112 protein-coding genes and 2 tRNA genes (1 of these 114 cut by a window edge) are annotated in these 111,002 nt (G+C 66.8%); 63 read left to right on the plus strand and 51 right to left on the minus strand.

Going from position 1 to position 111,002, the window contains the following annotated elements; all coding sequences use genetic code 11:
• The 4 genes from tsaD to OCH7691_RS01560 all read left to right on the plus strand — a co-directional run.
• Positions 1-865, plus strand: partial view of a tRNA (adenosine(37)-N6)-threonylcarbamoyltransferase complex transferase subunit TsaD gene (gene tsaD / locus OCH7691_RS01545; RefSeq protein ID WP_085881662.1) — the 3' portion only. Its footprint begins 206 nt before the window's first position; only the last 865 of its 1,071 coding nucleotides appear in the window; its start codon lies off the left edge, out of view; its stop codon occupies positions 863-865.
• 23 nt (positions 866-888) lie between these two features.
• The gene (rpiA, locus tag OCH7691_RS01550) at positions 889-1,569 is read left to right on the plus strand and encodes a ribose-5-phosphate isomerase RpiA (protein WP_085881663.1); all 681 of its coding nucleotides are present in this window, start codon (positions 889-891) and stop codon (positions 1,567-1,569) included.
• 20 nt (positions 1,570-1,589) lie between these two features.
• Positions 1,590-2,600, plus strand: a complete 1,011-nt coding sequence (locus OCH7691_RS01555; RefSeq protein ID WP_085881664.1) for an NAD(P)H-dependent glycerol-3-phosphate dehydrogenase — start codon at positions 1,590-1,592, stop codon at positions 2,598-2,600.
• A gap of 89 nt (positions 2,601-2,689) precedes the next feature.
• Positions 2,690-3,109, plus strand: a complete 420-nt coding sequence (locus OCH7691_RS01560) for an EVE domain-containing protein (protein ID WP_085881665.1) — start codon at positions 2,690-2,692, stop codon at positions 3,107-3,109.
• Between the two features lie 18 nt (positions 3,110-3,127).
• Here the strand turns inward: OCH7691_RS01560 and OCH7691_RS01565 are convergent, their stop codons facing one another.
• Entirely contained in the window at positions 3,128-3,871 is a 744-nt protein-coding gene (locus tag OCH7691_RS01565; protein ID WP_085881666.1) for a creatininase family protein, read from the minus strand.
• Positions 3,872-4,040: 169 nt separating this feature from the next.
• Between OCH7691_RS01565 and acs the strand changes: the two genes are divergently transcribed.
• Entirely contained in the window at positions 4,041-5,981 is a 1,941-nt protein-coding gene (gene acs / locus OCH7691_RS01570) for an acetate--CoA ligase (protein WP_085881667.1), read from the plus strand.
• Positions 5,982-6,049: 68 nt separating this feature from the next.
• Positions 6,050-6,532: an anti-virulence regulator CigR family protein gene (locus OCH7691_RS01575; protein ID WP_139839480.1), complete on the plus strand. Its 483-nt coding sequence runs from the start codon at positions 6,050-6,052 to the stop codon at positions 6,530-6,532.
• Positions 6,533-6,550: 18 nt separating this feature from the next.
• On the opposite strand, the gene OCH7691_RS01580 is transcribed toward OCH7691_RS01575, so the two are convergent.
• Together OCH7691_RS01580 and OCH7691_RS01585 are read right to left on the minus strand one after the other, a co-directional pair.
• Positions 6,551-7,039 carry a thermonuclease family protein gene (locus OCH7691_RS01580; protein WP_085881669.1) on the minus strand — a complete coding sequence of 163 codons (489 nt, stop codon included), beginning with the start codon at positions 7,037-7,039 and terminating at the stop codon, positions 6,551-6,553.
• A 118-nt stretch (positions 7,040-7,157) separates the two neighbouring features.
• Positions 7,158-7,388, minus strand: a complete 231-nt coding sequence (locus tag OCH7691_RS01585) for a succinate dehydrogenase assembly factor 4 (protein ID WP_085881670.1) — start codon at positions 7,386-7,388, stop codon at positions 7,158-7,160.
• A gap of 104 nt (positions 7,389-7,492) precedes the next feature.
• Here OCH7691_RS01585 and htpX point away from each other — a divergent pair, with 104 nt between their 5' ends.
• The 6 genes from htpX to OCH7691_RS01615 all read left to right on the plus strand — a co-directional run bounded on the left by htpX (position 7,493) and on the right by OCH7691_RS01615 (position 14,078).
• Complete coding sequence (gene htpX, locus OCH7691_RS01590; RefSeq protein ID WP_085881671.1) at positions 7,493-8,359, plus strand: zinc metalloprotease HtpX; 867 nt, start codon at positions 7,493-7,495, stop codon at positions 8,357-8,359.
• Positions 8,356-9,669, plus strand: a complete 1,314-nt coding sequence (locus tag OCH7691_RS01595; RefSeq protein ID WP_085883437.1) for an RsmB/NOP family class I SAM-dependent RNA methyltransferase — start codon at positions 8,356-8,358, stop codon at positions 9,667-9,669. Before htpX ends, OCH7691_RS01595 begins: the two co-directional genes overlap by 4 nt.
• A gap of 41 nt (positions 9,670-9,710) precedes the next feature.
• Entirely contained in the window at positions 9,711-10,376 is a 666-nt protein-coding gene (gene rpe, locus OCH7691_RS01600; protein WP_085881672.1) for a ribulose-phosphate 3-epimerase, read from the plus strand.
• Positions 10,377-10,382: 6 nt separating this feature from the next.
• Positions 10,383-12,032: a heparinase II/III family protein gene (locus OCH7691_RS01605; RefSeq protein WP_085881673.1), complete on the plus strand. Its 1,650-nt coding sequence runs from the start codon at positions 10,383-10,385 to the stop codon at positions 12,030-12,032.
• Between the two features lie 93 nt (positions 12,033-12,125).
• Positions 12,126-13,742, plus strand: coding sequence for a bifunctional phosphoribosylaminoimidazolecarboxamide formyltransferase/IMP cyclohydrolase (gene purH, locus OCH7691_RS01610; protein ID WP_085881674.1), 1,617 nt, complete (start codon positions 12,126-12,128; stop codon positions 13,740-13,742).
• A gap of 21 nt (positions 13,743-13,763) precedes the next feature.
• On the plus strand, positions 13,764-14,078 hold the full coding sequence (locus tag OCH7691_RS01615) for a YbjQ family protein (RefSeq protein ID WP_085881675.1): 315 nt from the start codon (positions 13,764-13,766) through the stop codon (positions 14,076-14,078).
• Between the two features lie 27 nt (positions 14,079-14,105).
• Here OCH7691_RS01615 and OCH7691_RS01620 read toward each other — a convergent pair whose 3' ends face one another.
• Together OCH7691_RS01620 and OCH7691_RS01625 are read right to left on the minus strand one after the other, a co-directional pair.
• Positions 14,106-15,473 (minus strand): MFS transporter, encoded by a 1,368-nt coding sequence (locus OCH7691_RS01620; protein ID WP_085881676.1) that lies wholly within the window; start codon positions 15,471-15,473, stop codon positions 14,106-14,108.
• Positions 15,474-15,543: 70 nt separating this feature from the next.
• Positions 15,544-20,364: an NAD-glutamate dehydrogenase gene (locus OCH7691_RS01625; protein ID WP_085881677.1), complete on the minus strand. Its 4,821-nt coding sequence runs from the start codon at positions 20,362-20,364 to the stop codon at positions 15,544-15,546.
• 369 nt (positions 20,365-20,733) lie between these two features.
• Between OCH7691_RS01625 and OCH7691_RS01630 the strand changes: the two genes are divergently transcribed.
• Positions 20,734-21,699, plus strand: a complete 966-nt coding sequence (locus tag OCH7691_RS01630) for a GGDEF domain-containing protein (RefSeq protein ID WP_085881678.1) — start codon at positions 20,734-20,736, stop codon at positions 21,697-21,699.
• A 27-nt stretch (positions 21,700-21,726) separates the two neighbouring features.
• On the opposite strand, the gene OCH7691_RS22825 is transcribed toward OCH7691_RS01630, so the two are convergent.
• Both OCH7691_RS22825 and OCH7691_RS01635 read right to left on the minus strand, forming a co-directional pair.
• Positions 21,727-21,933, minus strand: coding sequence for a hypothetical protein (locus OCH7691_RS22825; RefSeq protein ID WP_139839481.1), 207 nt, complete (start codon positions 21,931-21,933; stop codon positions 21,727-21,729).
• Positions 21,934-22,096: 163 nt separating this feature from the next.
• Positions 22,097-22,171, minus strand: a tRNA-Gly gene (locus tag OCH7691_RS01635).
• A gap of 247 nt (positions 22,172-22,418) precedes the next feature.
• Between OCH7691_RS01635 and OCH7691_RS01640 the strand changes: the two genes are divergently transcribed.
• The 5 genes from OCH7691_RS01640 (at position 22,419) to OCH7691_RS01660 (ending at position 25,232) form a co-directional block, all read left to right on the plus strand.
• Positions 22,419-22,925, plus strand: a complete 507-nt coding sequence (locus tag OCH7691_RS01640; RefSeq protein ID WP_085881679.1) for a prolyl-tRNA synthetase associated domain-containing protein — start codon at positions 22,419-22,421, stop codon at positions 22,923-22,925.
• Positions 22,926-23,038: 113 nt separating this feature from the next.
• Positions 23,039-23,947 carry a tetratricopeptide repeat protein gene (locus OCH7691_RS01645; RefSeq protein ID WP_085881680.1) on the plus strand — a complete coding sequence of 303 codons (909 nt, stop codon included), beginning with the start codon at positions 23,039-23,041 and terminating at the stop codon, positions 23,945-23,947.
• Positions 23,944-24,606, plus strand: a complete 663-nt coding sequence (locus OCH7691_RS01650; protein ID WP_085881681.1) for an LON peptidase substrate-binding domain-containing protein — start codon at positions 23,944-23,946, stop codon at positions 24,604-24,606. The genes OCH7691_RS01645 and OCH7691_RS01650 overlap by 4 nt, the downstream gene beginning before the upstream one ends.
• 39 nt (positions 24,607-24,645) lie before the next feature.
• Positions 24,646-24,849, plus strand: coding sequence for a Trm112 family protein (locus OCH7691_RS01655; protein ID WP_085881682.1), 204 nt, complete (start codon positions 24,646-24,648; stop codon positions 24,847-24,849).
• The gene (locus OCH7691_RS01660; protein WP_085881683.1) at positions 24,846-25,232 is read left to right on the plus strand and encodes a gamma-butyrobetaine hydroxylase family protein; all 387 of its coding nucleotides are present in this window, start codon (positions 24,846-24,848) and stop codon (positions 25,230-25,232) included. The genes OCH7691_RS01655 and OCH7691_RS01660 overlap by 4 nt, the downstream gene beginning before the upstream one ends.
• Before the next feature lie 19 nt (positions 25,233-25,251).
• Here OCH7691_RS01660 and OCH7691_RS01665 read toward each other — a convergent pair whose 3' ends face one another.
• Positions 25,252-26,499, minus strand: a complete 1,248-nt coding sequence (locus OCH7691_RS01665) for a UbiH/UbiF/VisC/COQ6 family ubiquinone biosynthesis hydroxylase (RefSeq protein ID WP_085881684.1) — start codon at positions 26,497-26,499, stop codon at positions 25,252-25,254.
• Positions 26,500-26,819: 320 nt separating this feature from the next.
• Here OCH7691_RS01665 and OCH7691_RS01670 point away from each other — a divergent pair, with 320 nt between their 5' ends.
• From OCH7691_RS01670 to OCH7691_RS01725, 12 genes are all read left to right on the plus strand, one after another.
• Positions 26,820-27,158, plus strand: a complete 339-nt coding sequence (locus tag OCH7691_RS01670) for a P-II family nitrogen regulator (RefSeq protein WP_085881685.1) — start codon at positions 26,820-26,822, stop codon at positions 27,156-27,158.
• Positions 27,159-27,177: 19 nt separating this feature from the next.
• Positions 27,178-28,494 carry an ammonium transporter AmtB gene (locus OCH7691_RS01675; RefSeq protein ID WP_085881686.1) on the plus strand — a complete coding sequence of 439 codons (1,317 nt, stop codon included), beginning with the start codon at positions 27,178-27,180 and terminating at the stop codon, positions 28,492-28,494.
• A gap of 275 nt (positions 28,495-28,769) precedes the next feature.
• Entirely contained in the window at positions 28,770-29,957 is a 1,188-nt protein-coding gene (locus tag OCH7691_RS01680; protein WP_085881687.1) for an aminotransferase class I/II-fold pyridoxal phosphate-dependent enzyme, read from the plus strand.
• Positions 29,958-29,970: 13 nt separating this feature from the next.
• Entirely contained in the window at positions 29,971-32,400 is a 2,430-nt protein-coding gene (locus OCH7691_RS01685) for a DNA translocase FtsK (protein WP_085881688.1), read from the plus strand.
• 69 nt (positions 32,401-32,469) lie between these two features.
• Positions 32,470-33,135, plus strand: a complete 666-nt coding sequence (locus OCH7691_RS01690) for a LolA family protein (protein WP_085881689.1) — start codon at positions 32,470-32,472, stop codon at positions 33,133-33,135.
• A 54-nt stretch (positions 33,136-33,189) separates the two neighbouring features.
• Positions 33,190-34,002, plus strand: coding sequence for a gamma-glutamyl-gamma-aminobutyrate hydrolase family protein (locus OCH7691_RS01695; protein WP_085881690.1), 813 nt, complete (start codon positions 33,190-33,192; stop codon positions 34,000-34,002).
• A complete protein-coding gene (locus tag OCH7691_RS01700; protein ID WP_085881691.1) occupies positions 33,977-35,320 on the plus strand; it encodes a glutamine synthetase family protein in 1,344 nt (447 codons plus the stop codon). Before OCH7691_RS01695 ends, OCH7691_RS01700 begins: the two co-directional genes overlap by 26 nt.
• Positions 35,321-35,544: 224 nt before the next feature.
• Positions 35,545-36,930 (plus strand): aspartate aminotransferase family protein, encoded by a 1,386-nt coding sequence (locus OCH7691_RS01705; RefSeq protein ID WP_085881692.1) that lies wholly within the window; start codon positions 35,545-35,547, stop codon positions 36,928-36,930.
• Between the two features lie 105 nt (positions 36,931-37,035).
• A complete protein-coding gene (locus OCH7691_RS01710; RefSeq protein ID WP_085881693.1) occupies positions 37,036-38,130 on the plus strand; it encodes a polyamine ABC transporter substrate-binding protein in 1,095 nt (364 codons plus the stop codon).
• Between the two features lie 66 nt (positions 38,131-38,196).
• Positions 38,197-39,351, plus strand: coding sequence for an ABC transporter ATP-binding protein (locus OCH7691_RS01715; RefSeq protein ID WP_139839482.1), 1,155 nt, complete (start codon positions 38,197-38,199; stop codon positions 39,349-39,351).
• Between the two features lie 89 nt (positions 39,352-39,440).
• Positions 39,441-40,367 carry an ABC transporter permease subunit gene (locus OCH7691_RS01720; protein ID WP_085883438.1) on the plus strand — a complete coding sequence of 309 codons (927 nt, stop codon included), beginning with the start codon at positions 39,441-39,443 and terminating at the stop codon, positions 40,365-40,367.
• Positions 40,368-41,189 carry an ABC transporter permease subunit gene (locus OCH7691_RS01725; RefSeq protein WP_085881695.1) on the plus strand — a complete coding sequence of 274 codons (822 nt, stop codon included), beginning with the start codon at positions 40,368-40,370 and terminating at the stop codon, positions 41,187-41,189.
• Positions 41,190-41,217: 28 nt separating this feature from the next.
• Here OCH7691_RS01725 and OCH7691_RS01730 read toward each other — a convergent pair whose 3' ends face one another.
• Positions 41,218-41,745 (minus strand): MarR family winged helix-turn-helix transcriptional regulator, encoded by a 528-nt coding sequence (locus OCH7691_RS01730; protein WP_085881696.1) that lies wholly within the window; start codon positions 41,743-41,745, stop codon positions 41,218-41,220.
• A gap of 361 nt (positions 41,746-42,106) precedes the next feature.
• On the opposite strand from OCH7691_RS01730, the gene OCH7691_RS01735 reads away from it, so the two are divergent.
• Genes OCH7691_RS01735 through OCH7691_RS01765 form a run of 7 tightly spaced genes read left to right on the plus strand, consistent with a single transcriptional unit; the run spans position 42,107 to position 48,732 of the window.
• Positions 42,107-43,138, plus strand: coding sequence for a 2Fe-2S iron-sulfur cluster-binding protein (locus OCH7691_RS01735; RefSeq protein WP_085881697.1), 1,032 nt, complete (start codon positions 42,107-42,109; stop codon positions 43,136-43,138).
• On the plus strand, positions 43,131-44,066 hold the full coding sequence (locus OCH7691_RS01740) for an SDR family oxidoreductase (RefSeq protein WP_085881698.1): 936 nt from the start codon (positions 43,131-43,133) through the stop codon (positions 44,064-44,066). Before OCH7691_RS01735 ends, OCH7691_RS01740 begins: the two co-directional genes overlap by 8 nt.
• A gap of 11 nt (positions 44,067-44,077) precedes the next feature.
• A complete protein-coding gene (locus OCH7691_RS01745) occupies positions 44,078-44,788 on the plus strand; it encodes a Phenylacetic acid catabolic protein (RefSeq protein WP_085881699.1) in 711 nt (236 codons plus the stop codon).
• 45 nt (positions 44,789-44,833) lie between these two features.
• Positions 44,834-45,883, plus strand: coding sequence for a gentisate 1,2-dioxygenase (gene gtdA / locus OCH7691_RS01750; protein WP_085881700.1), 1,050 nt, complete (start codon positions 44,834-44,836; stop codon positions 45,881-45,883).
• Between the two features lie 16 nt (positions 45,884-45,899).
• Positions 45,900-46,496, plus strand: a complete 597-nt coding sequence (locus OCH7691_RS01755; protein WP_085881701.1) for a hypothetical protein — start codon at positions 45,900-45,902, stop codon at positions 46,494-46,496.
• Between the two features lie 38 nt (positions 46,497-46,534).
• Positions 46,535-47,338 (plus strand): exodeoxyribonuclease III, encoded by an 804-nt coding sequence (gene xth / locus OCH7691_RS01760; protein ID WP_085881702.1) that lies wholly within the window; start codon positions 46,535-46,537, stop codon positions 47,336-47,338.
• Complete coding sequence (locus OCH7691_RS01765) at positions 47,335-48,732, plus strand: CoA-binding protein (protein ID WP_085881703.1); 1,398 nt, start codon at positions 47,335-47,337, stop codon at positions 48,730-48,732. Before xth ends, OCH7691_RS01765 begins: the two co-directional genes overlap by 4 nt.
• On the opposite strand, the gene OCH7691_RS01770 is transcribed toward OCH7691_RS01765, so the two are convergent.
• On the minus strand, positions 48,717-49,211 hold the full coding sequence (locus OCH7691_RS01770) for a class I SAM-dependent methyltransferase (protein WP_085883439.1): 495 nt from the start codon (positions 49,209-49,211) through the stop codon (positions 48,717-48,719). The two genes, OCH7691_RS01765 and OCH7691_RS01770, sit on opposite strands and share 16 nt — an antisense overlap.
• A gap of 125 nt (positions 49,212-49,336) precedes the next feature.
• Between OCH7691_RS01770 and OCH7691_RS01775 the strand changes: the two genes are divergently transcribed.
• Positions 49,337-49,747: an MAPEG family protein gene (locus OCH7691_RS01775; protein ID WP_085881704.1), complete on the plus strand. Its 411-nt coding sequence runs from the start codon at positions 49,337-49,339 to the stop codon at positions 49,745-49,747.
• 45 nt (positions 49,748-49,792) lie between these two features.
• On the opposite strand, the gene OCH7691_RS01780 is transcribed toward OCH7691_RS01775, so the two are convergent.
• Positions 49,793-51,022 (minus strand): MFS transporter, encoded by a 1,230-nt coding sequence (locus OCH7691_RS01780; protein ID WP_085881705.1) that lies wholly within the window; start codon positions 51,020-51,022, stop codon positions 49,793-49,795.
• 112 nt (positions 51,023-51,134) lie between these two features.
• Here OCH7691_RS01780 and OCH7691_RS01785 point away from each other — a divergent pair, with 112 nt between their 5' ends.
• Positions 51,135-51,926 (plus strand): AraC family transcriptional regulator, encoded by a 792-nt coding sequence (locus OCH7691_RS01785; protein ID WP_085881706.1) that lies wholly within the window; start codon positions 51,135-51,137, stop codon positions 51,924-51,926.
• A gap of 3 nt (positions 51,927-51,929) precedes the next feature.
• Here OCH7691_RS01785 and OCH7691_RS01790 read toward each other — a convergent pair whose 3' ends face one another.
• The 4 genes from OCH7691_RS01790 to OCH7691_RS01805 form a co-directional block, all read right to left on the minus strand.
• Entirely contained in the window at positions 51,930-53,453 is a 1,524-nt protein-coding gene (locus OCH7691_RS01790; protein WP_085881707.1) for a YifB family Mg chelatase-like AAA ATPase, read from the minus strand.
• A gap of 84 nt (positions 53,454-53,537) precedes the next feature.
• Positions 53,538-54,500, minus strand: coding sequence for a glutathione synthase (gene gshB, locus OCH7691_RS01795; protein WP_085881708.1), 963 nt, complete (start codon positions 54,498-54,500; stop codon positions 53,538-53,540).
• A 130-nt stretch (positions 54,501-54,630) separates the two neighbouring features.
• Positions 54,631-55,233 (minus strand): BON domain-containing protein, encoded by a 603-nt coding sequence (locus tag OCH7691_RS01800; RefSeq protein ID WP_085881709.1) that lies wholly within the window; start codon positions 55,231-55,233, stop codon positions 54,631-54,633.
• Between the two features lie 53 nt (positions 55,234-55,286).
• On the minus strand, positions 55,287-55,658 hold the full coding sequence (locus OCH7691_RS01805; protein WP_085881710.1) for a YraN family protein: 372 nt from the start codon (positions 55,656-55,658) through the stop codon (positions 55,287-55,289).
• Between the two features lie 111 nt (positions 55,659-55,769).
• Between OCH7691_RS01805 and OCH7691_RS01810 the strand changes: the two genes are divergently transcribed.
• The gene (locus OCH7691_RS01810) at positions 55,770-57,182 is read left to right on the plus strand and encodes a penicillin-binding protein activator (protein ID WP_085881711.1); all 1,413 of its coding nucleotides are present in this window, start codon (positions 55,770-55,772) and stop codon (positions 57,180-57,182) included.
• Positions 57,183-57,192: 10 nt separating this feature from the next.
• Here OCH7691_RS01810 and OCH7691_RS01815 read toward each other — a convergent pair whose 3' ends face one another.
• From OCH7691_RS01815 to rph, 4 genes are read right to left on the minus strand one after another with little or no spacing between them, the layout of a single operon-like run.
• A complete protein-coding gene (locus tag OCH7691_RS01815; RefSeq protein ID WP_176244889.1) occupies positions 57,193-58,035 on the minus strand; it encodes an AraC family transcriptional regulator in 843 nt (280 codons plus the stop codon).
• A 55-nt stretch (positions 58,036-58,090) separates the two neighbouring features.
• On the minus strand, positions 58,091-59,299 hold the full coding sequence (hemW, locus tag OCH7691_RS01820) for a radical SAM family heme chaperone HemW (RefSeq protein WP_085881713.1): 1,209 nt from the start codon (positions 59,297-59,299) through the stop codon (positions 58,091-58,093).
• Positions 59,283-59,900: an RdgB/HAM1 family non-canonical purine NTP pyrophosphatase gene (gene rdgB, locus OCH7691_RS01825; RefSeq protein WP_085881714.1), complete on the minus strand. Its 618-nt coding sequence runs from the start codon at positions 59,898-59,900 to the stop codon at positions 59,283-59,285. The genes hemW and rdgB overlap by 17 nt, the downstream gene beginning before the upstream one ends.
• Positions 59,897-60,610, minus strand: coding sequence for a ribonuclease PH (rph, locus tag OCH7691_RS01830; protein ID WP_085881715.1), 714 nt, complete (start codon positions 60,608-60,610; stop codon positions 59,897-59,899). The genes rdgB and rph overlap by 4 nt, the downstream gene beginning before the upstream one ends.
• A 146-nt stretch (positions 60,611-60,756) precedes the next feature.
• On the opposite strand from rph, the gene hrcA reads away from it, so the two are divergent.
• Together hrcA and grpE are read left to right on the plus strand one after the other, a co-directional pair.
• Complete coding sequence (gene hrcA, locus OCH7691_RS01835) at positions 60,757-61,782, plus strand: heat-inducible transcriptional repressor HrcA (RefSeq protein WP_085881716.1); 1,026 nt, start codon at positions 60,757-60,759, stop codon at positions 61,780-61,782.
• Positions 61,783-61,831: 49 nt separating this feature from the next.
• A complete protein-coding gene (gene grpE / locus OCH7691_RS01840; RefSeq protein WP_085881717.1) occupies positions 61,832-62,458 on the plus strand; it encodes a nucleotide exchange factor GrpE in 627 nt (208 codons plus the stop codon).
• A gap of 3 nt (positions 62,459-62,461) precedes the next feature.
• On the opposite strand, the gene OCH7691_RS01845 is transcribed toward grpE, so the two are convergent.
• A complete protein-coding gene (locus tag OCH7691_RS01845) occupies positions 62,462-63,364 on the minus strand; it encodes a DUF1848 domain-containing protein (RefSeq protein ID WP_217807739.1) in 903 nt (300 codons plus the stop codon).
• Positions 63,361-64,305: an EamA family transporter RarD gene (gene rarD / locus OCH7691_RS01850; protein ID WP_217807740.1), complete on the minus strand. Its 945-nt coding sequence runs from the start codon at positions 64,303-64,305 to the stop codon at positions 63,361-63,363. The genes OCH7691_RS01845 and rarD overlap by 4 nt, the downstream gene beginning before the upstream one ends.
• A gap of 245 nt (positions 64,306-64,550) precedes the next feature.
• On the opposite strand from rarD, the gene dnaK reads away from it, so the two are divergent.
• Together dnaK and dnaJ are read left to right on the plus strand one after the other, a co-directional pair.
• Positions 64,551-66,473, plus strand: a complete 1,923-nt coding sequence (gene dnaK / locus OCH7691_RS01855; RefSeq protein ID WP_085881719.1) for a molecular chaperone DnaK — start codon at positions 64,551-64,553, stop codon at positions 66,471-66,473.
• Between the two features lie 95 nt (positions 66,474-66,568).
• Positions 66,569-67,687, plus strand: coding sequence for a molecular chaperone DnaJ (gene dnaJ / locus OCH7691_RS01860; protein ID WP_085881720.1), 1,119 nt, complete (start codon positions 66,569-66,571; stop codon positions 67,685-67,687).
• On the opposite strand, the gene OCH7691_RS01865 is transcribed toward dnaJ, so the two are convergent.
• A complete protein-coding gene (locus OCH7691_RS01865; protein WP_085881721.1) occupies positions 67,684-68,676 on the minus strand; it encodes an NAD(P)H-dependent flavin oxidoreductase in 993 nt (330 codons plus the stop codon). The two genes, dnaJ and OCH7691_RS01865, sit on opposite strands and share 4 nt — an antisense overlap.
• Entirely contained in the window at positions 68,676-70,238 is a 1,563-nt protein-coding gene (locus tag OCH7691_RS01870; RefSeq protein ID WP_085881722.1) for an AMP-binding protein, read from the minus strand. The genes OCH7691_RS01865 and OCH7691_RS01870 overlap by 1 nt, the downstream gene beginning before the upstream one ends.
• A 195-nt stretch (positions 70,239-70,433) precedes the next feature.
• Between OCH7691_RS01870 and dapB the strand changes: the two genes are divergently transcribed.
• A complete protein-coding gene (gene dapB, locus OCH7691_RS01875) occupies positions 70,434-71,243 on the plus strand; it encodes a 4-hydroxy-tetrahydrodipicolinate reductase (protein ID WP_085881723.1) in 810 nt (269 codons plus the stop codon).
• Positions 71,244-71,262: 19 nt separating this feature from the next.
• Here dapB and OCH7691_RS01880 read toward each other — a convergent pair whose 3' ends face one another.
• Together OCH7691_RS01880 and OCH7691_RS01885 are read right to left on the minus strand one after the other, a co-directional pair.
• The gene (locus tag OCH7691_RS01880; protein ID WP_085881724.1) at positions 71,263-72,174 is read right to left on the minus strand and encodes a DMT family transporter; all 912 of its coding nucleotides are present in this window, start codon (positions 72,172-72,174) and stop codon (positions 71,263-71,265) included.
• Between the two features lie 99 nt (positions 72,175-72,273).
• Positions 72,274-72,780 carry a DUF2244 domain-containing protein gene (locus tag OCH7691_RS01885; RefSeq protein WP_085883442.1) on the minus strand — a complete coding sequence of 169 codons (507 nt, stop codon included), beginning with the start codon at positions 72,778-72,780 and terminating at the stop codon, positions 72,274-72,276.
• Between the two features lie 83 nt (positions 72,781-72,863).
• Here OCH7691_RS01885 and nth point away from each other — a divergent pair, with 83 nt between their 5' ends.
• Positions 72,864-73,499, plus strand: coding sequence for an endonuclease III (gene nth, locus OCH7691_RS01890; protein WP_085883441.1), 636 nt, complete (start codon positions 72,864-72,866; stop codon positions 73,497-73,499).
• A 16-nt stretch (positions 73,500-73,515) separates the two neighbouring features.
• Here nth and OCH7691_RS01895 read toward each other — a convergent pair whose 3' ends face one another.
• The 4 genes from OCH7691_RS01895 to OCH7691_RS01910 form a co-directional block, all read right to left on the minus strand.
• The gene (locus tag OCH7691_RS01895) at positions 73,516-74,049 is read right to left on the minus strand and encodes a YajG family lipoprotein (protein ID WP_085881725.1); all 534 of its coding nucleotides are present in this window, start codon (positions 74,047-74,049) and stop codon (positions 73,516-73,518) included.
• A 2-nt stretch (positions 74,050-74,051) separates the two neighbouring features.
• Positions 74,052-74,690, minus strand: coding sequence for a bactofilin family protein (locus OCH7691_RS01900; protein WP_085881726.1), 639 nt, complete (start codon positions 74,688-74,690; stop codon positions 74,052-74,054).
• Between the two features lie 52 nt (positions 74,691-74,742).
• Positions 74,743-75,435, minus strand: a complete 693-nt coding sequence (locus tag OCH7691_RS01905; protein WP_085881727.1) for a sulfate transporter family protein — start codon at positions 75,433-75,435, stop codon at positions 74,743-74,745.
• A 98-nt stretch (positions 75,436-75,533) separates the two neighbouring features.
• A complete protein-coding gene (locus OCH7691_RS01910) occupies positions 75,534-76,958 on the minus strand; it encodes an amidase (RefSeq protein ID WP_085881728.1) in 1,425 nt (474 codons plus the stop codon).
• Positions 76,959-77,097: 139 nt separating this feature from the next.
• On the opposite strand from OCH7691_RS01910, the gene OCH7691_RS01915 reads away from it, so the two are divergent.
• Both OCH7691_RS01915 and OCH7691_RS01920 read left to right on the plus strand, forming a co-directional pair.
• Complete coding sequence (locus OCH7691_RS01915; RefSeq protein ID WP_085881729.1) at positions 77,098-78,096, plus strand: adenosine kinase; 999 nt, start codon at positions 77,098-77,100, stop codon at positions 78,094-78,096.
• A gap of 96 nt (positions 78,097-78,192) precedes the next feature.
• Entirely contained in the window at positions 78,193-79,956 is a 1,764-nt protein-coding gene (locus OCH7691_RS01920) for an adenylate/guanylate cyclase domain-containing protein (protein ID WP_085881730.1), read from the plus strand.
• Between the two features lie 16 nt (positions 79,957-79,972).
• Here OCH7691_RS01920 and OCH7691_RS01925 read toward each other — a convergent pair whose 3' ends face one another.
• The 9 genes from OCH7691_RS01925 to OCH7691_RS01965 all read right to left on the minus strand — a co-directional run bounded on the left by OCH7691_RS01925 (position 79,973) and on the right by OCH7691_RS01965 (position 84,756).
• Positions 79,973-80,350 (minus strand): histidine triad nucleotide-binding protein, encoded by a 378-nt coding sequence (locus tag OCH7691_RS01925; protein ID WP_085881731.1) that lies wholly within the window; start codon positions 80,348-80,350, stop codon positions 79,973-79,975.
• Between the two features lie 8 nt (positions 80,351-80,358).
• Complete coding sequence (locus OCH7691_RS01930) at positions 80,359-80,685, minus strand: phosphoribosyl-ATP diphosphatase (protein ID WP_085883443.1); 327 nt, start codon at positions 80,683-80,685, stop codon at positions 80,359-80,361.
• Positions 80,686-80,696: 11 nt separating this feature from the next.
• Entirely contained in the window at positions 80,697-81,473 is a 777-nt protein-coding gene (gene hisF, locus OCH7691_RS01935) for an imidazole glycerol phosphate synthase subunit HisF (RefSeq protein ID WP_085883444.1), read from the minus strand.
• A 7-nt stretch (positions 81,474-81,480) separates the two neighbouring features.
• The gene (gene hisA, locus OCH7691_RS01940; protein WP_085881732.1) at positions 81,481-82,203 is read right to left on the minus strand and encodes a 1-(5-phosphoribosyl)-5-[(5-phosphoribosylamino)methylideneamino]imidazole-4-carboxamide isomerase; all 723 of its coding nucleotides are present in this window, start codon (positions 82,201-82,203) and stop codon (positions 81,481-81,483) included.
• 4 nt (positions 82,204-82,207) lie between these two features.
• Positions 82,208-82,744: a GNAT family N-acetyltransferase gene (locus tag OCH7691_RS01945; protein WP_085881733.1), complete on the minus strand. Its 537-nt coding sequence runs from the start codon at positions 82,742-82,744 to the stop codon at positions 82,208-82,210.
• Positions 82,745-82,775: 31 nt separating this feature from the next.
• Positions 82,776-83,417, minus strand: a complete 642-nt coding sequence (hisH, locus tag OCH7691_RS01950; protein ID WP_085881734.1) for an imidazole glycerol phosphate synthase subunit HisH — start codon at positions 83,415-83,417, stop codon at positions 82,776-82,778.
• On the minus strand, positions 83,414-83,812 hold the full coding sequence (locus tag OCH7691_RS01955) for a DUF2628 domain-containing protein (RefSeq protein ID WP_085881735.1): 399 nt from the start codon (positions 83,810-83,812) through the stop codon (positions 83,414-83,416). Before OCH7691_RS01955 ends, hisH begins: the two co-directional genes overlap by 4 nt.
• Before the next feature lie 26 nt (positions 83,813-83,838).
• Positions 83,839-84,438 carry an imidazoleglycerol-phosphate dehydratase HisB gene (gene hisB / locus OCH7691_RS01960; protein ID WP_085881736.1) on the minus strand — a complete coding sequence of 200 codons (600 nt, stop codon included), beginning with the start codon at positions 84,436-84,438 and terminating at the stop codon, positions 83,839-83,841.
• A gap of 90 nt (positions 84,439-84,528) precedes the next feature.
• Positions 84,529-84,756 (minus strand): hypothetical protein, encoded by a 228-nt coding sequence (locus OCH7691_RS01965; protein ID WP_139839483.1) that lies wholly within the window; start codon positions 84,754-84,756, stop codon positions 84,529-84,531.
• A 196-nt stretch (positions 84,757-84,952) separates the two neighbouring features.
• Here OCH7691_RS01965 and hslV point away from each other — a divergent pair, with 196 nt between their 5' ends.
• Entirely contained in the window at positions 84,953-85,492 is a 540-nt protein-coding gene (gene hslV / locus OCH7691_RS01970; protein ID WP_085881738.1) for an ATP-dependent protease subunit HslV, read from the plus strand.
• A gap of 6 nt (positions 85,493-85,498) precedes the next feature.
• Positions 85,499-86,806: an ATP-dependent protease ATPase subunit HslU gene (hslU, locus tag OCH7691_RS01975; protein ID WP_085881739.1), complete on the plus strand. Its 1,308-nt coding sequence runs from the start codon at positions 85,499-85,501 to the stop codon at positions 86,804-86,806.
• 34 nt (positions 86,807-86,840) lie between these two features.
• Here hslU and OCH7691_RS01980 read toward each other — a convergent pair whose 3' ends face one another.
• Positions 86,841-87,179 (minus strand): DUF1491 family protein, encoded by a 339-nt coding sequence (locus OCH7691_RS01980; RefSeq protein ID WP_085881740.1) that lies wholly within the window; start codon positions 87,177-87,179, stop codon positions 86,841-86,843.
• Positions 87,176-88,444, minus strand: a complete 1,269-nt coding sequence (locus tag OCH7691_RS01985) for an adenylate/guanylate cyclase domain-containing protein (protein WP_176244890.1) — start codon at positions 88,442-88,444, stop codon at positions 87,176-87,178. Before OCH7691_RS01985 ends, OCH7691_RS01980 begins: the two co-directional genes overlap by 4 nt.
• 59 nt (positions 88,445-88,503) lie before the next feature.
• Between OCH7691_RS01985 and OCH7691_RS23150 the strand changes: the two genes are divergently transcribed.
• Both OCH7691_RS23150 and OCH7691_RS01990 read left to right on the plus strand, forming a co-directional pair.
• On the plus strand, positions 88,504-88,692 hold the full coding sequence (locus OCH7691_RS23150) for a hypothetical protein (protein ID WP_176244891.1): 189 nt from the start codon (positions 88,504-88,506) through the stop codon (positions 88,690-88,692).
• Between the two features lie 42 nt (positions 88,693-88,734).
• On the plus strand, positions 88,735-88,974 hold the full coding sequence (locus tag OCH7691_RS01990) for a hypothetical protein (RefSeq protein ID WP_085881742.1): 240 nt from the start codon (positions 88,735-88,737) through the stop codon (positions 88,972-88,974).
• Positions 88,975-88,979: 5 nt separating this feature from the next.
• Here OCH7691_RS01990 and OCH7691_RS01995 read toward each other — a convergent pair whose 3' ends face one another.
• Positions 88,980-89,351 carry a response regulator gene (locus OCH7691_RS01995; RefSeq protein ID WP_085881743.1) on the minus strand — a complete coding sequence of 124 codons (372 nt, stop codon included), beginning with the start codon at positions 89,349-89,351 and terminating at the stop codon, positions 88,980-88,982.
• A 132-nt stretch (positions 89,352-89,483) separates the two neighbouring features.
• Complete coding sequence (locus OCH7691_RS02000; protein WP_176244892.1) at positions 89,484-91,340, minus strand: PAS domain S-box protein; 1,857 nt, start codon at positions 91,338-91,340, stop codon at positions 89,484-89,486.
• A 495-nt stretch (positions 91,341-91,835) separates the two neighbouring features.
• Here OCH7691_RS02000 and OCH7691_RS02005 point away from each other — a divergent pair, with 495 nt between their 5' ends.
• The 6 genes from OCH7691_RS02005 to OCH7691_RS02025 all read left to right on the plus strand — a co-directional run bounded on the left by OCH7691_RS02005 (position 91,836) and on the right by OCH7691_RS02025 (position 95,231).
• The gene (locus OCH7691_RS02005) at positions 91,836-93,092 is read left to right on the plus strand and encodes a tyrosine-type recombinase/integrase (protein ID WP_085881745.1); all 1,257 of its coding nucleotides are present in this window, start codon (positions 91,836-91,838) and stop codon (positions 93,090-93,092) included.
• Between the two features lie 124 nt (positions 93,093-93,216).
• Complete coding sequence (locus OCH7691_RS02010; protein WP_085881746.1) at positions 93,217-93,411, plus strand: helix-turn-helix transcriptional regulator; 195 nt, start codon at positions 93,217-93,219, stop codon at positions 93,409-93,411.
• 100 nt (positions 93,412-93,511) lie between these two features.
• Positions 93,512-93,685, plus strand: coding sequence for a hypothetical protein (locus tag OCH7691_RS23475; protein WP_217807743.1), 174 nt, complete (start codon positions 93,512-93,514; stop codon positions 93,683-93,685).
• Entirely contained in the window at positions 93,682-93,987 is a 306-nt protein-coding gene (locus tag OCH7691_RS02015; protein WP_085881747.1) for a winged helix domain-containing protein, read from the plus strand. Before OCH7691_RS23475 ends, OCH7691_RS02015 begins: the two co-directional genes overlap by 4 nt.
• The gene (locus OCH7691_RS02020) at positions 93,987-94,457 is read left to right on the plus strand and encodes a helix-turn-helix domain-containing protein (RefSeq protein WP_085881748.1); all 471 of its coding nucleotides are present in this window, start codon (positions 93,987-93,989) and stop codon (positions 94,455-94,457) included. The genes OCH7691_RS02015 and OCH7691_RS02020 overlap by 1 nt, the downstream gene beginning before the upstream one ends.
• Before the next feature lie 171 nt (positions 94,458-94,628).
• Positions 94,629-95,231: a hypothetical protein gene (locus tag OCH7691_RS02025; RefSeq protein WP_085881749.1), complete on the plus strand. Its 603-nt coding sequence runs from the start codon at positions 94,629-94,631 to the stop codon at positions 95,229-95,231.
• Positions 95,232-95,333: 102 nt separating this feature from the next.
• On the opposite strand, the gene OCH7691_RS02030 is transcribed toward OCH7691_RS02025, so the two are convergent.
• Positions 95,334-95,410, minus strand: a tRNA-Arg gene (locus OCH7691_RS02030).
• Positions 95,411-95,599: 189 nt separating this feature from the next.
• On the opposite strand from OCH7691_RS02030, the gene OCH7691_RS02035 reads away from it, so the two are divergent.
• Both OCH7691_RS02035 and OCH7691_RS02040 read left to right on the plus strand, forming a co-directional pair.
• Positions 95,600-95,779 carry a hypothetical protein gene (locus OCH7691_RS02035; RefSeq protein ID WP_139839484.1) on the plus strand — a complete coding sequence of 60 codons (180 nt, stop codon included), beginning with the start codon at positions 95,600-95,602 and terminating at the stop codon, positions 95,777-95,779.
• 125 nt (positions 95,780-95,904) lie between these two features.
• A complete protein-coding gene (locus OCH7691_RS02040; protein WP_281251902.1) occupies positions 95,905-97,905 on the plus strand; it encodes a PAS domain S-box protein in 2,001 nt (666 codons plus the stop codon).
• On the opposite strand, the gene OCH7691_RS02045 is transcribed toward OCH7691_RS02040, so the two are convergent.
• Positions 97,892-98,881 (minus strand): ABC transporter ATP-binding protein, encoded by a 990-nt coding sequence (locus OCH7691_RS02045; RefSeq protein WP_085881752.1) that lies wholly within the window; start codon positions 98,879-98,881, stop codon positions 97,892-97,894. The genes OCH7691_RS02040 and OCH7691_RS02045 overlap by 14 nt on opposite strands.
• A 161-nt stretch (positions 98,882-99,042) precedes the next feature.
• Between OCH7691_RS02045 and OCH7691_RS02050 the strand changes: the two genes are divergently transcribed.
• Both OCH7691_RS02050 and polA read left to right on the plus strand, forming a co-directional pair.
• Positions 99,043-99,219, plus strand: coding sequence for a zinc-finger domain-containing protein (locus tag OCH7691_RS02050; RefSeq protein ID WP_085881753.1), 177 nt, complete (start codon positions 99,043-99,045; stop codon positions 99,217-99,219).
• Between the two features lie 43 nt (positions 99,220-99,262).
• On the plus strand, positions 99,263-102,124 hold the full coding sequence (polA, locus tag OCH7691_RS02055; RefSeq protein ID WP_085881754.1) for a DNA polymerase I: 2,862 nt from the start codon (positions 99,263-99,265) through the stop codon (positions 102,122-102,124).
• Positions 102,125-102,177: 53 nt separating this feature from the next.
• Here the strand turns inward: polA and OCH7691_RS02060 are convergent, their stop codons facing one another.
• Positions 102,178-103,164 carry a 2-hydroxyacid dehydrogenase gene (locus tag OCH7691_RS02060; protein ID WP_085881755.1) on the minus strand — a complete coding sequence of 329 codons (987 nt, stop codon included), beginning with the start codon at positions 103,162-103,164 and terminating at the stop codon, positions 102,178-102,180.
• Positions 103,165-103,380: 216 nt separating this feature from the next.
• Here OCH7691_RS02060 and OCH7691_RS02065 point away from each other — a divergent pair, with 216 nt between their 5' ends.
• The gene (locus OCH7691_RS02065) at positions 103,381-103,875 is read left to right on the plus strand and encodes an SH3 domain-containing protein (protein ID WP_085881756.1); all 495 of its coding nucleotides are present in this window, start codon (positions 103,381-103,383) and stop codon (positions 103,873-103,875) included.
• 54 nt (positions 103,876-103,929) lie between these two features.
• On the opposite strand, the gene OCH7691_RS02070 is transcribed toward OCH7691_RS02065, so the two are convergent.
• The 6 genes from OCH7691_RS02070 to pnp all read right to left on the minus strand — a co-directional run bounded on the left by OCH7691_RS02070 (position 103,930) and on the right by pnp (position 110,778).
• Positions 103,930-104,517: a DUF3501 family protein gene (locus OCH7691_RS02070; RefSeq protein WP_085881757.1), complete on the minus strand. Its 588-nt coding sequence runs from the start codon at positions 104,515-104,517 to the stop codon at positions 103,930-103,932.
• Between the two features lie 28 nt (positions 104,518-104,545).
• The gene (locus tag OCH7691_RS02075; protein ID WP_085881758.1) at positions 104,546-105,883 is read right to left on the minus strand and encodes a heterodisulfide reductase-related iron-sulfur binding cluster; all 1,338 of its coding nucleotides are present in this window, start codon (positions 105,881-105,883) and stop codon (positions 104,546-104,548) included.
• Positions 105,884-105,977: 94 nt separating this feature from the next.
• Positions 105,978-106,397, minus strand: a complete 420-nt coding sequence (locus OCH7691_RS02080) for a rubrerythrin family protein (RefSeq protein WP_085881759.1) — start codon at positions 106,395-106,397, stop codon at positions 105,978-105,980.
• Positions 106,398-106,559: 162 nt separating this feature from the next.
• On the minus strand, positions 106,560-106,979 hold the full coding sequence (gene irrA / locus OCH7691_RS02085) for an iron response transcriptional regulator IrrA (RefSeq protein ID WP_085881760.1): 420 nt from the start codon (positions 106,977-106,979) through the stop codon (positions 106,560-106,562).
• Between the two features lie 92 nt (positions 106,980-107,071).
• Positions 107,072-108,469, minus strand: coding sequence for an NAD(P)H-dependent flavin oxidoreductase (locus OCH7691_RS02090; protein WP_085881761.1), 1,398 nt, complete (start codon positions 108,467-108,469; stop codon positions 107,072-107,074).
• 191 nt (positions 108,470-108,660) lie between these two features.
• Positions 108,661-110,778: a polyribonucleotide nucleotidyltransferase gene (gene pnp / locus OCH7691_RS02095; protein ID WP_085881762.1), complete on the minus strand. Its 2,118-nt coding sequence runs from the start codon at positions 110,776-110,778 to the stop codon at positions 108,661-108,663.
• Between the last annotated feature and the right edge of the window lie 224 nt (positions 110,779-111,002).

Genomic DNA, 111,002 nt, shown 5'->3' on the forward strand with positions numbered 1-111,002 from the left:
GGCCGGGCTCACCTTCGCCGATCTCGACGCGGTCGCCGCGACCGCCGGGCCGGGCCTGATCGGTGGCGTTATCGTCGGCCTGATGACGGCCAAGGCGATCGCGGCGGCGGCCGGCAAGCCGCTCGTCGCCGTGAACCACCTTGAGGGCCACGCGCTGACCGCCCGGCTGACCGGCGACATTGCCTTCCCCTATCTCCTCCTGCTCGTGTCCGGCGGCCATTCGCAGATTCTCGTGGTCGAGGGCGTCGGCCGTTATCGCCGCCTCGGCACGACCATCGACGATGCCATCGGCGAGGCCTTCGACAAGTCCGCCAAGATGCTGGGCCTCGGCTATCCGGGCGGCCCCGCGCTCGAGGCGATGGCACGGCAGGGCGACCCGGGCCGCTACGATCTGCCGCGGCCGATGCTTGGACGGGACGGCGCGGATTTCTCGTTCTCCGGCCTCAAGACGGCGGTCCGCCAGACCATCGAGCGGCTGGGGGAGGCCCTCGACGAGCAGGCCAGGCGCGACATCTGCGCGGCCTTCCAGGTAGCGGTCGGCGATGTTGTTGCCGATCGTCTCGGCAACGCCATCCGGACGGTCGCGCGCCCGGCCGACGGGCGAAGGCCGACACTGGTCGTCGCCGGCGGCGTGGCCGCGAACGGTTACCTGCGCCAGCGCCTAGCCGATCTCGCCGGGGCGGAGGATTATGAGCTTGCCATCCCGCCGCAGCGGCTCTGTACCGACAACGGCGCGATGATCGCCTGGGCCGGGGCCGAACGCCTCGCCGCCGGGCTTACCGATCCGCTGGACTATCCTGCCCGCGCCCGCTGGCCGCTCGACCCGGAGGCCGAGCCGCGGCCCTTCGCGGGCGTCAAAGCATAACCCGTGACACGAGGACCGGACCGATGACCCCCGACCAGCAGAAGCGAGCCGCCGCGGCGCGCAGTCTCGACTACATGGAGGACGGCATGGTCGTCGGCCTCGGCACCGGATCGACGGCCGCGCACCTGGTCGATCTGCTCGGCGAGAAGGTCCGTGCCGGCTTCCGCGTCACCTGCCTTGCAACCTCGGAAGCGACGGCGCGCCAGGCCCGCGACAACGGCATCCGGATCGTCGGCCTGGACGCGGTGACCCGGATCGACCTCACCATCGACGGCGCCGACGAACTCGACGGCAGTCTCCGGCTCATCAAGGGTGGCGGCGGCGCCCTGCTGCGCGAAAAGATCGTCGCCAGCCAGTCCGAGCGGATGATCGTCATCGCCGACGCCAGCAAGAAGGTCACGCGGCTCGGCGCCTTTCCGCTGCCGGTCGAGGTGATCGGCTTCGCGGCCCCCGCCCTGCTCCGCCGGCTTGCCGCGCTTGGCTGCACGCCGCGCATCCGCGAGGACGGCAATGGCGCGCCCTTCCACACCGACGAGGGGAACCTGATCATCGACTGCCCGTTCGGTGCGATCGACGATCCGGAGGCGCTCGCCGCCGAACTCGACCGGATCACCGGGATCGTCGAGCACGGCCTGTTCATCGGCCTCGCCTCGCTCGCCCTGCTCGGCGGCCCGAACGGCGTCGAAACCGTCGCGCTTCCCTGAACGGCGGGGCACACGTAGCGATGCGTCATATCGCGATCATCGGCAGCGGGGCGTGGGGCACCGCGCTCGCTGCCCTCGCTGCCCGCGACGGTCGCACCGTCACGCTCTGGTCGCGCGATCCGGCACTCGCCCGGAGCATTGCCGACGAGCGCCGCAATCCGCGCTATCTTCGCGATCTCGAACTGCCCGCGAGCGTGCGGGCGACCGCGAACCTGGCCGAGGCGGCAAGCGCCGACGCGCTGCTGCTGGTCGTCCCGGCCCAGGCGCTCCGCGCGCTCGCCGGGACGCTCGGTCCGCTGCTCCCGTCCGGCCGGCCGCTGGTCATCTGCGCCAAGGGGATCGAGCGCGACAGCGGCCTGCTGATGAGCGAAGTCCTCGGGGAAACCCTGCCGGGCCAGCCGCTGGCGGTACTGTCCGGGCCGAACTTCGCCTCCGAGATCGCCCGTGACCTGCCGGCGGCGACGACGCTCGCCTGTGCCGATCCGGCGCTCGGCCGGGCGCTGGTCGAGGCGATCGGCCGGCCGACCTTTCGTCCCTACCTGAGTCCGGACCCGGTCGGCGCGCAGATCTGCGGGGCCGCCAAGAACGTCCTCGCGATCGCCTGCGGCATCGTCTCCGGCAGCACCCTCGGCGAAAATGCCCGTGCCGCGCTGATCACCCGGGGCATGGCCGAGATCGCACGCCTGAACGTCGCGAAGGGGGGCCGGGCCGAGACCCTCCTGGGCCTTTCCGGGATCGGCGACGTGGTACTGAGCTGCGGCTCGGAAAGCTCGCGAAACTTCGCCCTCGGGCGGGCGCTCGGCGGCGGCGCCAGCCTGGAGGCCGCGCTGGCCGGCGGCACGGGGATCGCCGAAGGGGTCGCGACCGCCGGTGCGATCGCCGCGCTTGCCGTCCGGACCGGCCTCGACATGCCGATCGCTACGGCAGTCGATGCGATCGTCAATGGCGGCGCCGATATCGGCGACGTCATGCGCGCCCTGATGGCGCGTCCGTTCCGCGACGAGCATCTGGCCGGCTTCGCCGGCAGTTGAGAAGGTCGCCGGAAATCGAACGGCGGGTGCTGGCGCCGCCCGGGGCGCTGGTCTAAGGTCCGCGCTCGGCACGGAGCAGGAAGACAGAGATGCAATACTGGTTGATGAAGTCGGAGCCCGGCACCTGGTCCTGGGACGATCAGGTCGCGGCGGCCGAGAAGGGTACCGGCTGGGACGGCGTCCGGAACTACCAGGCGTCGAACAACATGAAGGCGATGGAGATCGGCGATCGCGCCTTCTTCTATCACTCGGTCAACGAGAAGCGGATCGTCGGCATCGTCGAGGTGATCGCCACCTACCATCCCGACCCGACAGACGCGAGCGGCCGTTTCGGCATGGTCGACGTGAAGGCGGTCAAGCCGTTCGCGACGCCGGTGACGCTGGCCGACATCAAGGCCGACGAGCGACTGGCCGAACTGCCGCTGGTGCGGCAGTCGCGGCTCTCGGTGATGCCGATCCCGGAACAGGCCTGGCGGATGATCTGCGAACTGGGCGGCGTGACGCCCTGAGCGATTGCCGGACGCCGCTCAGGCGGCGATGAACTTCGCGTAATCGTCGGCGACGTCGCGGGCGCTTGCCTCGAGCAGTTCGGCGCCCTTTTCCGGGCTCGCCAGCGTCGGGTCGGAACCGATCCGGCCGTCCGGGAAGGTCCGCCGGTAATCCTCGGCATCGGTGAAGCGGCCGACAGGGGCAATGGTCGGGCTCATCGCCACCTGCTTGATCGCATCCGGGTAGACATGCTGGGTGACCGCGACCTCGCTCGCCGTCGCGTGCATGCCCTCGGCATGGCCGAACATCTGCTTCCGCATGCGGGCGACACTATCGCCTTCCCACCAGTTTCGCAGGATGCAGCGGAGCGGTGGCCGGTTGTCGGCCGGGGCCAGGCTGCGTTCACCGTAGACCTCGGAGAAGGCCGCCTGGACGGTGGCGATATTGCCGCCATGGCCGTTCAGGAAATAGATCCGCTCGAAGCCATGCCGGGCGAGGCTCTCGACGGTATCGACGACGACCCGGATCAGGGTCGTCGGGCGCCAGGCGATGGTTCCGGGGAAGGCCATGTGATGCTGGGCGACGCCGATCGGAATGGTCGGCGCGACGAGCGCGTTGCCAAGTTCGCCGGCGCGCGCCGCGATTGCCTCGGGACAGATCGCGTCGGTGCCGATCAGGCCGTTCGGCCCGTGCTGCTCGGTCGAGCCGATCGGCACGATGATCCCCCGGGACTGTCCGAGGTAACCTTCGACTTCTTGCCAGGTCATCAATTTCAGCAGCATCGGCTTTCCCTTGCGTTCGCGGTGCGGCCAAGTGCCGCCTACGACGATCGGCGACCTTGTAGGCCCGGACGATTGATACAATAATCGGCGCCAATTCATGCAAACGAAATCGGCCGCGGCGTGATCAGCCGCCAATGCCGTTCGAAAAAGAGGGAAGGAGAGCCGCCAGATGTTCGACGTCCACAATTTTCCCGTTCCGGCCGAGTGGGCCAAACGTGCCTGGGTCGATGCCGCCAAATACCAGGAGATGTACCGGCGCTCGATCGACGATCCGGAGGGATTCTGGGCGGAGCACGGCAAGCGGCTCGACTGGATCAAGCCCTACAGCAAGGTCAAGGACTGCTCCTTCGGGCCCGACGACGTGCATATCCGCTGGTTCGAGGACGGCACGCTGAACGCCAGCGCCAACTGCCTTGACCGCCACCTGGAGAAACGCGGCGACCAGACGGCGATCATCTGGGAAGGCGATAACCCGAAGGAAGACCGGAAGATCACCTATCGCGAACTGCATGAAGAGGTCTGCCGTTTTGCCAACGGCCTGAAGTCGATCGGCGTGAAGCGCGGCGACCGGGTCACGATCTATCTGCCGATGATCCCGGAGATCGCCGTCGCGGTGCTCGCCTGCGCACGCCTTGGCGCGCCGCACAGCGTCGTGTTCGGCGGATTCTCGCCGGATTCGCTGGCCGGTCGCATCGTCGACTGCGATTCCCATTATCTCATAACCTCCGACGAAGGCGTCCGTGGCGGCCGGCCGATACCGCTCAAGGCCAATGCCGACACGGCGCTCGAGCGCTGCCCGGACGTCAAGAAGGTCGTCGTCGTCAAACGCACCGGCGGCAAGGTCGACTGGGTCGACGGCCGCGACGTCTGGTACGAGGATCTGGTCGCCAAGGCCTCGCCGGACTGCCCGCCGGAAGAGATGAACGCGGAGGATCCGCTGTTCCTGCTCTACACCTCCGGTTCGACCGGCAAGCCCAAGGGGGTGCTGCACACCACCGGCGGCTACATGGTTTTCGCCGCGATGACGCACCAGTATGTCTTCGACTACCACGACGGCGACATTTACTGGTGCACCGCCGATGTCGGCTGGGTCACCGGGCACAGCTACATCCTCTACGGCCCACTCGCCAACGGCGCCACGACGCTCATGTTCGAGGGCGTGCCGAACTATCCCGACGCCTCGCGCTTCTGGCAGGTGGTCGACAAGCACAAGGTCAATATCTTCTACACCGCGCCGACGGCGATCCGGGCGCTGATGCGGGAAGGCGAAGGGCCGGTGAAGGCCGCCTCGCGCGCCTCGCTTCGCCTTCTCGGCTCGGTCGGCGAGCCGATCAACCCGGAAGCCTGGCTCTGGTACCACGAGGTGGTCGGCGACGGCCGCTGCCCGATCGTCGATACCTGGTGGCAGACCGAAACCGGCGGCATCATGATCACGCCGCTGCCCGGCGCGACCAAGCTCAAGCCGGGCTCGGGCACGCTGCCCTTCTTCGGCGTCCAGCCGGCCCTCGTCGACGGCGACGGGAAGATTCTCGACGGCGCGGCCGATGGCAATCTCTGCATGCTCGATTCCTGGCCCGGCCAGATGCGGACAATCTTCGGCGATCATGAACGCTTCGTGCAGACCTACTTCTCGACCTTCCCGGGCAAGTATTTCTCGGGCGACGGTTGCCGGCGCGACGAGGACGGCTATTACTGGATCACCGGCCGGGTCGACGACGTCATCAACGTCTCCGGTCATCGCATGGGCACGGCCGAGGTCGAAAGCGCGCTGGTCGCCCACGACAAGGTCGCCGAGGCCGCCGTGGTCGGCTATCCGCACGACATCAAGGGCCAGGGCATCTACGCCTATGTCACCCTGATCGCCGGCGAGGAGCCGTCCGACGCCCTCATGGCCGAGCTTCGGAAATGGGTCCGCAAGGAAATCGGACCGATCGCGACACCGGACCTGATCCAGTGGGCGCCGGGGCTGCCGAAAACCCGGTCCGGCAAGATCATGCGACGCATTCTCCGCAAGATCGCCGAGAACCAGCATGGCGCGCTCGGCGACATCTCGACGCTTGCCGATCCGGCCGTGGTCGACGATCTGGTGGAGAACCGCCAGAACCGCTAGGCAGACGCGCCATCCTTCTGGTTTCCCGCAGGAGCACATCCCGTGCCCTTGCGGGAAACCGGTTCCACGTGACAGTTGAGGTTCCGAACGTGAAATCCGCCAGCATGTTCATTTCCGCCGTCCTGATTCTCGCGCTGTCCGGCGCCATGCCGGCGCTTGCCAAGAACGACAAGGGCGACAAGGGCAAGGGCCCGGCGGTGAAGTCGGAAAAGACGATCGACGACGCCATCGACCGGATCGAACGGGAGGTCATCGACGAGGTGCTCGACGGTGTCTTCGGCGAGAACGACCGCACGATCATCGAGACCTGGTACCGCCAGCACCCGGCCCCGGTTTCATCGCTCCCGCCCGGTATCGCGAAACGCCTCGCGCGCGGCAAGCCGCTGCCGCCCGGGATCGCGAAGCGCGGCCTTCCCGATGGCCTTGCCGCGCAGCTCGCTCCGCTCGGTTCGCGGTACGAGCGGGTGATCGTCGGCGACGATGTCACGATCATCGAAACCGCCACCGCGGTTGTCGTCGACATTCTGCGGGACGTGCTGCGCCGCCATTGAGCCGCGCGAACGGGCCGTTCAGTCTTCGCACCACGTGGCGCGGCGACCGCCCCAATAGGGACGACCGAATCCGGCGGCCTGCATCACCGTCGCCACATCGCGGTCCACCGCAAGTTCGTCGCTCGACCGTTCCGTATCCGCAATGACCGTGACGGTGGCGAGAATGCGGCCCGCATATTTGCCGTAGGAGATACCGGTCAGCGAGACCTCGCGACCGTCGGCAAACGCCCTCAGGAAATCTCGCGCCTGTTTGGCGAGAATCCGCTCGCCCGGACATCTGCCGCGCAGTTCCGGGGTGTCGAGGCCGTCGATGCGGACGAGCGTGGTGAGTTGGGTGGCAAGCCAGATCCGCACGCTCACCTCGATCGTGTCGCCATCGACGACGCGCAGCACCCGCGCCGGGATCGGACCGGGCAGGGTCTCCGCCGCCGACACGGGAATGTCGCCGATCAGCGAGGCGAGAAGCGCGAAAACGACTGCGAGAGCCGGCCGGGATTGCTTGATCATTCAGGACGCCGCACAGGCTGAAGGAAACCTGACATCATCAGATGATCAAACAAAAGTTGTAATTCAATACTGATCACCACGAAATTTCTAACTAAACTTGATTTCCCGGACTCGACGATCAGAAATCGCTGACGATGCCCTTGTGCGACCAGTCGCCATAGCGGGTTGGCTCGGGCCCCGCCGGGCCGCCGATCTCACCCTTCTTCTGGACCAGCTTGTGGGCCGGCGCCGGCGGTGATTTTTCCACGGTCGCCGGCTTGTCGGTCCTCGTCTCGTCGATGGATTCGCTTTCCGCGCCGGTGCCGGATGGCGACGCGCCGGCGGCGGCGTCCTTGGTCCTGTCAGTCATCGTCCACTCCCGGCGCGAGCCGCGCCGATTTGTCTTGAAGGGGCTTGGCCATGCCATACATATGGCGCGGCATCAACCACCCTGAAAGTATCCGGGCAGACCGAATGTTCAGTCATCTTCGCACGGGTTTGCTGCTGGCAGCGATGACCGGGCTTTTCCTGGCCGTCGGCTTCCTGCTGGGCGGCCAGACGGGCATGCTCATCGCGCTGGTGGTCGCCATCGGCATGAACGGCTTCGCCTACTGGAACTCCGACAAGCTGGTGCTGCGCATGTACCAGGCCCGCGAAGTCGACGAGCGCACCGCGCCGACGCTCGTCCCGCTGGTCCGGACTTTGTCGCGCCAGGCGGGCCTCCCGATGCCCCGGGTCTATGTGGTCGAGATGGCGCAACCCAATGCCTTTGCCACCGGCCGCAACCCGGCGAACGCCGCGGTTGCCGTAACCAGTGGGCTGCTCCGGCTGCTGTCGCAGGAGGAAGTGGCCGGGGTGCTCGCCCATGAGCTCGCCCATATCCGCAATCGCGACACGCTCACCATGACGGTCACCGCGACGCTCGCCGGCGCGATCTCGATGCTCGCCAATTTCGCGCTTTTCTTCGGCGGCAACCGCAACAACCCGCTCGGCATCATCGGCACCATCGCGCTGATGATACTGGCCCCGCTCGGCGCGATGCTGGTACAGATGGCGATCAGCCGTGGCCGCGAGTACGAGGCCGACCGGGTCGGCGGCGAAATCTGCGGCCGGCCGGAATGGCTGGCCTCGGCGCTGACGCGCCTCGAACAGGGAGCGAGGAACATCGAGAACCCGATAGCGGAACGTAACCCGGCTTCGGCCAATCTCTTCATCGTCCATCCGCTGAGCGGTCGGGGCGCGGACAACCTGTTCGCGACCCACCCGTCGACCACGAACCGTGTCGCACGGCTTCGCGAGATGGCCATGCGCCTGCGTCCGTCCGGCAACCCGTGGGCGTGACCGCGGGCGCGCGGAGCGCCGACAATTCGACGGGCCAGCCCGCCCGCGAGGCGGCGCTGCAACTACTGAAGGCGGTACTCGACCGCCGCCAGCCGCTCGACGAATCGCTCGAACAGGGCCTGTCGGGCCTGGAAGGCCCGGACCGGGGCTTTGCACGGGCGATCGCGACCACCGTGCTGCGCCGGCTCGGCCAGATCGACGCGCTTCTCGCCCACTGCCTCGACAGACCCTTGGCCGACAATGCCGCGCGGGCCCGGAACGCGCTCCGCATCGGCATCGCCGAACTGATGTTCATGAATGTCGCCGCCTATGCCGCGGTCAATTCAGCGGTCGAGCTGTGTGGTCGCGAGGCGGGTCAGCGCCGGCTCGTCAACGCCGTTCTCCGCCGTCTCGGACGCGAAGGCGCGGCGCTGCTGGCCGCCCAGGACGCGGCCCGGCTCAACACCCCGGAATGGCTCTGGCAATCCTGGTCCGACAGTTATGGCGAGGCGACCGCACGGGCCATCGCCGAAGCCCACCTGACACGGGCGCCGCTGGATCTCTCGGTCAAGGCCGAACCCGGGCACTGGGCCGAGCGGCTCGGCGCCACGCTGCTCGCCAATGGCAGCCTCCGCCTCGCCGAGTTCGGCCAGGTGACCGCGCTCCCGGGCTTCGAGGAGGGCGCCTGGTGGGTCCAGGACGCCGCGGCCGCGCTGCCCGTCACCCTGTTCGGCAACGTCCGGGACCAGCGTATCCTCGACCTCTGCGCCGCGCCGGGCGGCAAGACCGCGCTGATCGCCGCGCGCGGCGCCAGGGTCACGGCGGTCGAACGGAACGCCAACCGGATCCGCCGGCTGAACGAGAATCTCGCCCGTCTCGGGCTGACCGCCGAAATCGTGCACGGCGACGCCGCCGCTGCGCCCGAAACGGGCAACGGCGATGGCTTCGACGGCGTGCTCCTCGACGCGCCCTGCTCGAGCACCGGCACCCTGCGCCGCCATCCGGATGTCGCCTGGCTGAAGCGCCCGGAAGATGTCGAGAAACTTGCCGGCGCCCAGGACCGGCTGCTCCGGGCCGCCGCCGAACGGGTGCGACCGGGCGGCCTGCTGGTCTATTGCGTCTGTTCGCTGCAACGGCGCGAGGGCGAGGACCGGGTCGCCGCCTTCCTTGCCGCCGACCCGCGCTACCGTCGCGAGCCGATCACCGCCGGCGAACTGCCCGGGATGGCGGAAACGGTAACCGCCGACGGCGACCTCCGCAGCCTGCCCTGCCATCTCGGCGCCGAAGGCGGTATCGACGGCTTCTACGCCGCACGCCTGCGCCGCCTCTGACCTTGCTTGCACGCCCCGAATCCACCTGATAGACCACGATCATGCAGCAGCCAGTCCGTATCGCCCCCTCGATCCTTTCCGCCGATTTCGCCAGGCTCGGCGAGGAGGTCGCCGCCATCGACGCGGCCGGCGCCGACTATATTCATATCGATGTCATGGACGGCCATTTCGTCCCCAACATCACGATCGGACCGGCGGTCGTGAAGGCCCTCCGCCCGCACAGCGACAAGGTCTTCGACTGTCACCTGATGGTCGCCCCGGTCGATCCCTTCATCGCGGCCTTCGCCGAGGCGGGCGCCGATATCATCACCGTCCATGCCGAGGCCGGGCCGCACCTCCACCGCACCCTGCAGCTCATCAAGGCAAGCGGCGCGAAGGCCGGCGTGTCGCTCAACCCGGCGACCCCCGCAGGCGTCATCGAACCGGTCGTCGAGGACCTCGACCTGATTCTCGTGATGAGCGTCAATCCGGGCTTCGGCGGACAGGCCTTCATCGAGGGCCAGCTTCGCAAGGTCGCCGAGCTTCGGCGCATGATCGACAAAAGCGGCCGCGCGATCGACCTCGAGATCGACGGCGGCATCAATCCGGAAACCGCCAGGCGGGCCTGCGACGCCGGCGCCGACGTTCTGGTCGCCGGGACCGCCGCCTTCAAGGGCGGGCACAACAGCTACGCGACCAACATCGCGGCGCTGCGCGGCACGGACTGAACCGGGATGGCGGGCTTCGCACACAGCGCTCGCAAGACCCTGCTCGGCCTTCTCGCCGCGACGCCGCTTTACGAATACAGCCTCCAGGGCCGGCGCATCGCCGAGCTCGTCCGTACCCCGGCCTATCCGCGCGACGGTGATGCCGAGCTGGCCGACGCGATCTTCCAGGGCCGCTACCGCTTCGCCGGCAGCCGCCAAATGGCGCCGGGCAAGCCGCCGTGGAACATTCCGGAGAGCAGCGAGGAATGGCGCGCGGCCCTGCAAAGCTTCGACTGGCTGCGCCATTTCCGGGCCCGTGGCGGTACCGCGTCGGAACGGCACGCGCGCAATCTGGTCGGTTCCTGGCTGACCCATTGCGGCCAGTACGAGCCGCTTGCCTGGCGGGCCGACATCCTCGGTCGCCGGCTGGTCGCCTGGCTCTGCCATTCGGACTTCCTGCTGGTCGCCGCCGAGCAGCCGTTCTCCGAACAGTTCCTCGACAGCATCGCCCGTCAGCTCGTCCATCTCGGGCGCGCGTGGCGGCTGGCGCCCACAGGTGCCGGCCGGCTCGACGCCCTGCTCGGCCTCGTCTATGGCGCGCTCTGCCTGCCGGACGGCGACCAGCGGCTGGAGGGCGCGCTCGCCCTGCTGATCTCCGAAATCGACGACCAGGTGCCGGCCGACGGCGGCCATGTCTCGCGCAGCCCGGCCCTTCAGCAGCAGATCCTTGGCGACCTTGCCGGCCTCCGCCAGGCGCTGCAGGAAGCCCGCTTCGAGGTGCCGCTGGCGCTGCAGACGGCGATCGACCGGATGGCGCCGATGCTCCGCTTCTACCAGCATGGCGACGGTGGACTGGCGTGGTTCAACGGCGCGGCGGGCGAACCCGACGGCAGCACCGATCGTATCCTCGTGAGCGCCGAGGCCAATGGACGGCCACCGCCGTCCGCGCCCCATACCGGGTTCGAGCGGCTGCAGGCCGGACGCACGCTGGCGATTGTCGATTGCGGCAGCGCCTCGGCGGCCGACAGCGGCAACTGGCCGCATGCCGGTTGCCTGTCGTTCGAACTGTCGTCGGGCCGCGACCGGCTGGTGGTGAATTGCGGCGCCGCCGAACCGCGCACCGCGCCGCTGGCTCGCGCGCTTCGCTCGACGCCCGCCCACTCGACGCTATCGGTGGATGAATCCTCGCAATTCGATATCGGCGATATCGAGGCTCACGTTGAGTGCCGCACCCAGCGCGAGGACGCGGACGGCAATGTCTGGTTCGAGGGCCAGCATGACGGCTTCCTCGCCGCCTACGGCCTGCATCACCGGCGGAAGCTCTATCTTTCGGCGGACGGCGCCGACCTCCGCGGCGAGGATGCGCTGCTGGTCAAGGGGCCAGGTGCCCGGACGACGCCGTTCTTCCTGCGCTTCCACCTGCATCCCGATGTCGACGCCTCGCTGGTCCAGGACGGGCGCACGGTGATCCTCCGCTCGGGCTCCGGGCAGGGCTGGCGCTTCCGCTCCGCCGGCGGCGCGGTGACGCTGGAGGAAAGCCTGCACGTGCCGCTCGACGAGAAGCGGCGGAAGGCCGAGCAGATCGTGATCTCCGCCGAAACGGTGGCCGCGGAGGAGACCCTGGTGAAGTGGAGCTTCTCCCGCGTCGACGATCCGGACGGCCGCGCCCGGTCCTGATCCGATCCGCCACCGAGGGCGGTTCCGCTCCGGCGGCGACCGTGCTATGAGGCAGGCCATCCCGCTTCCGCCACCAATCAAGAAGACCCGACGATGAGTGATCCCGTTTCCGCGCCGATCCGGCGCGCCCTGATTTCGGTGTCCGACAAGCAGGGCCTTGTCGAATTCGCCCGCTCGCTCGCCAGCATGGGCGTCGAGATCCTCTCGACCGGCGGCTCCGCCCGGGCCCTGCAGGAGGCCGGGATCCCGGTCAGGGAAGTGGCCGACCATACCGGCTTTCCCGAGATGATGGACGGACGCGTCAAGACCCTGCACCCGACCGTTCACGGCGGCATCCTGGCGCTCCGCGACAATGACGAGCATCGTCGGGCGATGAGCGAGCACAGCATCGGCGCGATCGACCTGGTGGTGGTCAATCTCTATCCGTTCGAGGCGACGGTCGCTGCCGGCGCCGATTTCGCGACCTGCATCGAGAACATCGATATCGGCGGCCCGGCGATGATCCGCTCGGCGGCCAAGAACCATGCCTTCGTCACCGTGATCGTCGACCCGTCGGACTACGCCCCCGTGCTCGAGGAGATGGCCACCGGGAAGGGCGCCACGAGCCCGGCGCTGCGCCGCCGCCTTGCCGCCCGGGCCTACGCCCGGACCGGGGCCTATGACGCGGCGATCAGCGGCTGGTTCGCGGCGCAAGCCGGCGACGACCTGCCCGAGCGGCTGGTGATCGCGGGCGAGCGGAGGCAATTGCTCCGCTATGGCGAGAATCCGCACCAGACAGCGGCCTTCTACGGCATCGCCGAGACCCGTCCGGGCGTCGCCACGGCCCGGCAGATCCAGGGCAAGGAACTGTCCTACAACAACATCAACGACACCGACGCCGCCTTCGAACTGGTTTCCGAGTTCGATCCGGAAGCGCACGGTCCGGCGGTGGCGATCATCAAGCATGCCAATCCCTGCGGCGTTGCCCGCGCCGAGCCGGCGGTCGGCCGCACCTCGCTCGCCGATGTCTACCGGGCCGCGCTTTCCTGCGATCCGGTCTCGGCCTTTGGCGGCATCATCGCGCTCAACCAGACCCTCGACGGCGAGACGGCCACGGAGATCGCGAAGATCTTCACCGAGGTTATCATCGCCCCCGACGCCGACGAGGCAGCGCGCAAGATCCTGGCATCGAAGAAGAATCTGCGCCTGCTGCTGACCGGCAGCCTCGCCGACCCGAAGGCTGTGGGCCGCACGGTCAGAAGCGTCGCCGGCGGCCTGCTGGTCCAGGATCGCGACAACCGGATCGGCGATGACACGGCACGGCGCGTGGTCAGCAAGCGCGCGCCCGAGGCGCAGGAAGAGCGCGATCTGGATTTCGCCTTCACCGTCGCCAAGCATGTGAAGTCGAACGCCATTGTCTATGTCCGGAACGGCATGACCGTCGGTGTCGGTGCCGGCCAGATGAGCCGCGTCGATAGCGCCCGGATCGCCGCCCGCAAGGCCGCCGACGCGGCGGAGGCAGCCGGTGACGCCGAGCCCTGGACGAAGGGATCGGTGGTCGCTTCCGACGCCTTCTTCCCGTTTGCCGACGGCCTGCTGACCGCGGCGGAAGCCGGCGCCCGCGCCGTCATCCAGCCGGGCGGATCGGTCCGCGACGACGAGGTTATCGCCGCCGCCGACGAAGCCGGTCTTGCGATGATTCTGACCGGCATGCGACATTTCCGGCACTGAGCCGAGCAGGGAGCCCGAGACATGCTGATTTCCACTACCCCCTCCTTCGAGGGCAAGCGGATCGTCGCCTATCACGGCCTGGTATCGGGCGAGGCGGTCATGGGCGCCAACTTCGTGCGCGACTTCTTCGCCCGCGTCACCGATGTGATCGGCGGCCGGTCCGGCGCCTACCAGAAGGAACTCAAGAAGGCCCGCAACCTGGCGCTCGAGGACATGGAGGAAGAGGCGAAGGAACTCGGCGGCAACGCCGTCGTCAGTGCCGACCTGGATTACGAGGTGCTGGGCGATTCGATGCTGATGGTGATCGCCTCGGGCACCGCCGTCACCGTCGAGTAGCGGCCGGCACGCGGCCGGGACAGGCGCTCAGCCGGCGTCGCCGGGACGCTCCTCCCTGACGAGGAGCATCAGCCCGCCGCCAATGACGAAAAAGACGAGCACGACCGCGAGTCCCGGGCGCTGCGCCCCGGCATAGGCCGTCACCGCGCCGATGGTGAGCGGCGCCAGGAACGCGGTCGCCTTGCCGGAAAGCGCGTAAAGGCCGAAGAACTCGGTCACCATGCCCGGCGGCGCGAGACGCGCCATCATCGTCCGGCTGGCCGCCTGGGCCGGGCCGAAGAAGAGCCCCATGATCACGGCGAAGACCATGAAGGCCCATTCCGCCGGCGCGGCGAAGGGGGCGCCGCCTTCGGCCGGCATCGCCGCGGGAATGCCGAACAGCACCACGCCGTCGCCGATCGAGAGGATCCCGAGGGTCGCCAGCGAAAGCCCGACGACCGAGATCAGGATTGTCGGCTTGGAGCCGAGCCGGTCGTCGAGCGAGCCGCCGACGAAGGCGCCGACCGCGGCAAAGACCGTGACGACGATCCCGAAGATCCCGAGACTGGTGCTGGTCCAGCCGAAGATTCCGGCGGCGTAGACACCGGAGAAGCCGATCACGGCAAGGATCGCATCGTTGTAGATCATGCGTGCGATCAGGTAGGCAACGACGTTGCGATACTGGCCGAGCCGGCCGAGCGTGCCGGCCAGCGCCGCCAGTCCCTGGCGCACCGATTCCGCCTTTGTCAGGCCGCGCCGGCCGACGTCCGGCGTGAACAGGAACAGCGGGATGATGAAGATCGCGAACCAGATCGCCGACATCGGCCCGACGATCCGGTCATGTTCATGTGTTGCCTTGTCTAGGCCGAACAGCGGGGTGTCCGGCAGGCTGAAGCCGAGCAGCACGATGAACAGCGCGATCAGCCCGCCGATATAGCCGAGGCCCCAGCCGAACCCGCTCAGCCGCCCGAGCTTCTCGGGCGCGACGAGGCCCGGCAGCATCGCGTTGTTGAAGACGAGCGCGAACTCGACCCCGATCGTGCCGATCACCAGCATCGCCATGATGGTCAGCAGGCCCTCGCCGACGACCATTCCGGGTGTCGCCCACCAGAGTGCGAAGGAGCCCAGGACGCAGAGCGCGACGAAGGCGGCGATCCAGGGTTTCCGGGGGCCGCCCGCATCGGCAATCGCGCCCAGAACCGGGCTCATCAGGGCAATGATGATGCCCGCGGCGGCCTGGGTATAGCCCCAGTATGCCTGGCCCAGAACCGGATCGCCGACCACCGTCGAGGTGAAATAGGGCACGAAGATGAACGTCGTGACGACCGTGAAATAGGGCTGGTTCGCCCAGTCGAACATCGCCCATGAGAAGCGGCCGAGCGGCGATGCGCCACCCGCCCCCGCGTCCGGAAGCATCCCTGTCGCCGTTCTGCTCACCCCGTGTCCCCCGAACCCGACCCTGGCCGGAATCCCCGATTCCGGCTCCTCAGCTCAGGATCATGCTGCGGATCTGCCGGTTGGCCAAGGCCAGTTTCGGGATATCGACGCCACCACTCGCCTTGAAGTCGGCGATCAGCTTGATGGTGCGGTCAAGCGGACGCTGGTTGTGGTCCGCCCAGTTGCCGAGCGCGTCGAGGCCCGCATGGCCGTTGGCGAGCCTGAAGACCGAGCTGGTCAGGGCCCGCTGGTGCATGTAGAGATCGTCCACGATGGCGCTGGTGGCGAGCCGTTCCCAATGATTCTCGCCCACCACCCGCTCGGCGGCGATGCGCAGCCAGTCGAGGCCGAGACGGGCACCGACCGCGAAATAGATCTCGCCGACTTCCTCGATCGGCCGCTCCGAGATGCGGGATGCCTCGACGATGTCGAGTGCCGAGCGCAAGGGCTCGAGCGAGGCGACCCGGCGGGCCAGTTCCTCGGGCACCCCGGCGGCCTTGAAATGGCCGAGATCGGTTTCGAGCTGGGTCGCGCCGAGTTCGCTCAGAAGGTCCTCGAGTTTCCCGGTGAGGCGCTGCACGCCCGGCTGGTAAAGGGCGATCGCCTCGGCGATGCCCATTTCCGCCGGCATGTGGCCGATCGCCCAGCGGGTCGCGAAATGCAGCAGGTCCTGCGTCGCGAGCAGCATCTTGCCCTGGATCTCCGCCGGCACCTTGTTGTCCAGCCCCTCGATCGCCTCCCAGATCGGGCGCAGGTCGAAGGCCTGGCGGACCACCGCATAGGCGCGCGCAACCTGCGGCGCCTTGGCGCCCTCCTCGTCCTCGAGCCGGCGCACGAAGGCGATCCCGGCCCGGTTGACGATGCTGTTGGCGAAGACGGTGGCGACGATCTCGCGATGGAGCCGGTGATTCTCGATCGCCTTGCGGTATTTCTTCTGCAGCGGAGCCGGGAAATAGCGCACCAGCTCGTCCGCGAGGTCCTTGTCGTCCGGCAGGTCGCTCTCGAGGAACTGGCTGTAGATGGTCATCTTCGCATAGGCGAGGAGGACCGACATTTCCGGGCGCGTCAGGCCGATGTGATCCGCCGCCCGCTCGGCCAGCACCTCATCGTCGGGCAGGAACTCGATCGCCCGGCTGAGCCGGCCTTCCCGTTCGAGGCCGCGCATGAAGCGGGCCTGCTCCTCGAGCCGCTCGACGCCCTTCAGTTCGGCGAGCGTCAGCGCCTGGGTCTGCAGATAATTGTCCCGGAGCACCAGCTCGGCGACCTCGTCCGTCATCTGGGCGAGCAGCCGGTCGCGCTGCTTGATCGTCAGCTCGCCGTCGTCGACGACCGCGTTCAGCAGGATCTTGATATTGACCTCGTGGTCGGAGCAATCGACACCGGCCGAGTTGTCGATCGCGTCCGTGTTGAGGCGGCCGCCGGCCAGCGCATACTCGATCCGTCCGCGCTGGGTGACCGCGAGGTTGCCGCCCTCGCCCATCACCTTGGCACGAATGTCGCGCGCGTCGCGGCGCACCACGTCGTTGGCGCGATCGCCGGCATCGGCGTGCGATTCCCGGGTCGCCTTGACATAGGTGCCGATGCCGCCGAACCAGAGCAGGTCAACGGGCGCGGCGAGTACCGCGGCGATCAGCTCGTTCGGCGTGACGTGATCCGTGGAAATCCCGAGGCAGGCCTTGATCTCCGGCGTCAGCGCGACCGATTTCAGCTTGCGATCGACGATCTTGCCGCCGGGCGACAGCAGCGACGTGTCGTAGTCGGCCCAGGACGAACGCGGCAGCTCGAACAGCCGCTTGCGCTCGACGTAACTCTTTTCCGGATCCGGCGTCGGGTCGATGAAGACGTGGCGGTGGTCGAAGGCGGCGACGAGCCTGATATGGCGCGATTGCAGCATGCCGTTGCCGAACACGTCGCCCGACATGTCGCCCACACCGGCGACAGTGAAATCCTCGCTCTGGATATCCCTGCCGAGCTCGCGGAAATGCCGCTTCACCGATTCCCAGGCACCCCGGGCCGTAATACCCATCTTCTTGTGGTCGTAGCCGGCGGCACCACCCGAGGCGAAGGCATCGCCGAGCCAGAAGCCGTACGAGATCGCCACACCGTTGGCGATGTCCGAGAAGGTCGCCGTGCCCTTGTCGGCGGCGACCACCAGATAGGGATCGTCGCCGTCATGGCGGACCACGTCGGCGGGCGGCACGACCGCGCCGCCGGACAGGTTATCGGTGATGTCGAGCAGGGCGGAGATGAAGATCTTGTAGCAGGCGATGCCTTCCTCGAGGGTCTCCTCGCGACTGCCTGCCGGGTTGAGCCGCTTCGGCACGAAGCCGCCCTTGGAGCCGACCGGAACGATGACCGCGTTCTTGGTCATCTGGGCCTTCATGAGGCCAAGCACCTCGGTCCGGAAATCCTCACGCCGGTCAGACCAGCGAAGCCCGCCGCGCGCGACCTCGCCGCCGCGAAGATGCACACCCTCGACGCGCGGGCTGTAGACGAAGATCTCCTTGAACGGACGCGGCAGGGGCAGTTCGTCGACCGACAGGCTGTCGAGCTTGAACGACAGGTAGGATTTCGGCGCGCCCGTCTCGTCCCGCTGATGGTAGTTGGTGCGGAGCGTGACGTTGATCAGGTTGGCGAAGCGCCGCAGGATACGATCGGAATCGAGGCTCGCCACCTGGTCGAGCGCGGCCGTGATCGCGGCATTGATGCGCGCCGTCTCCTGGTCGCGCATCTCGGCATTCTCGGGATTGAAGCGGGCGTCGAACAACTCCGCCAGGAGCAGCGCGATCGCCGGATTGTCGGCGAGCACATCCTCCATATAGTCCTGGCTGAAGGTGATGCCGACCTGGCGCAGATACTTGCAGTAGGCGCGCAGGACGACGACATGGCGCCAGTCGAGGCCCGCCTGGATAACCAGGCGATTGAAGCCGTCGCTCTCGATCTCGCCGGTCCAGACCTTGCCGAAGGCAAGCTCGAACTTGGCCTTCAGGTTCGGCAGGTCGAAGGGTCGCCCGGTCGGATTGACCAGCCGGAAATCGTGGATCCAGACGGTTTCGCCCCGGTCGATCTCGTAGGGATGCTCCTCGATCACTTTCAGGCCCATGTCCTCGAGCATCGGCAGGCAATCGGAAAGCGGTGCCGGGTCGTTCGACTTGTAGATCTTGAAGCGGACGACGCTGTCTTCGTCCTCGAGCTGCCGGTAGAGGTTGACGGCAACGCCGGCGCCCTCCACCAGACCCTCGATCTTCTCGATGTCGAACAGTGCAAGCTGGGCATTGAAGGCTTCGCGATAGGCAACGGGAAACGCGTCGCCATAGGCGTTTTTCAGCTTGAGTCCCCGCTCCTCGCCCCAGCGGTCAACGAGGGCCTCGGCGAGATCGTCACGCCAGTCCCGCGCGGCGTCGACGAGCTGGGCTTCGAGCTGTTCCGGATCGACATCGGGCAGAACCCCCTTGTCGATCGCGACGATGACATGGAGCCGGGCCAGCGGCTCGTCCCCGATCTGCGTGTAGTTGGCCGAGATGCGGCCGTCGAAGGCCGCCGCAAGCAGGCCCTCGAAGCGCTTGCGCAACTCGGTATTGTAGCGCTCCCGCGGGACGTAGATCAGCGCCGAGACGAATCGCGCGAAACGGTCCGGGCGCAGGAACAGGCTGATCTTTGGCCGTTCCTGAAGATTGACGATACCGTTGGCGATCTCGAAGAGGTTGCCCTCGTCGATCTGGAACAGCTCGTCGCGCGGATAGCTTTCGAGGACATGCAGCAGGGCCTTGCCGTCGTGGCTGTTGGCGGCGAGCCCCGAGCGTTCCAGGATCCGGCTGATCTTGCGCCGAAGGAACGGAATCTCGCGCGGCGAGCGGTTGTAGGCGGCGGACGTGAAGAGCCCGGTGAAGCGATACTCCCCGGTGACCTTGCCCTTCTTGTCGAACTTCTTGACTCCGACATAGTCGAGATGAACCGGGCGATGCACCGTCGATCGCTTGTTCGCCTTGGTCACGATCAGAAGTTCGGGCCGATGCAGGAATTCCTGAACTTCCGGCGACATCTCGGTCCGGCCGCGCATGATGCGCCGTTCGGGATCGCGGAGAATGCCGAGACCGGACTGGCCGACGATCTTCCAGCCCTTGTTGCCGCCCGCCTGGCTGTAGTTGTATTCGCGGAAGCCTAGGAAGGTGAAATGATTGTCCGCCATCCAGTCTAGGAGCGCCCGGCCCTCCTCGACCTCGGCCGCCTCGAGCGGTGGCGGGTTGTCCTTCAGGCTCTGCGCGACTTCACGAACCTTGTCGAGCATCGCCCGCCAGTCGGCGACCGCAAGACGCACATCGTCGAAGGCGTTGACCAGGAGCGTCTCGATCTCGGCGAGAACGTCGGCATGCGACTGCTCGTCGATCTCGACATGCATGACCGATTCCAGGATCGCGTCCTTGCCGCCCGCGCCCCGCTCGACCGGGCCGGTGCGCTTGCCGTCCTTGTCCCGTCTGACAGCCATGATCGGATGGATCGTGAGATGCACCGCGAGGCACCGCTGGCTCAGTACGGCGGCAACCGAATCGACGAGAAAGGGCATGTCGTCGTTGACGAGCTCGATCACCGTGTGCGGCGACTTCCAGCCATGACCCTCGATGCTCGGATTGAAAATCCGGATCTTGGTCTCGCCGGGTTTCCGCTGGGCCGAGAAGCGGAAGAGCGAGAGCGCGGAGCCGTACAGGGCGTCCGTGGAGAACGCGAGGACATCGTCGACGCTCACTCGCTCGTAATAGGCGGCTAGAAAAGTGCCGAACTCGGCCGCCTGGGCCTTGTCGAGCCGCTCCGAGGCCAGTGCCGCGACCTTCTTGAGGCGCTCGATCTTCTGTTCCTTGGCTTTCACAAGCATCGTTCCATCCCCGGATTCGCGCCCGGTCGGGCACGGGTTCTGCTTCGCACCTGAATGTCGGTGTGTTGTTCTGGTGAAGTCTGATGACGTACAAAAGGCAATGGCTGTCGCCGATATGCTAATGTCGCGGCGCCCCGGCCCGATCATCTCAAGGTTGCCGCGGCGCATCAGCGACCAACTTAGTAACCCGAGATTAAAGAAGCCAGTGCTAGCAATGGTAGACTTGTCGGATTAAGGAATCGTGCGCCGCTGCAGGTTATTACGAATCGGCGTTGCCGCAGTGCTGTAGTCAGGAGAGCTGGATTGGCCAGAGCGGTCAGAGATCCTTCGGAGTCGGACGGAGACCCCGCCGATCATGCTATCGAGGCCTTGCGGGACCTCGGTATCCCGATCGACCCGGTCACCTTCACCGTCTGGTACGAATATTATCGCGGCGACAATCTCGATCTGAAGCATGCGGTCAACAAGCTGCTCCGCAGCGATGCGGAGCCGAGCCGTGCCGATTGCCTTGAACTGCACAGCCGCTTCCTCGGCAATCACGACAACATGGACGAGACCGCAGAGCAGATCCGCGTCGCGATCGAGGCTGCGCTCTCCTCGATCGGTGACGCCGGCAAGCAGAATGCCGCGTTCGGTCTCCGTCTCGGATCGATTTCAGGCGACCTGGTGGACTGCAAGGATTCGCGCTCGGTCGGCAGTATCGTCGCGTCGCTCCTGCGCGAAACCGAGAAGACCGTGCGCCGCAGTCGAGATCTGGAAGAACAGCTCTCTTCGGCGAGCGGCGAGATCCGCCTGCTGAAGGACAATCTCGCTGACTTGCATGTCGAGGCCAGCACCGACGCGCTGACCGGCCTCGCCAACCGCAAGCATTTCGACAAGCAGTTGAAGAGCGAGATCGACGAGGCGACCACGACAGACAGCGATCTCGCGCTGCTGATGATCGACATCGATCATTTCAAGAGCTTCAACGATCGCTTCGGCCATGCGATCGGCGACGAGGTCCTGAAGGTCGTCGCCAGCACGATCCGGCGCTCGGTCAAGGGCCGCGATACCGCCGCGCGCTATGGCGGCGAGGAATTCTGCGTCATCCTGCCGCAAACCGACCTGAACGGGGCGATCATCGTTGCCGACCAGATCCGCCTCGCGGTCTCCTCCCGGCCGCTCACCCATCGCACCACCCAGCAGGATTTCGGACGAATCACGTTGTCCGCCGGCGTGGCGCGCTTCCGGACAGGGGAAAGCATGAAGGAACTCGTCGAACGTTCCGACAAGGCGCTCTACAAGGCAAAGGAAAAGGGGCGCAATCGGGTCGAGGACGAAACCGCGCTCGACTGAGCGGATGGCCGGGGCCGTCCGGGCCCCCTAGCGGCGCATCGTCCGATAGCCGCCGGAGCGCCCTTCCAGCGGCGCCTGCGAATCATCGGACTCGCTCTGCCGGGAGATCTCCTGCACGACACCGTACCAGCCGAACTGGCGGGCCGCATGTTTTGCCTGGGTCACCCCGAGCGTGTTGATCAGATTTCGAGCGAGAGTGGCACAGTGCCCACCGGGCTCGTTCGTCAAAGTCACTTTGTCCTCACTACAGAAACGCCGCATACGCCGCCTGATAGGGACAGACGTACGGCATCAGACATGAACCAAAGATGAATGGATTGGCCGGAGGGCAGTCGCCTTCTCGTTGCCTGCCATGCAACGTAAAAGAGCCCGGCCAGAGATGGCCGGGCCCCGAAACTGGAGCGGGCGATGAGATTCGAACTCACGACCCTTACCTTGGCAAGGTAATGCTCTACCCCTGAGCTACGCCCGCACAGCGCGCCCGCGATCAGTGATCGCGGCCGAAGAGAGGCGGATAATACGCATCCGGTTGCCGATTGCAATAGTTCTGTTTGGGTTTTTCCCCGCCCTCCGGAGGCCGCGCTCCGAGCGCGAAGATTGCCAGCAAAGCCTTGGCTTTGCTATATCTTCCCGGTCTATCGCGCCCGTCGGGCACGAATTGAGGGGCGCCCCTGCAGGCGCCCCCGATGTTGTCGACGGCCGCCAAGGAAGAGTAGCGAATGCACGCCACACCCGACGATCTCTTTCGACGCCTGGGCGAACTCGGGATCCCGGTGGAAACCCATCACCACGCGCCGGTCTTCACCGTCGACGAGGCCCGGGCGCTCCGTGGCCAGCTCGACGGCGGTCATTGCAAGAGTCTGTTCCTGAAGGACAAGAAGGGCGCGCTCTTCCTTGTTGTCTGCCTGGAGGATGCCGGTGTCGACCTGAAGGCCCTGCGCCGGAAGATCGGCGCGGCGCAGCTCAGCTTCGGCAAGCCGGAACTGCTGATGGAGATTCTCGGCGTGATTCCGGGCTCGGTCACGCCGTTCGCCCTGATGAACGATCGCGAGCGTCGGGTGACCGTGGTGCTGCAGTCGGAAATGCTCGCACTTGAGCAGCTCAACTATCACCCGCTCGAGAACGACAAGACCACGCAGATCGCGTCCCGCGACCTGCTGCGATTCGTCAAGGCTTGCGGTCACGACCCGGTAATCGTGTCGATCGAACCGGACGTCGGCGACTAGGACCTGGCGCCGGATCGCACTCGGCGATCACTTGGCAATCGCCGCGATGTGACCCATCTATCTGCCGGGGGGCGTCGCGGATCTGAAACCGGCACAACGCGACAGAATGGACGATGGAAAATTTGATCGGACAACAGGCGTCGAACGCCACGGATCTCGTCAAGAACGGCGACATGCAGAGCTTCATGGCCGACGTCGTTGAAGCCAGCAACGATGTCACGGTACTCGTCGATTTCTACTCGAACGCATCGCCTGCGAGCGGACAGCTTTCGGCGCTTCTCGAGAAGGTGGTGCGTCAGGCCGGCGGCGTGGTCAGGCTCGTCCGCATGGAGTTCGAGCGCAATGGCCCGCTGGTCCAGCAACTCCGTCTGCAGAGTGTCCCGGCCGTCCTCGCCTTTCGCAACGGGCAGCCGGTCGACGGCTTTCTCGGGCCGCTGCCCGAAGCGCAGCTGAAGCAGTTCATCGGCCATGTTGCCGGCGCCCAGATCGGCCCGTCCGAAGCGGAAGAGGCGCTCGCGATCGGATCGGAGGCGCTGGAGGCGGGCAATCTCGAGCAGGCGATCATGGCCTTCTCGCAAGCCGTTCATCATGAACCCGACAATGTCGAGGCGATCGGTGGGCTCGCCCGGGCGCAGGTGCTGGCGGGCGATCTGGATGGCGCCAGGGAACTGCTCGACAGCCTCGAGACGGCGCTGGCGGAACAGACCGCGATCAAGGGCGCCCGGTCGGCGCTCACCCTCGCCGAACAGGCCGCCAATGCACCTGACACGGCGCCGCTGCTCGCGACCCTCGAACAGAATCCCGCCGATCATGGGACCCGCTTCGAGCTTGCCAAGGCACTCATCGCCGGTGGCCGTACCGAAGAAGGCGCCGAGGAGCTGCTTGAGATCATGCGCCGCGACCGGGCATGGAACGACGAGGCCGCGCGGAAGGAACTGCTGACGCTGTTCGAGGCGATCGGGCTCACCCATCCGCTCACCATCACGCTCCGCCGGAAGCTCTCCTCACTCCTGTTCGCATGAGCGCCGGCGGCCAGACATCGGGCCTCGATGACCTGCCGCGGATCCTGCCGCTGTTTCCGCTCGAAGGCGCGCTGCTGCTGCCCCGCGGCCGCCTGCCGTTGCATATCTTCGAACCCCGTTATCGCGCGATGACGCAAAGCGCGGTCGCCGCCGCGGGCATGATCGGCATGATACAGCCGCGCGCAGGTGATGCATCGGGCGCCGCACCGGCGCTCTACGGGGTCGGTTGCGCCGGCAAGATAAGCGATCTGACCGAGACTCCTGACGGTCGCTACTATTTTACCCTCGACGGTCTCTGCCGGTTCGAGATCGAGGAAGAGCTGGAGAGCAGCGAGCCGTTCCGGACCGCGCGGGTCAGCTACAAGCGCTATCTCGGCGACCTGTCCGGCGAGACCGGCGGCGAACCGATCCGCGACGCGCTCGTGCAGGCGCTGCGCGCTTACCTGGACCTGCGCGCGATCCCGGCCGACTGGCAGGCGATCGAGCGGATGGAGCCGGCGCTCCTGGTCAACACGCTGGCGATGATCTGCCCGTTCGCGCCGAATGAGAAACAGGCCCTGCTCGAGGCCCCTGAGGTCCGGGCCCGCGCGGAACTGATGGTCACATTGATGGAAATGGCCGTACTTGCCGCGAACCGGCAGGGCGGGGCGATCCAGTAGCCCCGGGCGGCGACGGGACGACGGGAGCAAGGAACGGACATGAGTGCGAACAAGACGACGACGATCGACCGCAAGCTGCTGGAAATCCTGGTTTGCCCGCTGACCAAGGGACCGCTCGTCTACGACGCGGAGAACCAGGAGCTGGTCAGCCGGCAGGCGCATCTCGCCTACCCGATCCGCGACGGCATCCCGATCATGCTGGTCGACGAGGCGCGTGCCCTCGACGAGACGACCGGCCAATGAGCGGGGAAAGCTACGACGAGGCCGGGCGTCCCGCGCCCGTCGAGATCCGGCTGCGCCAGGCCGAACGGATCCTCGATGTCGAATATGGCAACGGGCACCGTTTCAGCCTGCCGGCCGAACTGCTGCGGGTCGAAAGCCCCTCGGCCGAGGTTCAGGGCCATTCGCCGACCCAGAAGGTGCTGATCTCGGGACGCCGCCATGTCGGGATCATGGGCGTCGAGGCGGTCGGAAACTACGCCGTCCGGCTGCGCTTCGACGACCTGCACGACACCGGGATCTATTCCTGGGCCTATCTCTACCATCTAGGGATCAACCAGGAAGAGATCTGGCAGCGCTATCTCGACGCGCTCGCCGCGGCCGGCAGGACCCGCGATCCGGACTGACGCCGCTCCTTTCAGGGCATCATAACGGCGCGCCGGCGAGCAGGCGCGGCAGCTTGCCGACCGTCCCGCGCGCATGGCGCATGAAGAAGCGCTTGAGCGGCGGCAGCCTGTTGACGCCGGCCAGCCCGAGCGCCCGGGCCACGCGGAGCGGCGCAACATCGTTGGAGAACAGCCGGTTGAGCGAGTCAGTCACCGCGAGCAGTACCATCGCATCGGTCCGGCGCCAGCGCTGGTAATCCTCCAGCACCTCGGGCCGGCCGATATCGAGGCCGAGCCGCCGGGCATCGACCAGGCATTCGGCAAGCGCGGCGACATCGCGCAGGCCGAGATTGAGGCCCTGGCCGGCAATCGGATGCATGACATGGGCGGCGTCGCCAACCAGCGCCAGCCGCCTGTCGATGTAGCGGGCGGCATTCTGCAGTCCGAGCGGATAGCTCCAGCGCGGCCCGACGATTTCGAGGTCGCCCAGGTAATCGCCGAAGCGCGCCGCCATCTCGTCGAAGAAGGCCGCATCGTCGAGCGCCATGATCGCCGGCGCCAGCGCCGCCTTCTCGGTCCAGACCAGCGATGAACGGTTGCCGGACAACGGCAGGATCGCGAAAGGACCGGCCGGCAGGAAGCGTTCCTGGGCAACCCCGCCGTGCGACAGTTCGTGGCGCACGGTGCAGACGATCCCGACCTGGTCGTAGGACCAGCCGCTGACCGGGATGCCGGCTGCTTCGCGGAGCGCCGAGTTCCGCCCCTCGGCTGCAACCACGAGGCGCGCCGTCACGGTTCGCCCTTCGTCCAGCCTTGCCCGGACGCCATCATCGTCGCGCACCGTATCGACAAGTTCGGCCGGGCGGAACTGGCGGAGCGACGGCAGTTCCTCAGCGCGGCGGAACAGTGCCTCCCGCAGCCAGCGGTTCTCGACCATATGGCCGAACGGGCCTTCGCCCAGTTCGCGATTGTCGTAATGCAGGAACAGCGGCGATTCGCCGTCGGTCACCCGAATGTCCCGGATCGGCTCGGCATCCCGGACATGACGCCAGACGCCGATCGCCTCGAGCAGGCGCCAGGTCGCGAAGGCGATGGCAGACGCGCGGCCGTCGAATTCCGGGGCGACATGACGGGCTTCCGGATCGCGATCGACCAGCACGACCCGAAGACCCGCATCGGCAAGCGCGATAGCCAGACTCATGCCGACCAGTCCGCCGCCGGCGATCACGATGTCGGCGTCCGGCTCGGCCACCACCGCGGATGACTGGCGAGATGTTCCGTTGCTCATGGCTGCAACATGTGACGCGCGCGGACGCGGCTGTCCAGTGCCCAGCGTCTCGGATGTGTCACGGCCCTGCCCCGGGACATCGATGGTGAAATCATGGGCATTTTCTCGAGTTTGCACAATTTTTCATCACTCGACAACGCTAATCCCGTGTCGACCGCCGCAATCCACTGCGTAACCTCCTGATTCGTAGCGTATTTGTGCGCCGCAGCAGAAAACGGCACGGTTCTTGATTTAGTCCGTCACCAGAAGGCGCGTTCCGTTCGCGAGGGGCGGATGCGGCATTGCTGACAAGGCAACCCCCTGGGGAAAGAGGTGAAGGTATGAAGCTGGTCATGGCGGTCATCAAGCCGTTCAAGCTCGACGAGGTGCGCGAGGCTCTCACGCGCCTCGGTGTCGAGGGCCTGACGGTAACCGAGGTCAAGGGCTACGGGAGACAGAAGGGCCACACCGAGATTTATCGCGGTGCGGAATACGCGATCTCCTTCGTACCCAAGATCAAGATCGAGGTCGCGGTCAGCGACGCCCTTGTCGAACAGACCGTCGAGACGATCGCCCAGGTCAGCAAGACCGGGCAGATCGGCGACGGCAAGATCTTTGTCTACGACCTGAAGAGCGTGCTGCGTATTCGCACCGGCGAGCGCGATGCCGAGGCTCTTTGACATGCGGAGAGAATCAATCATGCGCAAATCACTGCTCGGAACGTCGGCGCTGGCCATCGCCCTGCTGACGGCCGGAACCGCTCACGCCGAGGTCTCGGAAGAAACCGCCTACATCCTCAACTCGTTCTCGTTCCTGGTGAACGGCGCCCTCGTGATGTGGATGGCGGCGGGCTTCGCGATGCTCGAATCCGGGCTCGTGCGGGCCAAGAACACGGCCACGATCTGCCTGAAGAACATCGCCCTCTACGCCCTCGCCGGCCTGATGTTCTACTTGGTCGGCTATACCCTGATGTATGGCATCGAGGAAGGCGGCTGGCTTGGCCCGATCTCGCTGTTCTGGGCGCCTGACGACAGCGCCGCGGCGGCCGGGAACTTCACCGAGGTCGGCTATTCCGCCTCGTCCGACTGGTTCTTCCAGATGGTCTTCGTCGCCACCGCCGCCTCGATCGTCTCGGGCACGCTGGCGGAGCGGATCAAGCTCTGGCCGTTCCTCGTCTTCGTGCTCGTGCTGACCGGCATCATCTACCCGATCCAGGGTTCCTGGGCCTGGGGCGCCGGCTGGCTCGACGCGATGGGCTTCTCCGACTATGCCGGCTCGACCCTGGTGCATTCGGTGGGCGGCTGGGCCGCGCTTGTCGGCGCCGTCATTCTCGGCGCGCGCAAGGGCAAGTACGGCGCGAACGGATCGGTCCATCCGATGCCCGGGTCGAATTTGCCGCTCGCCACGATCGGCACCTTCATCCTGTGGCTCGGCTGGTTCGGCTTCAACGGCGGCTCTGTGCTCTCGCTCGGCTCCGCCGCGGCGGTCATCGAGATGGCGAACGTCTTTGCCAACACCAACATGGCGGCAGCGGGCGGTGTCGTGGCGGCCATGCTGCTGACCCAGGTCCTCTACAAGAAGGTCGATCTGACGCTGGCGCTCAACGGCGCGATCGGCGGCCTGGTCTCGATCACCGCCGGTCCGGCGGCGCCGACGATGGGCGTCGCGATCCTGATCGGTGCGATCGGCGGCCTGCTGGTCGTGCTCGCCGTCCCGCTGCTCGACAAGCTGAAGATCGACGACGTCGTCGGCGCCATCCCGGCCCATCTGGTTTGCGGTATCTGGGGCACCATGGCGGTGCCGATCAGCAATGCCGAGACCAGCTTCGTGACCCAGTTCGTCGGCGTGGTCTCGGTCGGCGCCTTTGTCCTGGTCTGCTCGACCATCGTCTGGCTGGCGCTGAAGTACACCATGGGTATCAGGGCATCGGAAGAGGACGAGGTCATGGGCCTCGACCGCGCCGAGCTTGGCCTCGAGGCCTATCCGGAGTTCGGCCAGGGCTCGCAGTCCTACTGATCCACCACTGGAAGGACGACCGAGAGGGCGGCCCGCGAGGGCCGCCCTTTTCGTTTCTCCGGCCCGCCGCCCGGCGCGGTCGACGCGACTCGGACCCCCACGATCTAGCGATCACTGCCCGCGACCGGGACAAGTTATGGTCCGATTCGACATTTGATTCAGGCACGGCGAACTTGTAAGACTTGCCCCGGATTCGTAGATTCGTTTGTGTTTTGTACTCATGGGCTGGTACGTGCAGCCGAATTCGTCCCGCCCCATCGCGAGATTGTCCGCCGATGCTTAATCCGCGGCTCGACCGCCTGACCGATTATCCGTTCCAGCGACTGCGGGATCTGCTCGACCCTCTGGCGCCGCCAAAGGGACTCGACCCGATCGCGATGACGATCGGCGAGCCGCGTCATCCGTTTCCCGGGTTCGTTCATGAGCTGCTCGCCGCGCACGGCGCGGAACTCGGCCGCTATCCGAACGTCCGCGGCACTGAGCCGCTGCTCGCCGCGATCGCCGGCTGGCTCGGCCGCCGCTACCGGCTGCCCGACGGCATGATCGACGCCGGGCGCATGATCGCGCCGCTGAACGGCAGCAAGGAGGGCCTGTACATGGCGGCGCAGGTGGTCGTGCCGCCGCCGGTCAACGGCCATGCGCCGCTGGTCGCCATGCCGAACCCGTTCTACCAGGTCTATTACGGCGCCGCGGTCATGGCGGGCGCCGAGCCGCTGTTCCTGCCGGCCCGCGCCGAGACCGGCTTCCTGCCCGACCTCGACCGCCTGGACGAGACGACGCTGTCGCGGCTTGCCGCGCTCTATATCTGCACGCCGGGCAATCCCCAGGGCACGGTCGCCGACGCTGCCTATCTGGGCCGCCTCATCGATCTGGCCCGGGCGCACGATTTCGCGCTCATCGTCGACGAGTGCTACGCCGAGATCTACGACCGGGAACCGCCAACCGGCATCCTCGAGGTCTGCGCGACCAGGGGCGGCGACCTCACGAACGTGCTCGCCTTCCATTCGCTGTCCAAGCGCTCCAGTCTGCCGGGCCTGCGCTCGGGCTTCGCGGTCGGCGACCCGAAGATCGTCTCGGCCTTCATCCGGCTTCGAGACTATGGCGGCGCGCCCTCGTCGCTGCCGACCTACGCGGCCGCCGCGGCGCTCTGGAATGACGAGGCCCACGTGGTCGAGAACCGGGCCCGCTATGTCGCCAAGATCGACCTCGCCGAAAGCATCCTCGGCAACCGTTTCGGCTTCTACCGGCCGCCCGGCGGCTTCTTTCTCTGGCTCGATGTCGGCGACGGCGAGGTCGCGGCGCGGCGGCTCTGGCAAGAAGCGGCGTTGCGCGTCCTGCCGGGCGCCTATCTGAGCCGCGACGGCGCAGACGGCAACCCGGGCCAGGCCTATATCCGCGTCGCGCTGGTCGATGCCCCTCCCCTGCTTCGCGACGGCCTCGGCCGGATCGCGGACATTCTTTAGGCCGGAGATCACAATGGCCGAACGAGCGAGCGCCTCCCGATCCCTCTCCTTCCTGCCGGAAGGGGCGCCGGAATTCATCCGTCGGCGCGCCATCGAGGGTGCCGGCCTGCTGGTTTTCACGCTCGCCATGCTGCTCGCCGTCGCGCTGCTGACCTACGACCCGGCCGACCCGAGCACCAACAACGCGACGGTGGGAACGGTTACCAACGCACTCGGACCCTGGGGCGCCAACACCGCCGACCTGATGATGCAGTGGCTCGGGCTCGCCGCCTTCGTGCCGGTCGCGCTCGGCGTCGCCTGGAGCTGGCGCCTGGTGCGCCATCATCGGCTTTCCTGGGGCTGGCTGCATGTCGCCTTCGTGCCGATGGCGCTGATCCTCGTCTCCGGCTTCGCGGCCTCGGTTCCGGTACCGGCCGACTGGCCGCTCGGGGTCAGCTTCGGCGGCGTTCTCGGCGATAGCATCTTCACCTGGCTGGTGCCGCTCAGCGAGGCGATCGGCCTGCGCCCGCCGAACTGGGTGTTCAGTCTCGTGCTCGGTGGCGCCTCGCTGATCTTCCTGTATTTCTCGTTCGGGGTGAGCGTCGGCGAATGGCGGGCGGTCGGCCGCGGCCTGCGCTGGCTGGCAAGCCCACTGTCACGTCGCGCCGGACGTGCCGCTGGCGAGGCCGGCCAGTCGATCCGCGCCTCGCTGACCGCCGGCGCCCAGCGCTTCGGCCGCCGCAAGGAGCCTTCGCTCAAGGCCGAGCGCCGCCGCGCCGCGCCGCGGGTTACCCCGGAACGGTCCCGCGAGACCGAGCCGGCCCAGGTGCCCGAGCGGCGGGGCCCGAAGGTTGAGCCGCAGATCGAACGGCGCCCGACCACCAAACCCGGACGTCGCGCCGCCGCCGAACGCCAGCCAGACCTCGATCTCGGGCCGGCCGACGGCCTGCGCCTGCCGACCCTCGACCTGCTCGACATGCCGCCGTCGACCGGCAATCGCGGCGAGAAGCTCAGCGAGGAAGCGCTGCAGCAGAATGCCCGGCTGCTCGAGGGCGTGCTCGACGATTACGGCGTTCGCGGCGATATCGTGAAGGTCCGCCCCGGCCCGGTGGTGACGCTTTACGAGCTCGAACCGGCGCCCGGCGTGAAGACCTCGCGCGTGATCGGCCTGGCCGACGACATCGCCCGCTCGATGAGCGCGATCTCGGCCCGCATCGCGGTCATTCCGGGGCGGAACGCGATCGGCATCGAGCTGCCGAACCAGAGCCGCGAGACCGTCTATCTTCGCGAGCTGCTCGCCACCTCGACCTTCGAATCCTCGAAAACCAAGCTCACGCTGGCGCTCGGCAAGGATATCGGCGGCGGCCCGGTTGTCGCCGATCTCGCGCGGATGCCCCATCTGCTCGTCGCCGGCACCACAGGCTCGGGCAAGTCGGTCGCGATCAACACCATGATCCTGTCGCTGCTCTACCGGCTCGCGCCCGAGCAGTGCCGCTTCATCATGGTCGATCCGAAGATGCTCGAGCTTTCCGTCTATGATGGCATTCCCCATCTGCTCGCCCCGGTCGTCACCGAGCCGGGCAAGGCGGTCGTGGCGCTCAAATGGACGGTCCGCGAGATGGAAGAGCGCTATCGCAAGATGGCGGAACTCGGCGTCCGCAACATCGACGGCTACAACCAGCGGGTCCTGGAGGCGGTCGCCAAGAACGAGGAACTGACGCGCACCGTGCAGACCGGCTTCGACACCGAAACCGGCGAGCCGATCTTCGAGGAGCGTCCGCTCGACCGCGAGCCACTGCCGCTGATCGTGGTCATCGTCGACGAGATGGCCGACCTGATGATGGTCGCCGGCAAGGACATCGAAGCCGCCGTGCAGCGCCTCGCGCAAATGGCGCGGGCCTCGGGCATCCATCTGATCATGGCGACCCAGCGGCCGTCGGTCGATGTCATTACCGGCACCATCAAGGCGAATTTCCCGACCCGGATCTCGTTCCAGGTGACCTCGAAGATCGACAGCCGGACGGTGCTCGGCGAACAGGGCGCGGAACAGCTGCTCGGCCAGGGCGACATGCTCTACATGCCCGGCGCCGGCCGCATCACGCGTGTCCATGGTCCGTTCGTCTCGGACGAGGAAGTCGAGAAGGTCGTCGCCTTCCTGAAGGACCAGGGCGAACCGGAATATCTCGACGAGATCACCGCCGACGAGGAAGGCGGCGGCGGCTTCTCCGCCATGGACGGCGCGCCTGGCGGCGAGAAGGTGGACAGCTTCTACGACCAGGCGGTGGCGCTGGTCTGCCGCGAACGCAAGGCTTCGACCAGCTTCGTGCAGCGCCATTTCCAGATCGGCTACAATCGCGCCGCGCGGATCATCGAGCAGATGGAACGCGACGGCGTGATCAGCCAGGCCAACCATGTCGGCAAGCGCGAAGTGCTGGCCCGGGATATCGACGACCGCGCCACCTGACCACCGTCCCCGGGCGACGTGACGACTTCAGCGCTGGCCAAACCGCATCCGCATCCCTATGTGAGGCGAATGATCGCATTCCCCCTCCGCGGTTCAATCCGTCATCGCCTGCTGTCCGGCCTTCGCGGCCTGGCGGCGGCGTTCCTTCTCGCCCTGTTGCCGCTCGGCGCGAGCGCGACGCCCTTGCCGCCAGCCGAGGCCGGCGCCGTGGTCGCCAGGATCGAGGCCTATCTCAACGGCATCCGGTCGATGAAGGCATCCTTCATCCAGGTCAGCCCGGACGGCAGCGTGGTGAACGGCGAGTTCTACCTGCGCCGCCCCGGCAAGGCGCGCTTCGAATACCAGCCAGACGTACCGATTCTCGTGGTCGCGGACGGCCTGTGGCTGATCTTCTACGACAAGGAGGTCGAGCAGGTGACCCGGCTGCCGCTCTTCTCGACTCCGATCAGCGTGCTGCTGCGCGACGAGGTGTCGCTCGGCGACAGCATCAGGATCGAGGCGGTCGAGCGGGTCGGCGGGCTTGTTTCGGTCCGCGTCCGTGATTCGGGATCGCCCGAGGAGGGCGCCCTCACGCTGATCTTCAGCGAGGAGCCGATGGCGCTCCGCAAGTGGATCGCGCTGGATCCGCAGGGCTACGAAACACAAGTGACGCTGGTCAATCCGGTCTATAATCTCGACTTGCCGGCCAAGCTTTTCGTCTTCCAGGATCCGGCTCCTTCCGGCCCTGGTCGATAACGCAGCCGTGCGCGGGTCACGCCGGCGATGCCGGCGAGCTGTGCGAGGTACGGGATGTCCGCTGAACGAGACCGACTGCTGATCGGGGTTACCGCCTGCGTCCGGGACCTGGACCGGCGCGACTTTCATGTCCTGAGTTCGTTCTACGTCGACGCCGTCGCCCATGCCATGGAGGCGGTGCCGCTGGTCATCCCGGCGCTCGGCCCGGCGGTGGACTGGACGACCATGCTCGACCGTCTCGACGGCCTGCTGTTCACCGGCAGCCCGTCGAACATCGAGCCGCATCACTATGCCGGCCCACCCGCCCGCGACGGCGTCATGAAGGACGCCAGGCGGGACGCGACGACCCTGCCGCTGATCCGCGAGACGATCCGGGCCGGCGTGCCGATGCTGGCGATCTGCCGGGGCTTGCAAGAACTCAACGTCGCCTATGGCGGCAGCCTGCACCAGCATGTCGAGGAGGTCCCGGGACGGACGGACCATCGTTCCCGCGACAGCGACCCGATGGAGGTCCGCTACGCGCTCCGCCACGAAATCGCCTTCACGCCGGGCGGACAGCTCGCGGCGATTGCAGGCACCGATCATGCCCGCGTGAACAGCCTGCACGGCCAGGGCATCGACCGTCTGGGCACCGGCCTGGAGGTCGAGGCGACGGCTCCCGACGGCACGATCGAGGCGGTTCGGGTCGCCGACGCGCAGGCCTTCGCGCTCGCCGTGCAGTGGCATCCGGAATGGAAAGCCACTGAAATCCCGCTCTCTCGTGCCATCTTCGCCGCCTTCGGCGATGCCTGCCGGCAGCACGCGGAGCGGCGCAACGACAGACCGGCACAAGCGGGCGGATATGGACGAAATCGAATCGTGGCTTAAAGAACGCGGCATTACCGAGGTCGAGTGCCTCGTCCCGGACATCACCGGTATCGCGCGCGGCAAGATCCTGCCGGCCCGGAAGTTCATCCAGAGCCAGTTGGACCAGAGCCTCCGCCTGCCTGAGAACATCTTTACCCAGACGGTGACTGGCGAATTCGTGACGACCGACGTCACGGACGAGATCGAACCGGACGTGATTCTCCGGCCCGACCCGTCAACGCTCCGCCTCGTGCCCTGGTACTCGGAGCCGACGGCGCAGGTGATCTGCGACGCCCACTACCGAAGCGGCAAACCGGTGCCCTTCGCGCCACGACAGGTGCTGCGCCGGGTGCTCGACCATTTCAAGCGCCGGAACTGGCAGCCGATCGTGTCGCCGGAGCTCGAATTCTTCCTGGTCGCGCGCAATCTCGATCCGGACCTGCCGCTGCAGCCGCCGATCGGCCGTTCGGGCCGGCCGGAGGTCGGCCGCCAGTCCTTCGGCATCGACGCGGTCAACGAGTTCGACCCGATCTTCGAGGATGTCTACGACTATTGCGAGGCGCAGGAACTCGATGTCGACACCCTGATCCACGAGGCGGGCGCGGCCCAGGTCGAGATCAATTTCAACCACGGCGAGCCGATGTCGATGGCCGACCAGGCCTTCCTGTTCAAGCGCACCGTCCGCAACGTCGCGATCAGCCACGACGTCTATGCGACCTTCATGGCGAAGCCCTATCAGAACGAGCCGGGCAGCGCGATGCACATCCACCAGAGCCTGGTCGACGCCCGCACCGGCGAGAACCTTTTCTCCACCCGGGCCGGAAAGAACAGCCGGCTGTTCCTGTCCTACATCGCCGGCCTGCAGGAGTATTCGCCGGCGGCGATGCCCCTGCTCGCGCCGAACGTCAATTCCTACCGCCGCATCACGCCGGACTGGTCGGCGCCGATCAACCTGCTCTGGGCCGACGAGAACCGCACCGTCGGCCTGCGAATACCGGCCTCGGGACGGGAGAACCGGCGGGTCGAGAACCGCGTCCCCGGGGCCGACGCCAATCCCTATCTGGTGATCGCGGCGACGCTCGCCTGCGGATATCTCGGCATGAGCCAGCGCCTGAAGCCGAGCGAGCCGACGATCGGCTCGGCGTACGGCAAGCCGGACTTCGCGCTGCCCCGCTACTTGCCGGACGCGCTCGAGCAACTCCGCCACTCCAGCGACCTGCAGCGGATCCTCGGGCGCGATTTTGCGCATCTTCTGGTCGCCGTGAAGCAGCAGGAAATGAATGCCTATCACGAGGTGATCAGCGCCTGGGAACGGGAGCATCTCCTGCTCAACGTCTGACGCGGCCGTGCATGCGCGACGCCCCGGCGCATATTCCGGGGCTTCGATTTACGCCCCCGATTTGCTAGGATCGCGGCCATGCGACGCGCCTGCCCACCGAACCGGACGGCCGGTCTCTGCCGGAAGCGGATTCTGCTGATCGACTGCGCGCGCATCGATTACAATCCCTGATCGCGCGCGACGACCCAGCCGTCACCCTTCCAGCGCGACGATCAGAGGTTTCCATGTCCATCAGCAACAAGCATCGCCCGACGACCGCCGAATTGCGCGCGCTCGACGCGGCCCACCACCTGCATCCGTTCACCGACCATGCCGCGCTCGGCGCCAAGGGCGTGCGCGTCATCGACCGCGCCGAAGGCGTCTATCTGTGGGATTCGGAAGGCAAGCGCCTGCTCGACGGCATGGCCGGCCTGTGGTGCGTCAATGTCGGCTACGGTCGCGAACGCCTTGCCCAGGTCGCCTTCGAGACGATGCGCGACCTGCCGTATTACAACACGTTCTTCCAGACCACCCATGCGCCCGCCGTCGAGCTTGCCGCCAAGATCCGCGAAGTCACGCCGGAGGGCATGGAACTCGTCTTCTTCGCCTGCTCGGGCTCGGAAGCCAACGACAGCATGGTCAAGTTCGTCCGCTATTTCTGGAACCTGCAGGGCCGCCCCGAGAAGAAGATCATGATCAGCCGCAATTCCGGCTATCACGGCGTGACGCTCGCGGCCGCCTCGCTGTCTGGCCTGACGCCGATGCATCCGCAGTTCGACCTGCCGCTGCCCGGCTTCGAGAAGGTCGACGCGCCCTACTGGTTCCGCGACGGCGGCGACCTCTCGCCGGAGGAATTCGGCCTCAAGGCGGCGGCCAGCCTGGAAACGAAGATCCTCGAACTCGGCGCCGGCAATGTCGCCGCATTCGTCGCCGAGCCGATCCAGGGCGCCGGTGGCGTCATCATTCCGCCGGCGACCTACTGGCCCGAGATCCAGCGGATCTGCGACAAGCATGATGTCCTTCTGGTCGCCGACGAAGTGATCTGCGGGTTCGGCCGGACCGGCAACTGGTTCGGCTGCGATACCTTCGGGATCCGCCCCGACATCATGACGATGGCGAAGGGCATGTCGTCCGGCTACCAGCCGATTTCGGCGGTGGTGCTGGGCGGCCGCGTCGCCGCGGCGATCGGCGGCGCCGACGAGGAGCTTTCGCACGGCTTCACCTATTCCGGACATCCGGTGACCGCCGCCGTGGCGCTCGAGAATATCCGGATCATCGAGGAAGAAGATCTTGTCACCCGGGTGCGTGAGGATATCGGCCCCTACCTCCAGCAGGGTCTGCAGAGTCTCGCCGACCATCCGCTGATCGGGGAGGTTCGCGGCATCGGCCTGCTCGGCGCGCTCGAACTCGTCGCCGACAAGGCGACGCGGAGCCGTTTTCCGGCCGACCGGAGCGTCGGAATGATCTGCCGGGACCATTGCTTCGGCAACGGACTGGTGATGCGCGCGGTCGGCGATACCATGGTCGTCTCGCCGCCGCTGACGATCAGTCGCGAGGAAGTCGACGAGCTCGTCAGGCTGGCCCGGACTGCCTTCGACCTGACCGCGCGCGACCTCGGCGTGAGCGCCTGATCGCGCTCGATGGTGCGTTGCAAAAGGGGGAGTTGACAGCCGGCCCGGACTGACCGCAATGATTGCAGCAGACGGCAATTTCCCCGGCAGGAATGGGAGAGAGAAATGGCAAATCCGGCGGGATCGCTCGTTGCAGCGGTCGGCCTTCTGGCACTGACAAGTTCCATCGCTCTCGCCGAGGGCGTTGTCCATGTCTACAACTGGTCGGACTATATCGATGAAGAGATCCTCAGCGATTTCGAGCAGGAAACCGGCATCAAGGTCGTCTACGACGTCTTCGATTCAAACGACATCCTCGAAACCAAGCTGCTGACCGGCGGCACCGGCTACGACGTCGTCGTGCCGACCGGCACCTTCCTCAACCGGCAGATCCAGGCCGGCGTTTTTCAGCCGCTCGACAAGTCGAAGCTGCCGAACATCGCCAATATGGACCCGGCGATCATGAAGCGGGTCGCGATCCATGATCCGGACAACAAGTATGCCGTCAACTACATGTGGGGCACGACCGGCATCGGCTACAATGTCGACAAGATCAAGGAGCGCATGCCCGATGCCCCGGTCGACAGCTGGCGCATGATCTTCGATCCCGAAGTGGTGTCGAAGTTCGCCGATTGCGGGATCCAGATCCTCGATGCCGCGGACGAACTGATCCCGGCGGCGCTCAACTATATCGGCGAGAATCCCGACAGCCACGATCCCGACGTGATCGCAAAGGCAGAGCCGGTACTGAAGGCGATCCGGCCCTATATCTCGAAGTTCCACTCCTCCGAATATATCAGCGCGCTCGCCAACGGCGACATCTGCCTGGCGGTCGGCTGGTCCGGCGACGTGCTGCAGGCCCGCGACCGTGCCGCCGAGGCCGGCAACAATGTCTCTGTCGAATACACCATCCCGAAGGAAGGCACCCTGATGTGGTTCGACAATCTGGCCATCCCGGCCGATGCGCCGCATCCGGACAATGCCCTTGCATTCATCAACTACCTGATGCGCCCGGAGGTCATCGCCAAGGCGACCAACTACGTCTACTACGCCAACGGCAACAAGGCGTCGAAGTCGCTGGTCGATCCGGAAGTCACCGGCGATCCGGCCATCTATCCCAGCGACGAGGTCGTCGACAGGCTCTACGTCACCACCCCCTATGACCGCAAATCGCAGCGCATCGTGACGCGCCTCTGGACCAATCTGAAAGCCAACCAGTAGGATCGAGAGGGCGCCCGGTCGGCGACCGGGCGCCGGATCTTCCGGCACGACTTGCGGAGGGGGCCCTTGACCGCGCGCGCGACCGAACCGACCAAGAAGAAGAAATGGGCGCCGTGGTCGGATCCGGAGGCCGAACCCTTCATCCGACTGGTCGACGTCAGCAAGCGCTTCGGCGATTTCCTCGCGGTCGACAATATCTCGCTCGATATCTACCGCAGCGAGTTCTTCGCCCTTCTCGGGCCATCGGGTTGCGGCAAGACGACCCTGCTCCGGATGCTGGCGGGCTTCGAGAAGCCGACCTCCGGACGCATCGAGATCGATGGCGTCGACATGGCGGACGTTCCACCCTACGAGCGCCCGGTCAACATGATGTTCCAGTCCTATGCGCTATTTCCGCATATGACGGTTGAGCAGAATATCGCTTTCGGGCTGCGCCAGGACCGGGTCCCGCGGGACGAGATCGCCCGCCGGGTCCGGGAGATGCTGGACCTCGTCCAGCTCGGGCCACTCGCCAAGCGCAAGCCGCACCAGCTCTCCGGCGGCCAGCGCCAGCGCGTCGCGCTCGCCCGCAGCCTGGTCAAGCGGCCGAAGATGCTGCTACTCGACGAACCGCTCGGCGCGCTCGACAAGAAGCTCCGCGAGAAGACCCAGTTCGAACTGGTCAACATCCAGGAGGAGACCGGGATCACCTTCGTCATCGTCACGCATGACCAGGAAGAGGCGATGACCGTCTCGTGCCGGATTGCGGTCATGAACCAGGGCCGTGTCGTACAGGCGGCAACGCCGACCGAAGTCTACGAGTTCCCCAATTCGCGCTACGTCGCGGAGTTCATCGGCGACGTCAATATCTTCGAGGGGCGGGTTACCGAATCGGGTGCCGACCATGCCGTGATCGGCGCGCCGGAAGCAGACTGCCGCTTCCGGATCGACCACGGCATATCGGCCAACGTCGAGGCCACCGTCTGGCTCGCGCTCCGACCCGAGAAGATGGTGATCGGCAAGACCCCGCCCGAGGATCCCACCGTCAACTGCATCAGCGGTGTGGTCTGGGACATCGGCTATCTCGGCAACCTCTCGATTTTCCATGTCCGGCTCGATTCCGGCAAGACCGTGACCTCCATTCGCACCAATCGCAGCCGCGAGACCGAGCTCGACATCACCTGGGAGGACCGGGTCTACCTGACCTGGGCACCCGGCGCGGTCGCGGTGCTGATGACATGAATACGGGTAAACGCCCGGTAGCCGCCTATGTCGACCGCCAGGCATCGACCCCGCCGGGCGGCCGGCTGGAATCGGTGCACCGGGCGATGATGGCCTACCGGGTCTATCGCTGGTTCGCCCTCATCGGCGACAAGTTCGGCATCAGCGGCCAGACGCTGGTCATCGCGATCCCGTTCATCTGGCTGCTGCTGTTCTTCCTGGCGCCGTTCCTGATCGTGCTGAAGATCAGTTTCGCCGAACCGCTGACGGCGATCCCGCCCTACAGCCAGCTCTGGCAATGGGACGGCGAGACGCTGGCGATCCATCTCAACCTGTATAACTACATCTTCCTCGGCGAGGATGACCTGTACTGGCGGGCCTACCTGTCGAGCATCCGGATCGCCGGGATTTCGGCGCTGTTGACGCTGCTTGTCGGCTATCCGCTTGCCTATGCGATGGCACGCGCGCCGGCGTCCTGGCGGCCAACCCTCGTGATGCTGGTCATCCTGCCCTTCTGGACCTCGTTCCTGATCCGCGTCTATGCCTGGATCGGCATCCTGAAGCCGGAGGGACTGCTCAACCTGCTGCTCAGCTGGCTCGGCCTGATCGACCAGCCGCTGACGATCCTGAACACCAATACCGCGGTCTATATCGGCATCGTCTATTCCTACCTGCCCTTCATGGTCCTGCCGCTCTATGCCAACCTGGAGAAGATGGACCTGAGCCTGCTGGAAGCGGCGGCCGATCTCGGCTGCCGGCCGATCAAGGCATTCTGGCTGGTGACCGTGCCGCTCTCGGTGCCGGGCATCATCGGTGGCCTGCTGCTGGTCTTCATCCCGGCGGTCGGCGAGTTCGTCATTCCCGACCTGCTCGGCGGCTCGGAAACGCTGATGATCGGCAAGACGCTCTGGTCGGAATTCTTCAACAACCGCGACTGGCCGCTCTCGAGCGCGGTCACCGTCATCCTGCTCGGCATCCTGCTGGTTCCGATCGTCTACTTCCAGCGCCAGCAGGCGAAAGCGGCGGAGCGGGCCTAGATGTTCAACCGGCTCACCCCGTTCAACGTCACCGCGCTCGCCTTCGGCTACGCCTTCCTCTACCTGCCGATCGTGATCCTGGTGATCTTCTCGTTCAACGAGTCACGGCTGGTGACGGTCTGGGCCGGCTTCTCGACCAAGTGGTACGTCTCGCTGTTCGATAACACCAAGATCATGGACGGCGCCTGGACGACGCTGCGGATCGCCTTCATATCGTCGACCCTGGCGCTGGTCTTCGGTACCCTTGCCGGCCTGGCGCTCGCGCGCTTCACGCAGTTCCGGGGCCGTACGCTGTTTTCCGGAATGGTCGCGGCGCCGCTGGTGATGCCCGAGGTGATCACCGGGCTCTCGATGCTGCTGCTGTTCGTCGCGCTCGACTGGACGCGCGGCATCGGCACGATCACCATCGCGCATACCACCTTCGCGATGGCCTATGTCGCGGTCGTCGTGCAATCCCGACTTGTCACCTTCGACCGCTCGATCGAGGAGGCGGCGCTCGACCTGGGGGCGACGCCGGCGAAGACCTTCTTCGTCATCACCCTGCCGATCATCGCGCCGGCGCTCGTTGCCGGCTGGCTGCTTTCCTTCACGCTCTCGCTCGACGACCTGGTCATCGCCTCGTTCACCTCGGGCCCCGGCGCGACCACCCTGCCGATGGAGATCTACAGCATGGTGCGGCTCGGCGTGACGCCGGAAATCAACGCGGTCTCGACGATCCTGGTCGGCATAGTGACCGTCGGCGTGCTGATTGCCAGCGTGCTCCAGAAGCGCGCGGCCCTGCAGCGCATCGCCGACGAAAGGCTGGCCCAGGCGAGCGAGTGAGCGGCCGGGCGCGGGCGACAGGCGACGTTCAGGAGGCGCCGTTGCCGTTCAACTTCTTCAGGAGCGCGATCAGTTCGGCACGCTCGCCCGCGTCGAGGGCCTCTGTCACGCCCTCGTCATGGGCCCGGACATCGCCGGCAAGCACATCGTAGAGCGTCTCGCCCTGCGGGCTCAGATGGAGCGCGTAGGACCGCCTGTCGTTCGGAGCGGGCCGGCGCTCGACGAGCCCGCGCTTTTCCAGCCGGCCGATCACGGCAACGACGGTCGAGCGATCGACCCCCATCGCCTGACCGAGGTCGCTCTGGTTGAGGCCGGCATTGCGATGGATGATCGTCAGCACGCCGAACTGGCCCGGCGTGATCCGGTGCCGCTCGATCCTGCGGGCGAAATCCTGGAACACGAGAACCTGGGCGCGCCGAATGTTGTAACCGACAAGTTCGGGCAGGATTCCGAGATCGAACCCCCGTTGCGCCCGCTGGTCCGCCGCCGATCCGGGGCGCGCCGGCTCCTCTTTCCCGCCGGGCGACGATCTGTCCTGGCCTGTCCGTTCCTGCACCCTGTTGCTCTCCGTTCTCGGCTTTCACCCGGCAATTCAATTCTCGACGACAGCTGATCGCATCGGCGCACTGGCTTTTTCGTGCTTTCTGTACTATAACTATCGGATAGGATTTTGGGTGACCAGACCGACCCCAATTTCCCTCAGGCGAACGAGTTTCCCCTCCCTTCGCCTGTACTCGGCAACGAGCGGAGCGCCCGGTCGATCCCCCTGACCGGGCGCTCTAGCCTCATTTTCACCGCTACCGACGGGAAGACAAGTGCCGGCTGTAGCGTTCGCAGATATTGTTGGCCTGCCAAACATTAGTTGACAGCCTCGGGCCGCCCGCGTTTTATCGTCACAGGCACGGACGAGGCTATTGATGTCGTACAGGGTCAGGATCCGACAGTCGGAGACGCCGCTCGAGGTGGCGATGGGACAGACGATCCTCGAGGCCGCGCTCGAGGCCGGGATCTCCTATCCCTGCGGCTGCCGGTCCGGGAACTGCGGTGCCTGCAAGTCCCGGCTCTTTGAGGGCGACGTCGAGATGTCGCCCCATTCCCCCTATGCGCTGAGCAAGGAGGAACGGAAGGCCGGCTTCATCCTGGCCTGCCGTTCGGTCCCGTGGAGCGATTGCGATGTCGCCTGGAACGAGCCCGACGAGCTGCCCCAGCATCCGCTCCGGCGGCTGACCTGCCGGGTCTGCGGGCTGGACGCGCTTACCCATGATATCCGTCGCGTCCGACTGGAGATCGTCGAGGGCGGCCCCTTCGATTTTTCTGCCGGGCAATATGCCTCGCTCGCCTTCAACGGGCACCCGCCGCGGGACTACTCGATGGCCGGCGCGCCCGGCGACGAGGTCCTGGAATTTCATGTCCGCGCGGTCGAAGGCGGCGGGGTCAGCGCTTTCGTCGCCCGGGAACTGGCCCCCGGCGATCGCGTGATCGTCGAGGGTCCGCACGGCATCGCGCAGCTCCGCGAGGGTCATCGCGGGCCGATCCTGGCACTTGCCGGCGGCTCGGGGCTGGCGCCGATCCGCTCCATTGTCCGCCGCGCCCTCGATCTCGGTTTTGCCCAGCCCATTCACTGCTATCTCGGCGTGCGCGACGAGCGCGACGTCTACGGCGAGGCGGAATTCCGCGCGCTCGCCGAGCAGCACGGGAATTTCAGCTTCACCGTGGTGCTGTCCGAGCCGAGCGCCCCGACCGAGCGGCGGACCGGATATCTCGCCGACATCGTCGCCAGCGACTTCGCCAACCTCGACGGGGCCAAGGCCTACCTCGCCGGACCGCCGGTGATGGTCGAGACCTGCGTTCGCAAGCTGGAGGCAGCAGGCCTCGCGCCTGAGGACTGCCACGCCGACGCCTTCTACACGGAAGCCGAGAAACAAGCGCTGGAGGCAGCCAATGGCTGACGGTCCCCTTCTCCTCGACGGCCGGGTCGCCATCGTGACCGGCGCCGCCCGCGGCATCGGCGCGGCCATCGCCCGCACGCTCCATGATCAGGGCGCGGCCGTGGTGATCGCCGACAGCGGCACCGGGATCGACGGCCAGGGCGCCGATCCGGCCCCGGCCAGGGCGCTTGCCGCCGAACTCGGCCCGCGCGCCGCGGCCTTCACCGAAAGCGTGGCCAGCCCGTCCGCAGCCGCCGCCCTGGTCGAGAAGGCGGTGGCGACCTTCGGTGCACTCGACATCGTCGTCAACAATGCCGCGATCCTGCGCGACGGCTTCATCTTCAAGCAGGATCCGGGCGACTTCGAGGCCGTGCTCCGCAACAACCTGTTCGGCGCCTGGTACCTGCTGAACGCGGCAACCCCGAGAATGCGCGACCAGGGCAAGGCCGGCCGGGCACCCGGCAGCCTGCTCAACATCATCTCGACGGCCGGCCTCTACGGCAACTTCGGACAGGCCGCCTATGCCTCCGCCAAGGCCGGGCTGGTCGGTCTGACGCGGGTCGTCGCCCTTGACCTGCAGCGTGCGGGCATCACCTGCAACGCGCTGGCGCCATTCGCGGCGACCCGCGTGACCGATACGATCCGGCCGGCGAACCCGGCGCAGGAAACCTACAAGACACGGGCGATGAAACTCGATCCGCGCCACGTGGCGACGGTTGCCGGCTGGCTCGTGTCACCGCTCGCCGCGACCGTCAGCGGCCAGGTTTTCGCGGTGCGCGGCCGCGAGGTCTTCCTCTTCAACCAGTCCCGCCCGGAGCGGCGGCTGGCGAGCGCGCACGAGGACTGGCGGATCCAGAGCCTCGCCGACGCGGCCGACGCCGCCTTTGCCGACGGCTATACCGCCCTCGAAACCGATCTCGAGGCCTTCAGTTCAGAACCCCTCATTTAGGGAGAACCGGGATGAGCAACGCCGACCCGATCAAGACCTGCCACGACCTGGAAAGGGAACCGGAAGAGTTCCAGACGGCGGTCAGGAAGCTCGTCGTCAGCCACGCGGTGAACGAGCTCTACGGCGCCCAGGTGTTCGACGAACCGGCAATCGCGCTGGCCCCCACGCCCTATGCGAAGTGGTTGACCTGCCGCGTCGCGATGGAGGAATACGGCCATCACGTCCGTTTCCGCGAGCTCGGCGAGGAGCTCGGCGTCCCGGCCGCGGAGATGACGCCGGAACACAAGCAGCCGCTTTCGATCTTCGAATTCCCGCTCGAGACCTGGGCGCAGTTCTGCGTCATCAAGCTGCTGGCCGATCTCGCCGAGATCCTGCAGGTCGAGGACCTGGCCCATTGCCGCTTCCTGCCGCTCCGCAACCTCGCCCGCATGACGATGCCGGAGGAACGGTTCCACGCCCAGTTCGGCAAGGATTTCTGCACCGAGCTGTGCCAGACCGAGGAAGGCCGCCTCGAGGTCCAGGCGGCGATCGACCATTATTTCCCGATGCTGCCGCCCTTCTTCGGTCGCAGCCGGTCGAAGAACAACGAGATCTATCTGAAATACCAGATCAAGCAGCGTAGCAACGACGAGATGCGAGCAGATTTCATGTCACGCGCGCGGACGGTCGTCGAGGACGAACTGGGCTTGAAACTTCCCGAGGTCGCGGCCACGGTGAACTGACGGGGCGCGCAGGCTCCGGCAGGCACGAACAAGCGAGAGACGAACATGGCAACGGCGAAGCAGACATCGATCGAGGACGCGCGACAGGATTTCTACGACCGCATGTCGCCGGGCAACATGACGCCGCTCTGGCAAGTCCTGCATTCGCTGGTGACGCCCGAGCCGAGTTCGACCTGCGAAAGCGCGATCTGGCATTATGACGAGGTCCGTCCCTTCATCGAGGAAGCGGGCAACATCATCACCGCCGAGGAGGCCGAGCGTCGGGTTCTCATTCTCGAAAACCCGGGCCTGCGCGGCCAGTCGCGCATCACCACCAGCCTCTATGCCGGCCTTCAGCTCATCCTGCCCGGCGAGATCGCGCCCTCGCACCGGCATACCCAGAGCGCGCTCCGCTTCGTGGTCGAGGGCGAAGGCGCATATACCGCCGTCGACGGCGAACGGACCATCATGCGCGAGGGCGATTTCGTCATCACGCCGACCTGGACCTGGCACGACCATGGCAACGAGACCGACCGGCCGATGGTCTGGATGGACGGCCTCGACATCCCGATGATCCAGTTCTTCGACGCCAGCTTCGCGGAACGCTATCCGGAACCGGAACATCCGATCAGCCGGCCGGTCGGCGATTCGGAGGCCCGCTACGGCGCCGGCCTGCTGCCCGACGGCTACAGGAATGCCGGCCCGTCGTCGCCGGTCTTCAATTATCCCTATGCCCGTACCCGCGAGGCCCTGGAGCAGATGCGCCGGCGCGCGGAATGGGACCCCTGCCACGGTCTCCGCATGCGCTATGTGAACCCGGTCAACGGCGACTACGCGATGCCGTCGATCGCGACTTTCATGCAGCTTCTGCCGGCGGCTTTCGAAACCGCCCCCTACCGGTCCTCGGACGGCATCGTCTTCTCGGTCGTCGAGGGGCACGGCGAAACCCGGATCGGCGACCGGGTCTATCAATGGGGACCGCGCGACATCTTTGTCATTCCCTCCTGGACCTCGTATGTTCACGTCGCCAGCGAGGATGCAGTGCTGTTCTCCTTTTCCGACCGCGTCGTGCAGGAGAAGCTCGGATTCTGGCGCGAAGACCGTAGCCGGAACTGACGGAACCGATCCCCTGATGCGCTTCGACGACGATTTTGACGAAGAGGAACTGCCCGACCCGGCCGAGTATCCGACGCTGGTCGCGGTCGCCCGCTTCACCCGCCTGATCCCGGCGGTGCCGTGGTTCGCCGCGGTCGGCGAGACGATCGGTCTGCAGGACCGGCAGGAAGCGGAATCCTACTGCTCGGCACTGGGCTTTCCCGGCGCCGACGTGGCCCTCGTCCCGGACTGGCACGAGGCGGAAAACGTCGCCCGGAACCCGGACTGGAACGATTCCTGGTGGGAGCAGGAGGAACAGCTTCGCGTCGGGCTGATCGCCGATGCCTGCGAGTTCCTGCCCGAGCACGAGTTGATGACCGCGCTGACCCATGTCACCAGCGTCGCCTCGGACCATGTTCACGGCGCCGCCGCGATCGCCGCCCAGCATGGCGGGATCGGCGACGAGGCCCTGGTCCGCGCCGCCGCCGGCGCGGCCACCCAGGCGTGTTACCAGGCAGCGCTCGTGCTTGCCGCAGGGGCCGACGACGAGCATTGCTTCGCCATCAAGTACCGTCTGTTCGAGGCCGGGCGCTGGCCGCTCGGGATCATCGGCTCGACATTCAGTCTGTTCTGACGACTTTCTATCCGGGGTAAAGGGGAACGAGCGCCGTCATGCGCATCGCCAGCTGGAATATCAATTCGGTCCGCGCGCGGATCGGCCATGTCGAGCGCTTCGTGAAGGAATTCGCGCCCGACATCCTGTGCCTGCAGGAAACCAAGGTCGCCGACGACGGCTTCCCGACCCGCGCCTTCGCCGACCTGGGCTACAGCGCCCACGTGGTGGCCGGCCAGAAGAGCTACAACGGCGTGGCGATCTTCTCGCGCGTGCCGATCGAGGTGACCGGCGGTCGCGACTGGTGCGGCCGCTATGACGCCCGGCATATCTCGGTGATCATTCCCGGCGACATCGAGCTGCACAATTTCTACGTCCCGGCCGGCGGCGACATTCCCGACCGGGCCGAGAACGAGAAATTCGGCCACAAGCTCGATTTCCTGACCGAGATGAGCGAATGGTTCGCCACCGCGCGCCGCGCCGGCGACCGCATGATCATGCTCGGCGACCTGAATGTCGCGCCGCACGAAAGCGATGTCTGGTCGCACAAGGCGCTGCTCAAGGTGGTCAGTCACACGCCGATCGAGGTCGAGCATCTGGAAGCCGTGCAGCAGGCGGCCCGCTGGTGCGATGCCGCCCGCCATTTCCGCCCGGTGCCGGAGAAACTCTACAGCTGGTGGAGCTATCGCTCGCCCGACTGGGAAGGCTCGGACAAGGGCCGGCGGCTCGACCATATCTGGGTGACCGAGCCGCTCGTCGGCGCCATGACCGGTTTCGACATCCCGAAGGAACCGCGCCGCTGGGAGAAGCCGTCGGACCACACACCGGTCATCCTCGATCTCGATCCAGACCGCGCCGCATGACGGCCGACCTCGCACCCTTCTTCGAGCCCCGCTCGGTCGCCGTCGTCGGTGCCGGTGAGCGGGCGACCTCGTCGGGGGGCGCGGTCCTGCGCAACCTGCGGATCGGTGGCTATTCCGGCGAGATCATTCCGGTCAACCCGAAGGGCGGCACGATTCTCGGCCTGCCTGTGAAGGCGAGCCTGCGCGACCTGGCGGAACCCGCCGATCTCGCCATCATCGTGATCCGTCCGGACCTGATCCCGGAAGCGGTCGAGGACGCGGCGGCAAGCGACCACCGCAACCTGCTGATCCTGCCCGGCGGCTTCACGGAATCCGGGCCCGAAGGCATCGCCCGCGACAAGCAGGTGCGCGCGATCGCCGCGCGGGCGGGCATCCGGATCGCCGGACCAAACTGCGCCGGCATCATCCATATCGGCCCGCGCATGAAATTCGGCGGGACTTTCCTGCGCGATTTTCCACCCGGCGGCTCCATCGCCATGATCTCGCAGTCGGGCGCGCTTGCCGAGGAGGCAATCGCCTTCGCCAACGATCACGCGCTGAAGCTCGGCACTGTGGTTACCGTCGGCAACGCGATGCATCTCGGGATCACCGAGTATCTCGACTATCTGGGCGACCGGGACGAGGTCGGCGGCCTGCTGATCTACGCCGAGTCGGTCAGCGACCGGGACGCGTTCACCCGTGTCGCCCGCCGCGTCGCGGCGCGCAAGCCGATCGTCATGCTGGTCGGCGGCCGCGGCCCGGCCGGCATCGCCGCGGCGCGCGCCCATACCGGCGACGCGATTGGCGGCGAGGCGGCGATCGACGCCTTCTGCGAGGCCGCCTGCGCGATCCGCGCCCGGTCGCTGCGTCACCTGCTGCTCGCCGCCAAGGGTTTCGGCTTCTATCCCGACGGGATCGGCGGCCGGGTCCTGATCCTGTCCAATTCCGGCGGCCCCGGTGTCATCGCGACCGACCGCGCCGAGGCCGAGACGCTGCAGTTGCCGGCCCTGCCGGCGGCGATGGCGGCGGCGCTTCGCGCCCGCCTGCCGGGCGAGGCGTCGGTCGCCAACCCGGTCGACCTGTTGGCCGATGCCCGCGAGGACCGCTTCGGCGAGGCCTTCGGGCTCGCTCAGGCGCATGGTCCCGGCACGTTCGACGCGGTGCTAGGCATCCATGTCGTGCCCTTCATGGTCGACGCCGACCCGGTCGTCGCCCGCCTTGTCGCCCTCGCCGGACAGGCGAAGCTGCCCTTCTTCCACGCCATGATGGGCACCCTGCCCAAGAAGGCCGAATGGTTCGCCGCCCTCGAGGCGGCTGGCGTACCGGCCTTCAACGACGTCGAGGCGATGGCTGAAGTGGCCGGGCTTCTAGCCCGCTACCCGGCGCTGAAAGCGCGCGCTCAGGCCGCCTCGTAACGCCACATGTGATAGCGCCCGGGCTCGACGCCATCGGGCAATGGTAGCGGCACAAGCGCCGCGACGGAAAGCGGCTGGTCGGTGACGACGATCGCGCCGGGCGCGAGGAAGGGCAGCATTGCCGGGCCTATCCAGCGCGCGAGCGCCGCCGTCGCCTGCCGGTCGCCGGAGCCGAAATCGCCATGCACGAGGGCCGCGCGGCCGGCGAGCCGAGCCTCGGCGCGCGGGAAACTTTCCCGGAAATCGCCCGTGAAGAGGTGATCGTCGTCCGGGATGCAGTCCGGGTGAGCCGCGACCCTGCGCTCGAAAACGAAGATCTCCCGCGGCCCGGCAACCTCGCGCAGATGATCATAGGTCCGGCCGTTGCCTAGCCCGAGTTCGAGGACGACGCCTTCGAGCCCGTCGGCGAGCGCGACCGCCCGGTTCAGGCAGTCGCGTTGCGCCGTCACCCGGCGGATGAAGCTTTCCAGTCGGCTCATGCCCCGCATCCCGTCCACATGTTACGCGCGCCATCCAAAGACGACGATTTTTCGCCCGCCGCCGACAAGGTCGTGAGATAGTCGGCAATGTCGCATATTCGCGCAATGCCGGGAGGGATCAAGCCATGCCGACGGATCTTCTGCTGATCGACGAACTCCGCGTTCTCGCCTATGTCGCCCTGCTTTCGCTGCTGCTCTGGATTCCGTACATCGCCGGCGCCGCCGGCAAGCGCGGCCTCGCCGCCGGCATGGGATACCCGACCGGGCAGTATGAGGACATGCCCGGATGGGTGCAGCGCGCCAACCGGGCGCATCTGAACATGGTCGAGAACCTGGCGCCTTTCGCGGCGCTCATCCTGGTCGCCACCCTGTCGGGCTCGACCAACGACACGACGGCGCTCGCGGCCTGGGTCTTTCTTGCCGCGCGGATCGGCCATGCGGTCATCATGATCGCCGGTATCCCGGTCGCCCGGACGCTGATCTTCACTGTCGGCTGGCTCGCCAACCTGGTGATCTTCTGGCAGATCGTCGCCTGAGAGCGGCTGCCGGGGCGGCGCTTTCCGGCGCCACCCCGGCGGTCATCAGCGTCGGGCGCCGGGCGCGAGCCTTGCCTTTCGTCCCTCGACGTCGGGAAGGAAGACGGCGAGGAAGCCCAGCATCGGCAGGAAGGCGCAGATCCGGTAGACGAATTCGAGGCTCGTCCAGTCCGCGATGACGCCGAGCAGCGCGGCGCCGAGCCCGGCCATGCCGAAGGCGAGCCCGAAGAACAGGCCCGAGACCATGCCGACACGGCCTGGCATCAGTTCCTGGGCGTAGACGACGATCGCCGAGAAGGCCGAGGAGAGCACCAGCCCGATCACCACGCTGAGCGCCACGGTCGCGGTGAGGCCGACATGGGGCAGCACCAGGGTGAAGGGCAGCACGCCCGCGATCGAGCCCCAGATGACCGCCTTTCGGCCGATCCTGTCGCCGACCGGGCCGCCGATCAGGGTGCCGGCCGCGACCGCGCCGAGGAAGACGAAGAGATAGATCTGCGACTGCACCTCGGAGACGGCGAAGCGCTCCATCAGGTAGAAGACGTAGTAGGACGTGAAGCTCGCCAGATAGAAATACTTCGAGAGTATCAGGCAGAAGAGCACGCCGAGCGCGCCGCCGAGCGCCCGGCGGCTGAGCGGGATGTCGTGGGCGGCCGCGGCACTGCGCACGACGCGCCGGGCGTGGCCGTTCCGCCGGTACCAGTTGCCGATCCCGGTCAGGATGACGATGCCGCCGAGCGCGGCAAGCGCGAACCAGGCGATGCTCTGCTGACCGCGCGGCAGGACAAAGAAGGCGACCAGCAGCGGGCCGAGTGCCGAGCCGACATTGCCGCCGACCTGGAAAATCGATTGCGCGAGACCGTGCGCGCCGCCGGACGCGAGCCGGGCGAGGCGCGAGGATTCCGGATGGAAGATCGACGAACCGATGCCGAGCAGCGCGCTGCCGGCGAGCAATTGCAGGTAGCTCGACGCGAAGGCGAGCGAGAGCAGGCCGAGCATCGTCGACGCCATGCCGACCGGCAGCGAATAGGGCTGCGGCCGGCGATCGGTGAAGGTCCCGACGAGGGGCTGCAGCAGCGAGGCGGTGACCTGGTAGGTCAGCGTCATCAGCCCGATCTGGGCGAAGCTGAGGTCGAACGCGCCCTTGAAGATCGGGTAGGCGGCGATCACCAGCGACTGCATCATGTCGTTCAGCATGTGGCAGAAGCTGGCCGCGCCGAGCACTGCATACGCGGTCCCGGCCGGTTTCGGCCGTTCCAGTGCGATGTCACTCATTCCAGGAAACCCCGTTAAAGCCCGCTGCAAGACCAGCCCCGAACGCCTCCAGATTGCATCATCGACTGCGGCCCGCCACCGGGATAGGGTCATTCTCTTACGAGAGTGGGCCATGACGAGAGAAATCGGCGAAATACGCCATCAGCCGACCTTCCGGGATGACGTGCCGCGTCCGGTCGTCGCCCTCGGCAGCGACTATCCTGACGGCTATCTCATCGCACCGCATTCGCACCGTCGCGGGCAGTTGCTCTACGCCTCGACCGGTGTCGTCGTGGTGACAACCCCGGATGGCGCCTGGATGATGCCGCCGCAGCGCGGCATATGGATCCCGCCCGGTACGGTCCACGAGGTGCGGATGCTCGGCCCGGTCAGGATGCGGAGTCTCTATCTTGACGCCGAGGCGGCGCGCGGCATGCCCGACCATTGCCAGGCGCTCGGCGTCCCGCCGCTGATGCGCACGCTGCTCGCCGAGGCCGTCACCCTGCCGAGGGAATACGCGCCCGCCGGCCGCGCCGACGCGATCATGACCCTTATCCAGCACGAGATGCGCCGCCTGCCACCCCTGCCGCTGTCGCTGCCCCTGCCCGCCAATGCCGCGCTCGCCCGGCGCTGCCGCGCCTTCGTCCGGCAGCCGAGGCTGCACGAGACCATCGACGACTGGAGCGGCGATCTCGGCCTCTCGCGCCGCAGCTTCACCCGGCTGTTCCGTCGCGAGACCGGGTTGAGCTTCGTCGCCTGGCGGCAGCAGGCCTGCATCATGGCGGCCCTGCCGCGACTGGCCGCCGGTGAGCCGGTGACCGCGGTGGCCATCGATCTCGGCTACAACAACCCGGCCGCCTTCACGACGATGTTCAGGCGCGCGCTCGGATCGTCGCCGGGCACCTATCTGGAAGCGAAGGGCTGAGGCTCACCGCCCGGCGGCGATGCGGCGGTAGGAGAGCGCCTCGGCGATATGGATCCGGCTGACGTCCTCGGCCCCCTCCAGGTCGGCGAGGGTGCGGGCGACACGAAGCACCCGGTGGTAGCCGCGCGCCGAGAGCCGCATGTGACCGACCGCCTGCGTGAGCAGCGCGCGGCCGGCCTCGTCCGGCGCGACCAGCCGCTCCAGCGCCTCGCCGTCCAGTTCCGCGTTCGAGCGGCAGCCCACGATACCCGCCGCCGCGAAGCGGGCATGCTGGCGCGCCCGGGCGGCAGCGACCCGGGCGGCGACCTCGGCCGTGCCCTCGGCCGGTGGCGGGAGCGTCAAGTCGGCGGCCGAGAGCGCCGGCACCTCGATATGCAGGTCGATGCGGTCGAACACCGGGCCGGAGATCCGCGACTGGTAGTCGAGCGCGCAGCGCGGCGCCCGGGCGCAGGCCAGCGCCGGATCGTCGAGGTGACCGCAGCGGCAGGGATTCATCGCCGCGACGAGCTGGACCCGGGCTGGATAGGCGACATGCGCGTTGGCGCGGGCGATCAGCACCTCGCCGCTTTCCATCGGCTGGCGCAAGGCCTCGAGCACCGGGCGGGCGAACTCCGGCAGTTCGTCGAGAAACAGCACGCCCATATGCGAAAGCGACATCTCGCCCGGCCGGACCCGGCTGCCGCCGCCGACCATGGCGGCGACCGAGATCGAATGATGCGGCCCGCGAAACGGCCGGCGGCGGCTGATCCGGCCGTCCTTGAGCTCCCCGGCGAGGCTGTGGATCATCGAGACCGAGAGCGCCTCCTCCGGCGTCAGGTCAGGGAGCAACCCGGGCAGCCGGGCCGCCAGCATCGACTTGCCGGAACCCGGCGGGCCGATCATCAGCATGTTGTGGCCGCCGGCCGCCGCCACTTCCAGCGCCCGCTTCGCGGTCTCCTGGCCCTTGATGTCCTTCAGGTCGAGCAGCCGGCCGACCCCGTCGTCGTCGGCGAGCTTTGGCTCGGGCGGGCCCATCACCTGGCTGCCCTTGAAGTGATTGACGAGTTGCAGGATCGAGGCCGGCGCCAGGATCTCCAGTTCGCCGGCCCAGGCCGCCTCGCCGCCACAGGCGCGGGGGCAGATCATGCCGAGGCCGCGCGCGACCGCGTCGATCGCCGCCGGCAGCACGCCGGACACCGCGCTCACCGCGCCATCTAGGGCAAGCTCGCCCAGGATCGTGAAGGCCTCCAGCTCGTCGGCCGGCAGCACCCCCATCACCGCAAGCAGCCCGGCGGCGATCGGCAGGTCGTAATGACTGCCTTCCTTGGGCAGGTCGGCCGGAGCGAGATTGACGGTGATCCGCTTCGGCGGCAGCGCCAGTCCGATCGCGGAAAGCGCGGCGCGGACCCGTTCACGGCTCTCGCCGACCGCCTTGTCCGGCAGCCCGACGATGGTGAAGGCCGGCAGCCCGGCGGCTATCTGCACCTGGACGTCGACCGGCATCACCTGGATGCCCTGAAAGGCGACCGTATTGACGCGCGCGACCATGCTGCCCCTCCCCCAAGGGCAATTGTAGGCATAACCGCAAGATCGCGCCAAGCGTGCGAATGCCCCCGGGGGAAACGCGGGGGGTCAGGCCGCGCCGGGCCGCCGGCCGTTGAGCCGACCCTCGATCGCGTCCCAGATCTGCGCTTCCAGGCAGACCCCGTCGAAGCGGTTGATCTCCTGCAGGCCGGTCGGCGAGGTGACGTTGATTTCCGTCAGATAGTCGCCGATCACGTCGATGCCGACGAACAGCAGGCCCTGTTCGCGGAGCGCCGGGCCGATCATCTCGCAGATTTCCTGCTCGCGCCGGGTCAGCGCGGCCTGTTCGGGTCGCCCGCCGGCATGCATGTTGGAACGCGCCTCGCCGGCCGACGGTACCCGGTTGATGGCGCCGGCCGGTTTCCCGTCGATCAGGATGATCCGCTTGTCGCCCTTGCGGACCTCGGGCAGGTAGCGCTGCACGATGACCGGCTCGCGATAGAACTGGGTGAACATCTCCATCAGCGAGCCGAGATTCTCGTCGCCCGGCTGCAGGTGAAAGACGCCGGCGCCGCCGTTGCCGTAGAGCGGCTTGACGATGATGTCCTTGTGTTCGTCCCGGAAGGCGTCGATGGCGATGCGGTCACTGGTGATCAGGGTCGGCGGCAGCAGCCCCTCGAAATGGGTGACGAAAAGCTTCTCCGGCGCGTTCCGCACATTGACCGGGTCGTTCACCACCAGCGTTTCGGGGTGGACATGCTGCAGCAGGTGGGTCGCGGTGATGTAGGACATGTCGAAGGGTGGATCCTGGCGCATCAGCACCACGTCCATGGTCCGCAGATCGATCACCTCGGGCGCGCCGAGCGTCGCGTGGTTGCCCTTCTCGCGCCGGACCTCCAGCGGCCGCGCCCGGGCCATGACGCGGCCGTCGCGCAGCGACAGGTCGCGCGGCAGGTAATGATAGAGGCCGTAACCGCGTTTCTGCGCCTCGAGCGCCAGCACGAAGGTGGAATCGGCGTTGATGTCGATGGTCTGGATCGGATCCATCTGGATGGCGACGGCGAGGCTCATGCGGTCTCCGGAAATGCGGCGGGACGGATCGTCCCCTCAGGTTCGGGCGCTCACCATAGCCGGGCGCCGGGCCAGGCTCAATTCGACTGTTGCCGGCTCTCGCCGAGCCGCGCGAGCCGTCCGCCGCCGGTCACGAGTTCCGGCGCGGATCGTCGCGCAGCCGGACATGGCTGATGACCTTGCGGACGCCGCGGATATTGCGGGCCCGGCTGGTGACGCGGCGCAACTCGCCATCGTCGCGGGCGATACCGATCAGGTAGATGATCCCGTTCACCGTCTCGACCGTGTAGTTGATGTCGCGGATCTCGAGGTCGGCGATCATCTCGGTGCGAAGCTGGGTCGTGATCCAGACATCCTTGGCGATGTCCATCACCGTGCTCCGGTCATCGACCTGAAGCTCGTTAAGAACTTCCCTGACACCCTCGGCCTGCCAGGCAAGGCGGGCCGCCTCGACGCGATGCTCGGGCAGGGCGACGTCGCCGGTCAGCAGCACCCGGCCCTCGACCACGTCGACCGAGACATTGGTGAACAGCACCTGGTCCTTCTGCAGCAGAAGGTGATTGATCTCGAGCTTGATGCCGATATCGTCGACCGCGTTGCCGATCGATCGTTCCTGCGCGGCGGTGACGCCGACCGCGGCGCCGCCACCGATGACGGCACTGGCGCAGCCGCCGAGGGCCAGCAACCCGGTCGCCAGAAACAGCCAGCGGCCCATGTCCCGGTGAAGCATCATCTCATCCCTTCGTCGCGCATCCGGTAGGCGAATAATTGTCCTGCATATGGGGCCTAAAGCCGCCACGCGTCCAAAATATGGCAAGGTCGCCGGAATCCGGCAACCAGGATGACGTCGAACCGCACATCGAGGCCGGCCAGCGCCGGCCGGACGGCAAGGAATCCCTCGAGCCCGCGGGCGATCCGGCGCCGCTGGCGCGGCGTGATCGCGTCGAGCGCGGTGGCGATGTCGGCCCGGCGCTTGACCTCGACCGCGACCAGATGGCGACCGCGACGGGCGACGATATCGACCTCGCCGGCCGGATGGCGATAGCGCCGGGCAAGGATGCGGTAACCCTTGAGACGCAGCCAAATGACCGCGACATCCTCGGCCAGCCGTCCGGCGCGATAGGCGCGACGCCGCTCCTCCCGATCCCGTCCGGCCATCCCTCCTCCCCGCCCGATTCCCGTAATTCTGCCGCATTGGCGGCGCAGTTTACAGCATCGGGAGGGAGGGCTACTTTCGGCGGAGGCGTGCCGGCAAGAAGAAATGGGACCATGCGCAAGGAAGTGAACCATCCGTCGACCCGGCGGCCCGCGGGACCGCGGTTACGCGCGCTTGGCGCCGCCGCGGCGCTGTTGTTCGCGCTGGCTGCCTGTTCGTCCTCGCCACCGCCGGAACCCGCGCCGCCGCCGCCCGCCGCCGAGACCCAGCCGTCCGCCCCGGTGCTGCCGCCGCAGCCGACGATCACCCAGCCTGCCGGGCCGAGCGCGCCGATCGTCTCCGAGACCCGGCTGATCCCGCCGCGCCCCGGCGCGCCGACGCCGATCAAGATCGGCCTGTTGCTGCCGTTGTCAGGGCCGAATGCCGAGATCGGCCAGGCCCTGCTCAATGCCGCCCAGATCGCGCTTTTCGATGCCCGCGATCCGCGCCTGATGCTGTTGCCGGGCGACACCGGCGCCACGCCCGAAGGCGCGGTCGCCGCTGCCAACCAGGTGCTCAGCGAGGGCGCCCAGCTGCTGCTCGGGCCGCTCTTCGCGACCGCCGCGCCGGCCGTCGGCGAGGTCGCACGGGCGCGCGGCGTCAACGTTGTCACCTTTTCCAACGACCGCCGGGTCGCGGGCAACGGCGTCTTCGTGCTCGGCCTGACCCCGGAACAGCAGATCATGCGGGTCATCGCCGGGGCGCGCCGGGACGGCCTGTCGCGCTTCGCCCTCCTAGCGCCGGATTCGCCTTACGGTCGGTCGGTCGCGGATGCACTCCGGGTGGCCCTGCTGCGCTACGGCGGCAGCCTCGTGCGCGAGGAGATCTATCCGGCGACGCTCGATCCCGGCGGCGACGAGATGCACGCGACGATCCGCCGTCTTGCCGATTACGAGGCCCGCCGTCGCGCCCTGCAGGAGCAGAGGCGCGCGCTGACCGCCCGCCAGGACGCGGTCGCCAAGCGGGCCCTCCGGCGGCTCGAAACCCTCGATACGTTCGGCGACCTGGACTACGACGCCGTGGTGCTGCCGGAGGGAGGCGGCCGGCTGCGCGCCATCGCGCCGCTCCTGCCCTTCTACGATATCGATACGAGCAAGCAGCGCCTGATCGGCACCGGACTGTGGGCCGAACCCGGCCTCGGCAAGGAACCGGCGATGGTCGGCGGCTGGTTCGCCGCGCCCGAACCGGGCAATGCCGAGGTCTTCAGCGATCGCTACAAGGCGGCCTATGGCACCGTCCCGCCGCGCATCGCGAGCCTTGCCTACGACGCGCTGGCGCTCGCCGCCGCCCTCGCCAACGAGGCTGACGGCGCCGATTTCAGCGTCACCGCGCTGGAGAGCCCGGGCGGTTTCCTCGGTTATGATGGGATCTTCCGCTTCGGTCCGGACGGCGTTGCCGAGCGCGGCCTGGCGATCCTCGAGATCACCGCCGAGGGGACCCGGGTCCGCTCGCCGGCGCCCATTCGTTTCGAGGATATCGGCAGCTAGCGGGCGTCTCTCAGTCGAGCCTTTCCGGCGGCCGGGCGAGATAGCCGGTCGGCGTGTCGCCCGCCATGAGCGCGAATTCACGCACCAAGTGCGACTGGTCGGAATAGCCGGCCTCGGCGGCGATGTCGGCCCAGTCGGGCCGTGCCGGTGATCGCTCAGCCAGCCGGCGCGCCAGATCGAAACGCAATACCCGGGCGACGAGCTTCGGACCGCCGCCGATCTCGGCCGCGAAGCAGTGCGCCAGATGCTTGCGGCTCCAGCCGATTTCCCGAGCCAGATCGCCGATCGCCATCCGCCCGTCGCTGTCGCGGAGCCGTTGCCAGGCGTACACGACCGCGGGCGAGGGAGGTCGCGTGCGGGCAACCCGTTGCCGGACCCAGCGGTCGGCGAGATCGAGGCGCTCGGGCCAGCCCGCCGCCTCGGCGAGACGGTCGCGGATTTGCACGAGCTCGGCATCGAACAGATCGTCGAGCGCGACGCATTGGCCGGCGATCTCGGTCATCGGCATCCCCAGCAGGCGTGAGGCACCAAGCGGCGTGAGGTCGACCTGCACGCATCGGGCGCGTCCGTCCGAGGCGACATCGACGCAGCCGGGCAGAAGCCCGGCGACGAAACTTCCGTGACGTTCCCCTTGGACCGGATCGCCACCCATCCCCCGGATCGAGAAGGCCGATCCGAAGGAGATGATCAGCGGCACCGTGAGCGTCGCCACCTCGCGCCGCCAGATCCGGAGGTCGGTAGCTTCCGCATAGCCAGCATAGCCGACGACGAGCTGGCCGAGTTCGGCCGAGGGCTGCGCACGGGCCATTTCCCAGCGCCCTTCGGGGCATCGTTCGACGGTCGCCTGAAGCATCCCTTGGCTCCGTTGCTGCGCGGTCCAGTCTAGCCGGATCGGACGCGCCGGGCCATCAGTCGGCGCAGAGTTCGGCAACGACGCTGTTGAGAACCGCATGGCCAGCCTCGGTCGCGTAGAGGCGGTCCGCCGTCTCGCCAAGCAGGCCGTGCTCGACCAGCCGGGCGAGGCGCGAAGCAGCGGTCATCGCCGCGATGGGGCGGCCAACGACAGCCTCGAAATTCGCCTTCCAGACCCCCTCGCGAAGGCGAAGTCCCATTAGAAGCACTTCTTCGGCCAGTTCCTGGGGCTCGGTTAGCGGGGTTTCGACTTCGACGCCGTGACCGGCGCGTCCGACCGCGTCGAGCCACCGTTCCGGCTTCCGGTGCGCGGCGGTCGCACGGCGGATACCGTCGATCGCGATCCGGCCATGAGCGCCCGGGCCGAGCCCGAGATAATCGCCGCTCCGCCAGTAGATCAGGTTGTGTCGGCTCTCCTCGCCCGGCCGGGCGTGGTTCGAGGTCTCGTAGGCCGGCAGCCCGGCCGCCGCCGTCATCTCGCGCGTCATGCGGAACAGCGCTTCGGTGGTTTCGTCGGGTGGCAGCACCAGCCGGCCCTGGCGGGCGGCGCTGTGAAAGGCAGTCCCGGGCTCCAGCGTCAGCTGATAGAGCGACAGGTGGCCGAGGCTCCGTTCCAGGGCGGCGGCAAGCTCGCGTTCCCAGGCCGCCGGCGTCTGTCCGGGATGGGCGTAGATCAGGTCGAATGAGCCGCGCGGAAAGACCGCCTGCGCCAGATCGAGCGCCGCGAGCGCCTCGGACGCCGAATGCTCGCGGCCGAGAAAACCGAGCGTCGCGCCGTCGAGCGACTGCACGCCGAGCGACAGGCGGTTGACGCCCGCCGCCCGGAAGCCCTCGAACTTCGCCGCCTCGACCGAGGTCGGGTTGGCCTCCAGCGTGATCTCGACGTCGTCCGCGAGGCCGAAAGTGGTGGCAATGCCCTCGATCACTGCGGCGACCAGATCCACCGGCATCAGCGACGGCGTTCCGCCGCCGAAGAAGATGCTGTCGACCGGGCGGCGCGGCAGGCGTCCGGCCCAGTAGCGGATCTCGGCCGCGTAGCCTTCCGCGAAGCGCTCCGGGTCGTGGGCGGCGCGGACATGGCTGTTGAAGTCGCAATAGGGGCACTTCTTCAGGCAGAAGGGCCAATGCACATAGATGCCGAAACCGCGATCCGGGGCGACCGCCGGGTGATCCGTTCCCGTCGTGCGGTCAGGCGAAACAGGCATCGATCAGCAGGCGGAAGGCCCGCGCCCGATGGCTGATCCGGTGCTTTTCTTCCGGCGCCATCTCGCCGAAGGTCTCGTCCACCCCCTCGGGCAGGAACATCGGGTCGTAGCCGAAACCGGCATTGCCGCGCGGCGGCCAGACCAGCGTGCCGGCGATCCGCCCCTCGAAGCATTCGACATGATCGTCCGGCCAGGCGAGCGCGAGTGCCGAGACGAAAGCGGCACCGCGCGCCTCGGGCCGATTCGCGCCCTTCGCGGCAAGTGCCTTCTCGACACGCTCCATCGCATAGCCGAAGTCCCGGTCCGGCCCGGCCCAGCGGGCGGAATAGATGCCGGGATCGCCGCCGAGGGCATCGACCGCCAGTCCCGAATCGTCGGCCAGCGCCGGCAGACCGCTGCCCTGCGCGGCGGCGAGCGCCTTCAGGATTGCGTTCTCGGCAAAGGTGACGCCGGTCTCCTCCGGCTCCGGCAGGCCGAGGCTCGCGGCCGAGATCGCCTCGAGCCGGTAGGGCGACAGCAGATCGTTGATCTCGCGCACCTTGCCCGCATTGTGGCTCGCGACGACGAGCCTGCTGTCGGCGAAGCGGCGATGCCCGCTCATGCAAGTGCCTCGCGCTGCAGCCCGACGAGTTCGCCGATCCCGCCCTTGGCGAGCGTGAAGAGTTCGCCGAAGGCCGCCTCGGAGAACGGCTCGGCCTCGGCCGTACCCTGGATCTCGATGATCCCGCCGGCACCGGTCATGACGAAATTGGCGTCCGCCTCGGCGTTCGAATCCTCGTCATAGTCGAGATCCAGCACCGAAACGCCCTTGTAGATACCGCAGGACACGGCCGCGACCTCGCCGATCAGCGGAATGCTCTTCAGCAGGTCGCGGGCGACCAGGCTCGCCATCGCCCGGTGCAGGGCCACGTAAGCGCCGGTGATCGAGGCGGTGCGCGTGCCGCCATCGGCTAGCAGGACGTCGCAGTCGATCTTGATCTGCCGTTCGCCGAGCGCCGCCAGATCGGTGACGGCGCGAAGCGAACGCCCAATCAGGCGCTGGATCTCGACCGTCCGGCCCTGCTGCTTGCCGCGCGCCGCCTCGCGATCCATGCGCGATCCGGTCGAACGCGGCAGCATGCCGTATTCCGCCGTTACCCAGCCGCGGCCGGTGTTGCGGAGGAACGGTGGCACCCGCTCGTCGATGCTGGCGGTGCAGATCACCGTGGTCTCGCCGAAGCGCACGAGGCAGGAGCCTTCGGCGTATTTGTTGCAATCCGGCTCGAGCGAGACGGTGCGCAATTGATTGGGCTGACGTCCCGACGGTCGCATGCGGAGCCTCGTTCTGTGAAGGATGTGGAAACGCGCGCCTTGTAGACCCTGGCACGCGTTGACGCAAGCCGCGGGCGTCACTAAATACTGGCGTTGCCGGTACCTTGGGGTACCGTATGAGGCCTTGTCAGGGTTGTTTGTCGAACATGATCGTCGAACTCAACGAGCGCTCTCGCGAAGTTTTTCGAAATATCGTCGAATCCTACGTCGAGACCGGCGCCCCCGTTTCATCGCGCACGATTGCGCGACGCTCGGCGTTGAACCTGTCGCCGGCCTCGATTCGGAACGTCATGTCGGACCTTGAGGAAGCGGGCCTGCTTTACGCCCCGCATACCTCGGCCGGACGGTTGCCGACGCAACAGGGCATGCGCTTCTTCGTCGACGGCCTGCTGCGCCTCGGCGCGCTAAGCGAGGAAGAGCGCCTCGATATCGAGCGCCGCTGCGCGTCCGACGGGCGGAGCGTGCAGGAAATGCTGAGCCAGGCCGGCGAGGCACTGTCCGGACTGTCGAGCTGCGCCAGCCTGGTGCTGGCGCCGAAGATCGACAGCGCCGTGAAGCATATCGAGTTCGTGCCGCTCAACGAGGGCCGGGCACTGGTGGTGCTGGTCACCGAGGACGGACTGGTCGAGAACCGGATCGTCAACCTGCCGCTCGGCCTGCCGCAGAGCGCGTTGATCGAGGCGAGCAACTTCCTCGCCAACCGGATGCGGAACCGGACGCTCGCGGAAGCGCGCGAGGAAATCCTGATCGAGCTCGAGACGAAGCAGGCCCAGCTCGACCAGCTTGCAACCCGTGTGGTGGAAGCGGGTATCGCGACCTGGGCGGGTCAGGAGACCCTGATCGTTCGCGGTCACGCCAATCTGCTCGACGACGTCCAGGCGCTGCAGGACCTGGAGCGGATCCGCCGCCTCTACGACGAGCTGGAAAGCAAGCGCGAGGCCGAGCGGCTGCTCGACCTCGTTGCCGGCGCCGACGGCGTGCAGATATTCATCGGCACCGAAAACAAGCTCTTCTCGGAAGGCGATTCCTCGTTCATTGTCTCGCCCTTCATGAACAGCCGGGAACGCGTGGTCGGCATCATCGGCGTCGTCGGGCCGACCCGGATCAACTATTCCCGCATTGTCCCGCTGGTCGACTATACCGCGAAGATGATCGGCCGCCTTCTCGGCTGATCCCGCCCCGCCCAGCATTTCGTCCCATTGCCAGTTCAGGATCGCCGTCATGGAAGATACGGAAAAGAAAGCCGCCGACATGGAAACCGAACAGAACGCCGCCGGCACCGAGGACCGTGCGGAAGACGTCGTCGAAGCGGAAAGCGATTCGGAAGCGGCCGTCGAGATGGATGACGGCGACCCGCGCGACCGCGAGATCGCCGATCTCAAGGACCGCCTGCTGCGGGCCATGGCGGATGCCGAGAATACCCGCCGGCGCGCTGAGCGCGACCGGGAAGAGGCGCGCAAGTTCGCGATGGCGAATTTCGCCCGCGACATCCTCACCCTCGGCGACAACATGTCGCGCGCGATCGAGAACATGGCCAAGACCGATACCGGCGACAGCGACGTGCTGAACAAGCTGATCGAGGGCGTGAAGATGATCGACGCCGACCTGGTATCGACCCTCGAACGGCACAATATCCGCCGCCTCGACCCGCTCGGCGAGAAGTTCGATCCGAACTTCCACCAGGCCATGTTCGAGGTTCCCGACCCCAACGCGGAACCGGGCACCGTCGTCCAGGTGCTGCAGGCCGGCTACGTGATCTCCGACCGGCTGCTCCGGCCGGCCATGGTCGGCGTTGCCAAGGCCGCCGGGGGCGAACCGAATCCGAACAAGGTCGACACCAGCGCCTGACCCTCAGCCCGTCGTGGCCGGCCGCGTTGGCGGCACGAGACAGGACGACGCCGGGTCATGGCGGGCCCGGCGCTTCCTGACCGCGTCCTTCGAGGTCACCGCGTAGCAATAGACGCAGCCGTGCGGGCAGCTGTCATAGGCGCCGATATCCCGCGATTCGGCGCACAGACAACCCGGACGGTTGCCCTTGCGGCGAACCGCGATCGCGCGTCCGGCAAGGTCGGAGAGCCGTTCGCCGTCGATGCAGGCGGCGCCGGCGAACGGCGGCGTCAGCAATTCCGGCTGGCTGCAGAGCGTCGGCGTCAGGCCCTCGTTCCTTGCGATCTGCCCCAGTTCGGCCAGCAGCGCCCGTTTCTCGTCGGCCGGCGGATCCTGCCAGCCGAAGTCGTGCCGGGCCGCCGCCCGGTCCAGATTGCGCCGGGTCTTGGTGTAGATCTGCGCGAATGACAGCACGACCTCGTCGATGATCCCGTTAAGCGCCCTTGCCAGTTCGGCAAAACGCTGCCGGTGGACCGCCGCCGGGGTCAGCGAGGTCAGCAGCACCGGATCGTAGCGCCAGACCAAGGCGCGCCGCCCGAAGCGGTCGGACAGCCGGCGGATCGCCTCGATTGCTGCCGCGGAGGCCGGAACCGAGCTTTCCAGCGGACGCGGATAGCCGGTCAGGCTGTATTGCAGATAGAAGGGAATCCCTGCCGCCGAAACGTCCTCCAGCGCGCCGGCGAACGGCGCCGCGTTCCGCGTCCAGAAGACGTAGCCAGTGACCCCGTCGCCGCGCAGCGGCAGGTGCTGCACCCGCCCGCCATAGGGATTGAGGACATCGACGGAGCCGGCGGCGAAGCGGCGGCGGAACCAGTCGGCATAGAAAGCCGGAATGTCGGTCCGGTAACTCGCCGAGAGGATCGTCACTGGCCAGTCGCAGCCGGCGCCGGCAGGCGCCGCCGGCGTCGGCGCAGCCCGTCGCCGGAATAGAGCGCCAGCGCCGTCCAGATGAGCGCGAAGGCGATGCCGTCGACGTGCGTGAACGGTTCGTTCCAGAGAAAGATCGCGATGACCGCCTGGAGCGTCGGCGAGACATACTGGATCAGGCCGACCGTGATCAACGGCAGGCGCCGTGCGCCGATGGTGAAGAACAGGAGCGGCGCCGCCGTGATCAGGCCGAGGCCGATCAGCAGCAGGTCGGTTCCGAGGTCGATGGCGCGGAACGAGCCCTCGCCGGCAAGGCCGATCCAGATCAGGTAGCCGAGCGCGACCGGCAGGATCAGCAATGTCTCGACGCCGAGGCCGACGGTCGATTCGACCCGCACAGTCTTCCGGACGAGGCCGTAGAATCCGAAGGACACCGCCAGCACGAGCGCGATCCAGGGCACCCCGTCGCCTTCCCATGCGAGGATCAGGACGGCCGCGGCCGCAAGTCCGACGGCCAGCATCTGGACGCGGTTCAGGCGCTCGCCGAGGAAAAGCACGCCGAGGATCACGCTGACCAGCGGATTGATGTAGTAGCCGAGGCTCGATTGCAGCAGCTGGTCGTGGGCGATCGCCCAGACGTAGGTCAGCCAGTTGACGGTGATCAGGACCGTCGAGGCGAGCAGCGCGGCCAGCACCTGCCGGTCGCGAAACGCGGCACGGAATTCCGCCCAGCCACGGGTCACGGTCAACAGTCCGGCGATGAAGATCAGGACCCAGACAACGCGGTGGGCGACGATCTCGATCGGGCTCACCGCGTCGAGCAGGCGGAAATAGATGGGGGACATCCCCCAGATGACGAAGGCCCCGAGTATGGACACGACCCCGGTCACGCCGGGATCGCGCAGCCCGCGTGGCACGGTACCGCCGTTGGTTGTATCCACGCTCGTTTTCCCGGTTGTCATGGCGCCAGATAGCGCGCGCCATGCCTGCGGGTCAAATGAAGAACATGCAATGCCGTCGTGCACGGACGGGACACCCCGGCCGCCGCCCGGTGCTTTCAGGCTATTGCGACGAAACTATGTCGGTCCTATATAACCGGCAGTCTCAAAAACACCTGCCGAACCTTGGGGTTTTTCGCAGTGCATGGTTGGCTGCGGATGACCGCCGCTAAGAGGACGAGGACAACATGGCAAAAGTAATTGGTATCGATCTCGGCACCACGAACTCCTGCATCGCCATCATGGATGGCAGCAATCCGAAGGTGATCGAGAATTCCGAAGGTATGCGCACGACGCCGTCGATGGTGGCCTTCAGCGCCGACGACGAGCGCCTGGTCGGCCAGGCGGCGAAGCGCCAGGGCGTGACCAATCCGGAAGGCACGCTGTTCGCGATCAAGCGTCTGATCGGCCGGCCGTTCGACGATCCCATGACCAAGAAAGACATGGGCATGGTCCCCTACAAGATCGTCAAGGCCGACAACGGCGATGCCTGGGTCGAGGTTCACGGCAAGAAGTATTCGCCGTCCCAGATTTCCGCCTTCATCCTGCAGAAGATGAAGGAAACCGCCGAATCCTATCTCGGCGAGACCGTCACGCAGGCGGTCATCACGGTTCCCGCCTATTTCAACGACGCCCAGCGCCAGGCGACCAAGGACGCCGGCAAGATCGCCGGGCTCGAGGTGCTCCGCATCATCAACGAGCCGACGGCGGCCTCACTCGCCTACGGCCTCGACAAGAAGGACGGCAAGACCATCGCCGTCTATGACCTTGGCGGCGGCACCTTCGACATCTCGGTGCTCGAGATCGGCGACGGCGTCTTCGAGGTGAAGTCGACCAACGGCGACACGTTCCTCGGCGGCGAGGATTTCGACATGAAGATCGTGTCGTATCTGGCCGACGAGTTCAAAAAGGAGAACGGCATCGATCTGAAGCTGGACAAGCTTGCCCTGCAGCGCCTCAAGGAGGCGGCCGAGAAGGCCAAGATCGAGCTGTCCTCGTCGATGCAGACCGACATCAACCTGCCCTTCATCACCGCCGACCAGTCCGGCCCGAAGCATCTGACGATGAAGATGACCCGGGCCCAGCTGGAGCGGCTGGTCGAGGAACTGGTGACGCGCACCGTTGCGCCCTGCAAGAAGGCGCTGGCCGACGCGGGCCTGACCGCCTCGGACATCGACGAGGTGGTACTCGTCGGCGGCATGACGCGGATGCCGAAGGTGATCGAGACGGTGCGCAGCTTCTTCGGCAAGGAGCCGCACAAGGGCGTGAACCCGGACGAGGTCGTGGCCATGGGCGCCGCGATCCAGGCCGGCGTCCTGCAGGGCGACGTCAAGGACGTCCTGCTGCTCGACGTGACGCCGCTGTCGCTCGGCATCGAGACGCTCGGTGGCGTGTTCACCCGGCTGATCGACCGCAACACGACGATCCCGACCAAGAAGAGCCAGGTCTTCTCGACCGCCGAGGACAACCAGAGCGCGGTGACGATCCGCGTGTTCCAGGGCGAGCGCGAGATGGCGGCCGACAACAAGCTGCTCGGCCAGTTCGACCTGGTCGGCCTGCCCTCGGCGCCGCGCGGCGTGCCGCAGATCGAGGTCACCTTCGACATCGACGCCAACGGCATCGTCAATGTCCAGGCCAAGGACAAGGGCACCGGCAAGGAGCAGCAGATCCGCATCCAGGCATCCGGCGGTCTCAACGACGACGAGATCAACAAGATGGTCCAGGATGCCGAAAGCCATGCCGCCGAGGACAAGAAGCGGCGCGAGATGGTCGAGACCCGTAACCATGCGGACGCACTCGTGCATTCGACCGAGAAAACCCTCGGCGAAGTCGGCGACAAGCTGCCGGCCGAGTTGAAGGAGCAGGTGCAGAGCGATATCGACGGCCTGAAGAAGGCGCTTGAAGGCGATGATCATGACGACATCGCGGCCAAGATGCAGACCCTTCAGCAGTCGGCGATGAAACTCGGCGAAGCGGTCTACAAGGACCAGCAGGGCGACGCCGGACCTTCGGCCGACGGTGACAGCGGCTCGGACGCTGGTGCCGGTGCCGACGACGTCGTCGATGCCGACTTCGAGGAAGTCGACGACGACAAGAAGGATCAGAAGTAACCGACGTTGGCGGGCATGCCCGACGACCGTAACGACGACGCCCCGGCGGATTCCATCCGCCGGGGCGCTCCCGTGACGTGTGCGAGTGACAAAGCATGAGCAAGGCCGATTACTACGATCTTCTCGGTGTCGAACGCGGCGTCGATGACGCGGCACTGAAATCCGCCTATCGGAAGCTGGCCAAGCAGTATCATCCCGATCGGAATCCCGGCGACGCGACGGCCGAGGCCAAGTTCAAGGAAGTCAGCGAAGCCTACGACGTCCTGAAGGACCCGCAGCGCCGCGCCGCCTACGACCGCTTCGGCCATGCCGCCTTCGAGGGCGGCGGACCTGGCGCCCGTCACGGTGGCGGGCAGGGCGGCTTCGATTTCGCCGATGTCTTCGACGACCTGTTCGGCGAATTCATGGGCCAGCGTCGTGGCGGCCGCGGCGGCGCCGCGCGCGGCAGCGATCTCCGCTACAACATGGAAATCTCGCTCGAGGACGCCTATCACGGCACGACCAGCGAGATCCGTATCCCCTCGACCGCCTCCTGCGAGGAATGTGACGGCAGCGGCGCAGCCGCCGGTTCGCAGCCGACCACCTGCTCGACCTGCCAGGGCATCGGCAAGGTCCGCGCCCAGCAGGGTTTCTTCACGATCGAACGGACCTGCCCGACCTGCGGCGGCCGCGGCCGGGTGATCGAGAAGCCCTGTCGTGCCTGCGGTGGCCAGGGCCGCGTCCAGCGCGAGAAGACGCTTTCCGTCAAGATTCCCGCCGGCGTCGACGAGGGCAACCGGATCCGCCTGACCGGCGAGGGCGAGGCAGGGCTGCTCGGCGGCCCGCCCGGCGACCTCTATATCTTCATCTCGATCGCGCGCCATCCCTTCTTCAAGCGCGACGAGGACAATCTCTACTGCAAGGTGCCGATCGAGATGACCGCCGCCGCCCTCGGCGGGACCATCGAGGTACCGACCATCGACGGCGGCCGGGCCAGCGTCACGATTCCGGAGGGCACCCAGAACGGGCGCCAGTTCCGGCTGCGCGGCAAGGGCATGCCGGCGGTTCGCGGCGGCGGCATCGGCGATTTGATCCTGCAGGTGAACGTCGAGGTGCCGGTGAAACTGACCCGACGCCAGAAGGAACTCCTGCGCGAGTTCGGTGAAGCGGGACAGGGCAGCCACAGCCCCGAATCCGAAGGCTTCTTCAGTCGCGTGAAGGATCTCTTCAACTAGCCCCGGCCTGTCGCGCGCCCGGCTTCCGCGTCGTCATATTCGCGGACCAGCCGCTCGACCAGCCGGGCGACCGCTGGCACGTCGCCAACCCCCTCCGCCGAATGACCGGCCGACCAGATGTCCCGCCAGCGCCGCTTGCCGCGCGCCTCGGGATTGATGTCCTTCGCGATATCGATGGCGCCGCGTTCCGGCAGCGCCAGCGGATCGAGCCCCGCCGCGACGATCGAGCCGGTCAGCATGCTGGTCGGCAGCCCGGTGAAGGCCCGGGTCAGCGTGATGTCGTCAAGCCGGGCCTCGACCACCATCCGCTTGTAGGCTTCCGACGCCATGCTCTCGCGGGTCGCGATGAAGCGCGTCCCCATATAGGCGAGGTCGGCGCCGAGCGTCTCTGCCGCCCGCAGCGCGACCCCGTCGGCAATCCCGCCGGCCAGCACGATCGGCCCGTCGAAGGCGGCCCGCGCCGCCCGGACGAAGGCGAACGGATTGGCCCAGCCGGTCTGGCCGCCGGCACCGGCGGTCAGCAGGATCAGGCCGTCGGCGCCGGCCGCCGCCGCCTTTTCCACATGCCGCATGCTCGCCACGTCGGCAAGAACGAGTCCGCCGTAGTCGTGCACCGGGCCGACGACATGTTCCGGGCTGCCGACGCTGGCGATCACCAGCCCGATCCGGTAGCGGGCCAGCAGCGCAAGATCCTCGGCGACACGCGGGTTCGAGCGATGGACGATGAGATTGGCGGCGACCGGGGCGACCGGCAGGCCCGGGTTCGCCTCGCGGAAGGTCGCGACCTCGGCGGTCATGCGGGTGAGCCAGTCGTCGAGTTCATCGGTCGTCCGGCAATTGGCGGTCGGAAAGCTGCCGATCACACCGGCCCGGCAGCAGGCGATTACCAATTCCGGACCCGAAACGAGAAACATCGGCGCGGCGATCAGCGGCAGCCGCAGCCGCCCGTCCAGCATCGCCGGCAGCCGGCCCGTCCTGTGTGGAGCCATCAGCCGACCTGCCTGTCGCGGCCGGCCCAGTAGGTCGCGCGGAGCGCCTTCTTGTCGGGCTTGCCGATCGGGGTCAACGGAATCGCCTCGGCGATATCGATCGTTTTCGGGGTGTAGATCCCGCCCTTCCGGCGGCGCACCAGTTCCTGCAGCGCCTTGGGGTCCGGCCTGGCACCGGCGCGCGGCACGATCACCGCCTTGACCGCCTCGCCCCACTTGTCGTCCGGGACACCGATCACCGCCGCCATCGCGACCGAGGGATCGCTCGACAGCACGTCCTCGATCTCGCGCGGGAACAGGTTGAAGCCGCCGGAGACGATCATGTCCTTCTTGCGGTCGACGATATAGAGATAGCCCTGCTCGTCCGCGGTCGCCATGTCGCCGGTATGGAGCCAACCGCCGGCCAGCGTTTCGGCGCTCTGCTCGGGACGCTTCAGATACTCCTCCATCACCTGCGCGGCGCGGACCGAGATTTCCCCGACCTCGCCCGGCGCGACCGGCCGGTTCTCGTCGTCGAGCAGCGCCACCTCGGTCGCCGCGCAAGGATGACCGCAGGAGGCAAAGAGCCGGGGCCGGGCCGGGTCGTGATCCTCGCGGCGCAGCACCGAGATCGGGTAACCCTCGGTCTGGCCATAGAGCTGCGAGAAGACCGGGCCCAGGCGCTCGAGACCCTCGAGCAGCCGTGTCGGCGACATCGGCGAGGCGCCGTAGAGCAGCAGTTCGAGGCTCGAAAGGTCGGTCCGGTCGAGGGCCGGGCAGTCGAGCAGGAGATAGATCATCGTCGGCACGAGGACGGTCGCGGTGATGCACTCCGCGGCGATGGTCGCCAGCACCCGCTCCGGATCGAAGCCCTGCATCAGGTGGATGCAGCCGCCGCGATGCAGCGTCGGCACGATCTTGGTGCCGGCGACATGACTGATCGGCGCCACGGCTAGGTAGTCGAGGCGGGCCGGCCATTCGAAATCCGCGATCACCGCGTTCGACATGGCGATACCCGACGGGTGACGGCGCAGCACGCCCTTGGATTTCCCGGTCGTGCCGCCGGTATAGTTGATCGTCGAGACGTCGCCCGGCTCGGCAAGATCGACCGGGCTTACCGCGCCGGCAGCCTCGGCCGCCGCGTTGATGTCGATGCCGTAGTCGGCCGGGCCGAGCGTGAAGACCCCGTGCAGCCGTTCGACGCCACCGGCCAGGGCGGCGCCGCGTTCCGGAAAGGCATCGCTGTCGACCAGCAGGAAATCGATCTCGGCGTCGTCAAGGATGAACTGGTGGTCGTCGAGCGCGCCCAGAGGATGCAGCGGTGTCGTCGCCAGGCCGAGCCCGCTTGCCGCAACCCCGGCGAGCCAGGCATCCGCCCGGTTCGGGCTGAGACTGGCAAAGCGCTGACCGCGGCGGGCACCGGCGGCCTGCATCGCCGCCTGGTAGCGACCGATCAGATCATATGCCTGCTCGTATCGGATCTTGCCGCCCGCGCCCGAGAAGGCGGTACGGCCGCGCCAGCGGGCCAGCGAGCGCAGTACCATGGAGGCGCCGGTCAGGCCCTCTTGCCACGGCAGAACCATCTTTCGTCCTCCCCTGTGACGCCCCCTGCCGCCCGGGTCAGCGGGACGGCGGCGGCTGCCTTTTCCCGACGATACGATGGCATCGGCCCGAGTTGCAAAGAGCGTGATTGCGTTCGCCCGGTCATCTCGCCAACCGGGCGGCGCTGTGCTAAACCCGCCGGCACCATATTGCGCCGGGTATCGGGGGACGGAAGCATGACCGCAGTCAGGATCGGGATCGTCGGCGCAGCCGGCCGCATGGGGCGCACGCTGCTGCGGCTCGTCGACGAGAGTGATGGCACCTTGATCGCCGGCGCGACGGAGAGTCCCGGTCACCCGGACCTCGGCCGCGACATCGGACTTCTGTTCGGAGCCGAAACGACGGGCATGACGCTGGCCGACGACCCGGAGGCGCTGTTCCGAAATGCCGACGTGGTCATCGACTTCACCCGCCCGGCGGCGAGCGTCGCCCATGCCGCCCTCGCCGCCCGTCTCGGCACCGGCCTGGTCATCGGCACCACCGGCATGGCCGCCGACGACGAGGAGGCGGTCGCCAAGGCGGCCGGCCGCGCGCCGATCGTCATGGCCGGCAACATGAGCCTCGGCGTCAATCTGCTGACCGTGCTCACCGAGCTGGTCGCCCGCGCCCTTGACGATGCCTTCGATATCGAGATCGTCGAGATGCATCACCGGCACAAGGTCGACGCGCCGTCCGGCACCGCCCTGATGCTCGGCCGGGCCGCCGCGCATGGCCGGGGGATCAATCACGACGCGGCGGTCGATCGCGGCCGCGACGGTATCACTGGGGCCCGCGAGCGCGGCCATATCGGCTATGCCGCGCTCCGCGGCGGCAACGTGGTCGGCGAGCACAGCGTCATATTCGCCGCCGACGACGAGCGGATCGAGCTCACCCACAAGGCCGGCGACCGCCAGCTGTTCGCCCGCGGCGCCGTCAAGGCGGCGGTTTGGGTCTCGGGGCGGACGCCCGGGCTTTATTCCATGCGCGACGTCCTCGGCCTCGGCTGAGGCCGAGCCGACCGGCCGGTCAGTCGCCGCCCGGCAGCGGACGCCGCGACCGGAGGAGGCGGAACACGCGGCCATCGACCGTCGCGATCCCGCCGATCACCAGCACCATGCCGAGATAGCTCTCCGGACCCGGCCGCTCGCCGATCAGGATGGCGGCGATGATCAGCGCGCTGACCGGTATCAGCAGGGTGACGAGCAGCGCGTTGGTCGCCCCCGTCCGGCCCAGAAGATGGAAATAGATCAGGTAGCCGACGCTGGTCGAGACCAGCGCCAGCACCAGCATGGCGCCGATCACGTCGGGCCCCGGGGCAAGCCGCCACGGCGCCTCGAAGGCGAGTGCCAGGGGCAGCGCGAGCAAGGCCGTCATGCCGAGTTGGCCGCCGGCCACGACCACCGGCTTGATGCCGCGAAAGCGGCGCGCGTAGATCGCCGCGAAGGCATAGGTGAGGGCTCCGCCGAGCACGGCGAACTCGCCGATCAGCTTCGGGCCGAGCTCGAAGCTCGGGCCGCCGCCGACCAGCACCGCGACGCCACAGATCCCGAGCGAGACGCCGGCGATCCGGTTCGCCGTCAGTCGTTCGCCGGTCGCGAACAGCGGCGCCAGGAAGACGCTGAAAAGCGGCGCCATCCCGTTCAGGATAGCCGCCGTTCCGGCCTCGATGCTCTGCTGGCCGAAGACGATCAGGGTATGCGGCAGAAGTCCGTTCAGGAAGCCCATGACGAGGAAGGCCGGCCAGTGGGCGCGCAGCGCTGCCCGCCCGTCCCGCCCGAGCATGAGCAACAGCGGCAACACGGCAATGCCCGAGCGCAGCATCACGGTGGTGAAGACCGGCAACTCGGTGACGACGATGCCGGTGAACACGAAAGCCCCGCCCCAGAGGACGGAAAGCGTGACGAGCAACACCCAGTCGCGGGGTGACGGCGGTTCCATGATGACCCTTCTCGCGTGGCGGGAATGGCCACGTTAGGCGGCAGGCGGAAGGCCCGCTATCCGAAATCCGGCGGCAAACCGGACGTCCGAGACGCGACGTCAGACCGCCGGCGCCCGAAGCCTGTCGAGAGCACCGCGAAGGGCCGCCGTCAGTTCCTGCCGCTCGTCCCGCGTCAGGAAGCGGCCGACCGAGACCGATCGCCCGTGGCTCGTCAGAACCAACATGCCGGGTCCGGTCTCCGGCTCCTCGAGGTCAAGCCGCAGCCAGTTCGGCTGGAAGCGGCATTCCTCGAACCGGCCATGCCGGTCGACGCGGCGGACGATCAGCGCATCATCCTGCAGCCGGATCGCCTCGAAGGCCCGTGCGTCGCGATAGCTGAACCGGAAGGCCAGGTAGATCAGCAGCACGTCGAGACCGAAGAAACCGAAGATCGGCCAGGCCCCGATGAGAAAGAAGAACAGCCCCGCCGCGAAGCTGATGCCGGCAATGGCGATCATCAGGATGGCGAAGCCGTGCGGCCCGAGCGAACGATGCGGCCGCAGCACCGCATCGAAATGCAGGGCCGGCTCCCGACCGTTCGACGTCGTCTCCGGTGCGTCTGTCATGAACCAGAGAATAGGACGGGCCCCGTGCATCGGCAAATTTTTGCGTGGCCCGCCCGACCGGCCGCGCCTATAAAATCCGGCTCATGAAAAAGGCCGAGATCGAAGAATTCTTCACCCGACTGGAGGCGCGAGATCCGTCGCCGAAGGGCGAGCTCAACTATACCAACCCGTTCACCCTGCTCGTCGCCGTCGTGCTCTCGGCGCAGGCCACCGATATCGGCGTCAACAAGGCCACCGGGGCGCTCTTCCGCGAGGTCTCGACGCCGGCTGAGATGCTGGCGCTCGGCGAGGCCGGACTGAAGCAGCATATCCGCACCATCGGGCTGTTCAATTCGAAGGCGAAGAACGTCATCGCGCTCTCCGAACTGCTGATCGCCGAGCATGGCGGCGAGGTTCCCACCGATCGCGACGCCCTGGTGAAACTGCCGGGCGTTGGGCGGAAGACAGCGAATGTCGTGATGAACATTGCTTTCGGCGCCCCGACGATCGCCGTCGATACCCACCTGTTCCGGGTCTCGAACCGAACCGGAATGGCGCCGGGAAAAACCCCGATCGAGGTCGAGCGCAAGCTCGAGAAGCGGATTCCGAAGAAGTTCCTCCTGCACGCCCATCACTGGCTGATCCTGCACGGGCGCTATGTCTGCAAGGCGCGGAAACCCGATTGTCCGGCCTGCGTGGTCAGCGACCTCTGCCGTTACAAGGCCAAGACCACCGTCTGATCGGAGACCTTCCGGCTTAGCTGTCGGCCGGGCGCGTCCGGCCATCGGCCAGGGCCTGCAGGCAGCTGTCGAAATCGGGTGAGGGGGCGCCCTCGCGCGGCGAGGCGGTTTCCGCGCGGACGATGCGCTTCTGCCCCGCTTCCCCGTTCACGAACAGGAACAGGACGCAGCCGGAAAGCCGGTATTGCCACAGCTCGGCGGCCTCTTCGACGCGGCGGAACGACGGTGCGCCGAGCCAGTCCTCGACGGCGCCCGGTCCCATGGCGACTAGATCCGCCGGCGTATAGGGTTCGTGATGGACGGGCGCCGGCTTCTCCGGATCGGGCCGGGCCGGTGCCTCGGGGCGGGACGCCACTTCCGGCGCCGCCCTGTCGGTTTCGGCCGTGACCGGCGCCGCCTCGACGACCGGTTCGGGCGCCGGGTCGCTCGTCGCCGGTCGATCGACCGGCGCCGGCGACTGGCAGCCGACGAGGAGCGAGGTCGCGATAACCGCCGCGATCGGACCGCCCGTCTGGCGGCGCGCGGCCGGTCGCCTCGCCCCTGTCGCCATCCCTACTCGGCCGCGGCGAGGCTCGATGCCTCACCCTTCCCGACGGAATCCCCCGCCGAGCCGGCGGCAACGGTTTCGGTATTCGGTTCCATCGTGCCGGCGACCTGGCCACCGGCCTGGATCTCGAGCTCGCCATAACGGATCGTCCCGCTCACCCGACCCTTGGCACGGATGGTGAGCTTGCCGCCGACCGAGAGATCGCCTTCGAACTTGCCGTCGATCTCCGCCATATCCACGACCGCCGAGCCGGTGAACAGGCCACCGTCGCGGATCTCGAGCTGGCGGGCGCCCTTGATGTTGGCCTCGATCCGGCCTTCGACGACCAGCCGTTCGCAGGCATGGATCTCGCCGTTCAGCTGGATGTCGCGGCCGACCACGAGGGTCTTCGGCTCGGCCGGTCCTTCGTTCCCCGCCTTGCCGGCGACGCCCGGCGCGAGCGGCTTCTTGAAGCCCGGGATGTCGGGGTGAACGTTGCTCTTGAGCGGGCTCGTCATGAGGCCCGTCGGCATCGCCGGAATGTCGTCATCGCTTGCCTTCAGGAGCCTGGCCGAGCGGTCTGCGACATTGCCGTCCCGGTTGCCCAGGATGGTCGCGCCGTTCGGCAGTTTGTCAGTCTCGAATTCGCGTTTGCGCCCAAACATGGTTGCTGTCCCCAGTTGTTGCTGTGTCACCAGAGACGACCGCTATTCCGTGTCAGAGCGGTCGGACCGCCGTCCCGGCGCGTTCACGCATCGTCATGAACAGATGCACCATCGTTGCCGTGGCAATGATGGGCGCCAGGAGGTTGACCAGCGGCACCGTCAGCAGAAAGGCGATCGCCATCCCGGTCAGGAATACCGAAGTTTGGTTAGCCTTTCGTAAATGACGCACATCTTCGGCCGCCATGTGCCGCCAGCCGACAAGCTCGAAGTATTCGCGGCCAATCAGATAGCCGTTCAGGACGTAGAACAGGATGATGTTGATGCCGGGCAGCAGATAGAGCGGCAACGCCAGGATATTCGCCAGGATCACCAGTCCGGTGAACTTGAGGCCGAGGATCAGCGCCGGCCCGAAATCGAGCGGCTTGCCGGGCGGCGCGGACGGATAATGCTTGCGCTCCACCGCCTCGGCGATGTCGTCGAGGAAGAGCGAGATCGCCAGGCTCGCGATCGCCGGGAAGAGGAAGATCGTCGCGATCACGAAGCCGAGCGCGCTCACCGCCTCGACGATCCAGTTGAGCCAGCCGGTCTCGAATTCCGGCAGCGCGGCAATCCCCCAGGCCGAGCCGACAGCAAGCAGGATCAGGACCAGGAGGGTCAGGCCGAGCGATTTCAGCAACACCGACCGGAAGGCGGGATCGCTGATCTGGGCGATGGCGCGGGAGAAGGCGGAGAACAAGCGGAACACCTTTCAGAACGGTCGGCCGCGGCGCCGGATGCGGCCGCGTCGGAGCCGGCCGTTCCGATCGGCATCGTCGCCGCCGATCGGAACGGACCCGGCCAGATTTAGGGTGTCCCGGCGCGCGGATCAATCGGAAGGGCGTCCGCGAGCCCGCATTCGGCCTCGAAAAGCGCGGCCGCCGACAGCAGCGCCGCCTCGCCGCGCAACGGCGCCAGGATCTGCAGGCCGACCGGACGACCGTCCCGGGTCATGCCACAGGGAACCGAGATGCAGGGACAGGCGGTGACGGTGAGCGCGAAGGTCATGATCAGCCAACCCGCGTAATTGTCGAAGCGATGGCCTTCGATCTCGTCGAGGTACCGGATCCGGTGATCGAAGGGCGGGGTGGCGACGGTCGGGCAGAGCAGCAGGTCGTAATCGCGGAAGAAGGCGGCCGTTCGGGCATAGATCGCACCGCGCAGGGCCTCGGCCCGGCCGATGTCGGCGGCGCCGAGCGCGAGACCCGCCTCGATGTTCCAGATCACCTCGGGCTTCATCTTGTCGCGATGTTCGGCGAGCAACGGCCCTTTCGACGCGGCGAAGCTCACCGCCCGGAGAATGTCGAAGCATTCGACGACATTCGACAGGTCCGGCCCGGCCTCCTCGACGGCAATCCCGAGACCGGCGAAACGGCGGGCCGCGGCGGCGCAGATTTCGGCGACCTCCGGGTCGATCGGGCTGATGCCCAGATCGGGGCTGTAGGCGACCCGCCTCGGTGCGACCGGCCGCTCGACCGCCTCGATGAAGGGGCGCTCGGGCGCCGGCAGCGAGATCGGATCCTCGGGATGCCAGCCGACCATCGCATCGAACATGAGCGCCACGTCGCCGACGTTCCGCGCCATCGGCCCGTCGACCGCCAGGGTGCCGAAACAGAACGGCGTCGGCCCGCTCGCCACCCGGCCGGGTGACGGCCTGAGCCCGACCGTGCCGGTGAAACTTGCCGGGATCCGGAGACTGCCGCCCATGTCGCTGCCGCTCGCCAGCCAGACCTGGCCGGCGGCGAGCGCGCTGGCCGCCCCGCCCGACGACCCGCCGGGCGTGAGCGCCGTGTTCCACGGATTGGTGGTAGTGCCGAAAACCTCGTTGAAGGTCTGGGCGCCGGCGCCGAATTCCGGCGTGTTGGACTTGGCGACGACGACAGCGCCGTTCGCCTCGAGCTGCTCGACGAGAATGTCCGATCGTTCCGGCACCAGATCGGCGTAAATCGGCGAGCCCATCGTCATGCGGACGCCGGCGACCGGGTTGAGATCCTTGATCGCCACCGGCAGGCCATGCAGGAACCCCGGCGGACGCTCGGACGGAGGCGTCTTCATCAGCGCCTTCGCCTTGTCCCGCGCGCGGTCGAAACAGCGCGTCGGCAACGCGTTCAGCGCCGCGTCGGTTTCCGCGATCCGTCGCTCGGCGACGTCGATGAGCTCGAGCGGGCTGACCTCACCCCGCCCGAGGCGCGCGACGGCCTCACGCGCCGTCCATTTCACTCTCTCGTCCATGGGGGCGGAGTTTGGCGCAGCGCCGCGACTTTGTGAAGCTGGATCGGACGCGCTCTTGCCGCCTTGGAACGCGCTTCTATACTGCGCCGCGAGGCCGCCGGTGGCGGCCGTACGCCAGTGGAGGTTTGACGGGTAACCGATGGGTAAAGCAGAACTCGATGTCGTGGGCATCGGCAACGCCATCGTCGATGTGATCGGCCAGGTGGACGACGCGTTCCTGGCGGAGCACGACCTCCCCAAGGGCGCCATGATCCTGATCGACGAGCCGCGCGCCAACGCGCTCTACAGCCTGATGGGCCCGGCGGTCGAGATATCCGGCGGATCGGCCGGCAACACCATTGCCGGGCTGGCCTCCCTCGGCGCCCGGGCAGCCTATATCGGCAAGGTCAAGAAGGACCAGCTCGGCCAGATATTCGCCCATGACATCCGCGCCGTCGGTGTGCGTTTCGAAACCGAAATGGCGACCGAGGGTCCGGCCACCGCGCGCTCCCTGATCCTCGTCACGCCGGACGCGCACCGGACCATGAACACCTTCCTCGGCGCCTGCGTCGATCTCGGGCCGGAGGATGTCGATCCGGCGCTGATCGCCAATGCCGCCGTGACCTATCTGGAGGGCTACCTGTTCGACCCGCCGCGCGCCAAGGCCGCCTTCCGCAAGGCGGTCGAGATCGCCCACGGGGCCGGGCGCCGGGTCTCGCTGTCGCTGTCCGATTCCTTCTGTGTCGAGCGTTACCGGGACGAGTTCCGCGATTTCGTCGCAAACGGGGTCGACATCCTGTTCGCCAACGAGGCGGAGATCACCGCGCTCTACGAAACGACGAGCTTCGACGAGGCACTGCAGACGGTTCGTGACAAGTGCGAGATCGCCTGCCTGACGCGGTCGGAGCACGGCTCGGTCATCGTTGCCGGCGACGAGGTCCATGTGGTCGATCCCGAGCCGCTGGATACCGCCCTGGTCGATACCACCGGCGCCGGCGACCTCTATGCCGCCGGCTTCCTGCACGGCTTCACCGCCGGCCGCGACTTGCCGACGGCGGGCCGAATCGCCAGCATCGCCGCCGCCGAGGTGATCGGCCATTACGGCGCGCGGCCGCGGGTTCCGCTTGTCGATCTCGTGGCCGACCGCCTCGGGGACTGAAAGGCGGGCAGCCGGTCCGGGGGCCCCTCGGTTGCGGGGACCCCGGAATTGTGGCTTGATGCCCGTCACCTGCGATCAGGCACGGCCGGAGAACCGATGGCCCTAATCGAGAAACTCAACGCATCGGTGCGCAGAATGCGTGCCGGCCGCGTAAGGCTCGTCAGCGGGCTCGTGCTGATGGTCTTCCTGGCCGGACACCTGATCAACCATTCGCTGGGCCTGATCTCCTACCAGAGCATGGAAATCGGCCGCGAGGTCTTTCTCGCCGTCTGGCGGAACGGTCTCGGCACCACGGTGCTCATCCTGGCGCTGGTCCTGCATGGCGGGCTCGCCATCGCTGCCCAGCTTCGCCGCCATTCCTTCCGCCGCATCGCCCCCGGCGAAATGATCCAGATCGTCCTCGGCATGGCGATCCTGCCGCTCGCGGCGCTGCATGTCGTGGGCACCCGCGGCTTGCACGAAGTCTTCGGCGTGAACGACACCTACGCCTATGTCCTGCTGTCGATCTGGCGCTTCTCGCCCTGGGACGGGCTGCAGCAGGCCATCCTGGTGATCGTCGCCTGGCTGCATGGCTGTCTCGGCATGCATTACTGGCTGCGCCTGAAGCCGGGCTACGGCGACTGGCTGCCCTATCTCTATGCCACAGCGCTGCTGCTGCCTGTGCTCGCCCTGCTCGGCTTCGTCTCGGGCGCACGCGAGGTCAATGCCCTGTTCGAGGACCAGGCCTGGCGGGACGCGGCCTTCGCAACGTTCAATCTGTCCGAGGGCGCGGCGCCCTGGGCCTATGCCCTGGTCGGCAAGATCTATGTCGGCCTTGCCGTCGCGTTGGTCGTCATCGGCGGCGGCCGGGCCGCCTGGCTGCTGCTGCATGGCCGGCAGCAGCGTGTCACCATCACCTATCCGGACGGCCAGCGTACGGTCGTCTCGCCCGGGACCTCGATCCTGGAAGCGAGCCGGAACGCCGGCATACCGCATGCCTCGGTCTGCGGCGGACGCGGGCGCTGTTCGACCTGCCGCGTCCGGGTCATGGCCGGGCTCGACGATCTCGACCCGCCGAGCGAGGCCGAGCAGCTCGTGCTGGCACGTGTCGGCATGCCGGAAGGGGTCCGGCTCGCCTGCCAGACGCGGCCGCTCAAGAACATCTCGGTGCTGCCGATGCTGCCGGCCCGGGTTCAGCCGCGCGAGGGTTACAAGCGGCCGGCGTACCTGCAGGGCACGGAACGGGAAATCGCCATTCTCTTCGCCGATCTCCGTTCCTTCACCAAGTTCTCGCAAAGCAAGCTGCCCTATGACGTGGTTTTCGTCGTCAACCAGTATTTCCGCTACATGGGGCAGGCGATCGAGGAATCCGGCGGACATCTTGACAAGTTCATCGGCGACGGCGTGATGGCCCTGTTCGGCCTCACGACGACGAGCCGCCGGGGCGCCCAGGATGCGTTGCGCGCCGCGCAGGCGATGGCGAAGGCGCTGACCGAGATGAACGAAACCCTGGCGCACGATCTGGACGAACCGTTCCGCATCGGTATCGGCATACACATCGGCCCGGCAGTGATCGGCGAGATGGGCTATGCCAAGGCGGTTTCGGTGACGGCGATCGGCGATGCGGTCAATACCGCGAGCCGGCTGGAAACGCTCAACAAGGAATATGGCAGCCAGCTGGTCTTCTCCGAGGAAGTCGCGCAGGCCGCCGGCCTGCCGACTGCCGGTCTGCGAACCGAGCAGGTGACGGTGCGCGGACGGGACGAGGCGCTGACCATCTATGTCGTCGAGGACGCGACGACGATGCCCGAGATCGTCGAACGGAAGAAGATGAAGAAGAAAATCCTGATCAAACCGGCCTCGACGCCGTCGCCGACCTGAGGAAACCGCCGATCGTTCAGTCGGTCTTCAGGCCGCGGGCCATCCGGCCCTCCGCCATCTTCCGGCCGCCGAAAATGTGAACGTGGTAATGCGGCACGATCTGCCCGGCGAAGGCGCCGTTGTTGGTCACCAGGCGAAAGCCCTGCTCGACCACGCCAAGCTGGCGCGCGACCGTGCCGATGGCACGGGTGAAGCCGAGCTGCTCCTCGGCGCTCGCATTGTGGGCGAAATCGTCAAAATCCACGTAGGCGCCCTTCGGCACCACAAGGACATGCACCGGCGCCTGCGGATTGATGTCGTGGAAGGCGAGCGCGTGATCGTCCTCGTACACCTTGTTGCAGGGCAGTTCGCCGCGCAGGATCCGGGCGAAGATGTTGTTCTCGTCGTATGCCATGAGGCGCCTTATTCCTCCGTCTTTCGCGCGGCCTTCTCGGCAACCCCGGAGACCCCTTCGCGCCGTTCCAGTTCGTTCCAGACATCTTCCGGGCGAATGCCGAGTGCCGCCCAGAGAACCATCAGGTGATAGAGGAGATCGGCGCTTTCGCGAACCGTTGCCTCCGGACCTTCGCGGAGCGCCGCGATGACCGTTTCGACCGCCTCCTCGCCGAGCTTCTGGGCGATCTTGCCCTCCCCGCGAGCGAACAGCTTGGCCGTATAGGAGGTTTCGGCCGCGGCGGCTTTCCGGCTTTCGATCACCGCGTAAAGGCGATCGAGAACCGCCGCCGTCATGTCGTCGCCGCTCACTGCACCGTCCCCCCGTTCGGGCGGACCGGAATGCCGGCATCCGCCATCCGCGCCTTGGCCTCGGCGATGCTGTGCTGCCCGAAATGGAAGATCGTCGCCGCGAGCACCGCCGACGCATGACCGTCGCGGACGCCCTCTACCAGATGGTCGAGCGTGCCGACCCCGCCCGAGGCGATCACCGGTACCGTAATCGCGTCCGATATGGCACGCGTCATGTCGATATCGAAGCCCTTGCCGGTGCCGTCCCGGTCCATCGAGGTGAGCAGGATCTCGCCGGCGCCGAGCGCGACCATGCGTTTCGCCCAGGCGATCGCGTCGAGCCCGGTCGGTCGCCGGCCGCCGTGGGTGAAGACCTCGAAATTGCCGACCTCGTTCCGCTTGGCGTCGATCGCGACGACGATGCACTGGGTGCCGAACTTCTCCGCCGCCTCGCCGACGAATTCCGGCCGCTCGACCGCCGCGGTGTTGATCGAGACCTTGTCGGCCCCGGCCAGCAACAGCCGCCGCACGTCGTCGACCTTGCGCACCCCGCCGCCCACGGTGAGCGGCATGAAGCACTGCTCCGCCGTCCGCCGGACCACGTCGTAGATCGTGTCGCGGCCCTCGTGACTGGCGGTGATGTCGAGGAAGCAGAGTTCGTCCGCGCCCTGCTGGTCGTAGACACGGGCCTGCTCGACCGGGTCCCCGGCATCACGCAGGTTGACGAAGTTGACGCCCTTGACGACACGGCCGTCCTTGACGTCGAGGCAGGGAATGATGCGCGCTTTCAGCATGGTCCGGTCAGGCCGCCAAGGCCAGAGCCGCGGCGGCGTCGACGCGGCCGTCATAGAGCGCGCGGCCGATGATCGCGCCGGCGATCCGCCCCGAGGCGGCGGCCTTCAGCCGCTCCAGGTCGGCGATCTCCGAGACCCCGCCCGAGGCGATGACCGGCAGGCTGAGGGCTTCGGCGAGCGCCGCCGTGGCCTCGACATTCGGCCCTTCCAGCGTGCCGTCCCGGTCGATGTCGGTATAGATGATGGCGGCGACCCCCGCATCCTCGAAGCGCCGCGCCAGATCGAGCGCGGAAATCGCCGTCGCCTCCGCCCAGCCCGAGACCGCGACCATGCCGGCGCGGGCGTCGATGCCGACCGCGATCCGGCCCGGATAACGGGCGCAGGCCTCGCGGACCAGGGCCGGGTCGCGCACCGCCAGCGTGCCGAGAATGACCCGCGCCAGGCCCTTGTCGAGCCAGTAGTCGATGGTCGCCAGATCACGGATCCCGCCGCCAAGCTGGGCCGGCAGATCGGTCGCGGCGAGGATCGCCTCGACCGCCTCGCCGTTGACCGGCTTGCCGGCGAAGGCGCCGTCGAGATCGACCAGGTGCAGATGACGGAAACCGGCCGCCGCGAAGGCGCCGGCCTGGGCGGCCGGACTGTCGTTGAAGACCGTCGCCTGTGACATCTCGCCCTTGTAGAGGCGCACGCACTGGCCGCCCTTCAGATCGATGGCGGGGTAAAGCTCCATGCCGTCAGCTCGCTTCCAGATCCTTGCTGTAGAAATAGCCTTCGACATACTCGCCGTTGACCCGTGCATACTTCGCCTTGGTCGCCCAGCGCTGGAACCCGCGGCCTTCATAGAGCGCGATCGCCGCGTGCTGGCTGGCGCGCACGTCGAGATCCAGCACCCGGTAGCCGTGCGCCCGGGCGGACAGCTCGATCTCGTGCAGGAGACCCCGCGCAAGGCCGTGGCCGCGCGCATAGGGCGCGACGAAGAAGGTCGTCACCTGGGCGATATGGGCCCCGGCCTCGTTGTTCGGATAGGGCTTCACCAGCTGGCCGGTACCGACGATGCGGCCGTCGAGCCGGGCGACATAGAGTTCCCGGACCGGCACCAGGAGGACGCCCTTCCAGTATTTCTCCAGCGATTCGCGTGGCGGCGGTTTCAGCCAGCCGAATCCGTTGCCGTCGATGATGGCCTGTTCGGTGGCTTCGCAGATGTCGAAGAGATCCGCCTTGCTGAACTTCGTCAGGCGTTCGATCGACGCCTGAACGGCGCTGTGCTCCATCGCTTCCTCTTGTTTCCCGATCGCTCCGGACTCAGGGCTGCCACGCCAGGAAATTGGCGATCAGCCGGAGTCCGACGGTCTGGCTTTTCTCGGGATGGAATTGTGTTCCTACCATATTGTCGCGGCCGATCATCGCGACAACGGGCCCGCCGTATTCTACCTCGGCTATGCCGTCGGCGGGATTGTCGAGCGCGAAACGATAGCTGTGCACGAAATAGGCGTGATCGCCGTCCGCGATCCCGTCGAGAAGCGGATGATCGCGACGCCGGGCAAGCTCGTTCCAGCCCATGTGCGGCACCTTCAGGTCCGGGTCGCTCGGTGCGATCGGCACGACCGCGCCCGGAATCCAGCCGAGCCCGGCGACGGTGCGATGCTCGCGCCCCTCGCCGGCCATCAGCTGCATGCCGACGCAGATCCCGAAGAACGGCCGTCCGCGCACGCGGACAGCCTCCTCGAGCGCCTCGACCATTCCGTCGAGCGCCATCAGGCCGGCACGGCAGTCGGCGAAGGCACCGACACCCGGCAGCACGATGCGGTCGGCCGCGGCGACATCCTCGGCCCGCGCGCTGACCACAACCGGCATTGTCAGGCCCTGCTCGCGGGCCGCGCGTTCGAACGCCTTCGCCGCCGAGCGCAGGTTGCCCGAGCCGTAATCGACGATCACGACGCTCATGACGCCCCCCGTGCCCAGACCCGGAGCGGCGTCGACAGGTCGATCAGCCGCTGTTCGGCCGCGCCGATATCGCGGCCGCCGACGACGCCGAGTTCCCGGTAGCCGCGACGGCCGAGCGTCCAGCGCCGGAGGTCGTTGGCGCTCATCGCGAACAGCAGGTTGAGTCCGAGCATTGCCAGCGAGGCGCCGTTGGTGTCGAGATGCAGGAGTGGCACAGCGAGCGAGAGCGCCGACGACAGGATGACGAACAGCAACGCCACCAGCCAGAGCCGGTGATAGAGCGCCCAGAGCGGCGGCACGAGGAGTGCCCACCAGGCAAATCCCTCGCGCACGAGGACGAGGCCATCGCCGTCCAACGGGCGGCCCGGCCGATAATGTGCCGTGTAGATCCGCATCTTCAATCCGTCCGTGCGGCGCCGCCTCAGAGGCTGCCGCCGAGCACGCCCTTGGTCGAGGGTACCGCGTCGGCGCGGCGCGGGTCGATCTCGAGACCGGCGCGAAGCGCCCGCGCCAGTGCCTTGTAGCAGCTCTCGATGATATGGTGATTGTTGGTTCCGTAGAGGGTCTCGACATGGAGCGTGATCCCGGCCGCCTGCGCGAAGGCCTGGAACCACTCCTTGAACAGTTCCGTGTCCATCTGGCCGAGCTTGTCGCGGCTGAAGTCGACGCGCCAGATCAGATAGGGGCGGTTCGAGATGTCGAGGGCGACCCGCGTCAGCGTCTCGTCCATCGGGATCAGCGCGTCGCCGTAGCGACGGATGCCGGTTCGATCGCCAAGCGCCTTGGCCACCGCTTCGCCGATGGCGATGCCGCTGTCCTCGGTCGTGTGGTGATAGTCGATATGGAGATCGCCCTTGGCCCGCAGGGTGATGTCGATCAGGCTGTGCCGCGAAAGCTGCTCCAGCATGTGATCGAGGAACCCGATTCCGGTTTCCACATCATAGACACCGTTGCCGTCGAGATTGATCTCGACAGTGATGTCGGTTTCCTTGGTCTTGCGTTCGATGCGCGCCTTGCGCATGGGCCGTCTCCGGACAGGTACCAGTCAAGCAGCGCCCATATAGCAGGAAGTCCGGAGAAGTGCACGCCGGCAAAGAGGGCGGGGTGACCGTCAGGAACGGCCCTTGTCCCCGCCCTCCGCCTTGCGGACCGCTTCATCGGCGGCGGCAACCGCGAAATCGATACGGTCCGCAAGCTCTCTGAAGTCCGCCGCCCGGGCGTCGATCCGGACGTAAAGGAGAAGTTCGCGAATGGCGCGCGCGGTCCGCTGGTGTCCTTCCCCGGCCGTTTCCCGGCCTGGCCCGGCCCCGAACCCGTTCACCGCCTGTCCTCCGGACATGGTCCCGTCCTTTCCCGCCATCCGCCGCCGCATACCCATCCGCTGCAGATAGGACGCTCCCGCGCAGCCGTTGTGACGGGGACCGCGCCCTTGATCGGGCGCGCGGGCCGCCTAAATCTGCGTGGTGGTTGTTTCGCCGCCCGCGCACCCTTTATAAGAATCACTCCTCCCGACAATCGAGACCGAGGTACCACCGTTGAGTGAGCAAAGCTGGCATGGCACGACGATCCTCTGCGTTCGTAAGGACGGCCGGGTCGTCGTCGCGGGCGACGGGCAGGTCAGTCTCGGCCAGACGGTGATCAAGTCGAACGCGCGCAAGGTAAGGCGCATCGGCAAGGGTCAGGTGATCGTCGGTTTCGCCGGCGCGACCGCCGACGCCTTCACGCTGTTCGAACGCCTCGAGGCCAAGCTCGAGAAGCATCCCGCGAATCTGATGCGTGCGGCCGTCGAACTCGCCAAGGACTGGCGCACCGATCGTTACCTGCGCCGGCTGGAAGCGATGATGGCCGTCGCCGACACCGAGACCAGCCTCGTGCTGACCGGCAACGGCGACGTGCTGGAGCCCTCGGACGGCCTGATCGGGATCGGCTCCGGCGGCAACTACGCGCTCGCCGCGGCCCGCGCGCTTATGCCGATCGACGGCCTGTCGGCCGAGGACGTGGCGCGCCGCGCGATGGCGATCGCCGGCGAGATATGCGTCTATACGAACGACCAAATCACCCTTGAAAGCCTCTGAGTCCCGATGTCCGAATTCACACCGCGCGAAATCGTCCACGAGCTGGACCGCTATATCATCGGCCAGAAGGACGCCAAGAGGGCGGTCGCGATCGCGCTCCGCAACCGCTGGCGGCGCCAGCAGCTGCCGGACGACCTGCGCGAGGAAGTACTGCCGAAGAACATCCTGATGATCGGCCCGACGGGCGTCGGCAAGACCGAGATCTCCCGGCGGCTCGCCCGTCTCGCCCAGGCCCCGTTCCTGAAGATCGAGGCGACCAAGTTCACCGAGGTCGGTTATGTCGGCCGCGATGTCGAGCAGATCATCCGCGATCTCGTGGAGATCTCGATCGGCATGACGCGCGAACTGAAGCGCAAGGAGGTTCGCGCCCGGGCCGAACTCGCAGCGGAGGAACGCGTGCTGGACGCGCTGGTCGGCGAACGCGCCTCGCCGGACACGCGGCAGAAGTTCCGCGCCCGGTTGCGCCAGGGTGAACTCGACGACAAGGAAATCGAGATCAGCGTCCAGGATCAGGGCGGCGGCCTGCCCACCTTCGAGATTCCCGGCATGCCCGGGGCCCAGATGGGGATGCTCAATCTCAACGACATTTTCGGCAAGGCGATGGGCGGCCGCTCGAAGCCGAAGCGGCTCAAGGTCGGCGAGAGCTACAGCGTCCTGATCGACGAGGAGAGCGACAAGCTGCTGGACCAGGAGGCGCTCGTCCGGGACGCGATCGAGGCGGTCGAGAACAACGGGATCGTCTTCCTCGACGAGATCGACAAGATCACGGCGCGCTCGGAGCGGACCGGAGCCGATGTCAGCCGCGAAGGCGTGCAGCGCGATCTGCTGCCGCTGATCGAGGGCACGACGGTTGCCACAAAGCATGGCCCGGTCAAGACCGACCACGTGCTTTTCATCGCCTCGGGCGCCTTCCAGCTCGCCAAGCCGTCCGACCTGCTGCCCGAGTTGCAGGGCCGGCTGCCGATCCGGGTCGAACTCGACGCGCTCACCAAGGACGACTTCCGTCGCATTCTCTGCGAGCCGGAAGCGAGCCTGATCAAGCAGTATGTGGCACTGCTCGCGACCGAGAGCGTGACGCTCGACTTCACCGACGATGCGATCGACGAGATCGCCCGCATCGCCGCCGAGGTCAATGCGACGGTCGAGAATATCGGCGCCCGGCGGCTGCATACGGTGCTCGAGCGCGTGCTCGACGAGATCAGCTTCTCCGCCACCGACCGCGGCGGCGAGCAGGTCCGCGTCGATGCCGCCTACGTGCGCGAGCACCTCGGCGACATCGTCGGCGACACCGACCTGAGCAAGTTCATCCTCTGACCGCCATGCGATCGCCGGGTTGCCCGGACGGGTGTTACTCGACCGGATCGTCCAGCATGTGACGGCCTTCCGCGTCGTCGAGCTCGAGAACCCAGAGATCGGGATCGCGACCGACCTGCCGGTCGATATAGGCATCCGCCTCGGGCTCGGCGACCGGCTCCGGCCCGGTCGCCCGATGCCAGACTCGGTTGCCGTCAAGGTCGCGTGCCTGGCTCAAGACGGCAACCCCCGCCCCCTGAAAGTTGAGCTTGATCAGCACCGTCCCGGCATGGTCGTCGCCATGACGGACGACCACGGCCATCATGCCGGCCGCGAACCAGCGCCGGATCTGCGCCTTCACCCAGATCTCCGTGCGTAGGCGGACCTCGCTCACTCGACTTTCTCCCCGACCGGCGCGAAGACCGCCTGCGGCCTGGCGATACCCTTCAGGGAGAATTCGCCAAGTGCCTCGTAGCGGCCGCCGGAGCAGGCGGCGAAATCGGCTGAGACCAGCAGCGGGCGACCGAGCGCCAGGGAGAGCCCCTCGATCCGGCTGACCAGATTGACGGCCGCGCCGATCACGGTGAAATCGAGCCGCGCGGGCGCGCCGATGTTGCCGTAGTGGACATCGCCGATGTGGAGCGCGAGCCCGTGGCCGATGGCCGGCTGGCCGATATCGCCACGGCGCCGGTTGAGCGCCGCCATGTCGCCCGTCGCCTCGACGGCGGCGGCAAGCACCCGGGCGCAAGTCTCCGCCTCGGTCTCGCCATCCCGTGGCGGAAAGATCGCCAGCATCGCGTCGCCAATGAATTTCAGGACTTCACCGCCGGCCTCGGCGACGGCGCCCGCCATGACCTCGAAATAGTCGTTCAGGGCGGCAATCACGCGGTCCGCCGGCTGGCGCTCGGAAAGCCCGGTGAAGTCCCGCATGTCGCAATACCAGATGGCGGCGTGGATCGACCGGCCCGAGCCGCGGACAATCTCGCCGGAGAGCACCTGGCGGCCGGTCTCGTGCCCCAGATAGGTATCGAGAAGCACCCGGGACAGCGTTTTCAGCCACTGCAGCTCAAGGAGCGGGACAAGCGTCGCCACTGCATCGCGGATCTCGTCCAGTTCGCTGTCGTCGAAGCCGCCGGGCCGTCGCGTGGCGAAGGTGAACGCGTTCGTCTTGCCGTCGCCGAACGGCACGGGCAGCACGATGTAGTCGGTGATCCCCTCTTCCAGGAGATCGGTCAGGATCGGGAAATCCAGCAGCGGCGCATCGCCTTCGAGACTCCGGCGCACCTCGCCGTGACCTTCGAAGATCAGGCGGATAGGGCTGTTCATGTAGACCGGATTGCGCTGCGCGCCATGCGGCCGCCGGATCTCGCGCAGGCCTGGCTCCTCCGGGCGCCAGAAATAGAGCGCGACGGTATCCTGCGGATGGAGCGTCTGCACCACGTAGGACGCCCGGACGAGCGGCAGGCCGCTGTCGAGCAGGCGGCGGCAGAAGGCCTCGAGCAACGCCTCGGTGCCGTCGAGGTAGCGGCCTTCGGCGATCAACCAGTCGGCCACCCGTCCGAACGCCCGGTGGTCTTCCGGCCGGTCGCCGGCGTCGTTCGGGGTTACGCGGGAATCCGTCATGCCGCGCACGATGCCAGCGCCGTGGGTCCGGGGCAAGGCGCCCGATCCCGGCCGGGCGAAAAGCCGGCTCGCAACCGGGACTTGCTGAATCCGGAATGCTTCGGCGCTACACTGGCCTGCACCTGCACCAGCCGGAGTCCCGGGACGCCATGCGCCGTAAGATCCTGAACATGCTGTTGACGCTTGCCTTCGCCGCCATCGTCCTGCTCGGCTATGCCGCCGGACGGGGCTGGATCGAGGGCGAGCCGGTCGATGAATCGGTCCATCAGAATGTGCACCGGTAGATGGCCGGGGAAAACCGGGCGACGTTGCCCGGCGAGAAAGCCATGACATCGGACAGGACGGCGACGCGACGGGATATCGAAGAGCTGGCCGGCGGGATCGAAGCAGTCCAGAAAGCAGAGATCATGGCGCTTGGCACCACGCTTTCCGAACTCGGGCAGGCGCTCGCCTGGGCAGCCGGGGAAGGCGACGCGACGGACAGGGACCGCCTTCCGCTGGCTGGCCGCGCGGCGCAAGTCCACAGGATCCTGACCCTGCCGTTCGCTTTCGACGAAGAGGAATAGGCCGGTCAGGCCTCGGCGCTCTTCAGCGCGCTCTTCAGGTCGGCGACATGCATCGGCTTGCTGAGCGTGGAGACCTCGAAGATGCCGCGCGATTTTCCGAGCAGTTCCGCGGAGCGCGCATAGGCGGGATTGTATCCGGTGACGATCAGAACCCGGGCCTGGTTGCGCCGCTTGATGAGCCAGTCGATGATCTCGATGCCGTCCCGCTCCGGCATGACGATATCGAGGACGATCATGTCCGGCTCGAACTCGAGATAGGTTTCCTCGAACTTCCGCGGATCGCTGATCACCAGGACCGAGAAATCGAGACTCTCCGCGACCCGCCTCACGAAATCGCCGAAATCCGGCTCGTCGTCCATCACCAGTAGCCGCGGCATTCCGTCACCGAATCAGTGTCTTGTCGAATTATCGGGTGCTAGCAAGCATATTGACAAGCAGATTACAAGACCGGCGACCGGGTCCAGGGTCGCGGGTGCCGGCAAGCGGCATGCGGGCGGTCCGAGCGCGCCTTATTTCCGGCGCGCGACGACCCGGCTGGCGGGAACGGTCATCCGGATCGTGGTCCCCACATGGATCTCGCTTTCGATGGTCAGGCTGCCGCCATGACGCTCCATCAGGGTGCGGGCAAGCGGCAGCCCGAGACCGGAACCCTGGTGACGCCGTGACATCGAGCTGTCGACCTGCCCGAAGGGCGTGAGCGCGACATCGATATCGCCCGCCGACATGCCGATCCCGTTGTCGCTGACCGCGACCGACCAGCCGCCATCGTCGCACGGTGCGACGGTGATCGCGACCACGCCGCCGGCCGGCGTGAATTTCACCGCATTCGAGAGCAGGTTGAGCAGAACCTGCTTGAGGTGCCGATGGTCGGCGCGCAGCAGCGGCGCATCGCCGGGCAGATCGAGGCAGATCGACAGGTCCGCCTCGCGTGCGCGCTCTCGGATCAGGCGGACGCAGGCATCGACGGTCTCGCTCAGCGGCTGCACCGCCTCGTGCAGCTGGAACTTGCCGGCCTCGAGCTTCGAGAGGTCGAGGATGTCGTTGATGATGTCGAGCAGATGCTTGCCGCTCGTATAGATGTCGCCGGCGTACTCCAGGTAGCGCGGCTCTCCGATCGGGCCGAAGAGCTGGTCGCGCAGGACCTCCGAAAAGCCGATGATGGCATTGAGCGGGGTTCGCAGCTCATGGCTCATGTTGGCCAGGAACTCGCCCTTTGCCCGATTAGCCAGTTCCGCCGCTGCCTTGCTCTCCCGGAGCTGGCGTTCGTAGAGTTTCCGTTCGGTGATGTCGCGGGCAACGATGAGCAGCAGGTCCTCGCCGCCGAAGTCGAGCGTTTCGACGCTGTAGGCGATTTCCAGACGGCTGTCGTCGGCGCGCCGGATCGTCGCTTCGCGATCGACCACCCGGCCCTTGGCGAGGATATCGGCGAGGATCGCGTCCCTTTCGCCCTGATCGACCCAGATGCCGAGTTCCTGCGAGGTATGCCCGATGACCTCCTCGCGGCGATAGCGAAGGGTCTCGAGGAAGGTCCGGTTGATCGAGATGAAACGGCCGTCCGATCGCCGGGTCAGCGTGATGATCTCCGGACTGCTGTCGAAGACCTTCGCGAGGAGCTGCTCGGAATTCCGCCGTTCCTCCTCGGCCGCCTTGCGGGTTGTGATATCGAACAGATTGACCAGCAGCGCATCGTTGCCGCGCCAGTTGATGACCGCCGCCCGGCAATCGACCCAGATAACCACGCCGTCGGCGCGGATCAGCCGCATCTCATACTGAACCGGCGCCCGCAGGCCGGCCATTCGCGCCTTGTAACGCTCGTCGATCATGGCGCGGTCGTCGGGATGGATGAAGTCCAGGACGGAGTCCATTTGCATCACCGCCTGCCGGTCGGCCATCCCGAGCAGGGCCGCGGTCGCCCGGTTGGCATAGAGCGGCTGGCCGTTCCGGTGGACGACCGTCGCATGCACAGATTCCTCGACGATCCGTTCGAACTCGTGCTCGCTGCGGCGCTCGTCCGAGAGATCGCGAAGGACGATGCAGAATCCGTCCCGGGCGCCCCGGGAATCGAAGCGCGGCGTCGCCCGGCATTCGAAGCAATGCCAGGTCACGCCATCGAACGACAGGATGCTCTGCCACACGCTCGGCGCCATGCCGGCGCGCAGCGCCTTCACGATATCGGCGACGAACGCGGCGTCCTCGCGATGCACGAGGTCGCTGAAGGCGCGGCCGACCAGGCCTGGCGCCGGGGCAGCGCCGAACGGCGAGCCGACGATCTCGCCCCGGCCGTCGACGACCAGGCAGAGTTCGCGGCTCAGACCCGCCAGCAGTGCGGCGTCTTCGCCTGCTACGTCGCCAGGCCGGCATGCCACCGGCGATCGAGTGGGACTTTTCGTCATGTCGCGCGACGACACCTCGTGACCCCTGAACATCGACCGAGACTAGCCCGAATTCGTTAAGGAAGTCGTCCTGTCATGAACGGTCCGGACGGTGACACCGGTACTGTCACGCCGTCACGACCAGTTCGGCGGCCGCGCACCGCAGGATAGCACTTGAGAACAAGACAATATATGCACAGTTGCAGGAACCGCGCGTCAACGCCCGGCCCACGGAATGTCGAATGTCGTAAATCGGGATTTCGGTGATGCGAGCCGGTCAGCTCGCCAGGCCATCGGGAAATGGCGCACCCGGCACGATTCGAACGTGCGACCTCTGCCTTCGGAGGGCGAAGGTCTATGGAATAGCGACTTTCCGGTACGGCTCTTAACCCATACAACACAACGGTTTAATCCGTTAGACATTCTGCATGTTGCGCCTTGTTTGATTGCTGGCGATTGCTATATGATTGCTGGCAATCGGAGGGTGAGATGCAGGCTAGGATCACGAAGCGGAGCGTCGACGGAGCCAAGCCGGGCGAGCGGGATCAGTTTCTGTGGGACTCAGACGTTCGGGGCTTCGGCGTGAAGGTGACGCCAGCAGGGCGCCGCGTGTTCGTTCTCCAGTATCGCCAGCATGGCCGGGTTCGGCGCTATACCATCGGCACCTATGGAAGCCCGTGGACGCCTGAGCAGGCGCGTGCGGAAGCGGTTCGCCTCCTCGGTCGAGTCGGCGACGGGCGCGACCCCGGCACAGAGAAGCAGGCAGAGAAAACCGCCGAGACGGTGGCCGAACTCTGCGACCTCTACCTTTCGTCCGACGGATGCGAAAAGAAGAAGGCCAGCACCCTCGCCACTGACCGGGGCCGGATCGAGCGCCACATCATTCCCTTGCTCGGCCGAAAGCGCGTGAAGGACGTAACGACCGGCGACGTGAATCGCTTCATGACGGATGTCGCCAAGGGCAAGACCGCCGCGACCATCAAGACCGGACCACGCGGACTTGCGCGGGTGACGGGCGGCGAAGGCACAGCTCGGCGGACGGTCGGCCTGCTCGGAGGCATCTTCACCTATGCCGTCGAGAAAGGCATGCGGCCGGACAACCCCGTCCGGGCTGTGAAAAGGTCGCGCGACGGCGAGTCGGATCGTTCCCTGTCGACCGAGGAACTTGCGCGGCTCGGCGATGCACTCAAGACCGCCGAGTCTGAAGACGCGAACCCCTACGCCATCGCCGCGATCCGCCTGCTGGTGCTGACCGGCTGCCGCAAGTCTGAGATCCTCACCGCGCGATGGACCGATGTCGATTTCGAGGCCGGACAACTCCGCCTTGCGGATAGCAAGACCGGCCCGAAAAAAGTTCCGCTCGGTGCCCCGGCGCTGGAACTGCTGGCCGCGCTGCCGCGTATCGCGGGCAATGAGTATGTCTTGCCGGGCGGAAAAGACGGTCACCATCTGGTCGGCCTGCCGAAGGTCTGGCGCAGGGTTCGCGACAGCGCCGGGCTGAATGACGTTCGCCTTCACGATCTCCGCCATTCCTTCGCCAGCGTCGGCGCCGCGGCAGGGATGAGCCTGCCGCTGGTCGGCAAGCTGCTGGGCCACCGCGACCCGAAAACGACGGCGCGATACGCGCATATCGGAGCGGACCCGGCGCGGGCCGCCGCCAATCGGATTGCCGGAGAGATCGCCCTTTCGCTGGCCGGGGTGCCGTTTGGGCACAAAAAAAAATCGGCGAGTTACCGGGTCGACTAGCAAAACTCTCGGTTTTCAGACTTTTCGAATGTCATTTAGTTATGGTTCCGGAAGTCTCCTAATCATACAATTGCGGGTGAAGGGGTTGCATAACGCAACCCCAGAACGGATGGAGTAACCGCAGTTGTCGAAACGCTATTTACCTACCCACTTGGCGGCCGATTATTGTAGCTCGACCAAATCTACCTTCGAGAAGTACCGCCTCACCGGCGAGGGCGCGCCCTACATCAAGCTGGGCCGCCGCGTCGTCTATGATGTCGCCGATCTCGATGCCTGGCTGCATAGCCGACGTCGGAACTCGACATCGGAGGCGGCCTGAGCGACCGCAATGCACCCTTCAGAAAAGCGACAACCCCGGCTTGCTTGCAGGCTCGGCCGGGGCTGTCTTTTCCGATGTCCCCTCGCAAGGAATCAGAAACATGAAAGTAGACTATCCGCGAAACATTGCCAACCTGCCCTTATTCCTCTGGGCCGATCTTCGGGACGCTTTCCCTGCATCGCCGGCCGAACGGTCTATTGGCCGCCGATATCGGGTCAATCCGCATCGGGCGCGACTCATCGCCGAACTCGCCGGCATCGGAGGCTCCCGATGAGTGGCCGTCTCACCGTCACGGCTGCCGTCACCGACCACGCCGGCAGCCGGGAAATCGCGGTGCGCGGCCAGACGGCCAAGGCGCTCCTGGCGCTGGTCGAGAGCGGCCGCAAAGGCGCGACGGCGGCCGATGTCGCTGGTTGGGCCTATCGGTTCGCGGCCTACTGCCACGACCTGAAACGCAATCACGGCCTCGTCATCCGCACCGACAGGGAACCGCACCCCGGCGGCTGGCACGGGCGGCACGTCCTTGAAAGCCGGGTCGCGATCCTGTCCGTCGACGGGATCGACGGAGACGCCTGATGGGCCGTCGAAGAAGAGGCGGCCGTGTCGATGCAACGGGCCGGACTGCCGGCGAGCAATTCTTTGCCGTCCCGTACCGCATGGCGAAGAGCATCGCCTGGCGGAGTTTGTCAGGCCCGGCGCTGAAGGTCTGGGTCGAGCTTCGCACGCGGTATAACGGCAAGAACAATGGCGACCTCTCCTTGAGCTTCGAGGACGCGGCACGGCTGCTCAGCCTGTCGAAATCGACCGTCGGCCGGGCCTACGCGGAACTCGAACAGAAAGGCTTCATCCAGAAGACGAAGCAAGGTCAATGGTACGGCCGCATGGCGACAACGTGGACGGTCACAGACCGCGCGCACCAAGGGCATCAAGCGACGAACGACTGGCGTTACTGGCGACCGCCCGACGAAAAGGCGAAATCCCGTAGTCGGTACCCCTGCGGGACGGTGAGGGGCGGCGACGGCCCCGTCAGCGTACCGAGTAACTGAACTATGTCCCGCTTTGGTACTCGTCAGCCGGCATGAAGCGTCGGTGATGGGTACCGACGCGGGACACCTTTATCTACCAGAGGGGGCGGGTATTACCCCCGGTTTCGCAGTTGATTTCGGCAGAATGCTGGACAGGGTGAGATAGTGGGCGGCCTGGGATCAGGAAACCGGATGCAGATCGGCCGGTCGACCGTCGAGCAATCGCTGGTCCTCCGGATCGACACGCTGCGGCGCGACCGCCTGCTGCGGCCGGGGCTGGCATGGCAGGGCACGCTGGTCTGGCGCCGCGTCCCGAGTGGCGAGGAGACGGCCAGCGTCGCATACCGGGCGTACATGCTCGATGGCGAGGCGAAACGGCTTGAACTGCGTTACGCCGTCAACGGCGAGTCGCGGTTCCAGTCGATCCCGCTTGAATGGACGCGGCCGGGTTTCGGGGGACGGCGCTGGTGGTTCATCTGCCCGGTATCGGGGCGGCGGGTCTCGACGCTGATGCTGCCGCCCGGCGGCGACCTCTTCGCCGCTCGGCAGGCATGGGGCCTCGCCTACCAGAGCCAGCGCGAAAACGCCTATGACCGCGCCATTAGCCGGGCGCAGAAGATCCGAATGCAACTTGGCGGCGACCCCTCGCTGGCGGCGCCCTTTCCGCTACGGCCGAAGGGAATGCACCGACGCACATACAGGCGGCTGATGTCTATGGCGCTTGCCGCTGAAGAGTGGGGCATGACCGGGATGATGAACTGGTGTCAGCGCCGCATGGGTGGCCACCCGCTCTGACGCTGCGGCGACCCGGCACCGATTTCACATCCGCGCGATTGCTATTTGATTGCTGGGTGGAAAGTGAGCGAGCCGGTCAGTTCGCTAAGCCATTGAAAAGAATGGCGCACCCGGCACGATTCGAACGTGCGACCTCTGCCTTCGGAGGGCAGCGCTCTATCCAGCTGAGCTACGGGTGCTGAATCGCGCCCTGTTTAACGCATGGCCGGGCCCATGGCAATCGCCGGCGTATCGATCTTTCACGATCCGCTTTCGGGCAACTCCGTGACCGGGCGGCAGCGGTCGCGCGCGTTCGCCATGCAATTTAGCAATTGACGATATCTTAACGAATTCGCGCGACCCTGCAGGCGAGGAGGACCGTGTCGGCCATGAAACGGCTGTTTGTCCTTTACGCGACGATCGCGCTCTGCACCTTCCTGGTCCAGGGCATCACGGATCGTTTTGTCGCCCGCTGCGACTTCGACATGGCAGCCTGCGCGCTTCGCCTGCCCGGCTATTCGGCGAACGCCCTGCTCTGGCCCTATTACTGGCTCAATCACCTCGCATGAACGGGCATCGTCCCGAGCCGCCCTCCTTAACGAATCGTCAATCGCCGGTCACCTAACCTCGGACGTGCCATGACAAGCTTTTTCCGTCGCCGCGGCGCGATACCGACTGGGCCATCGAGATAGCGATCGACGAGACATACCGGCGGGAGCCCGTACTTCGGAAGCCGGTCCTTTCCCGCGCCGACACGAAGACCGCTCCGCCTAGGCGGGGCGGCGAGGAGACGTCCTATCGCTCCTTCTTCGACGATGCGGATGTCGGCATGTATCGCTCGTCGCCCGACGGGCGCATGCTGATGGCGAACCGGGCGCTGGTTCAACTCAACGGCTACGATACCGAGCAGGAACTGCTCGACGCGGTCGGCGACATCTCGCGGGAATGGTATGTCGATCCGACCCGGCGGGATGATTTCAAGCGCCTGCTTGAAACCGAGGGACGGGTTCGCGGCTTCGTTTCCGAGGTCTATCGTCACAAGACACGCGAACGGATCTGGATCACCGAAACCGCCCATTGCCAGTATGACGCGGACGGGAACACGATTCTCTACCAGGGCACGGTTCAGGACGTGACCGCCCAGGTGACGGCCGAGATCAAGCTGCGCGAGAGCGAGGAGCGCCTGCGCGACCTGGCGACCACGACGCCGGTGCCACTGTTCGTTACCCGTCTGTCGGACGGTGAGCTTCTCTATGCCAACGACCAGGTCGGGCCGGCCTTCGGACTGGCGCCCGACGAGATGGTCGGTCGGCGGATCAGCGACTTCTATGTCGATCATGCCGACCGCAAGGCCATGCTGGAGCGCCTGAACGAGGAAGAGCATCTGACCGGCGTCGAGATCCGCTTCCGGCGCGCCGACGGCAGCGAGATCATCGCGATCAACTCCATGACCCGGACGCACTATTACGGCGTACCCGCGATCATCGGCAGCTTCATCGACATCACCGATCGCCGACGCAGCGAGGCCTCGGCCAGGGAGACCCGCCGCCGGCTCGCCGCGCATCTGGAAAGCACGCCGCTCATCGCCATCGCCTGGGACATGGAACTGAGGACGACCGAATGGAACCGGGCGGCCGAGCGGATCTTCGGTTACAGCCGCGCCGAGGTCATCGGACGCAACATCTTCGAACTGATCGTCCCGCCGGATGCGCGTGATCAGGTCTACCGCATGCTGCGATCCATCATGCAGGACGGTTCCGATGCGGAAAGCACCAATGCCAACGTCACCAAGGACGGGCGCACCATCATCTGCCAGTGGAACAACAACCGGCTGCTCGACACCGACGGCAACCCGATCGGCGTGGCGGCGATCGCCCAGGACGTGACCGAGAGCGAGCGGGCGCGCGAGGAACTGCGCCAGGCCAAGGAACTGGCCGAGAGCGCAAGCCGCGCCAAGAGCGACTTCCTGGCGAACATGAGCCACGAGCTCCGCACGCCGCTGAACGCGATCATCGGTTTCTCGGAGGTCCTGAAGAACGAGCTCGTCGGGCCGATCGGCTCACGGAAATACCTCGAGTATGCCGAAGACATTCATGACAGCGGCAGCCACCTTCTCGGCGTCATTAACGACATCCTCGACATGTCGAAGATCGAGGCCGGGAAGACCCAGCTCCTCGAAAGCGAGTTCGAGGCCCTGCATGCGATCGAGCCCTGCATCCGCCTGGTCCGGGAACGGGCCGAGGCGAAGGCACTGACCCTCGAGGTCAACGATCGGAGCAACGGCATGCTCCTCTGGGCGGACGAACGGCTGTTCCGCCAGATCATGCTGAACCTGATGACCAATGCGGTGAAATTCACACCCGATCACGGCCGGATCGACGTCTCGCTGGCCCCCGGACGCGAGGGCGGGCTGATGGTCCGGGTGACCGACAACGGCATCGGGATTGCCGCAAGGGACCTGCAGAAGGTCATGGAGCCCTTCGGCCAGGCCGAATCCAGCTTCACGCGCTCATTCGAGGGCACCGGCCTTGGCCTGCCGCTCGTCAAGTCGCTGATCGAGCTACACGGCGGCCACTTCGAGCTGGAAAGCGAACTGCATGTCGGCACCGTCGCGACCGTCGTCTTCCCGGGGGAACGGCTGCGCCCGCCGCACAAGGCGCAGATTCACAGTTTCAGCCGCGTCAGCGGCGGGTGAGCTGCAGGAAGGCGTCTTCCAGGTCCGCCTCCTCGGTCGACAGGTCGACGATCTCCAGGCCGGCCGCCTGGACCCGGGACAGCACCTCGCCGATCGCGGTCGCGCTGGGCCGGTAGTCGAGCTTCACGATATTCGGATCCGGCAGGCTCGCGCCGAGCGTGGCAAGCCCCTCCGGCAAGATCTCGAGCGGCTCGCGGATCCTGATCTTCAGGCTCTTGCTGTCGAGGCGCTGGACCAGTGTCTCGGTCCGCTCGCAGGCGACCACCTTGCCGCGGTCGATGATCGCGATCCGGTCGCAGAGCTGCTCGGCCTCCTCGAGATAGTGGGTGGTCAGCAGGACGGTGACGCCGCCGACATTCAGTTCCCGGATATATTCCCAGAGCTGCTGGCGCAGCTCGACATCGACGCCGGCGGTCGGCTCGTCGAGGATCAGCACGGCGGGCCGGTGAACCATCGCCTTGGCGACGAGCAGGCGCCGACGCATGCCGCCCGACAGCGAGCGCGCATAGGATTCCGCCTTGTCGGTCAGGCCCATGGCGGCGAGGATCCGGTCGGTCTGCCGTTCCGACTTGCGAACGCCGTACAGCCCGGCCTGGAATTCCATCGCCGCGCGCGGCGTGAAGAACGGGTCGATATTCAGTTCCTGCGGAACCACGCCGATCGCCCGGCGCGCCGCCCGCATCTCGCGATCGATGTCGTGGCCGGCGATACGCACGCTGCCCTCGGTACGGGCGACCAGCCCGGCGAGGATATTGATGAAGGTCGACTTGCCGGCACCGTTCGGGCCGAGCAGCGCGAAGAATGAGCCTGCGGGAATGCTGAGATCGACACCGTCGAGGGCCGTCACCGGGCCCCGTCCGCCGCTGCCGCGATAGACCTTGCGAAGTCCGCGCACCTCGATCGCCGGCACGGCCTCGGCCGGCGCCTTCGCGGTTATGCTGTCGCCCGTCGCCGGGCGGCCGGTCTCGTTTCGCATGACATTCGCTGAAAAAAGGGGGGCTTCGCAGTTGCGTGCGGACCGCCAATGCATATCATCCGCCTGATCGGCCGGTCAATCGCGACCGCCGCCGGACCAGGCCTCCGACACCAGTCGCCGGGCCACGTCAGAGTGTGTCGACGGCAAAGGACCGAAACACCATGGAACCGCCCGAAATCATCGAAGTCGAAGCGCTGCGCGTCCCCTGCGACGGGGGCGGAACGCTCGGCCACCCGCGCGTCTTTCTCAATCTCGGCAACGACCACAAGGTCGACTGCCCCTATTGCGGACGCCGATTCGTGCTGAAGGAAGGCGCCGACGTCGGCGCCCATCACTGAACCCGTTCCCGGTGTCGCCGGGCGGCGGCCGACAAGAGGCAACATGATCGCAACGGACGCTGCCCGTCATCGCATCTACCTGGTTGACGGCTCGGGCTACATTTTCCGGGCCTACTATGCCCTGCCGCCGCTGACCCGGCCGGACGGCACGCCGGTCGGCGCGGTACTCGGTTTCTGCAACATGCTGCAGAAGCTGATCGACGACACCAAGGTCGACGGCTCGGTCAGCCACCTGGCGGTGGTCTTCGATTCAGCCCGGAAGACATTCCGGAACGACATCTACCCGGAATACAAGGCGAACCGGGAGGCGGCGCCGGAGGACCTGGTGCCGCAATTCTCGCTGATACGCGACGCGACGCGGGCCTTCAGCGTGCACTCGATCGAGCGCGAGGGCTACGAGGCCGACGATATCATCGCCACCTTCGTCGCACGGGCCCGGACGATCGGGGCCGAGGTCGTGATCGTTTCCTCCGACAAGGACCTGATGCAGCTCGTCGGCGACGGCGTCACCATGCTCGACCCGATGAAGAACCGGATCGTCGACCTCCCGGAGGTGCTGGAGAAATTCGGTGTGGCCCCCGACCGCGTGGTCGACGTGCAGTCGCTCGCCGGCGATTCGACCGACAACGTCCCGGGGGTTCCCGGCATCGGCATCAAGACCGCGGCCCAGCTGATCAACGAATACGGCGACCTCGAGAGCCTGCTCGCCCGGGCCGCCGAGATCAAGCAGCCGAAGCGGCGCGAGAATCTGATCGCCTTCGCCGAGCAGGCGCGGATCAGCCGGCAGCTGGTCGCGCTGGCCGCCGACGTTCCGCTGGAGGAGGGCTTCGACGGCCTGCTGGTCGCCGATCCCGATCCGGCGACCCTCGAAGGCTTCCTCGCCGAGAACGGCTTCAAGGCGCTGCTGGCGAAGGTGCGCAGCCGCAACGGGTCGCCGGCCGGGGCACTTCCGGCGGCCGCTCCGCCGGCGGGCAGCGATCCGGACCCTGTCGCCGGCGCCGCGGCGCCATCAGGCGGCGACGAGGCGCCCGCGCCATCCGACAGCGTCTACGAGCTGGTCCAGGATACCGGCGCGCTCAGGCGCTGGATCGCCGCTGCCTCGAAGGCCGGCGTTGTCGCCGTCGATACCGAGACCACGTCGCTCGACGCCATGCGGGCCGAGCTTGTCGGCGTGTCGCTGAGCGCCGAGACCGGGCGCGCCTGCTACATCCCGCTTGGCCATGTCGCGCCGGCGCCCACCGGCGAACTGGCCTTCGACGGGGGCGACAGCTCGATGCCGGAGGCGCCGAAGCAGATCGACCGGGACGAGGCCCTGGCGCTGCTCAAACCGATGCTCGAGGACCCGGCGATCCTCAAGGTCGGCCAGAACCTGAAGTACGACCTGCTGGTCCTGCGCCGCTACGGCGTCGACATCCGGCCGTTCGATGACACCATGCTGCTGTCGTTCACCCTCGACGCCGGCCGGCACGGCCATGGCATGGACGAGCTGTCGGAACTTCACCTCGCCCACAAGCCGATCGCCTTCAAGGATGTCGCCGGCAGCGGCAAGGCGATGAAGAGCTTCGCCGAGGTGCCGCTCGAACGGGCCTGCGACTACGCCGCCGAGGATGCGGACGTGACGCTCCGGCTCTTCCAGGTGCTGAAGCCCCGCCTGGCAACCGAGCATCTGGCGACCGTCTACGAGACGATCGAGCGCCCCCTGGCGCCCGTCCTCGTCGCGATGGAGGCTGCCGGAATCAAGATCGATTCCGGACAGCTCACCGCGTTGTCGTCCGATTTCGCGGGACGGATCGCCGAATACGAGAAGGAGATCCACGCGCTTGCCGGCGACGCCTTCAATGTCGGTTCACCGAAGCAGCTCGGCGAGATCCTGTTCGACCGGATGGGCCTTGAGGGCGGCAAGAAAGGCCGGAACGGCGCCTGGTCGACCGATGCCAACGTGCTGGAGAAGCTTGCCGCGGAGGGCCACGAGCTGCCCGCCCGCGTACTCGACTGGCGTCAGCTAGCCAAGCTGAAGAGCACCTACACGGACGCGCTTCAGAACCAGATAAACCCGCAGACAGGCCGCGTGCATACCTCCTTCGCGATGGCTGCGGCGGCGACCGGCCGGCTCGCCTCGACCGATCCGAACCTGCAGAACATCCCGGTTCGCACCGCCGAAGGCCGCAAGCTCCGCCGGGCCTTCATCGCCGAACCGGGCCACAAGCTGATCTCCGCCGACTACTCGCAGATCGAGCTCCGGCTGCTCGCCCATATCGCCGATATCGGATCGCTCAAGGCTGCCTTCCGCGATGGCCTCGACATTCATGCGATGACCGCCTCCCAGGTCTTCGGCGTGCCGATCGAGGGCATGGATCCGAGCGTCCGCCGTTCGGCCAAGGCGATCAATTTCGGCATCATCTACGGGATCAGCGCCTTCGGTCTCGCCCAGCAGCTCGGCGTGCCGCAGCGGCAGGCGCGCGACTACATCGACGCCTATTTCGAGAAATATCCCGGGATCCGCGCCTACATGGACCGGACCAAGGAATTCTGCCACCACCACGGCTATGTCGAGACGGTGTTCGGCCGGCGCTGTCACATCGGCGGGATCAACGACCGGAACCCGGCCAGGCGTGGCTTCTCGGAGAGAGCGGCGATCAACGCCCCGATCCAGGGCTCGGCCGCCGACATCATCAAGCGCGCGATGATCCGCATGCCGGAGGCGCTGGCGGCCGCCGGCCTGAAGGCGCGGATGCTGCTCCAGGTCCATGACGAACTGATCTTCGAGGCGCCCGAGGCGGAAGCCGAGGCGACCGCGGCACTGGTCACCAGCGTCATGGAGAAGGCGGCTCTGCCGGCCCGCGCGCTCAGCGTGCCGCTGACCGTCGATGCCGGGATCGGGGACAACTGGGGCGAGGCGCACTAGCCGGCCCCGCCTCGCGGGTCAGCGGGCGCGAACGCGGGACAGGCGGAATGGCCTCAGAGCAGGCCCTGCAGGACGCGGTCGGGCGGTGTATGGCCGTCGACGAAGGTCTTGATGTTGATGATGACCTTCTCGCCCATGTCGATCCGGCCCTCGATCGTCGCCGAGCCCATATGGGGCAGCAGCACGACCTGGGGAAGCTCCAGAAGCTTGGGATTCACCGCCGGCTCGTGCTCGAACACGTCGAGACCGGCGCCGGACAGGTCGCCCGCCCGCAGCATCCGGGTCAGTGCGTTCTCGTCGATGACCTCGCCGCGCGCGGTATTGACGATATAGGCATGCGGCTGGAGCAGTTTCAGCCGCCGCGCCGAAAGCAGGTGGTAGGTCGCCGGCGTATGCGGGCAGTTGATCGAGATGATGTCCATCCGCGCCAGCATCTGGTCGAGGCTTTCCCAGTAGGTCGCCTCGAATTCCTGCTCGACCGACTCGGGCAGCCGGTTGCGGTTGTGGTAATGGATCGAGAGGTTGAAGGCCTGGGCGCGGCGGGCGACCGCCTGGCCGATCCGGCCCATGCCGATGATCCCGAGCCGCTTGCCCGAGATCCGGCGTCCGAGCATGCCGGTCGGCGACCAGCCGGTCCATTCCCCGGTCCGCATCATGCGTTCGCCTTCCGCGAGCCGACGCGGCACCGCGAGGATCAGCGCCATCGTCATATCGGCGGTGTCCTCGGTCAGGACGCCCGGCGTGTTGGTCACGGTGATGCCCCGCTGGCGCGCCGTCGCGAGGTCGATGTGGTCGACGCCGGTACCGAAATTCGCGATCAGGCGGAGATTGGGGTTGGCCTGGGACAGGATCTTCGCGTCGACCCGGTCGGTGACGGTCGGCACCAGGATGTCGGCCTTGCGGACGGCTTCGATCAGGTCGTTCTGGCTGAGCGGCGTATCGTCGAGATTGAGGCGCGTATCGAACAGCTCCATCATCCGCGTCTCGATCGCGTCGGGGAGCTTGCGGGTGACGATAACGAGCGGCTTCTTCTGCGACATCTTTGGTGCTCCGGCTCCCGGTCCGCGGCGTTACCGCGACAATCACTTGTTCCGGCCCACGACCGGAGGCGCCTCTGTCTAGCAGATCGTCCGCGGGGTGACAATTGGACCGGCGCAAGCTTTCTGCCCAGCCTTGACCACTGAGCCTCCGGCGCGGCATAACCGCCAGCGACGGCCCGCAGCGCCGGCTGCATCCCCTATCGAATCCGAGCGCCGATGCCGAACCGCTTTATCCTCCTGTTGCTTGCAATCCTGGTCGCGTCCCTGTCCGGCCTGCCCGGCGCGAATCCCGCGCATGCCGAGGGCAAGCTGCCGCGCTTCGCCTCGCTCGGCTCGGACAAGGTCAACGTGCGGACCGGCCCGGGCAAGCGCTACCCGATCCAGTGGGTCTATGTTCGGGAAGGCCTGCCGGTCGAGATCATCGCCGAGTTCGAGCAATGGCGGAAGATTCGCGACGAGGAGGGCGACGAAGGCTGGGTCCATTCGAGCCTTCTCAGCGGCCGCCGCATGGTGACCTTCACCGAGACGGTGCGGGCGATGCGCCTGAAGGCCGATGCGGCGTCGCTGCCGGTGCTGTTTGCCCAGCCCGGCGTGCTGGCCGAACTGGAACGCTGCGACGGAGCCTGGTGCGCGGTCGCGGTCGGCGACCAGCATGGCTATGCCCGCCGCGAGCATCTCTGGGGCTTGCTTCCGGACGAGCGTTTCGATTGAGCCCCGGCTGGCCGCCGGAGCCCATCGTTCCGGTACCGCAACAGGCTGACTGGATCAGTCGAAATCTTCGGCCAGGCGGGCGCGTGTCACCGGGGTAAGCACGGCGCGGTGGCCGTAGGCGGGGTGCGAGATATCGAGCCCGATCTCGCCCTCACCGCTCCGGAAGGCGGCGATCTGCGCCTTGCTGAACGGAAAATGCAGGAAATGCACCGAGGAGGTCTTGCCGCTTTCCTTGGTCCGCTCGACATCCTCCTCCGGGATCGCCGCGACCCGCTCGCCGGCGACCAGGAAAGCGACACGATCCTCGATCCCGCCGAGTGCGTCGAGGACCCGCTTGCGACGGCGTTCGTCCTCGACCTCGATCATCATCGTCGCGATCAGTTCGCTACCGTTCGGGATCATCGTCGAATAGGCGGCGAGCTCGTCGGCAATCTGTGCCTCGCCGCCGCGCTCGATATAGAGCATCTCGTGAATCTGCAGCCACATGCTGTCGAAATTCTCGAAATAGAAGGTGATGTCGGGCCCGACATGGACCCGCCGCTCGCGCTTGACAGGCAGGATGCGCGCCTTGTGCTGCTTCCGCTCGGCGGCATAGGTCTCGATCGGGATGATATCGTCCCGGGTCAGGGTCCGTGACGGCATGATGACTTCCTCGTCGGTCCAGCGGAGTTCAATACCCGTAGGCTCGGGCAAGCAATTCGATCGGGTGGCTGGCGGCGGCCGGCGCCTTGACGTCGTCGCCGAGCCGTTCGAGCGCCTGCACAAGGTGGGCGCCGGCGAGCGGGCATTCGGACGCGACATGCGCCTTCGTCGCCTTGGCGATATTTCGGGCCGCGGGCTTGCCGATCTTCAGCGCGACCTCGAAATTCTCCTTCTTGATCCCCCATGAGCCACCATGACCCGAACAGCGCTCGACCAGGGTGACCTCTGTTTCGGGGATCAGCTTCAGCATCTCCTGCGCCTTTGGCCCCATGTTCTGGGCCCGGGCATGGCAGGCGAAATGCAGCGCAACACCGCCGTCGAGCGGTTTCAACCCGTCCGCCAGTCCCTGGCGCTTGGCGATGTCGACGACGAACTCGGTGATGTCGAAGCTCGCCTTGGCAAGCTTCGCGACCAGCGGGTCGTCGGGCAGGATCAGCGGCCATTCGAATTTCAGCATCAGCGCGCAGGACGGGACCAGCGCGACGATGTCATAGCCTTCGTCGATATAGCGTTCGAGCGCCGCGGCGACCGTGCGGGCACTCTCGGCAACACGATCGAGCTCGCCATGCTCCAGTTGCGGCATGCCGCAACAGCCGGGATACTCGACCACCGTCTCGACGCCATTCCGGGCCAGCACCTGGCGCGCCGCCTCGCCGATCGACGGACTGTTGTAGTTGGCGAAGCAGGTCGCATAAAGCACCGCCTTGCGGCCGGCGGCCGGCGCCGTGCGGTCGACCTCGATCGCCTGGGCCTCTGCCCGGGCCTTGAAGGTCTTGCCGTGGAATTCGGGCAGATGGGCATCGCGATGGATGTCAGCGACCTTTTCCAGGAGAGGTCGGGTCAGACGGTTGCCGGTGCCGGTCGCCCAGTTGGCGAGCGGCGCCACGGCGCCGGCAAGCTTGCCGTTGCGGTCGGTCTCGGTGAGCTGGCGGTCGACGAAGGAGATCTTGCCGGCGCGGGCTTCGGCGGCGCGGTAGCGCAACATCAGGTGCGGGAAGTCGAGGTTGAACTCGTGCGGCGGAACATAGGGGCATTTGGTCATGAAGCACATGTCGCAGAGCGTGCAGGCATCTACGACCGGCTTGAATCCTTCCGACGAGACGCTGTCGAGTTCGCCGCTGTCGGAATCGTCGATCAGGTCGAACAGGCGCGGGAAGGAATCGCAGAGATTGAAGCAGCGGCGGCAGCCATGGCAGATGTCGAAGACCCGGCGAAGCTCGGCATCGATCTTCTCGGCATCGTAGAAATCCGGGTTCTGCCAGTCGAGCGGATGTCGAACCGGCGCATCGAGACTACCTTCTCGCATGGCGCTGCCTCCTGTCGGACAAAGACGAAAGGAACCGAACGCACCGGCCCGCTCGGGCCGGTACGTCCGCGATCATCACCGATCCGGAAGCGGATCAGGCGTCGAGCGTGTCGAGCGCCTTCTGGAAACGACCGGCATGGCTCTTTTCAGCCTTGGCCAGCGTCTCGAACCAGTCGGCGATCTCGTCGAAACCCTCTTCACGGGCCGACTTGGCCATGCCCGGATACATGTCGGTGTATTCGTGGGTCTCGCCGACGATGGCCGCCTTGAGGTTGGCCGAGGTGGCGCCGATCGGCTCGCCCGTCGCCGGGTCGCCGACTTCCTCGAGAAACTCGAGATGACCGTGCGCGTGGCCGGTCTCGCCTTCCGCGGTCGAGCGGAACACGGCGGCAACGTCGTTGTAGCCCTCGACGTCGGCCTTCTGTGCGAAATACAGATAGCGCCGATTGGCCTGACTCTCGCCGGCGAAGGCTGCCTTCAGGTTTTCCTCGGTCTTGCTGCCCTTGAGTGACATCGAATTCCTCCTGGAGTTGATCGCACGCATCGGTCGGGCACGGAACCCGCGATGCACGATATGACAGGAGCGATAGTAGGGATGGCCCCGGGGGGTGTCAACAGCTTGGAACAGTTCAAAACTGTTCGCAACTAGACTGACAATACAAATGAAATTTGTATTTCAGCCCGCCTTTGAAACCCGGATGACCACGTCGACCCGGCTCACCTGCATGCCTTCCGGCGGAGCCGGCAGGCTGGTGATGCCAATGGCGTCGCCCGGGATATCGGCGAGGTCGCCGGTTCCCTCGAAGAAGAAATGGTGATGGGGTTCGGTATTGGTGTCGAAATAGGAGCGCGCGGAATCGACCACCACTTCGCGCAGCATTCCGGCGGCCGTGAACTGGTGCAGGGAATTGTAGATCGTCGCCAGCGAGACGCGGATGCTGGCACCCAGCGCTTCCTCGTGAAGCCCCTCGGCGGTGATATGCCGGTCGCCGCCGTCGAACAGCAGCTTGGCCAGCGCGAGGCGCTGGCGGGTCGGCCGCAATCCGGCTTCGCGCAGCCGCCTCAGGGCATCGCTGAAGGGTCGTTCGCTGGTCATTCGCGTTCACCACGGAAATGCATCACGTCGTCCATGAACGCAATATAGCGAGTTTATTGGAATTATTCAAATGACCGGGCACGACCGCCCGGTCAGTCGCCCGTGCAGATGCGGTCGACCAGTTCCTTGACGGTCGGGACATGGCCGCCGGCATAGAACGGATCATCGGCGAAGCGGAACGCCGCATGGCCGGCGAACATAAGGTTCTCCGACACGTCGCCCATGTGGCTGATGGCCCGCAGCGTCTTCTGGATGCAGTAGCTGCGCGGGTCCGCCTTGCGGCCGGTCGTGTTGCCCTCGCCCTGGGCCCAGTTCGAGAACAGGCAGGCCGAAAGGCAGCCCATGCAGTCGACCTGGTCCTTGTGGATTTCCTGGCGTTTCTCCGAGGTGACGAAGATCAACGTCGAATCAGGCGTCTTCATCGCGTCGTCGAAGCCTTCCTCGACCCATTTGTTGGCGCGCTCCGCATCACCGGCGGTGAGATAGACCTCGCGCTTGCGCGGACCGAAGCCGAACGCCACCTGGTGCTCGCCCACCGGCTGCGTGGTGAAGGCGACCTGGCGCTCGTTGCGCGCCCGGAGTTCCTGGATGAACTCGTTGTTGACCGCGGAGGACCAGAAGCCGGTCGGACTGTAGCGATTGAGGAAAACATCGCCTTCCTTGAGCGTCATCAGCCGCTTCTTCCAGGCATCCGGGATCGGGCTCTCCTGGGTCAGCAAGGGCCGGGTGCCGTACTGGAAGGCAATCGGACCGATCTCCTTGTTGTCCATCCAGTCGGCCCAGTCGCGCAGGTACCAGACGCCGCCGGCCATGATGATCGGGACCTGCTCGAGGCCGACCTCGTTCATCAGCCGGCGCAGTTCGGCGACCCGGGGATAGGGATCCTCCGGCCGGTGCGGATCCTCGGAATTCGACAGCCCGTTATGACCGCCGGCCCGCCACGGATCCTCGTAGACGACGCCGCCCAGCCATTCCGAGAACTTGTGATAGGCCCGCTTCCAGAGCGCCCGGAAGGCGCGCGCCGAAGAGACGATCGGGTAATAGTGGATCTTGTAGTTGGCGGAGATCTGGGCGATCCGGTAGGGCATGCCGGCACCGCAGGTCACGCCGTGGACGAGCCCCTTCGCGCCTTCGAGAATGCCGTGCAGGATGCGCTCGGCCGCGCCCATCTCCCAGAGCACGTTGACATGGATGCGGCCTTCGCCGCCGCGCTCGTCATGGGCGATCCGGGCCTGGGCGATGCCGCCGCGAATCGCGTAATCGACCAGTTCCTCATGGCGCTCCCGCCGGGTGCGGCCATGGTAGACCTGATCGATCATGTTGCCGTTCTCGTCGTAGGAATCAGCATTCACGCCCGAGAAGGTGCCGACACCGCCGGCCGCGGCCCATGCGCCCGAGCTCACGCCGCTGGTCACAGCAATCCCCTTGCCGCCTTCGACGAGCGGCAGGACTTCCTTACCGGACAGAAGTATGGGGTTCAGTGCCTTCACAACGTTCTCCCTCTCCCACCGGCGAAGCTTGATCGTGAGAAGACAGGATCGGGCCAAATATCGAGCCTTCTGTCGCGCCGGTGCATCGGGCTCTCAGGCCCTGCAAGCTTACTCAATCTGTCTAACATGCTGCAGCTCCGGACCGAGTCAAGGAAACCCGGTCCGGAACCCCAGTTCAGGAACGGAGCCGATCAGGCGCCCGCTTCGGCTTCCTCCTGCTCTCCACCTTCTTCGGCGAGCACCGCCTTGATGGAAAGACGGACCTTGCCGCGTTCGTCGATGCCGAGCACCTTGACCCGAACCTCGTCGCCCTCGTTTATCACATCGGTGACCTTGGCGACACGATTGGGCGCCAGCTCCGAGATGTGCACGAGGCCGTCACGGCTGCCGAAGAAGTTCACGAAAGCGCCGAAATCGACGACCTTCACGACCTTGCCGGTATAGATGTGGCCGATCTCGGGCTCGCTGGTCAGCGACTTGATCCACTGGATCGCGGCGGTGGCCGAATCCTCGGTCGTCGCCGCTACCTTGACGGTACCGTCGTCCTCGATGTCGATCTTCGCGCCGGTGGTCTCGCAGATCTCGCGGATGACCTTGCCGCCGGTGCCGATGACTTCCCGGATCTTGTCCTTCGGGATGTTGATCACGGTGATCCGCGGCGCCGATTCCTTGACCCCGGTACGGGCCGCGTCGAGCGCCTTCGACATTTCGCCGAGGATGTGCTGGCGGCCCTTCTGGGCCTGGGCCAGCGCGACCTTCATGATCTCCTCGGTGACCTGGTCGATCTTGAGGTCCATCTGCAGCGAGGTGACGCCCTTCTCGGTCCCGGCGACCTTGAAGTCCATGTCGCCGAGATGGTCCTCGTCACCCAGGATGTCGGACAGCACCGCGAAGCGGTCGCCCTCGAGGATCAGGCCCATGGCGATACCGGCAACCGGCCGCTTCAGCGGCACGCCGGCGTCCATCAGGGCAAGCGAGGTGCCGCAGACCGTGGCCATCGAGGAGGAGCCGTTCGATTCGGTGACCTCGGAGACCACGCGGATCGTGTAGGGGAAATCCTCCGCGCTCGGCAGGAGCGGCCGCACCGCCCGCCACGCCAGCTTGCCGTGGCCGATCTCGCGGCGGCCGGGCGAACGCATGAAGGCAACCTCGCCGACCGAGTAGGGCGGGAAGTTGTAGTGCAGCAGGAAGCGCTCGCGGAACTCGCCCTCGAGCGCATCGACGATCTGCTCGTCCTGGCCGGTCCCGAGCGTCGCGACCGCGAGTGCCTGGGTTTCGCCACGGGTAAACAGGGCGGCACCATGGGCGCGCGGCAGGATGCCGACCTCGGCAGAGATCGGACGAACCTGATCGGTCTTGCGGCCGTCGATACGCTCGCTGGTATCGAGGATCTGGCCTCGCACGATCGACTTCTCGAGCTTCTTCAGCAGACCGCTGATGACGACCGGATCGACATCCGTATCGGCGAAGGCGGCCTTGACCTGCTCGCGCACGGCCGCGATCTTCTCGACCCGGACCTGCTTGACGCGCTCGCCGTAGGCGGCGCGCAGTCCGGCCTCGCCCAGCTCGGCGACCTTGGCGACCAGTTCCTCGGGCGAACCCGACTCCGGCAGCGGCCAGGGCTCCTTGGCACAGGCCTCGGCCAGTTCGATGATCGCATCGATGACCGGCTGGAACGAGCGATGCGCGAACATCACCGCGTCCAGCATGACCTCCTCGGAAAGCTCCTGGGCTTCCGATTCAACCATCAGCACGCCCTCGGCGGTGCCGGCCACGACGAGATCGAGATCGCCTTCCTTGACCTGCTCCAGGGTCGGGTTGAGCACGAACTCGCCGTCGATGTAGCTGACGCGCGCGCCGCCGATCGGCCCCATGAAGGGAATGCCCGAGATCGTCAGCGCGGCGGAGGCACCGACCAGCGCGACGATGTCGGGGTCGTTCTCCATGTCGTGGCTGAGCACGGTGCAGATGATCTGCGTCTCGTTGTGATAGCCCTTGGCGAAGAGCGGGCGGATCGGCCGGTCGATGAGCCGGGACGTCAGCGTCTCCTTCTCGCGCGGCTGGCCTTCACGCTTGAAAAAGCCGCCGGGAATCTTGCCGGCGGCGAAGCTCTTCTCCTGATAATTGACCGTCAGCGGCATGAAATCGATGCCGGTCTTCGGGGTCTTCTGGGCGGTCGCCGTGCAGAGCACCGTTGTCTCGCCGTAGGTCGCGAGGACCGCGCCGTCCGCCTGACGCGCGATCTTGCCGGTCTCCAGGACGAGCTTGCGGCCGCCCCAATTGATTTCCTTGCGATGTATATTGAACATCCATCCATCCTTCCGTTCGGACCCGGCCGCCCATCGGCCCGGTCCGAGCCGGCGGAATCCCCTGGATTCCGCCTCTATGCGAGGCCGCGCACGCTAGCGCGCCGCCTCCCGCGAATGCCACCCGTCTGCTTGTATGGCCTGAACCGGATGGGCGGCGCCTCCGGCAGGGTCTCGGGAATCGCAACGCCCGGGATAGTCGATACCGTCAAGGCATCGCCGGTTCC

It is taken from the genome of Oceanibacterium hippocampi (genome assembly GCF_900172325.1).
GTDB classification, from domain to species: Bacteria; Pseudomonadota; Alphaproteobacteria; order Sneathiellales; family Sneathiellaceae; genus Oceanibacterium; species Oceanibacterium hippocampi.

Excerpts from the sequence above, each read along its gene's own strand:
- OCH7691_RS02080 (WP_085881759.1), bottom strand. The coding sequence starts at position 106,397 with ATGTCACTCAAGGGCAGCAAGACCGAGGAAAACCTGAAGGCAGCCTTC.
- OCH7691_RS01695 (WP_085881690.1), top strand. The coding sequence starts at position 33,190 with ATGTCCGCTGAACGAGACCGACTGCTGATCGGGGTTACCGCCTGCGTC.
- OCH7691_RS01900 (WP_085881726.1), bottom strand. The coding sequence starts at position 74,690 with ATGTTTGGGCGCAAACGCGAATTCGAGACTGACAAACTGCCGAACGGC.
- OCH7691_RS02060 (WP_085881755.1), bottom strand. The coding sequence starts at position 103,164 with ATGTCGCAGAAGAAGCCGCTCGTTATCGTCACCCGCAAGCTCCCCGAC.
- OCH7691_RS01770 (WP_085883439.1), bottom strand. The coding sequence starts at position 49,211 with ATGAGCCGACTGGAAAGCTTCATCCGCCGGGTGACGGCGCAACGCGAC.
- OCH7691_RS01680 (WP_085881687.1), top strand. The coding sequence starts at position 28,770 with ATGCTTAATCCGCGGCTCGACCGCCTGACCGATTATCCGTTCCAGCGA.
- OCH7691_RS01735 (WP_085881697.1), top strand. The coding sequence starts at position 42,107 with ATGTCGTACAGGGTCAGGATCCGACAGTCGGAGACGCCGCTCGAGGTG.
- OCH7691_RS01880 (WP_085881724.1), bottom strand. The coding sequence starts at position 72,174 with ATGGAACCGCCGTCACCCCGCGACTGGGTGTTGCTCGTCACGCTTTCC.
- hemW (WP_085881713.1), bottom strand. The coding sequence starts at position 59,299 with ATGCCTGTTTCGCCTGACCGCACGACGGGAACGGATCACCCGGCGGTC.
- grpE (WP_085881717.1), top strand. The coding sequence starts at position 61,832 with ATGGAAGATACGGAAAAGAAAGCCGCCGACATGGAAACCGAACAGAAC.
- OCH7691_RS01920 (WP_085881730.1), top strand. The coding sequence starts at position 78,193 with ATGGCCCTAATCGAGAAACTCAACGCATCGGTGCGCAGAATGCGTGCC.
- OCH7691_RS02035 (WP_139839484.1), top strand. The coding sequence starts at position 95,600 with ATGAAACGGCTGTTTGTCCTTTACGCGACGATCGCGCTCTGCACCTTC.
- OCH7691_RS23150 (WP_176244891.1), top strand. The coding sequence starts at position 88,504 with ATGCTTCGGCGCTACACTGGCCTGCACCTGCACCAGCCGGAGTCCCGG.
- hisA (WP_085881732.1), bottom strand. The coding sequence starts at position 82,203 with ATGGAGCTTTACCCCGCCATCGATCTGAAGGGCGGCCAGTGCGTGCGC.
- OCH7691_RS01650 (WP_085881681.1), top strand. The coding sequence starts at position 23,944 with ATGAGCGCCGGCGGCCAGACATCGGGCCTCGATGACCTGCCGCGGATC.
- OCH7691_RS01815 (WP_176244889.1), bottom strand. The coding sequence starts at position 58,035 with ATGCTTCAGGCGACCGTCGAACGATGCCCCGAAGGGCGCTGGGAAATG.
- OCH7691_RS02065 (WP_085881756.1), top strand. The coding sequence starts at position 103,381 with ATGCCGAACCGCTTTATCCTCCTGTTGCTTGCAATCCTGGTCGCGTCC.
- OCH7691_RS02075 (WP_085881758.1), bottom strand. The coding sequence starts at position 105,883 with ATGCGAGAAGGTAGTCTCGATGCGCCGGTTCGACATCCGCTCGACTGG.
- OCH7691_RS01775 (WP_085881704.1), top strand. The coding sequence starts at position 49,337 with ATGCCGACGGATCTTCTGCTGATCGACGAACTCCGCGTTCTCGCCTAT.
- OCH7691_RS01615 (WP_085881675.1), top strand. The coding sequence starts at position 13,764 with ATGCTGATTTCCACTACCCCCTCCTTCGAGGGCAAGCGGATCGTCGCC.
- dnaJ (WP_085881720.1), top strand. The coding sequence starts at position 66,569 with ATGAGCAAGGCCGATTACTACGATCTTCTCGGTGTCGAACGCGGCGTC.
- OCH7691_RS01565 (WP_085881666.1), bottom strand. The coding sequence starts at position 3,871 with ATGCTGCTGAAATTGATGACCTGGCAAGAAGTCGAAGGTTACCTCGGA.
- OCH7691_RS01925 (WP_085881731.1), bottom strand. The coding sequence starts at position 80,350 with ATGGCATACGACGAGAACAACATCTTCGCCCGGATCCTGCGCGGCGAA.
- hisB (WP_085881736.1), bottom strand. The coding sequence starts at position 84,438 with ATGCGCAAGGCGCGCATCGAACGCAAGACCAAGGAAACCGACATCACT.
- OCH7691_RS01765 (WP_085881703.1), top strand. The coding sequence starts at position 47,335 with ATGACGGCCGACCTCGCACCCTTCTTCGAGCCCCGCTCGGTCGCCGTC.
- OCH7691_RS01710 (WP_085881693.1), top strand. The coding sequence starts at position 37,036 with ATGGCAAATCCGGCGGGATCGCTCGTTGCAGCGGTCGGCCTTCTGGCA.
- irrA (WP_085881760.1), bottom strand. The coding sequence starts at position 106,979 with ATGACCAGCGAACGACCCTTCAGCGATGCCCTGAGGCGGCTGCGCGAA.
- OCH7691_RS01810 (WP_085881711.1), top strand. The coding sequence starts at position 55,770 with ATGCGCAAGGAAGTGAACCATCCGTCGACCCGGCGGCCCGCGGGACCG.
- dnaK (WP_085881719.1), top strand. The coding sequence starts at position 64,551 with ATGGCAAAAGTAATTGGTATCGATCTCGGCACCACGAACTCCTGCATC.
- OCH7691_RS01725 (WP_085881695.1), top strand. The coding sequence starts at position 40,368 with ATGTTCAACCGGCTCACCCCGTTCAACGTCACCGCGCTCGCCTTCGGC.
- OCH7691_RS01790 (WP_085881707.1), bottom strand. The coding sequence starts at position 53,453 with ATGGTCGCGCGCGTCAATACGGTCGCCTTTCAGGGCATCCAGGTGATG.
- OCH7691_RS01555 (WP_085881664.1), top strand. The coding sequence starts at position 1,590 with ATGCGTCATATCGCGATCATCGGCAGCGGGGCGTGGGGCACCGCGCTC.
- OCH7691_RS23475 (WP_217807743.1), top strand. The coding sequence starts at position 93,512 with ATGAAAGTAGACTATCCGCGAAACATTGCCAACCTGCCCTTATTCCTC.
- gshB (WP_085881708.1), bottom strand. The coding sequence starts at position 54,500 with ATGAGCCTCGCCGTCGCCATCCAGATGGATCCGATCCAGACCATCGAC.
- OCH7691_RS01655 (WP_085881682.1), top strand. The coding sequence starts at position 24,646 with ATGAGTGCGAACAAGACGACGACGATCGACCGCAAGCTGCTGGAAATC.
- OCH7691_RS01910 (WP_085881728.1), bottom strand. The coding sequence starts at position 76,958 with ATGGACGAGAGAGTGAAATGGACGGCGCGTGAGGCCGTCGCGCGCCTC.
- OCH7691_RS01995 (WP_085881743.1), bottom strand. The coding sequence starts at position 89,351 with ATGCCGCGGCTACTGGTGATGGACGACGAGCCGGATTTCGGCGATTTC.
- rph (WP_085881715.1), bottom strand. The coding sequence starts at position 60,610 with ATGCGACCGTCGGGACGTCAGCCCAATCAATTGCGCACCGTCTCGCTC.
- OCH7691_RS01690 (WP_085881689.1), top strand. The coding sequence starts at position 32,470 with ATGATCGCATTCCCCCTCCGCGGTTCAATCCGTCATCGCCTGCTGTCC.
- OCH7691_RS01805 (WP_085881710.1), bottom strand. The coding sequence starts at position 55,658 with ATGGCCGGACGGGATCGGGAGGAGCGGCGTCGCGCCTATCGCGCCGGA.
- OCH7691_RS02050 (WP_085881753.1), top strand. The coding sequence starts at position 99,043 with ATGGAACCGCCCGAAATCATCGAAGTCGAAGCGCTGCGCGTCCCCTGC.
- OCH7691_RS01585 (WP_085881670.1), bottom strand. The coding sequence starts at position 7,388 with ATGACTGACAGGACCAAGGACGCCGCCGCCGGCGCGTCGCCATCCGGC.
- hisF (WP_085883444.1), bottom strand. The coding sequence starts at position 81,473 with ATGCTGAAAGCGCGCATCATTCCCTGCCTCGACGTCAAGGACGGCCGT.
- OCH7691_RS01605 (WP_085881673.1), top strand. The coding sequence starts at position 10,383 with ATGGCGGGCTTCGCACACAGCGCTCGCAAGACCCTGCTCGGCCTTCTC.
- OCH7691_RS01800 (WP_085881709.1), bottom strand. The coding sequence starts at position 55,233 with ATGATGCTTCACCGGGACATGGGCCGCTGGCTGTTTCTGGCGACCGGG.
- OCH7691_RS01895 (WP_085881725.1), bottom strand. The coding sequence starts at position 74,049 with ATGGCGACAGGGGCGAGGCGACCGGCCGCGCGCCGCCAGACGGGCGGT.
- OCH7691_RS01685 (WP_085881688.1), top strand. The coding sequence starts at position 29,971 with ATGGCCGAACGAGCGAGCGCCTCCCGATCCCTCTCCTTCCTGCCGGAA.
- OCH7691_RS01990 (WP_085881742.1), top strand. The coding sequence starts at position 88,735 with ATGACATCGGACAGGACGGCGACGCGACGGGATATCGAAGAGCTGGCC.
- OCH7691_RS01755 (WP_085881701.1), top strand. The coding sequence starts at position 45,900 with ATGCGCTTCGACGACGATTTTGACGAAGAGGAACTGCCCGACCCGGCC.
- OCH7691_RS01720 (WP_085883438.1), top strand. The coding sequence starts at position 39,441 with ATGGCCTACCGGGTCTATCGCTGGTTCGCCCTCATCGGCGACAAGTTC.
- acs (WP_085881667.1), top strand. The coding sequence starts at position 4,041 with ATGTTCGACGTCCACAATTTTCCCGTTCCGGCCGAGTGGGCCAAACGT.
- htpX (WP_085881671.1), top strand. The coding sequence starts at position 7,493 with ATGTTCAGTCATCTTCGCACGGGTTTGCTGCTGGCAGCGATGACCGGG.
- OCH7691_RS01625 (WP_085881677.1), bottom strand. The coding sequence starts at position 20,364 with ATGCTTGTGAAAGCCAAGGAACAGAAGATCGAGCGCCTCAAGAAGGTC.
- purH (WP_085881674.1), top strand. The coding sequence starts at position 12,126 with ATGAGTGATCCCGTTTCCGCGCCGATCCGGCGCGCCCTGATTTCGGTG.
- OCH7691_RS01675 (WP_085881686.1), top strand. The coding sequence starts at position 27,178 with ATGCGCAAATCACTGCTCGGAACGTCGGCGCTGGCCATCGCCCTGCTG.
- rdgB (WP_085881714.1), bottom strand. The coding sequence starts at position 59,900 with ATGAGCGGGCATCGCCGCTTCGCCGACAGCAGGCTCGTCGTCGCGAGC.
- hslU (WP_085881739.1), top strand. The coding sequence starts at position 85,499 with ATGTCCGAATTCACACCGCGCGAAATCGTCCACGAGCTGGACCGCTAT.
- OCH7691_RS01620 (WP_085881676.1), bottom strand. The coding sequence starts at position 15,473 with ATGCTTCCGGACGCGGGGGCGGGTGGCGCATCGCCGCTCGGCCGCTTC.
- OCH7691_RS01885 (WP_085883442.1), bottom strand. The coding sequence starts at position 72,780 with ATGACAGACGCACCGGAGACGACGTCGAACGGTCGGGAGCCGGCCCTG.
- OCH7691_RS01700 (WP_085881691.1), top strand. The coding sequence starts at position 33,977 with ATGGACGAAATCGAATCGTGGCTTAAAGAACGCGGCATTACCGAGGTC.
- OCH7691_RS01965 (WP_139839483.1), bottom strand. The coding sequence starts at position 84,756 with ATGTCCGGAGGACAGGCGGTGAACGGGTTCGGGGCCGGGCCAGGCCGG.
- OCH7691_RS01955 (WP_085881735.1), bottom strand. The coding sequence starts at position 83,812 with ATGCGGATCTACACGGCACATTATCGGCCGGGCCGCCCGTTGGACGGC.
- polA (WP_085881754.1), top strand. The coding sequence starts at position 99,263 with ATGATCGCAACGGACGCTGCCCGTCATCGCATCTACCTGGTTGACGGC.
- OCH7691_RS02005 (WP_085881745.1), top strand. The coding sequence starts at position 91,836 with ATGCAGGCTAGGATCACGAAGCGGAGCGTCGACGGAGCCAAGCCGGGC.
- hisH (WP_085881734.1), bottom strand. The coding sequence starts at position 83,417 with ATGAGCGTCGTGATCGTCGATTACGGCTCGGGCAACCTGCGCTCGGCG.
- dapB (WP_085881723.1), top strand. The coding sequence starts at position 70,434 with ATGACCGCAGTCAGGATCGGGATCGTCGGCGCAGCCGGCCGCATGGGG.
- OCH7691_RS02070 (WP_085881757.1), bottom strand. The coding sequence starts at position 104,517 with ATGCCGTCACGGACCCTGACCCGGGACGATATCATCCCGATCGAGACC.
- OCH7691_RS02020 (WP_085881748.1), top strand. The coding sequence starts at position 93,987 with ATGGGCCGTCGAAGAAGAGGCGGCCGTGTCGATGCAACGGGCCGGACT.
- OCH7691_RS02015 (WP_085881747.1), top strand. The coding sequence starts at position 93,682 with ATGAGTGGCCGTCTCACCGTCACGGCTGCCGTCACCGACCACGCCGGC.
- OCH7691_RS01740 (WP_085881698.1), top strand. The coding sequence starts at position 43,131 with ATGGCTGACGGTCCCCTTCTCCTCGACGGCCGGGTCGCCATCGTGACC.
- rpiA (WP_085881663.1), top strand. The coding sequence starts at position 889 with ATGACCCCCGACCAGCAGAAGCGAGCCGCCGCGGCGCGCAGTCTCGAC.
- hrcA (WP_085881716.1), top strand. The coding sequence starts at position 60,757 with ATGATCGTCGAACTCAACGAGCGCTCTCGCGAAGTTTTTCGAAATATC.
- OCH7691_RS01705 (WP_085881692.1), top strand. The coding sequence starts at position 35,545 with ATGTCCATCAGCAACAAGCATCGCCCGACGACCGCCGAATTGCGCGCG.
- OCH7691_RS02025 (WP_085881749.1), top strand. The coding sequence starts at position 94,629 with ATGCAGATCGGCCGGTCGACCGTCGAGCAATCGCTGGTCCTCCGGATC.
- OCH7691_RS01640 (WP_085881679.1), top strand. The coding sequence starts at position 22,419 with ATGCACGCCACACCCGACGATCTCTTTCGACGCCTGGGCGAACTCGGG.
- OCH7691_RS02045 (WP_085881752.1), bottom strand. The coding sequence starts at position 98,881 with ATGCGAAACGAGACCGGCCGCCCGGCGACGGGCGACAGCATAACCGCG.
- OCH7691_RS01580 (WP_085881669.1), bottom strand. The coding sequence starts at position 7,039 with ATGATCAAGCAATCCCGGCCGGCTCTCGCAGTCGTTTTCGCGCTTCTC.
- OCH7691_RS01560 (WP_085881665.1), top strand. The coding sequence starts at position 2,690 with ATGCAATACTGGTTGATGAAGTCGGAGCCCGGCACCTGGTCCTGGGAC.
- nth (WP_085883441.1), top strand. The coding sequence starts at position 72,864 with ATGAAAAAGGCCGAGATCGAAGAATTCTTCACCCGACTGGAGGCGCGA.
- OCH7691_RS01660 (WP_085881683.1), top strand. The coding sequence starts at position 24,846 with ATGAGCGGGGAAAGCTACGACGAGGCCGGGCGTCCCGCGCCCGTCGAG.
- xth (WP_085881702.1), top strand. The coding sequence starts at position 46,535 with ATGCGCATCGCCAGCTGGAATATCAATTCGGTCCGCGCGCGGATCGGC.
- OCH7691_RS01945 (WP_085881733.1), bottom strand. The coding sequence starts at position 82,744 with ATGGAGCACAGCGCCGTTCAGGCGTCGATCGAACGCCTGACGAAGTTC.
- OCH7691_RS01745 (WP_085881699.1), top strand. The coding sequence starts at position 44,078 with ATGAGCAACGCCGACCCGATCAAGACCTGCCACGACCTGGAAAGGGAA.
- OCH7691_RS01785 (WP_085881706.1), top strand. The coding sequence starts at position 51,135 with ATGACGAGAGAAATCGGCGAAATACGCCATCAGCCGACCTTCCGGGAT.
- OCH7691_RS01865 (WP_085881721.1), bottom strand. The coding sequence starts at position 68,676 with ATGGCTCCACACAGGACGGGCCGGCTGCCGGCGATGCTGGACGGGCGG.
- OCH7691_RS01665 (WP_085881684.1), bottom strand. The coding sequence starts at position 26,499 with ATGAGCAACGGAACATCTCGCCAGTCATCCGCGGTGGTGGCCGAGCCG.
- rpe (WP_085881672.1), top strand. The coding sequence starts at position 9,711 with ATGCAGCAGCCAGTCCGTATCGCCCCCTCGATCCTTTCCGCCGATTTC.
- OCH7691_RS01645 (WP_085881680.1), top strand. The coding sequence starts at position 23,039 with ATGGAAAATTTGATCGGACAACAGGCGTCGAACGCCACGGATCTCGTC.
- OCH7691_RS01870 (WP_085881722.1), bottom strand. The coding sequence starts at position 70,238 with ATGGTTCTGCCGTGGCAAGAGGGCCTGACCGGCGCCTCCATGGTACTG.
- OCH7691_RS01915 (WP_085881729.1), top strand. The coding sequence starts at position 77,098 with ATGGGTAAAGCAGAACTCGATGTCGTGGGCATCGGCAACGCCATCGTC.
- pnp (WP_085881762.1), bottom strand. The coding sequence starts at position 110,778 with ATGTTCAATATACATCGCAAGGAAATCAATTGGGGCGGCCGCAAGCTC.
- gtdA (WP_085881700.1), top strand. The coding sequence starts at position 44,834 with ATGGCAACGGCGAAGCAGACATCGATCGAGGACGCGCGACAGGATTTC.
- OCH7691_RS01930 (WP_085883443.1), bottom strand. The coding sequence starts at position 80,685 with ATGACGGCGGCGGTTCTCGATCGCCTTTACGCGGTGATCGAAAGCCGG.
- OCH7691_RS01670 (WP_085881685.1), top strand. The coding sequence starts at position 26,820 with ATGAAGCTGGTCATGGCGGTCATCAAGCCGTTCAAGCTCGACGAGGTG.
- OCH7691_RS01780 (WP_085881705.1), bottom strand. The coding sequence starts at position 51,022 with ATGAGTGACATCGCACTGGAACGGCCGAAACCGGCCGGGACCGCGTAT.